Raw genomic sequence first — 115343 nt, 5'->3', positions numbered from 1 at the left:
TATCTCGGCATCACCGAACGCGGGCGCCTTGTACCCGGCGCCTGGGCCGACTGCGTGCGGCTGGATCGCTCACTCACACTGACCGCCGTCATGGTCGAAGGAGAAGACATTGACTTCAAAAATGCTTGAAGAGGCGCTGTCCTCGTTCGAGGCCGTGCAAGCCCAACTGCAGCAACTCGACCCGCAACTGATCGAGATCGCCGGGCGTCTGCGCCGTCAGCCGCCACAAGTGGCAATGACCATCGCGCGCGGCAGCTCCGACCACGCGGCGAGCTACTTCGCCTACCTGACCATGCAGCAACTGGGCGTGCCCGTGGCGTCGATTCCGATGTCGGTGGTGACCATGCAGCAGGCCCCGCTGAAGGTCAGCGGTCAGGTGGCGTTTGCCTTTTCGCAATCGGGCCAAAGCCCGGATCTGGTCAACAGCCTGCGTTTGTTGCGCAAGCGTGGCGCGCTGAGCGTGTCGATGGTCAACGCCGCCGATTCGCCACTGGAAGCCGCGTGTGAATTCAGCGTGCCGCTGCTCGCTGGCATCGAAAGCAGCGTCGCCGCGACCAAGAGCTTTATCGCCACCCTCAGCGCCAGCGCCCGTTTGATCGCGCACTGGAAAGAAGACAGCGAACTGCTTGAGGCGCACAACGCCCTGCCCGAAGGCTTGCGTGCAGCAGCCCAGCAGGACTGGAGCGTGGCCATCGACGCCCTGCGCGATTGCGAACGCCTGATGGTCATCGGCCGTGGCGCCGGTTTTGCCATTGCCCAGGAAGCGGCATTGAAGTTCAAGGAAACCTCGGCGATCCAGGCCGAAGCGTTCAGCAGCGCCGAAGTGCGTCACGGCCCGATGGCGCTGATTGACGAGCACTACCCACTGTTGGTGTTCGCCCCACGCGGTGCCGAACAGGCTGGTCTGTTAAGCCTTGCGGCAGAAATGCGTCAACGCGGCGCCCGGGTATTGCTGGCCGCGCCAGATGATGTGAGCGAACGCGACCTGACCCTGACCCGCGCCGAACACCCGGCCCTTGATCCGATTCTGGCCATCCAGAGTTTCTACGTGATGGCCGCAGGTTTGGCCGTGGCCCGAGGCATGGACCCGGATCAACCGCGCCACCTGAGCAAAGTGACCCGCACGCATTAACCACTGATGAGCTCCTACAGGGTTCAGCGAAACCGTGAGATCGCGATGCAGGCATTCAGCAACACCGTGGAATCGCGACATTCCGAACTACTGATGAGACCGAGCCATGCAAAACAACAACAATAAAGAGCTGACCCTCAGCGCCCCGCTCAGCGGCCCGGTGCTCACGCTCGCCAAAGTCCCGGACGCGGTGTTCGCCAGCGGTGCGATGGGTGATGGCATTGCCATCGATCCACTCAACGACACCCTGTATTCGCCATGCGCCGGGGTGATCATTCACGTCGCCCGCACCGGCCACGCCCTCACCGTGCGCGCCGACAATGGCGCGGAAATCCTTCTGCACCTGGGCCTCGACACCGTTGAGCTGAACGGCGAAGGCTTTTCGATGCTGGTCAAGGAAGGCGTGCGAGTGAGCAACGGACAGCCGCTGTTGCGATACGACCTGGACAAAGTCGGCCAGCAATGCAAAAGCCTGGTCAGCCTGTTGATCCTGACCAACAGCCAGGATTTTCAGGTGCGACCGATCACCCTGAAACCGGTGAAAGTCGGCGAGCCGTTGTTGCACATCGTGGCGCGCAACGCTTCGGCGGCGAATGCAGAAGAACTCGGCGGGCCTGAGGTTAACGGTCATGTGCGGGTCGCGCATCGAGGCGGTCTGCATGCGCGCCCCGCTGCGCTGATTCGTCAGACTGCGCAAGGTTACAAAAGCCAGTCGCAGCTGTATTTCGCCGGCAAATCGGCGCCATGCAACAGCCTGATCGGGTTGATGGCGCTGGCAATCGGCGAGCAGGATGAAGTGCAAGTCAGCTGTCAGGGACCGGACGCCGAAGCCGCGCTGCAAGCGTTGCTCAGCGCATTGGCCACCGCACTGCCGGATGATCATCACGCCGCCGCACCTGTGCGCGGTGCATCCCCCAAGCGTCCGGCCGAGGCTGGCGTGTTGCAGGGTGTTTGCGCCGCACCGGGATTAGTCGGCGGGCCGTTATTTCGTTTGAACACCATCAACTTGCCAGTGGATGCCGGCAATCATGATCTGCTGGAACAGCAGCAGAAACTTGAGACTGCGCTGACTCAGGTACGCAACGAAATCAACGGCACCCTAGCCCAGGCGAAAAAACAACGTAACGCCGACGAAGAAGCCATCTTCGCCGCGCATTTGGCATTGCTGGAAGACCCGGCCCTGCTCGACGCTGCACAGCAATCCATCGACCAAGGCAGTGCAGCAACTCACGCCTGGAGCCAGTCGATTGATGTCCAGTGCGAAGTCCTGCAACACACCGGCAGCGCGCTGCTGGCCGAGCGCGCCAACGATCTGCGCGACCTCAAGCAACGCGTGTTGCGCGCCCTGCTCGGCGAGGCCTGGCACTACGACGTCCCGGCCGGCGCCATCGTCGCTGCCCATGAACTGACGCCGTCGGATCTGCTGCAACTCAGCGTGCAAGGTGTCGCCGGTTTGTGCATGGCCGAGGGCGGCGCGACTTCCCACGTGGCGATTCTCGCGCGCGGTAAAGGTCTGCCCTGCATGGTTGCACTAGGTTCAGCACTGCTCGATCAACCGCAAGGCCAAGCGGTGGTGCTTGATGCCGATGGCGGTCGCCTCGAACTGACGCCAAGCGCTGAGCGACTGGCCGAAGTCCAACAAATGCAAATCGACCGCCAGCAACGCCGCGATGCGCAGCAAGCCAAAGCGCATCTGCCGGCCGAAACCCGCAACGGTGTGACCATCGAAGTCGTCGCCAATGTCGCCTCCAGCGCTGAAGCAGCAGACGCCTTCGCCAACGGCGCCGATGGCGTCGGCCTGCTGCGTACCGAATTCCTTTTCGTTGATCGCCAGACCGCACCGGATGTCGAAGAACAACGCTGTGCCTATCAAGCGGTCATCGATGCGATGGGCGACAAGTCGGTGATCATCCGCACCATCGACGTCGGTGGCGACAAGCAGCTCGACTATCTGCCGCTGCCCGCCGAAGCCAACCCGGTGCTCGGCTTGCGCGGTATTCGTCTGGCTCAGGCGCGGCCAGAAATCCTCGATCAGCAACTGCGTGCGCTGCTGCAAGTCAGCCCGTTGCAGCGTTGCCGAATCCTGTTGCCGATGGTCACTGAAGTCGATGAGCTGCTGCACATCCGTGAGCGTGTCGACGCGTTGTGCCTTGAGCTGAACATCACTCAGCGCCCGGAAATCGGCGTGATGATCGAAGTCCCGGCCGCCGCATTGCAAGCCGAGCAACTGGCCGAACACGCCGACTTCCTGTCCATCGGCACCAACGATCTTTCCCAATACACCCTGGCCATGGACCGCGACCACGCCGGCCTCGCCGCACGTGTCGATGCCTTGCACCCCGCGCTATTGCGCCTGATCGCCATGACCTGCGAAGGCGCGGCGGTGCACAAGCGCTGGGTCGGTGTCTGCGGCGCCCTTGCCTCTGACCCGCTGGCGACGCCGGTGTTGATCGGCCTCGGCGTCACTGAATTGTCGGTGAGCCCAGTACAGATCGGTGAAATCAAGGATCGCGTACGTCAGTTGCACGAAGCCGAATGCCAACGCCTCGCCCGCGACCTGCTCAAGCTGAGCAGCGCCGCCGCGGTACGTCACGCCTGCCACCAACACTGGCCTCTGCGCTAATAACAACAAGAAGGAGAACCGCCATGTATCAACTCTTCATCGAAGGTCTGCAACGCCTCGGGCGTGCACTGATGCTGCCGATCGCGATCCTGCCCATCGCCGGCCTGCTGCTGCGTCTGGGTGACACCGACCTGCTGAACATCGCGATCATTCACGACGCCGGCCAGGTGATCTTCGCCAACCTGGCGATGATCTTCGCCATCGGCATCGCCGTCGGTTTCGCCAAGGACAATAACGGCACCGCGGGCCTGGCCGGGGTGATCGGTTATCTGGTGATGATCTCCACCCTTAAAGTGCTCGATGCGAGCATCAACATGGGCATGCTCGCCGGGATCGTCAGCGGCCTGATGGCCGGCGCACTGTACAACCGCTTCAAGGACATCAAGCTGCCGGAGTATTTGGCGTTCTTCGGTGGCCGACGATTCGTGCCGATTGTCACCGGATTCGCGGCCGTCGGCCTGGGCGTGGTGTTCGGCTACATCTGGCCGCCGATCCAGCACGGCATCAACGCTTTCGGCGCCCTGATGATGGAAAGCGGCAGCATCGGCGCGTTTGTCTTCGGCGTGTTCAATCGCCTGCTGATCGTCACCGGCCTGCACCACATCCTCAACAACATGGCGTGGTTCGTCTTCGGCAACTTCACCGACCCGACCACTGGCGCACTAGTGACCGGCGACCTGTCGCGCTATTTCGCCGGCGATCCGAAGGGCGGCCAGTTCATGACCGGCATGTTCCCGATGATGATCTTCGGCCTGCCCGCCGCGTGCCTGGCGATGTATCGCAATGCTTTGCCGGAACGCCGCAAAGTCATGGGCGGGATCTTCCTGTCGATGGCGCTGACTTCATTCCTGACCGGGGTGACCGAGCCAATCGAATTCGCCTTCATGTTTTTGGCGCCGCTGCTGTTTCTGCTGCACGCGCTGCTGACCGGGCTGGCGATGGCGATCACCAATGCGCTGAATATTCATTTGGGCTTTACGTTCTCTGGCGGCTTTATTGACATGGTGCTGGGCTGGGGCAAGTCCACCAATGGTTGGCTGGTGGTTCCGGTCGGGCTGGCTTATGCAGTTGTGTATTACGCCGTGTTTGATTTCTGTATTCGTCGATTCAACCTGAAGACGCCGGGCCGAGAAGATGTCGCTGTCAGTGAGAAAGCCGTACTGACTGAAAACGAGCGCGCCAGTGCCTACATCAAAGCATTGGGCGGCGCTGAAAACCTGCTGACTGTTGGCGCTTGCACCACGCGATTGCGGCTGGAGATGGTGGATCGCAACAAGGCCTCGGATGCCGATCTGAAAGCACTGGGTGCAATGGCGGTTGTGCGTCCGGGTAAAGGTGGGAGTTTGCAGGTAGTGGTCGGGCCGCTGGCCGACAGCATTGCCGATGAAATTCGCCTGGCGATGCCGGCGTTGGGGCGTGCTGTTATTGCCGAATCTGTTGCCGTTGTCGAAGAGCCGAAAGCGCTGATGGTCGCGGGCGCCGAGGCACAGAAATGGCTGAATGCACTGGGTGGCGGCGGCAATGTGCTGCAACTGGATTGCATCGCCATGAGCCGGATTCGGCTGTTGCTGGCGGATGGCAAGGCGTTGTCCGAGGCTCAGTTGAAGGAATTGGGCTGCCAAGGTGTCAGCCAGTTGGAAGGTGGGGTCTGGCATTTGCTGGTGGGGGATAAGGCGGCGAGTTTGAGTGGGGCGATTGAGGCTTTGGTCGATCGTAGCGAGGTCGGCGCCAAGGTCTGACCTACCATTTCACCCATGTAGAAGCTGCCGCAGGCTGCGATCTTTTGACTTTGTTTTTTGACAGTCAAAGGCAAGATCAAAAGATCGCAGCCTTCGGCAGCTCCTACAAGGGATGCTCTCAACCCCTAGAGTCAAGTCGTTTGGCAAGCCGCCATCGCTGGCAAGCCAGGCTCCCACAGGTTGTGCAGTGTTCTCAAGATCGTGCACGCCCCGGTGGAGCCAGCCTGCTGGCGATGAACGGTGACACGGTAGTCAGTTTTGCGGGTCGACCCGATCCAGCGCCCTATTCACTGCCAGTTCGGCGAGCATGACGATTTGCTGGATGCCTAATGCCGTGCTGCGCTGCAGACCGCTTAGCTCATTGGCGAAGTTGCTGGCGGCGGCGCTTGCGCTGGCCAACGATTCGACCGCGTGAGCGAGCAGGCTTTCGGTGTCGGCCTGGGGGCAGACCATAAACATGGTGCTCGGTCGGCGGGGTTTTGCGGGTTCGGGGCACAGGTAGAAGTCGAGGGCGCGCTTGATGGCTTCGCGGTTTCGGGCCTGCTCCTCGGCGCGGAGGGCTTCTTCGAGTGGGGTTTTGGTTTCGGGTGGGTCGGGGACGATTTTAGTCATGGATCGGTCCTTGCTGGTTGGAGCCATCCAAATACCGTTTCTCACGCGGCGAATTGGGTGGCAGCTATGTGCGGGGTGAGAAACCGGGCAAAGACCAGCAAACCTCCGGCCGGACCGAAGTCCGCCCGCACATAGCCACCATAAAAATGCAGCAGCGAATGAGCTGGCGGCAATTATGGGACTACTGGCGCTGGAATGACACTTACCCGGGTTCTCACGCCCGATCACCGCATTGGCAGTGACAACTCAAGCCTAGAGACCGCACGTCCGACGGACAACCTGAAAACCTTGTGGGAATCCTCTGTCTGTTCCACACACAACTAAACATACCGAATTGAAATACACCCCGTGTAGGAGCTGCCGAAGGCTGCGATCTTTTGACTTTGACGTTTCAACATCAAAATCAAAATCAAAATCAAAATCAAAATCAAAAGATCGCAGCCTTCGGCAGCTCCTACAGGGGATAGCTACACCCTCAGAGACTGGTCGGCTGTCAGGCCGCCATCGCTGGCAAGCCAGCTCCCACAGAAAAGCAAAGCAGCGCCACCTACTCGCTCCTGCTCCTCACCAACCAACAGGATGAGCGTTAGCTCGGCTGCAGCTCTTGATCTTGATCCACCCGCCCCGTCGGCAGGCTGAGCGGAGGGATTCATCCGGGGGTGGGAGCGCAGCGACCGTTTGGCGAAGCCAAACACATCGAGAGGAGGTGCAGCGAAGCAAACCGGAGACGATGCGCCCGGATGGATACCGGAGCGAAGGAACCCCGAGCTTTAGCGAGCGGGCCGAACGTTGGGGCAAGCGTTTTTTGCTTACTTTTTTAGGCGCTTGTAAAAAAGTGAGTCGCCGTAAGGGCGAAACCGCCAGCCGCAGCACTCGAAGAAATGGATATTCTCTCAATCAGACAGAGCATGGTCGCCTGTCAGGGCGCCATCGCGAGCAGGCTCACTCCTACAGAAAAGCAGATCGCAGGCAACAAAAAACCCGCAGACAATCACTGATCTGCGGGTTTCCTGTTTCAGCAGCAAGGAAGATTAGAAATCTTCCAGCCGCCACACCTCATAAGCCGGCGTCTCGTACGGATGACTAAGCTTCAAAGCCGCCACAACAGCAACAATCAACTCATCCGCAACAACAAGCTCAACCTTCCATTCCTCAACCCGCTCAACCTGCCCCGCCTCACCAATGAACGGCTGACTCCCGTCCAAAGGTCGAAACTGGCCCAAACCAAGCACCTGCCACGCACAGTGGTCATAGTCACCGATCCGCCCACCACCGGCAGCGAACACAGCCCCTTTGACCACCTCGACATGACTGTCAGGAACAAAAAACGCGAGCTTGTACACAGGTCTTAGTTCACCCGCTTTTAGTTTACCCAGACCCGAGCATTACGGAACATACGCATCCAAGGTGCGTCTTCGTTCCAGTCTTCCGAACGCCACGAGTTCTGCACGGCGCGGAACACACGCTCCGGGTGCGGCATCATGATCGTCACACGGCCATCACGGCTGGTGAGACCGGTGATCCCGCGCGGCGAACCGTTCGGGTTGGCCGGATACGACTCAGTGACCTTGCCATGGTTGTCGACAAAGCGCATCGCCACGCAACCCGACAGATCCGCTTCCAGCAGTGCTTCTTCGCTGGAGAACTCGGCATGACCTTCACCATGAGCGATGGCGATCGGCATACGCGAACCGGCCATGCCCTGCAGGAAGATCGAGTTCGATTCCTGAACCTGAACCATTGCCACACGCGCTTCGAACTGCTCGGAACGATTGCGCACGAAGTGCGGCCAGAATTCGCTGCCCGGGATCAGCTCGTGGAGGTTGGACATCATCTGGCAACCGTTGCACACGCCGAGGGTGAAGCTGTCGTTACGCTCGAAGAAACCCTGGAACGCGTCGCGGGCGCGGCTGTTGAACAGTGCCGACTTGGCCCAGCCCTCACCGGCGCCGAGTACGTCGCCGTAGGAGAAACCACCGCACGCCACCAGACCTTTGAACTCGTTCAGGTCGACACGGCCGGCCAGAATGTCGCTCATGTGCACGTCGATCGCGTTGAAACCGGCGCGGTCGAACGCGGCGGCCATTTCTACCTGACCGTTGACGCCCTGCTCACGCAGCACGGCAACCTGTGGGCGGATGCCTTTCTTGATGTACGGCGCGGCGATGTCCTGGTTGACGTCGTAGCTCAGCTTGACGCTCAGGCCCGGGTTGTCTTCTTCCAGCAGCACGTCGAACTCTTGTTCGGCGCAGTCGGCGTTGTCGCGCAGACGCTGGATCTGGTAGCTGGTCTCAGCCCAGGTACGCTGCAGCAAACGACGCTGGCCTTCGAACACGGTGTCACCGTTGAAGGTGATGTTGATCTGGCCGTTGTTGATTGGCTGACCGATCACCGACACGCAATCGCCCAGACCGGCAGCGCTGAACTGCGCGAGGATGTCTGGCGTGGCGTCCTGACGAACCTGGATCACGGCGCCCAGTTCTTCGTTGAACAGGATCGCGGCGATGTCGGCTGCCGTTTCAGCCAGACCGTCGAGGTTCAGGCTCAGACCGCAATGACCGGCGAAGGCCATTTCCACGACGCTGGTCAGCAGACCACCGTCGGAGCGGTCGTGGTAAGCCAGCAGGTGACCGTCGGCGTTGAGGCCCTGGATCACGGCAAAGAAGGCTTTGAGATCTTCAGCATCATCGACGTCCGGCGCTTGCGAACCGAGCTTGCCGTGAACCTGAGCAAGGATCGAAGCACCCATGCGGTTCTGACCGCGACCGAGGTCGATCAGGATCAGGTCGGTGGTGCCCTTGTCCATGCGCAGTTCCGGAGTCAGGGTCTGACGGATGTCAGCCACTGGCGCGAAACCGGTCACGATCAACGACATCGGCGAGGTCACGGTTTTTTCTTCACCGTTGTCATTCCAGCGCGTGGCCATGGACATCGAGTCCTTGCCCACCGGAATGGTGATGCCCAGCTCAGGGCACAGTTCCATACCGACCGCTTTCACGGTGTCGTACAGACGCGCGTCTTCGCCCGGGTGGCCGGCGGCGGACATCCAGTTCGCCGACAGTTTGATGTCGGAAATCTTGTTGATGCGCGAAGCGGCAATGTTGGTCAGGGTTTCGCCGATGGCCATGCGGCCCGACGCCGGAGCGTCCAGCAGAGCCAGCGGAGTACGCTCGCCCATCGCCATCGCTTCACCGGTGTAAACGTCGAAACTGGTGGCGGTAACGGCAACGTCGGCCACCGGAACCTGCCATGGGCCGACCATTTGGTCACGGGCGACGAGGCCGGTGATGGTGCGGTCGCCGATGGTGATCAGGAAGCTCTTGCTCGCCACGGCCGGGTGATGCAGAACGCGTTCGATGCTTTCGCTGATGTCGAGATTCGACGGATCGAAGTCATCGCCCAGCTCGGCTTCACGAACAACCGAACGGTGCATGCGCGGCGCCTTGCCCAGCAACACTTCCAGTGGCATGTCCACCGGGTTGTTGCCGAAGTGGCTATCGGTCACGGTCAGTTGCGGCTCGGCGGTGGCTTCACCAACGACGGCAAACGGGCAACGCTCGCGTTCACAAATGGCCTGGAAGCGCGCGAAGTCTTCAGGGCCAACGGCCAGCACGTAACGTTCCTGGGATTCGTTACTCCAGATTTCGTGCGGGGCCATGCCCGGCTCGTCGTTTGGAATGTTGCGCAGTTCGAAACGACCACCGCGCTCGCCGTCGTTGACCAGTTCCGGGAAGGCGTTGGACAGACCGCCCGCGCCGACGTCGTGGATGAAGCTGATCGGGTTCTTGTCACCCAGTTGCCAGCAACGGTCGATGACTTCCTGGCAGCGACGTTCCATTTCAGGGTTTTCACGCTGAACCGAAGCGAAGTCCAGATCCGCCGAGCTGGTGCCGGTGGCCATGGAGGAAGCCGCGCCGCCGCCCAGACCGATCAACATCGCCGGGCCGCCAAGCACGATCAGCTTGGAGCCAACGACGATTTCGCCTTTCTTGACGTGTTCTTCGCGAATGTTACCCATACCACCGGCCAGCATGATCGGCTTGTGGTAACCGCGAACTTCGTCACCGTGCGGGGTGGTGATCGATTGTTCGAAGGTACGGAAGTAGCCGGTCAGGGCCGGACGACCGAATTCGTTGTTGAACGCGGCGCCGCCGAGCGGGCCTTCGATCATGATGTCCAGCGCCGTAACGATGCGCTCAGGCTTGCCGTACGGCACTTCCCACGGCTGTTCGAAGCCCGGGATCTGCAGGTTGGATACGGTGAAACCGGTCAGGCCAGCCTTTGGCTTGGCGCCACGACCGGTTGCGCCTTCGTCACGGATCTCGCCACCGGAACCGGTGGATGCGCCCGGGAACGGGGCAATCGCGGTCGGGTGGTTGTGGGTTTCAACCTTCATCAGGATGTGCACCGGCTCCTGCACCGCGCCGTACTGGCGGGTTTCAGGATTCGGGAAGAAACGGCCGGCAACGTTGCCGACGATCACTGAAGCGTTGTCCTTATAAGCCGACAGAACGCCTTCGCTGTGCATCACGTAGGTGTTCTTGATCATGCCGAACAGGCTTTTTTCCTGGTTCTCACCATCAATATCCCAACTGGCGTTGAAGATCTTGTGACGGCAGTGCTCGGAGTTGGCTTGGGCGAACATCATCAGTTCGATGTCGTGCGGGTTGCGCTTGAGACCGTTGAAGGCGTCGACCAGGTAGTCGATCTCGTCTTCGGCCAAGGCCAGACCCAGCTCGGTGTTGGCTTTTTCCAGCGCGGCGCGACCGCCGCCGAGGATGTCGATCGCCGTCAGCGGCTTCGGCTCGGCGTGACTGAACAGACCGGCGGCCTGCTCAAGGTTGCCGAGGACGATTTGCGTCATGCGGTCATGCAATACATCAGCAATCTGCTGCGCTTGGGCGTCGCTGAACTGACCGGCCACGTAGAACGCGATGCCGCGCTCCAGACGCTGGATCTTGCTCAGGCCGCAATTGCGGGCAATGTCGCTGGCCTTGCTCGACCATGGCGAGATGGTGCCAAAACGCGGCAACACCAGGAACAGACGGCCGGTCGGCTCTTGAACCGGAACACTTGGACCGTACTTCAGAAGGCGCGCAAGCACCTGCTGTTCATCGCCGGTCAGGACGCCGGTAACTTCGGCGAAGTGAGCGAATTCAGCATACAAGCCACTGACAGCCGGAACCTTCTGGCTCAGTTGCTCAAGGAGTTTGCTGTGGCGAAAGGCAGAAAGGGCAGGAGCGCCGCGCAGGATCAACATCTTCGGGACAGCCTCGGGAAGGGGTGTGCTTTGAGGCCGTGCATTCTAGCCTAAACCGCCCTCAACATCACCCGAAACGCTACGCACGGTTGCACTCGGGTGTCGATCTGTGTTTCTGCCTCGAGAGTCAAATTTACGGGACAAGTGAACAACGTTAATTTTTACTGTAACAAAATGCCCTTCAGGCCCGTTTCTGCGGGGTTTCGGCTGGTTTTGTGATCTCTAGCAGAGTCGCCCTGCACTGTCGAGATATGGCGCCCGCAGTCCTTTGCGTATACTGCGCAAATGTTTTTCCCAACGGCTTTGCGTCCGCGGTACGCCAAATGGCTGATCGCAACCGGACTCTTCCTGATGCTCGGTGGCTGTGTTGATAAACCCAACACACTCGAGCGCGTAAAGGAGGATGGCGTGCTGCGGGTGATTACCCGAAACAGCCCCGCCACCTACTTCCAGGATCGCAGTGGTGAAACCGGCTTCGAATACGAGCTGGTGAAGCGCTTTGCCGACGATTTGGGTGTCGAACTGAAAATCGAGACCGCCGACAATCTCGACGACCTTTTCAACCAGATCGGCAAGCCCAACGGGCCGGTACTGGCGGCTGCCGGTCTGGTCAGCAGCGACCAGCGCAAACAGCAGGTGCGGTTCTCCCACTCCTACCTCGAAGTCACGCCGCAGATCATCTATCGCAACGGCCAGTCGCGGCCGACCGACGCCGGTGATCTGGTCGGCAAGAAGATCATGGTGCTCAAGGGCAGTACCCACGCCGAGCAACTGGCCGAGCTGAAAAAGAAATTCCCCGGCATCGAATACGAAGAGTCCGACGCTGTTGAAGTGGTCGACCTGTTGCGCATGGTCGATGAAGGCCAGATCGACCTGACCCTGGTCGACTCCAACGAAGTGGCAATGAATCAGGTTTACTTCACCAACATCCGCGTGGCCTTCGACCTCGGCGATGCGCGCAGCCAGAGCTGGGCGGTAGGCCCGGGCGAAGACAACAGCCTGCTCAACGAAATCAACGCTTATCTGGACAAGGTGCAAAAGAACGGCACCTTGCAACGTTTGAAAGACCGCTACTACGGCCACGTCGACGTCCTTGGCTACATGGGCGCCACCACGTTTGCCCAGCACTTGCAGCAGCGCCTGCCGAAATACGAACAACACTTCAAGAACTACGCGAAGAAAGAGAAAGTAGACTGGCGCCTGCTCGCCGCCATCGGTTATCAGGAATCGCTGTGGCAACCGACGGTCACCTCGAAAACCGGCGTGCGCGGCTTGATGATGCTGACTCAGAACACCGCTCAGGCGATGGGCGTGTCCAACCGCCTCGATCCGAAGCAAAGCATCATGGGCGGCGCCAAGTACATCGCTTATATGAAGGATCAGCTTGATGATTCGATCAAGGAGCCGGATCGCACCTGGTTTGCACTGGCGGCGTACAACGTCGGCATCGGTCATCTGGATGACGCGCGCAAACTGACGGCCAAGGAAGGGCTGAATCCGGACAAGTGGCTGGACGTGAAGAAAATCCTGCCGCGTCTGTCGCAGAAGCAGTGGTACAGCAAAACCCGCTACGGCTACGCCCGAGGCGGCGAGCCCGTGCATTTCGTGGCGAACATCCGTCGTTACTACGACATTCTTACCTGGGTGACCCAACCGCAGCTTGAGGGTGATCAAGTGGCCGAGGGCAACCTGCATGTGCCGGCGATCGACAAGTCCAAGCCGACCCAAGAGCCTGCTCCGCTTTAAAAGCAAAAGATCGCAGCCTTCGGCAGCTCCTACAGGGGATCACATGCGCCGCAAAATTGCGGGGTCAGCATGATCCCCCTGTAGGAGCTGCCGCAGGCTGCGATCTTTTGATCTTCAGCCCTTCAAGGCAGCCGCCAGAATCAGCGCCTTCATCTCAGACACCGCAGACTTGAAACCCACGAACAACGCATGCGCCACCAGCGCATGGCCGATGTTCAATTCGTTGATGCCCTTGATCGCCGCGACCGCCTCAACGTTGTGGTAATGCAGGCCATGACCGGCATTGACGATCAGCCCCTGCGCCAGACCAAACGCCACACCGTCCGCCACACGCTTCAACTCTTCGGCGACTTCAGCCGGGGTTTCGGCATCGGCATAACGCCCAGTGTGCAGCTCAATCGCCGGTGCGCCCACACGTTTGGACGCAGCAATCTGGCGCTCGTCGGCGTCGATGAACAGCGACACTTCACTGCCGATTTTCGACAGACGCTCAACCGCTGCCTTGATCCGCGCTTCCTGCCCCGCCACGTCCAGACCGCCCTCGGTGGTCAGTTCCTGACGGGTTTCCGGTACCAGGCAAATGTGCGCCGGGCGGATAAGTTCGGCGAACACCATCATTTCTTCGGTGACGCCCATTTCGAAGTTCATGCGGGTTTGCAGCACATCCTTGAGCAGCAGCACATCGCGCTCTTGAATGTGGCGGCGGTCTTCACGCAGGTGCACGGTGATACCGTCAGCGCCCGCCTCTTCCGCGTCCAGCGCAGCCTTGACCGGATCCGGATAGCGCGTGCCACGGGCCTGACGCAGGGTGGCGACGTGGTCGATGTTCACGCCAAGAAGAATGCGATTGCTGGTGGTCACGGATGCGCGCTCCTGAAGGAAAAGATTCGGCGCACAGCATACGTGAGATCAGGGCTTGCGAAACAGCTCGCGACTGACGAGAGGACGACCGCCCAAGTGAACGGCCAATGCCTGACGCATCAACCGCTTGGCAGCGGACAATGCACCAGGCGCCGACCAATCGGCTTCGGCCATGGCCAGCAATTCGGTGCCGTTGAACAGCCCCGGTTGCAGCAGATACACACGCTCAAGCCCTGCATCCACTTGCAGGCGATAGAGACCGTCCGGCGCGACAGGTTCGCCGTGAACATCAGTGTTCATGGAAAAGCCGTAGCCAAGATCATCCAACAATCGCCATTCGAAGGAGCGCAGCAAGGGTTCCAGCGGTCGGCCTTCAGCCAGGGCCGACAAAGTCGCGGCGTAGTGATCGAACACCGCCGGATGCGGATCTTCCGAAGGCAGCAAGCGGATCAACAGCTCGTTTAGATAGAGGCCGCTGAACAGTGCCTCGCCAACCATCCAGGTCGCGGTTCCGGCACTCTCCATGCGCCCGACGTTCTTCAGTTCACCCTTGCCACGAAACTCCACTTCCAGCGGCACAAATGGCCGCGCCAGTGTCCCGGCCTTGCCCCGCGCACTGCGCAACACCGCCCGCAGCCGACCTTGCGGCGTGAGGAAATCCACCAAAGCGCTGTTTTCGCGGTAAGCGCGTGAGTGGAGGACGTAGGCGGGTTGGGCGGGAGGCGGGTTTTGCGACATGAGGGCTGTTTCCCGGTCGGAGATTGCAAAAAAGATCGCAGCCTTCGGCAGCTCCTACAGGTATACACAAAACTCTGTAGGAGCTGCCGAAGGCTGCGATCTTTTGATCTTGGTACCGCTTACAGGTCGCCGTAACCCAGCGAGCGCAATGCACGCTCGTCGTCGGACCAGCCGCCCTTCACCTTGACCCACAGGTTGAGCATGATCTTGGAGTCGAACAGCAGCTCCATGTCCTTGCGCGCTTCGGTGCCGATGCGTTTGATGCGCTCGCCCTTGTCGCCGATGATGATCTTCTTCTGGCCATCACGCTCGACGAGGATCAAGGCGTGAATGTGCAGGGTCTTGCCCTGCTGCTTGAATTCTTCGATCTCGACGGTGATCTGGTACGGCAGCTCGGCGCCCATCTGGCGCATGATTTTCTCGCGCACCAGTTCGGCGGCAAGGAAACGGCTGCTGCGGTCGGTGATCTGGTCTTCCGGGAAGAAGTGATCATTTTCCGGCAAGTGGTTGGCAATCACCTTTTCCAGCGCTTCAAGGTTGTGCCCGTGCTGCGCCGAAATCGGGATGATCTGCGCGTTCGGCAGCTGCTCCTGCAACCACGACAAGTGCGGCATCAGCTCGGCCTTGTCTTCGATGCGATCGGTCTTGTTCAGTGCGACGATCAGCGGGCCGGTCACGTACTGCACGCGCTCCAGAACCATCTGGTCTTCGTCGGTCCACTTGGTGCGATCAACCACAAAGATCACCACGTCGACGTCTTTCAACGCCGCCGAAGCGGTCTTGTTCATGTAGCGGTTCAGCGCCTTTTCGCCACCCTTGTGCATGCCCGGGGTGTCGACGTAGATCGCTTGCACGTCACCCTCGGTCTTGATCCCGAGCATGTTGTGGCGAGTGGTCTGCGGCTTGCGCGAGGTGATCGCGAGCTTCTGGCCCAGGATGTGGTTCAGCAGCGTGGACTTGCCCACGTTGGGACGGCCGACGATGGCAACATAGCCACAGCGAGTTGCGTTTGTATCAGTCATTGCCATTCTCCACGCCCAGGGCAATCAGTGCTGCGGCGGCCGCTACCTGTTCGGCAATACGACGGCTCACACCCTGACCTCGGCTTTTTTCATTCAGTAAGACAACTTCGCATTCGACGAAGAAGGTTCGGCAGTGCGGCTCACCCTGGATATCCACCACTTCGTAACGTGGCAGGTCGCAACCGCGCGATTGCAGATGTTCCTGCAGGCGGGTCTTGGGATCCTTGTTGGTGTCGACCAGCGTCAGGCCTTCGAACTCGCCGGCCAGCCAGGCCAGTACGCGTTCGCGGGCGACGTCCATGCCGGCGTCGAGGTAGATCGCACCGATCAGTGCTTCAAGGGCATCGGCCAGAATCGATTCGCGACGAAAACCGCCGCTTTTCAGTTCACCGGAACCCAGACGCAAATAATCGCCGAGGTCGAAACCGCGAGCCAGTACGGCCAGCGTCTCACCTTTCACCAAACGTGCGCGCAAACGCGACAACTGGCCTTCGCGGGCCAGCGGGAAGCGATCAAACAGTGCTTCGCCGGCGACGAAATTGAGGATGGCGTCACCGAGGAATTCCAGGCGTTCGTTGTTGCGCCCGGCAAAACTGCGGTGCGTAAGGGCCAGGAGCATCAGCTCCTGATCCTTGAAGGTGTAACCGAGCTGACGCTCGAGACGGCTTAATGAGGCGCTCACGGTTTACCCACGCTGTGTTCAAAGCTGGATTCCACCGCCATCGCCGGGGTACGGCGCAGGCCTGGGACAATTAACGCTGTGTTCAAAAATTAAATCCTGGCGATAGCGAAGCCGATTGTGTCGACTCCAGAAATGCATTCGGCGCTGTGGTCAACAGCGCCGTGTGTGATTACTTGATCAGGCCAACCCGCGAGAAATTCGGCAGGTGGCTGAGTTTCGGTTCCGGCCAGCTCATCCAGACCGCGAAGGCCTTGCCGACGATATTCTGGTCGGGAACCATGCCCAGCAGATCCTTGGGAATGTTCGGATCATCCCAGTAGCGACTGTCGTTCGAGTTGTCGCGGTTGTCGCCCATCATGAAGTAGTGCCCGGCCGGCACTGTCCACGTACGATCCGGCGGGGTGCGGTAGCGGCCCATTTCCTTGCGGATAAGGTGCTCGGCAGCGCCAAGTTTTTCCTTGTAGAGCTCTGCACTGCCCAGCGTGCCCGGCTCGGAGCCGACCAGTTGCTCGGCAATCGACTCGCCATTGACGAACAGACGCTTGTCAGCGGTGTATCGCACGGTATCGCCCGGCAAGCCGACTACACGCTTGATGTAGTTGACGGCAGGGTCGCTCGGGTAGCGGAACACCATCACATCGCCACGCTGTGGATCACCGACTTCGATGATTTTCTTGTCGATCACCGGCAGGCGGATCCCGTAAGAAAACTTGTTCACCAGAATGAAGTCGCCGACGTCCAGGGTCGGCTTCATCGAGCCGGATGGAATCTGGAACGGTTCCACCAGGAACGAACGCAGCACCAGCACGATGAACAACACCGGGAAGAACGACTTGCCGTATTCAACCAGCAGCGGCTCTTTGTTCAGTTTCTCGACCACTACCCCGTCAGGCTGGCTGACGCTGCCCTGATAGGAGGCAATGGCAGCACGCCGACGCGGCGCGAGGATCAACAGATCAAGCAACGCCAACAGGCCGCAGACGAACACGGCGATGACCAGCAACAGCGGGAAATTTAGTGACATAGGACCTAACTATCCAACCTGAGCACTGCGAGGAAGGCTTCTTGTGGAATTTCCACGTTGCCGACCTGCTTCATGCGTTTCTTACCGGCCTTTTGCTTCTCCAGCAGTTTCTTCTTACGGCTGACGTCACCACCGTAGCATTTGGCCAATACGTTCTTTCTGAGTGCCTTGACGGTTGTCCGGGCAACGATCTGACCACCGATGGCGGCCTGGATCGCGACGTCGAACATCTGACGCGGAATCAGTTCTTTCATCTTCTCGGTCAACTGGCGACCTTTGTAGTGCGAGTTGTCACGGTGCACGATCAACGCCAGGGCATCGACCTTGTCGCCGTTGATCAGCACATCCAGTTTCACCAGATTAGCCGATTGGTAACGATCGAAATGGTAGTCCAGCGAAGCATAGCCGCGGCTGGTGGATTTGAGACGGTCGAAGAAGTCCAGGACCACTTCGTTCATCGGCAGGTCGTAGGTGACCTGCACCTGATTGCCGAGGAACAGCATGTCGACTTGAACGCCACGCTTCTCGATGCACAGGGTGATGACGTTGCCCAAGTGTTCCTGCGGCACCAGAATGTTGGCCCGCACGATCGGCTCGCGCATGTCTTCGATCGACGACACATCCGGAAGCTTGGATGGGTTGTCGACGTAAATCGTTTCACCGGTTTTCAGCACCAGCTCGAAGATTACCGTCGGCGCCGTGGTGATCAGGTCCAGGTCGTACTCGCGCTCGAGACGTTCCTGGATGATTTCCATGTGCAGCATGCCGAGGAAACCGCAACGGAAGCCGAAGCCCAGTGCATCGGAGCTTTCCGGGGTGTATTGCAGCGACGAGTCGTTGAGGGTCAGCTTCTGCAGCGCTTCGCGGAAATCTTCGAAGTCGTCGGAGCTGACCGGGAACAGACCGGCGTAAACCTGTGGCTGGATGCGCTTGAAGCCTGGCAGCACTTCAACGTCCGGCGTCGAGCTCAGCGTCAGGGTGTCACCCACCGGAGCACCGTGAATGTCCTTGATGCTGGCGATGATGAAGCCCACTTCGCCGGCCTTCAGATCAGCCGTGGCGGTGTGTTTCGGGTTGAACACGCCAACGCTGTCGACCAGATGGATCTTGCCGGTGGACTTGACGAGGATCTTGTCGCCCTTCTTCACGCGGCCGTGACGGACACGTACCAGGGAAACAACGCCCAGGTAGTTGTCGAACCAGGAATCGATGATCAACGCTTGCAGCGGATCTTCGATATTGCCGGTTGGCGCAGGAATGGTGTGTACCAGACGCTCGAGCACCTCATCGACACCCAGGCCGGTTTTAGCACTGCAGGTGACGGCGTCGGTGGCGTCGATGCCGATGATCTTCTCGATCTCGTCCTTGACGCGATCGGGGTCGGCCTGTGGCAGGTCGATCTTGTTCAGTACCGGCATGACCTCAAGGCCCTGCTCGATAGCGGTGTAGCAGTTGGCCACGGACTGGGCTTCAACACCCTGACCCGCGTCGACTACCAGCAATGCACCTTCGCACGCAGCCAGGGAACGGCTGACTTCGTAGGTGAAGTCGACGTGGCCCGGGGTGTCAATGAAGTTCAGCTGATATTTGATGCCGTCTTTGGCGGTGTAATAAAGGGTGACGCTGTGGGCCTTGATGGTGATCCCGCGTTCACGCTCCAGGTCCATGGAATCCAGTACCTGGGCTTCCATTTCACGCTCGGCCAGGCCGCCGCACATCTGGATGAAGCGATCGGCCAGCGTCGACTTGCCATGGTCAATGTGGGCGATGATGGAGAAATTGCGGATATGACTCAAATCACTCACGGATCAACACTCAAAAAGGCTGCAGGCATAGCCCGCCGAAAAATAGCCGGGAATTGTACCTGATACACGGCGCAAGCGTCACGTTCACCTGTCACCCGGATTGCATGCAAAAACGCCCCGATCTGTCGACCGAGGCGTTTTCAAGGTTAAACGGCGGATGAAAGCTTGTTCATCAACCGGCTCGTCTAAGCAGCCAGACACCCGCCAGCGCACAGACCCCAGCCGGTACAAGCACCGCAAACAAAGGCGAGAAACCGAACACCAGGCTCGATGGGCCGAGCAAATCCTGGACGATGCGGAAGGTGAAACCCACCAGCACACCCGTGAACACACGCTGACCCAATGTCACCGAACGCAACGGGCCGAAGATAAAGGAGATTGCCATCAGTACCAGTGCAGCGGTCACCAGCGGCTGCAACACCTTGACCCAAAATGCCAGCCAGTAACGACCGTTGCTCAGGCCCTGCTCGGCCAGATAGTGGATGTAACCCCACAAACCGCTGATCGACAGCGATTCCGGCGCCATGACCACGGTGCTGAGCAATTGCGGGCTCAGTGCGACATCCCAACGCTCGGTTGGCATGTTCACGACTTCAGTGCTGCGCTCATTGAACCTGGTGGTCGACACGTCGCTGAGCTGCCAGTGATCGCCGTCGAACTCGGCCTTCTTGGCAAAGCTCGAACTCAGCAGGTGGCGCTCCTTGTCGAAGTGGTAGCGGGTCACGCCATACAACAGGCCGTTGGGTTGCACGGCATTGATGTGGATGAACTCTTCACCCTGACGGTGCCACATGCCGTGCTTGGCGCTTTGCGCGTCGCCACTGCCCTGAGCCAGCGAGCGGTTGGCCTGGGCCATGCTTTCGGTGGCTGGCGCGACGTATTCGCCGATCAGCACGCCGGCCAGCATCAGCACCAGCATTGGCTTCATCACCGCCCAGACGATACGGCCGATGGATACGCCCGCGGCGCGCATCACGGTCAGCTCGCTGCTGCTGGCCAGACTGCCGAGGCCAATCAGACAGCCGATCAACGCCGCCATCGGCAGCATTTCGTAAAGACGACGCGGTGCGGTCAGCAGCACGAAGCTCAGCACGTCAACCAAGGTGTAGGTTTCGCTGACGTCTCCCATTTCATCGATGAAGGCAAACAGTGTCGCCAGGCCGAGAATGATCGCCAACACAGCGATGATCGCCATGAACACGCTGCTGCCGATGTAGCGGTCGAGTTTAACCACGAGCCACCTCCAGCGCAGCGGCGCGACGGCTGGCCATCTTCAGGCGCAGCGGCTCCCAATAGAGCAGGCCGAGGCCGATGAACAGGAAGATCGCATGCACCCACCACAAGCCGAGCGTCGGGTGGATCTTGCCTTTTTCAAGGGCGCCGCGCGCGGCAATCAGGATGGTCAGGTAAGCCATATAAAGAAGAATCGCCGGCAGAAGCTTGAGGAAGCGCCCTTGACGCGGATTGACTCGCGATAGCGGCACCGCCATCAGGGTCACGATAAACACCAGCAACGGCAGAGACAGGCGCCATTGCAGTTCGGTCTTGGAGCGGATGTCGTCGCTGCCCAGCAAAGACGAAGTCGGCATGGCGTCACGGTCGGTGACTTCTTCACTGACGTCCGGCTTGGGCAGCAGCACGCCATAGTTCTCGTAATGAATGGCGCGGTAATCAGCCTGGCCCGGGCTGCCGTCGTAGCGATAGCCGTTATCGAGGATCAGGTAGCGATTGCCGTCGGGGCGGATTTCCTGACGACCCGATTCGGCTACCAGTACGGAAATCCCGCGGTCCTTCTGATCGGCGCCGAGGTTCTTCTGCGAAATGAACACGCCGCCCAGATTGACGCGATCATCGCTCAGGGTTTCGGTGTAAGTCACCCGACTGCCGTCGCGCAGGGCCTGAAAGCGACCAGGCTCCAGGGTGTCGAATTCGGTCAGCGCGTCCTGCTTGTTCAGCAGCAACTGGAACTGGTTGGCACCTTGCGGTGCCAGACCCAGGCTCAGCCAGGCCACGACCAGCGCAACCAGCGTCGCCGGAAACAGGGTCATGCGCAGCAGCTTCTGCTGACTCATGCCGGTGGCCGAGAGCACGGTCATTTCGCTTTCCAGGTACAGGCGACCGTAGGCCAGCAGGATCCCGAGAAACAGGCCCAGCGGCAGAATCAACTGCAGGAAGCCCGGCAGGCGAAAGCCCATGATCAGGAACAGCGAGCCCGGATCGAGCTGGCCGGCAGCGGCCTGAGCGAGGTATTTGATGAAGCGACCGCTCATGATAATGACCAGCAGCACCGCACTCACGGCGCTGAGGGTCAACAGAACTTCGCGGGACAGATAACGGAAGACGATCAAACCAGACACTCCAGGGTTGTCAGGCTAAGGCGGCCAAACAAGCAAACACATCGACCGGCCCGCTACGCAGAGCCGTCGGAAAAAGATGCGGCATTATCCTGTGATTGAGGGCGCCTGTCACTGCGCACACTCATCCACGCACGCAATACGTTGAAGATCGTCCAGCCCAGGGGGCGTTCTCAATTGGTTTTCACACCGCGCCGGGTCTGCTGTTGTGCAGGGCAAGGCGCGAGAAGCGCGGTTTGGTCATTCCAAATAAGCTTCGAGCAACGCAGCCCTGCACAACAGCAGGCCCGGCCCTTCGGGTTGTGCTTTAAAGCCGGCCAGGCTGCGTTGCAGGCCTTGGAAAGGGAACAACCATTCCCAGCGGCCTGCGCCTTGCATGGCCGGCTTTAAAGCGACAACGCGGTGTGAAAACTAATTGAGAACGCCCCCTAGGGTTGTCAGGCGCGGGGAGCGAGGTTCAAACTGCGGCCCTTGTCGCAGGCTTTGGCCTGCGCCTCTTCTATTTATAAGCAGGCGACTGCGGACACCGTCGAACGCCTGTGTGTTGACCATTCATTCAGGGATCCGGACATGGAACTGGTTGTAAAAAGCGTTAGCCCAGAAACGTTGAAAACCGCCACCCTGGTGGTTGCCGTCGGCGAAGGCCGCAAACTCGGCGCTGCTGCCAAACAGGTCGACGAACTGAGCGGCGGCGCCATCAGCGCCGTACTCAAGCGTGGCGATCTGGCCGGCAAGGTCGGTCAGAGCCTGATGCTGCACAGTCTGCCGAACCTCAAAGCCGAGCGCGTTTTGCTGGTCGGCGTCGGTAAAGATGAAGAACTGGGCGATCGCCCGTTCCGCAAAATCGTGGCCGGCATCCTCACCACTCTCAAAGGCCTGAATGGCAGCGATGCCGTGCTGGCGCTGGACGAAGTCATCGTCAAGGGCCGCGACAGCTACGGTAAAACCCGTCTGCTGGCCGAAACCCTGGTCGACGGCGAATACTGCTTCGATCAGTTCAAGAGCGTAAAAGCCGAACCACGCGCACTGAAAAAAATCACTCTGTTGACCATCAAGGCTGCACAAGCCGAAGTGCAACGCGCCGTGACCCACGCCACCGCGATTGCCAACGGCATGGCCTTCACCCGAGACCTGGGCAACCTGCCACCGAACATCTGCCACCCGACGTTCCTTGGCGAGCAAGCCAAGAATCTGGGCAAAGAGTTCAAGGATCTGAAAGTCGAAGTCCTCGACGAGAAAAAGATCAAATCCCTGGGCATGGGCTCGTTCTACGCCGTCGGCCAAGGCAGCGAACAGCCGCCGCGCCTGATCGTCATGCAATACAACGGCGGCAAGAAATCCGAGAAGCCGTACGCCCTGGTCGGTAAAGGCATCACCTTCGACACCGGCGGCATCAGCCTGAAACCGGGCGCCGGCATGGACGAAATGAAGTACGACATGGGCGGCGCCGCCAGCGTGTTCGGCACCCTGCGTGCCGTGCTTGAGCTGAAACTGCCGATCAACCTGGTGTGCATCCTCGCCTGCGCCGAAAACATGCCAAGCGGCAATGCGACCCGTCCGGGCGACATCGTCACCACCATGAGCGGCCAGACCGTGGAAATCCTCAACACCGACGCCGAAGGCCGTCTGGTGCTGTGCGATGCCCTGACCTACTCCGAGCGCTTCAAGCCGCAAGCGGTGATCGACATCGCCACCCTGACCGGCGCCTGCGTAGTTGCTCTGGGCGCTCATACTTCGGGCCTGCTGGGCAACAACGACGAACTGATCAGCCAACTGCTCAGCGCCGGCCAGACTGCCGACGATCGCGCCTGGCAGCTGCCGCTGCTCGACGAGTATCAGGAGCAACTGGACAGCCCGTTCGCCGACATCGCCAATATCGGCGGGCCGAAGGCCGGCACCATCACCGCCGCATGCTTCCTGTCGCGTTTCACCAAGAACCTCAACTGGGCGCACCTGGACATCGCGGGCACCGCGTGGACCAGCGGCGGCAAGGACAAGGGCGCCACTGGCCGTCCAGTCCCTCTGTTGACCCAGTACCTGCTGGACCGCGCCAAAGCCTGAAACCGCTGATGAGCGGCGTCACTTTCGGGTGACGCCGTTTGCCGCTCTGGAACCGCAATGACCAAAGTCGACTTCTATATCCTGCCCAGCGCCGATCCTTCCGCGCGCCTGGACTTTGCCTGCAAGCTCACCGAGAAAGCCTGGCGCATGGGTCACCGCATCTATCTGCATTGCAGCGATGCCGCTCAGCGTGATGATCTCGATGCGCGCCTGTGGGCATTCAAGGGCGAAAGCTTCGTGCCTCACGGCCCGACTGACAGCGAACCGGACGGTTTGATTGTCCTGGGGCTGGGCGATGACTGCGGTCAGCATCAGGATTTACTGGTCAATCTGGACCTGAAAGTCCCGGCCTTCGCCAACAAATTCGCCCGAGTGGCGGAAGTGGTGGTAGAAGATCCGACGATTCGAGCTGCCGCGCGGGAGAGTTTTCGCTTCTACCGCGAACAAGGCTATCCTCTGCAAGACCACCGATTACAGCGACTCTGAGCATTCCAATGGACACTCCGAAACCGCAGCAAAAGTCCGCGCACCTGCTGGATGATCTCGAATCAATCCGCCAGTTGCTCGGCGATGACAACCTGCAACCGCCACTGCTGACCGATACGGTCGATGACGGTGAGCAGGAACAGATTCCGATGTTGTTCGACTCGGTCGGCAACGTCCCCCCAGCCGCTGAATCGCCACCGGCACCCGCTGCGCAACCTGCAGCAACCGTCGATAAAGGCCCGGATGCCCTGCTACACCTGGACAGCGAACTGCGCGCCGCCGCGCAATTGATCATGCAAGACGTGATCGACGACTTCGCGCCGCACATCGAAACCGAAATCAAACGCCGCCTCGATGCGCGCATGGAACGGCTACTCAGCCAGTACGAATAACCCCCGATCCCTGTAGGAGCTGCCGCAGGCTGCGATCTTTTGACTTTGGTTCTAAAAAACAGGATCAAAAGATCGCAGCCTGCGGCAGCTCCTGCGTGGAAATCGTCGAACCATAAGACTGGTCGACGCATTGTCCTGCCCCGCTCGCCCTCGGCCCCATGGCTCGCTATACTTCCCGGCTTTTCCTGAATAAATGCCAATAGGGTCCCGCCGCGCATGGATAAGACCTACCAGCCGCACGCCATTGAAACTTCCTGGTACAACACCTGGGAGTCCGAGAACTACTTCGCCCCGCAAGGCGCGGGCGATTCCTACACCATCATGATCCCGCCGCCGAACGTCACCGGCAGCCTGCACATGGGTCACGGTTTCAACAACGCGATCATGGATGCCCTGATCCGTTTCCGCCGCATGCAGGGTCGTAACACCCTGTGGCAGCCGGGCACCGACCACGCCGGTATCGCCACGCAGATGCTGGTGGAACGTCAACTCGAAGCCAAGGGCCAGAGCCGTCACGACCTCGGCCGCGAGAAATTCCTCGAGAAAATCTGGGAATGGAAAGATGAGTCCGGTGGCAACATCAGCCGTCAGATCCGTCGCCTCGGCTCGTCCGTTGACTGGAGCCGCGAGCGCTTCACCATGGACGACGGTCTGTCCGAAGCGGTTAAAGAAGCGTTCGTGCGCCTGCACGAAGACGGTCTGATCTATCGCGGCAAGCGTCTGGTCAACTGGGACACCAAGCTGCACACGGCGATTTCCGACCTCGAAGTGGAAAACCACGACGAGAAAGGTTTCCTGTGGAACCTGAAATACCCGCTGGCTGACGGCGCGAAAACCGCTGAAGGCAACGATTTCCTGATCGTCGCGACCACCCGTCCGGAAACCATGCTCGGCGACTCCGCCGTCGCGGTGAACCCGAACGACGAGCGCTACAAAGCCCTGATCGGCAAGTTTGTCGAACTGCCACTGGTTGGCCGTCGCATCCCGATCATCGCCGACGATTACTGCGATCCAGAATTCGGCACCGGCTGCGTGAAAATCACCCCGGCCCACGATTTCAACGACTACGAAGTCGGCAAGCGCCACAACCTGCCGCTGCTGAACATCTTCGACAAAAATGCCCACGTACTGCCGGCCTGTCAGGTGTTCAACCTCGACGGCACGCTGAACGAGAGCATCGACGGCAAGATCCCGGCTGAATACGCCGGCCTCGATCGTTTCGAAGCGCGCAAGCAGATCGTTGCCGCGTTCGACGCTGCCGGCCTGCTGGTCAGCGTTGACGACCACGGCCTGAAAGTGCCGAAAGGCGACCGCTCCGGCACCATCATCGAGCCGTGGCTGACCGACCAGTGGTACGTGTCGACCAAGCCTTTGGCCGAGCCTGCGATTGCTGCTGTCGAAGACGGCCGCATCCAGTTCGTGCCGAAACAATACGAAAACATGTACTTCTCGTGGATGCGCGACATTCAGGATTGGTGCATCAGCCGTCAGTTGTGGTGGGGCCACCGGATTCCGGCCTGGTACGACGAGTCGGGCAAGGTCTACGTCGGTCGCGACGAAGCCGAAGTGCGTGCCAAGAACAACCTTGGCCCGGACGTTGCGCTGCAACAGGACAACGACGTTCTCGACACCTGGTTCAGTTCGGGCCTGTGGACGTTCTCCACCCTCGGCTGGCCGGAAAAAACCGAGTTCCTGAAGAAATTCCACTCCACCGACGTGCTGGTCACCGGTTTCGACATCATTTTCTTCTGGGTCGCCCGGATGATCATGATGACCATGCACCTGGTGAAGAACGAAGACGGCACGCCGCAAGTGCCGTTCAAGACCGTTTACGTGCATGGTCTGGTGCGTGACGGCCAAGGCCAGAAGATGTCCAAGTCCAAGGGCAACGTCCTTGACCCGCTGGACATCATCGACGGCATCGACCTGGAAACGCTGGTGCAGAAACGCACCTCGGGCCTGATGCAGCCGAAACTGGCGAAGAAGATCGAGAAGCAGACTCGCGACGAGTTCGCTGACGGCATCGCCAGCTACGGCACCGACGCCCTGCGCTTCACCTTCTGCTCGCTGGCGTCCACCGGTCGCGACATCAAGTTCGACATGGGCCGCGTTGAAGGCTATCGCAACTTCTGCAACAAGATCTGGAACGCCGCACGTTATGTTCTGGACAAGGGCGAAGACTGCGGCCAGAACGGCGAAGCCTACGAACTGTCGCTGGCGGATCGCTGGATCATCTCGCAGCTGCAACGCACCGAAGCCGAAGTGACCCGTCAACTGGATCAGTTCCGTTTCGACCTCGCGGCGCAAGCGCTGTACGAGTTCATCTGGAACCAGTACTGCGACTGGTATCTGGAATTGTCCAAGCCTGTGCTGTGGGACGAAAACGCCCCGGTCGAGCGCCAGCGCGGCACCCGTCGCACGCTGGTTCGCGTACTGGAAGTGGCGCTGCGTCTGGCGCACCCGTTCATGCCGTTCATCACTGAAGAAATCTGGCAGCGCATTGCGCCGCTGGCCGGTATCCAGGGCAAGACGATCATGCTGCAACCTTGGCCGGTGGCCAACGAAGAGCGCATCGATCCGGCTGCCGAAAGCGACATCGAGTGGCTCAAGGAACTGATGCTCGGCACGCGTAACATCCGTGGCGAGATGAACATCGGCCCGGGCAAACCACTGCCGATCTACCTGAAGAACGTCAGCGCCGAAGACCAGCGCCGTTTGACCGAGAACGAAGCGCTGCTGAAGAAGCTGGCGCGTCTGGAATCGATCACCGTTCTGGCCGCTGGCGAAGAAGCACCGCTGTCCGCCACCGCACTGGTCGGCGAGATGGAAGTGCTGGTGCCTATGGCCGGCCTGATCGACAAGGCTGCGGAACTGGCGCGTCTGGACAAGGAAATCCTGCGTCTGCAGGGCGAAGTCCAGCGTGTTGGCGGCAAGCTGTCCAACGCCGGTTTCGTCGACAAGGCCCCGGCCGAAGTCATCGAGAAGGAACGCGCCAAACTGGCCGAGGCTGAACAAGCCCTGGGCAAACTGGCCGAGCAGCACGCGCGGATTGCCAGCCTGTAACGGCAAATCGCAATGAAAAAGGGAGGCCCGCAATGGCCTCCCTTTTTTTGTACCCACCACAAACCTCGTGTAGGAGCTGCCGAAGGCTGCGATCTTTTGATCTTGTCTTTTAAAATCAACATCAAAAGATCGTCCGATCGCGGCCCAAGCCTTCGGCAGCTCCTACATGGGTTCGGCGTAGACTTCATCAATGTGGGACAATACCCGCCACTTTCAGCCATACCCGAATCGACCACGCCCATGAACGCCCCCCGCACACCTCGCCCGCCGCGCAAAAAGCCTGATTCCGCCACCCCGGCCAAAGCCGTGGAACCGCGTGAAAAGGCCAGCCTGCACCCGCGCAACCGCCATCAGGGTCGTTACGACTTCCCGGCGCTGATCAAAACCACGCCGGAACTGGCGAAGTTCGTGATCATCAACCCGTACGGCAAGGAAAGCATCGACTTCGCCAGTCCAGACGCGGTGCGCGTGTTCAACCGGGCGCTGCTCAAGTCGTTCTATGGCATCCAGCATTGGGATATCCCGGCTGATTACCTTTGCCCACCGGTCCCGGGCCGTGCCGATTACGTGCACTTCCTGGCAGATCTGTTGGCCAGCATGAACGACGGCAAGGTCCCGCGCGGGGCGATCATCAACGTGCTGGACATCGGCATGGGCGCCAACTGTGTGTATCCGCTGATCGGTAACAGCGAATATCGCTGGCACTTCCTCGGCTCGGAGGTTGACCCGACGGCCGTGGCCGCAGCCAAGGCTATCGTCCAGTCCAACGACCTGAACAAGGTCATCCAGCTGCGCCTGCAGGAGAACCGCAAGCACATCCTGATCGGCCTGCTGGAGCCGGGCGAGCGTTTCGACTTGACCATGTGCAACCCGCCGTTCCACGCCTCGATGGACGAAGCGACCAAGGGCAGCGAGCGCAAATGGCGCGCACTGGGCCGCGCCGATCCAACACGCAAACTGCCGGTGCTGAACTTCGGCGGTCAATCGGCCGAGTTGTGGTGCGAGGGTGGTGAAGCACGTTTCGTGACGCAATTGATCGCCGAGAGCGCCAACTTCCAGCACAAAGTGCTGTGGTTCAGCACTCTGGTCTCGAAAGCCTCGAACCTGCCAGCCATTGAAACCGCCCTGAAAAAGGCCGGCGTACTGGAAAGTCAGGTGGTGGAGATGTCTCAGGGGCAGAAACAGAGCCGCTTCGTCGCCTGGACCTTCCAGACCAAGTCCGAACAGCAGATCTGGCGCCGCGAGCGCTGGACGCGCTAAGACTGAGTCACTGCATGATGTTCGTGTAGGAGTTGCGGCACGCTGCGATCTTTTGATCTTGTTTTTTCACAAGCCAGATCAAAAGATCGTCCGATCGCGGCCCGAGCCAGGGACCCAGTGAAGATTCACCAAATCGCAGACACAAAAAAACCGTGCCCGGATCACTCCGGTGCACGGTTTTTTCTTGCTGCGTCTTACTTGTTCACAGCGTCGGTCAGGCCTTTGGCCACAACCAGCTTGATCACTTTCTTCGCAGGGATTTCGATGGCAGCGCCAGTCGAAGGGTTACGGCCAGTGCGGGCAGGACGCTCGGTCACTTTCAGCTTGCCGATACCTGGCAGAGTGATTTCGCCGCCGTTTTCCAGCTGATCGGCAACGATTTGGCCCAGTTGGTCCAGAGCGCTACGCGCGGTGGTTTTCGGCGCGTCGATAGCTTCAGCGATGTCGGCGATCAGTTGGTCTTTAGTAAGAGCCATGTAGTGTTCCTTCCCTATCAAATTCATATGGATTGCAGAGTGCAGTGTCAGCCATCGAGCCCGATCTTCTGGATCTGGCACCCTCGGCGATAACCACGACGAGTCGGGTTATAGATACCGAAATCAGGGTTTGGTTCGACCTGACAAATGCTGATTGCACGCTTAACGCAGTGACTTCGCGTAAGACCGGGCAAAACTAGCACAGAGACAAGGAAATATCCGCCTCTAGCTACCCATTTGGTCAGCTTTATTACGCTAAACCGGTAAAAAACTGCATAAGCGCCGCACAGCGCCCAGGTTTTGCCCCTCACCCGGCGCCAAAACCAGTGATTGCGGTACACTGGGCGCTTTTTCGGGGGAGCCTGCCCTCCTCCCATCCAACAGCCGAGAAGCCCATGCCGATCCGTCATTGCATCGTCCACCTGATCGACAAAAAACCCGACGGCACGCCCGCAGTTCTGCACGCCCGTGATTCTGAACTGGCAGAGTCGGCGGCCATCGAGAACATGCTCGCCGACCTCAACGAGAGCTACAACGCCAAACAGGGCAAAGCCTGGGGGTTGTTCCATCCGGAATCCGGCGCGTTCCCGTTCAGCGGATGGCTGAAGGAATACATGGAAGGTGGCAGGGACTTCACCGCGTTCAGCAAAGTGGCGGTCGAGCATCTGCAGAAGCTTATGGAAGAGTCGAACCTGTCAGTCGGCGGCCACGTGCTGTTCGCCCACTACCAGCAAGGCATGACCGACTACCTGGCCATCGCGCTGCTGCACCACAGCGAAGGAGTGGCCGTCACCGACTCGCTGGACGTGACCCCGTCGCGCCACCTCGACCTCGGCCAGTTGCATCTGGCAGCTCGGATCAACGTCTCCGAGTGGCAGAACAACAAGCAGTCCAAGCAGTACATCTCGTTCATCAAAGGCAAAAACGGCAAAAAGGTTTCGGAATACTTCCGCGACTTCATCGGCTGCCAGGAAGGCGTCGACGGCCCGGGCGAGACCCGCACCCTGCTCAAGGCTTTCAGTGACTTCGTCGAGAGCGAAGACCTGCCGGAAGAGTCCGCCCGCGAGAAAACCAAGACCCTGGTCGATTACGCCAGCAGCCAGGCCAAACTCGGCGAGCCGATGGGCCTGGAAGAGCTCTCGGAGTTGATCGACGAAGAACGCCCGAAAGCCTTCTACGATCACATCCGCAACAAGGATTACGGCCTGTCGCCAGAGATTCCGGCGGACAAACGTACCTTGAACCAATTCCGCCGCTTCACCGGCCGCGCAGAGGGCCTGTCGATCAGCTTTGAGGCGCACCTGCTGGGCTCGAAGATCGAGTACGACGAAGAGAACGGCACCCTGATGATTAAGGGTCTGCCAACCTCTCTGACCGATCAGCTGAAGCGCCGCAACTGATGCTCGGCAATGTGCTGAAGAAGGTCGCGCTGGTTCTGCTGGTGGTCGTGATCTATCAGAACTGGGGCAAGATCGAGCGGGTGTTCAACCCCTCGCAGATGGTTGCCGAGCAGACGCGGGCGCAGGCTAATGTCGTGCTGTATGCCACAGACTGGTGCGGCTACTGCAAGCAGACCAAGCGCTTTCTCGACAGCAAGGGGATTCCCTTCAAGGAATTCGACATCGAGAAGGATGGCGAGGCGCGCAAGGCGTACGAGGCACTGGGTGGGCGCGGGATTCCGCTGATCGATGTGAATGGCACGTTGATTCGCGGGTTTGATCCGGACGAGATCCTCGCCGCATTGAAATAACAGCAAGATCAAAAGATCGCAGCCTGCGGCAGCTCCTACAGTCGGATTGATGTTATCCGTGTAGGAGCTGCCGAAGGCTGCGATCTTTTGCTTTTAGCGTGCTTCGATACGGAAACCGAACCGCGGGAAGTGCACATGCACCACGCCGGCACGCTCGTCTTCGCGCCGCACGATCAACTGCTCACGACCGGCAAACAGCAACTCACCTACCACCGGATCAACCCCGTAATCCGTTGCGGCAATTGCCACCTGCTGCCCGGCCTTGAACCCGTTCGGGTCAACAAACTGTTCATCCGGCAATGCCGCTGGCGTCGCATTGCGTGCAACCTCCAGCGCCTCGTCGGACGTCATTTCGCTCGCAGCGCCATGCCCGAAGCCCAACACACGTCCCAGCCACGCGACGACGGCTGGATACTCATCCACCAGAGGCGCTGTCACATGGGTCGCCTTGAGAAACCACATCGGGGGCGCCAAAGCAAAGTCGGCAATCGATGGATCGCCGAACAGGAAATCACCTTGCTCGCGCTGCAACTGCTGCTCCAGACGCGCCATGATCGTCGGCCATTGATGCTTGGCTTGCTCGGTAGACAAACGCGTGGCGCTGCCGCCACTGAACAGGCCGGCACGGTCGGCCATAAACGCCTTGATCGCTTCCGGCGGTAATTTGCCGAAACGCACGGCAACCGATTCCGGCTGGAACACCAGGCTGACGGCATGCTGGAACACCACCGAGTCCGCCCACGTCGCGAAGCTGGCGGTGGTCATCTCCTGACCTTCGGGGAAAAACGACGGCTGTGCCTTCTCTTGCTCAAGTCGGCGGGCGATCAACGAAGTGTCGCAATAGATGTCAGCGCCGATCTGCAGCACAGGGGTTTTGCGATAACCACCGGTCAGGGCGGTCAGATCCGGTTTCGGCATTACCGGCGAGATGTTCACCGAGCGCCAGGACAGACCTTTGAAACCCAGCAGCAGACGGGCCTTCTCGGCAAATGGAGAGGTCGGGTAATGATGCAGAATCAACTCGGACATGCTCGGCTCCGCCGCTCAGAAAGTGAGTCGGCAGCTTAGCGCGCATTTACTTAGCAGCCTACAGATCTGGCTGATGGGAACTGATCAGTCAGATTGATAAGACGCGACCAGACACTCCTTCGCACTCTTGCGCAGTTTTTTGATCAACCTTTCCTGCCGCAAGGCGTCGCTCTTGTCGCGACAAAGCTCGGTGTAAACCAGCGCCATCGCCGGGCTGGACAGGAAGAAGCGCGCGCCTTTACCGCTCTGATGCTTGGCAAAACGGCGGACAGGATCATCGCTGATCCCGCAATACAACGAACCGTTGGCCGCGCGCACGAGATAGACGAACCAGGATTTGCTCACTGGCTCGACAACATCGACAGATTTTTCGCTAAGGCTGGTCACTTCGGGATCAAGACGCGTAGGAAACAGGCCGCGATCTTATCAGCGACCGGCCTGAAATGCCTTCAGTCCCTTCAGCGCCTGGGCACGCACTGCGTTACGCACCAGAGGCGTCCAACCGAGCAGCAGACCTTTGAAACCGAGGGCCTGACGCGACCAGCGCCACAGATCGAAATGATCATGGTGCTCGCAGATCTTGCCGTCACGGAACACGAAGCGTGCCTGGATATCGTTGACCACCACATTGCCGGTCTGGCTGAACACGTAAGTCGCGACCCAATGCGCGCCGCCGCTGCGCTCGTCGGCGCGAACGTTGTCGAAAGTCAGCGAAAAGTCTTTGGCGCGAGTGGTGAGCATCCGCCACATGTCGCCAGCATCACGCCCGCGCAGCTCACCAAAGGCCGGATCGCTGAACACTACATCGTCGGTGTAACACGCAGCCATCGCCTCGGCGTCGAGACGCTGGAAGGCCTGATAGAAGCGGGTGATCAACGCAGCGTGGGCGTCACTCATGGGCAAACTCCAAGGAATGGACAGATTGCCAGCACGATAATCTGCAAAGCGCGGAAACACTATCGGCATTCGTGCACCGAATATCAGCAGCGTCTTCGTTCAGCACAAACCCTGTAGGAGCATTCGAGTGCAACGAGGCTGCGATCTTTTGATCCTGGTCTTTAAAATCACCATCAAAAGATCGCAGCGTGCCGCAGCGCCTACATGAATCAGATTTTTTCGCTTGTGACCTGCACATACAGCGTCCGCCCGGCGCCAAGGCCGGCGATGATCGCCCCCGTGCCAATGATGCCGAAGATCCAGCCCACCGCATTCCAGCCGCCTGTCCAGTCATGCACAACGCCGACTGCAAACGGCCCCATCGACGCCAGCGTGTAGCCGAAGCCTTGGGCCATGCTCGACAGGTTGGCTGCGACATGGGAGTCACGCGAACGCAGTACGATCAACGTCAGCGCCAGACTGAATGCACCACCCTGCCCCAGACCTAGCAGAATCGCCCAGCCCCACAGGCCTTCGATCGGCGCATAAAGGCAACCGAACAGACCGCCGAGGGTCAGCGCCATCACCACCACAATCGCCAGACGCTGATCCTTGCCACGAGTCGCCAGCCACGGCGCCGCGAGTGAACTGGCGAGCTGAACGATCACCGAACCGGACAGTACCAGGCCGGCCTGAGTCGGCGTCAGACCGCGCCCAATCAGGATCGACGGCAACCAGCCGAACACGATGTAAGCCAGCGACGATTGCAGGCCCATGTACAAGGTCACCTGCCACGCCAGCGGATCACGCAACAGCCCGCGCACGCGATAAGCAACATTGTGCGCACCGTGTTTCTGGCCGACTTGTGGTAGCCAGAACACCGCAGCGACCAGCGCCGGAATCACCCAGAAACCCAGTCCCACCGCCCAGCTGCTGCCGAAGTGTTCACTTAACGGCACGCTCGATCCCGCCGCCATCGCGGCACCGAGACACAGCGCCATGGTGTAAACGCCCGTCATGGTGCCGGCGTGTTTGGCGAAGTCGCGCTTGACGATGCCCGGCAGCAAGACGCCAATGATGCCGATACTGGCGCCGCCCAATACGCTGCCGGCAAACAGACCGATCTCACCGAAATTGCTGCGCAAAATAATCCCGCCTGCGAGGGTCAGGAGAATCCCCAACACCACTCGCTCGGCACCAAAACGCCGCGCCAGAATCGGCGCCAGCGGTGCAAACAGGCCGAGGCACAGCACCGGCAGCGTGGTCAGCAGACCCGCCTGAGCGGCAGACAGCCCGAGGCTTTTCGAAACATCGCTGAGCAGCGGTGCCAGGCTCGACAGCGCCGGACGCAGGTTCAGCGCCACCAGAATCAAGCCCAGCAGCAACAGCCACGGCCGACGCACCAGCGGATGGCTTTGCTGTACTTGCTCGTCATCAGCCTCGGCATCGATCAGCAGCTCTTCAAGCTCTGCCGTGCGTTTCGGGGCTGTGGATATCTCGTTGCGGGGCATGGATTTCTCTGTTTCAAGGTTCATTGATCAACTGCCTCGATAAGGCTTTGGCCCGTTCCGGGTCGCGTTGTTCGACGGCATCGAGCAACTCGATGTGCAAGTCGAACACTTCCTGACGGCGCGGAACGATGTTCAGCGTCTGGCGCAATTGCGCGCCGACGATGCTGGAGAAATAGCGATACAGCTCGCTGAGCGTCGGGTTGTGCGCGGCGTCGACCAAGCGGCGGTGGAACACCAGATCGCAGGCGATGTAGGTATCGAGATCGCCGTGGTAATGACTGCCGCTGGTGCCGAGCGCTTCACGCAAGGCGACCAGGTCTTCATCGGTGCGGCGCAACGCCGCGAGGCCAATGGCCTCGACCTCAAGGATGTGCCGGGTTTCCCGCGCTTGCTCTAGCGAACAACGCGAGAGCGCCTTGAGGGTGTCCAGCGGATCAATCAGCGCACGCAGATAACTACCGTCGCCCTGGCGAATTTCAATCAACCCGGAAAACGCCAACACGCGCATGGCTTCACGCACGGTGTTGCGGCTGATGCCCAGCTCGGCGCACAGCTCGGGCTCGGTCGGCAATCGCTCGCCGACCTGCCAGGTGCCGCTGTTGATGCGCTGACGCAATTGATCCAAGGCCTGATCGACCAAGGACCGCTTAACAAGTGGAGAAATGTCTGACATAGGATTCGCCCTTTCATCCAATCATAGGATGAATTTTCCGACATGGTAGTCAGACCCGTGTAGGACGGCAACCACCTAGGGTGAATGGGAAGGAAATGGAGCGGAATTTTCGATTAGTCAAAATTACCCTTTAAGGGTAATTTCAGGGACAGGGTTTTGGTTTCTTATTGAGAAGAACACGCCCCATTACGACTTGGCGGTGATCAAGGCTGAGGTCCGGCGGCTTGGAAAAAAAGCCTTCACAAAGACCTCGGCAGATTCAGGCGAGTATCTCGGCTTTAGCATCAGCGAGATGCAAGAGATCGTTTTCGAATTCCAGAACAGGATGTTGTACAAATCGATGACCAGCTACGACGATCATCGGGTCTGGCAAGACGTGTATCACACCCATTCACAAGATCTGGAGATTTACATCAAGGTGACCTACCGCCCCGGTGGCGGCCCACCGGTAATCTCCTTCAAGGAGAAAAACCCATGAAAACCCAGCAATGTGTCAGCTGCGGTGCACGTGAGGGAATGAGACATTTTGCAGGGCGCGGCGAAACCCTGAGTGTCAAAGGCATGGAGCGCCGTGTAGATGATCTTTCTGGTTGGGAATGCCAGCAGTGCGGAGAGGTTGAGTGGGATCACGATACCGATAGCGCAGAACGTTATTGTGATGCAGGGGATGAGTTGGTTTTCGCTGCCAGGCAAATGATCGGCGCCGAGATGAAGCGTATTCGGCGCAAATTGCACCTCACGCAAAAAGAGACGGTGCAACTGCTGTCCGGTGGAGGGCATAACGCGTTCTCTCGCTACGAACGCGGCGAAATACTACCGCCCAAGGCGTTGATGCTGCTGATGCGACTATTGGATCGTTACCCGTACTTGCTGACCGATGCGAAAATTCTCGGTGAAGGTGCAGACTTGAGAGGCTTCAAGCACACCATCCACAAAGAACACGAAACCCTCACCGTATCCTGACCCCAAAAAAACAAACCCGGCACTTGGCCGGGTTCGTTTTACACATCAGCCATCAATGCAGAATCTGGCTCAGGAACAGCTTCGTCCGCTCATTCTGCGGATTATCGAAGAAGTCGTTCGGTGCCGCCTGCTCAACAATCTCGCCCTTGTCCATGAAGATCACGCGATTGGCCACGGTACGGGCGAAGCCCATTTCGTGGGTTACGCAGAGCATGGTCATGCCGTCTTCGGCCAGACCGATCATGGTGTCGAGCACCTCTTTGACCATTTCCGGATCGAGGGCCGACGTCGGTTCGTCGAACAGCATGATTTTCGGTTTCATGCACAGCGCGCGGGCGATCGCCACACGCTGTTGCTGACCGCCGGACAGTTGCCCCGGAAACTTGTGCGCCTGCTCCGGAATGCGTACGCGTTCCAGATAATGCATGGCGATTTCCTCGGCCTTGCGCTTGGGCATCTTACGCACCCACATCGGCGCCAGGGTGCAGTTCTGCAAAATGGTCAGGTGCGGGAACAGGTTGAAATGCTGGAACACCATGCCGACTTCACGGCGGATCGCTTCGATCTGCTTGAGGTCGTTGGTCAGTTCCACGCCATCGACAACGATGCGGCCCTGCTGGTGTTCTTCCAGTCGATTGAGGCAACGAATGGTGGTCGACTTGCCGGAACCCGACGGGCCGCACAGGACGATACGTTCGCCCTGTTTGACGTTGAGGTTGATGTCTTTGAGCACGTGGAACTGGCCGTACCACTTGTTGACGCCCTGCATCTGAATAATGCCTTCAGGGCTCACAGGCTTTTTGATTGCTTCACTCATTACAGAACTCCTAACGCTTGTGGCCAGTGTCGAGCTTGCGTTCCAGATGCATGGAATAGCGCGACATACCAAAACAGAAAATCCAGAACACCAGGGCGGCAAACACGTAGCCTTCGGTGGCCATGCCCAGCCATTTCGGATCGGCAGCGGCTTGCTTGACGCTGTTGAGCAGGTCAAAGAGGCCGATGATGATCACCAGACTGGTGTCCTTGAACAGCGCGATGAAGGTGTTGACGATGCCGGGGATCACCATTTTCAGGGCTTGCGGCAGAATCACCAGGCCCATCGAACGCCAGTAGCCCAGGCCCATCGCAGCGGCCGCTTCGTACTGACCCTTGGGGATCGCTTGCAGACCGCCGCGCACCACTTCAGCCACGTAGGCCGACTGGAACAGGATCACGCCGATCAGCGCCCGCAGCAACTTGTCGAAGTTCATGCCTTCGGGCAGGAACAGCGGCAGCATTACCGAAGACATGAACAGCACCGTGATCAACGGCACGCCGCGCCAGAACTCGATGAAGGTCACGCAGACCACTCGAATCGCCGGCATGTTCGAACGTCGACCCAGCGCCAGCACAATCCCCAGCGGCAAGGCTCCAGCGATACCGACCGTGGCGATTACCAGAGTCAGCATCAAACCGCCCCATTGGCTGGTCGCGACGGTTTGCAGGCCGAATACGCCGCCGTGCAGCAGGCACCAGGCGGCAATCGGATAGATCACCAGAAAACTCAGCCCGTATACCGCTTTACGCGGGAAGCGCGAGATGAACAGTGGCGCCACGCCGATCACTGCCAGCCACACGGTCAGGTCCACGCGCCAGCGCAAGCCGGTCGGGTAGTAGCCATACATGAACTGACCGAAGCGTTGCTGGATGAACACCCAGCAGGCGCCCTCCTTGGTGCAATCGGCCTGGGTGGTGCCGATCCAGTTGGCGTCGATGATCGCCCACCCCAGAATCGGCGGAACGATCAGGTAGATCAGGTAGAACGCGAACAGCGTCAGCAAGGTGTTGAGCCAGCTGGAGAACATGTTCGCGCGCATCCATGCCACTACGCCGATGCTACTGCTCGGAGGGGGCATGTCGGGTTTGAAAGTATGAGTACTCATGCGCTTTTCCTTACCGCTCGATCAGCGCAATGCGCTTGTTGTACCAGTTCATCAGCAGGGAAATGCTGATACTGATCGCCAGGTACACGCTCATGGTGATCGCAATCACTTCGATCGCCTGACCGGTCTGGTTCAGCACGGTGCCGGCGAACAGCGAAACCATTTCCGGATAACCGATACCGGCGGCCAGCGAGGAGTTCTTCGCCAGGTTCAGGTATTGGCTGGTCAGCGGCGGGATGATCACCCGCAGTGCCTGGGGAATGATCACCTTGCGCAGGGTCGGGCCTTCACGCAAACCGAGCGAACGGGCCGCTTCGGTCTGGCCGTGGCTGACCGACTTGATCCCCGAACGCACGATCTCGGCGATAAACGCCGCGGTGTAAACGGTCAAGGCCAGGGTCAAGGCCAGCAGTTCCGGGATAAGCACCCAGCCGCCAACGAAGTTGAAGCCCTTGAGCTCAGGCATTTCCCAGTGCAGCGGAGCACCGAAGATCAGCGCGCACAAACTCGGGATCACCAGCAGCATCGCCAGACCCACCCAGAACTTGTGGAACGGCTCACCGGTCGCTTCAAAGCGTTTGTTGGCCCAGCGGCACATCAGCACGATGCCGACGATGGCCACCACGACACTGATCACGAACGCCCAGAAACCATCAGCTGCCAGCGCGGCCGGCATGTTCAGGCCACGGCTGCTGACAAAGAAAGTGTCGCCGAAGTTGTGGCTGTTGCGCGGTCCCGGCATGGTCAGGAACACCGCGAAGTACCAGAACAGGATTTGCAGCAGGGGCGGAATATTGCGGAAGACTTCCACATACACGGTCGCCAGCTTGCTGATGATCCAGTTCGGCGAAAGACGCGCGACACCAATGATGAAGCCCAGCAGAGTCGCCAGGATCACGCCGATGATGGTCACCAGCAATGTATTGAGCAGACCGATCACAAACACGCGGGCATAGCTGTCCGCTTCGGTGTAGTCGATCAGGGTTTGAGCGATGCCGAACCCGGCACTGCGCTCCAGAAAGCTGAAGCCGGAGGTGATGCCCCGGTGTTCAAGGTTGGTTTGTGTGTTATCGAACAGGAACCAGCCCAGGGATACGACTGCCACGATAGTGACGATCTGAAATACCCAGGCGCGCACTCGTGGATCGCTGAGGCTAAACCTCTGCTTTGGTGCGCCGATTGAATTTTGCATGAAGTGCCCCGGAAAAAATGGAACAAGAACATCACCCGGCGGTTGGCCCGCCGGGCGATAGAACCATTAGCGCACTGGTGGTGCGTACTGAATGCCGCCGTTGTTCCACAGGGCGTTCAGGCCACGGTCGATTTCCAGCGGAGTGTTCTTGCCGAGGTTTTTCTCGAACACTTCACCGTAGTTGCCGACCTGCTTGACGATCTGCACGACCCAGTCCTTCGGCAGTTTCAGGTCTTTGCCGTATTCACCGTCAGCACCGAGCATACGAGCGACGTCCGGATTCTTGGTGGACTTGGCTTCAGCTTCGACATTCTTCGAAGTGATGCCGGCCTCTTCAGCGTTGAGCATGGCGTAGCCAGTCCAGCGCACTACAGCCAGCCACTCGTCGTCGCCGTTACGCACGACCGGACCCAGTGGTTCCTTGGAAATGGTTTCCGGCAGAACCACGTAGTCTTTCGGCGAAGCCAGTTTGCTGCGCTGGGCGAACAGCTGGGATTTGTCGGAAGTCAGCACGTCGCAACGACCGGATTCCAGCGACTTGGCGCTTTCATCGGAGGTGTCGAAGGTGATTGGGGTGTATTTCAGACCGTTGCCGCGGAAGTAGTCGGAAACGTTGAGCTCGGTGGTAGTACCGGCCTGGATGCAGATGGTTGCGCCGTCCAGCTCTTTGGCACTCTTCACGCCCAGCTTGTTGTTTACCAGGAAGCCGATGCCGTCGTAGTAGGTAATGAAGCCCGGGAATTTCAGGCCCATGCCCGCATCACGGGAGCTGGTCATGGTGGTGTTGCGCGACAGGATGTCGATCTCGCCGGACTGCAGCGCGGTGAAGCGCTCCTTGGCGTTCAACTGACTGAATTTGACCTTGGTTGCGTCGCCGAATACGGCAGCGGCTACTGCGCGGCAGAAGTCAGCGTCGATGCCGAGGATCTTGCCGGTAGCGTCCGGAACCGAGAAGCCCGGCAGACCGTCGCTCACGCCACATTGCACGAAACCTTTCTTCTGCACGGCATCCAGGGTTGCACCCGCCTGAGCGAACCCGCTGACGCCGAGTACTGCTGCTGCAGTCACGATCGCCAGAGTGGATTTCAACATCTTCATTCAAACCTCCAGTTTTGCTCTTGTTGTGTCGGAGCTTGAGTCCAGTCGCACCCTTTTGAGGCGGTGTTGACCCTAGTTGGCTTTTTATTGGGTCAACCGACGTAAAGACCTTCGCTATGAGTGTTTCAGGAGAAAATCCACATCATGGACAACTCACTTCTCACCAATTGGCCGAACGGGCTGTAGCCCTTTCATATTCGCTAAGCCCATGGCGGCCATTGGCGAACATCCATTACCGGATTCTTTGCATCCCATCGCCAGGCGTTCACTGATAGTGTTACCGCCAGACGCGAGATCGGTTGCACGCTTCAAGCCATAGCAAAGCCCGTACCACACCGGCCGCTGAAGCACATAAGCGACAGGTCAATAGCAAAACTTGTACCCTTGCGACATCTTCTTAACGGATCAACCGGGCGCGCACTTCAATCACGCACTCAATGAGAGCGCCCGCACATATTTGGAGCAGACATGACCGAGCCCTTGATTCTTCAGCCTGTTAAGCCCGCAGACGCCTGCGTGATCTGGCTGCACGGCCTCGGCGCCGACCGCTATGACTTCCTGCCGGTCGCCGAGGCATTGCAGGAAAGCCTGCTGAGCACACGCTTCGTGCTGCCTCAGGCGCCGACACGCCCTGTGACAATTAACGGCGGATACGCCATGCCGAGCTGGTACGACATTAAAGCCATGAGCCCGGCGCGGGCGATCGATCGCGATGAGCTGGAAGCATCGGCCGATCACGTCATTGAATTGATCGAAAACGAGCGAGCCAGCGGAATAGACGCCTCGCGGATTTTTCTCGCGGGTTTCTCCCAGGGTGGCGCCGTGGTCTATCACACCGCTTTTCTGAAATGGCAGGGGCCGTTGGGGGGCGTGATGGCGTTGTCGACGTATGCGCCGACGTTCAGTGAAGAACTGCAGTTATCGGCCAGCCAGCAACGAATTCCGGTGCTTTCGTTGCACGGTCAGTTCGACAACGTTGTGCAAAACTCCATGGGCCGCACTGCTTATGAGTATCTGAAGGCCCATGGTGTCACCGTGACATGGCAGGAATACCCAATGGAGCACGAAGTGTTACCCGAGGAAATTCGTGATATCGGTAGCTGGCTGAGCGAGCGCCTGCGCTGATTATCCGCACAACGTCCGCCCTTTGATCATCACACTACGCCGCGCCCGTTTCTTGCATTACACTGGCCGGCGTACATTCCTTAACCAATTGATGAGATGACCGTGCTCGAAGCACTCAAGAAAATGTTCGGTAAAAGCGAGGCTGAGCAGCTCGCGCCAGTTACCCGTGCGCCGTCGCACGCCGCCGGTCATCGCAACGATGCCCCGCAGGCCGACCGCCCCGCTCCCGCAGCGGCACCGAAGCAACAACCGCAACCTGCACCGGCCGCGCCAATCGCCGCCGAGCCTGCCCGCAGCGAAGCGCCAAAACCGCTCAAGCCGCGTCGCGAACCCAAGCCCAAGGCACCGGTCATCCCGTGGAAACTCGAAGACTTCGTCGTCGAACCTCAGGAAGGCAAAACCCGTTTTCACGATTTCAAGCTTTCTCCAGAGCTGATGCACGCCATTCAGGATCTGGGCTTTCCTTATTGCACGCCGATCCAGGCGCAGGTGCTGGGCTTCACCCTCGCCGGCAAAGACGCCATCGGCCGCGCCCAGACCGGTACCGGTAAAACCGCCGCGTTCCTGATCTCGATCATCACTCAGTTGTTGCAGACCCCGCCGCCGAAAGAACGCTACATGGGCGAACCCCGTGCGCTGATCATCGCGCCGACCCGTGAGCTGGTGGTGCAGATTGCAAAAGACGCCGCTGACCTGACCAAGTACACCGGCCTCAACGTGATGACGTTTGTCGGCGGCATGGATTTCGACAAGCAGCTCAAGCACCTTGAAGCGCGCCACTGCGACATCCTCGTCGCGACCCCAGGCCGTCTGCTCGACTTCAACCAGCGCGGCGACGTGCATCTGGACATGGTCGAAGTCATGGTGCTGGACGAAGCCGACCGCATGCTCGACATGGGTTTCATCCCGCAGGTTCGGCAGATCATTCGCCAGACCCCGCCGAAAAGCGAACGTCAGACGCTGCTGTTCTCCGCGACGTTCACCGAAGACGTGATGAACCTCGCCAAGCAGTGGACCACCGACCCGTCGATCGTCGAGATCGAATCGCAGAACGTGGCCAACGAAAACGTCGAGCAGCACATCTTTGCCGTGGCCGCTGCCGACAAATACAAACTGCTCTTCAACCTGGTCAACGATAACGGCTGGGAGCGGGTGATCGTGTTTGCCAACCGCAAAGACGAAGTACGCCGAATCGAAGAACGCCTGGTGCGCGATGGCATCAACGCCGCGCAACTGTCTGGCGACGTGCCGCAGCACAAGCGCATCAAGACCCTGGAAGGCTTCCGCGAAGGCAAGATTCGCGTATTGGTCGCCACCGATGTTGCCGGTCGCGGCATCCACATCGACGGCATCAGCCACGTCATCAACTTCACCCTGCCGGAAGTCCCGGACGATTACGTGCACCGCATCGGCCGTACCGGTCGTGCCGGCGCCGATGGCGTGTCGATCAGCTTTGCCGGTGAAGACGACTCCTACCAGTTGCCGTCCATCGAAGAGAAGCTCGGCCGCAAGATCAGCTGTGAAACACCTCCAACGCATCTATTGCGTGCAGTCGAGCGCAAGCGTCCAGAGTAAGCGACACGATAAAAGAGAAGCGCAGCCGGCAACGGACTGCGCTTTTTTTGTGCCTGCCTTTTTTCCCGGAGGATCTTGCCCGATAAAACTAAAAGTCCATAATAGACAAATAAGTTTAGATTTCGCTTCCGGAGCCTGACATGTCCAGTACGCCCTACGTGATCGACCAAACCCAGGCCCGTGAGTTGCTGGCCCGCATTGATGTGCCGCAGACATTGCGCAAACTGTTCCGTGATCTCGCTGCCGGTAACGCGGTACAACCGGCGCAGCAACTGGTGGAATTCCCACAGGGCGCTGGCGACTTCATCAACTATCTGGGAGTGCTGGCCGAAGACGGTGTGTACGGCGTAAAGACCTCGCCGTACATCGTCCGCGAGCAAGGACCGTTGGTGACCGCGTGGACCTTGTTGATGTCGATGCAGACCGGCCAGCCCTTGCTGCTGTGCGATGCCGGCGAACTGACCACTGCGCGTACGGCTGCGACCACCGCAGTGGCCGTCGATGCCCTCGCCCCACTGGACGCGCGGCGACTGGCGATCATCGGCAGCGGCAAAGTTGCACAGGCGCATCTGCATTACGTGAAGTCTTTGCGCGACTGGCAAAGCATCAGTGTGTATTCGCCGAGCCTGAATGAGGATCCTGAAACCCAGGCGCAGCTCAAAGCCATTGCTCCCCTGCTGACGGTTGCCAAGAGCCGTGAAACTGCCCTCGCCGATGCCGATGTGATCATGCTCTGCACTTCGTCAGCGGGGCCGGTGATCGACCCGGCAGCACTGAGCAAACCCGCGTTGATCACCTCGATCAGCACCAACGCCCCCCGCGCCCACGAAGTGCCACCGCAAAGCCTCAACGACATGCAGGTGTTCTGCGACTACCGTCTGACCACGCCAGGCTCGGCGGGCGAGATGCTGATTGCTGTTGAGCAACATGGCTGGAGCAGGGATTCGATCATGGGTGACCTCGCCGATCTGCTCAGTGAAAAAGTGCAACGCCCGGATTACCACCGTCACGTGTTTTTCCGCTCGATCGGGCTGGGCCTGGAAGACATTGCCCTGGCGAATGCGGTTTATCGCCTGAAGCACTGACACCTCGATCCCCTGTAGGAGCTGCCGCAGGCTGCGATCTTTTGATCTTGCCTTCAGAAAATCAAAATCAAAAGATCGCAGCCTGCGGCAGCTCCTACAGAAAGCACATTCCAGAGTGGATGTCGCCGAAGGCAGATCCACAGAAAACGCATTCCAAAGTGGGTGTCGCCGAAGGCAGATCCACAGAAAACGCATTCCAGAGTGGGTGTCGCCAAAAGGCAGATCCACAGAAAACGCATTCCAGAGTGGGTGTCGCCGAAGGCAGATCCACAGAAAACGCATTCCAGAGTGGGTGTCGCCAAAAGGCAGATCCCACAGAGAACCTCGATACCTTTGGAGATGTTCATGAGCCAGGCAGATTTCATCATCATCGGCGGCGGGATTGCCGGCGCTTCCACCGGTTTCTGGCTGTCGCCCCACGCCAAAGTGATTGTGCTGGAGCGTGAATCTCACCCGGCCTATCACTCCACCGGGCGGTCCGCCGCCCTGTTCACCGCTGCTTATGGCACACCGCAGGTACGCGCGCTGACTCAGGCCAGCCGTGAGTTTTTCGACCAGCCGCCGGCCGGATTCTGCGAGCACCCGCTGCTGACCCCACGCGGCGAAATGACCGTGGATTTCACCGGTGACGCCGCCGAACTCAACAACCAGTACCTGAGCGCCAAAGCCACGGTGCCGCAAATGCAACTGCTCAGCGCTGATGAAGCCTGCGCGCGCCTGCCGATCCTGCGCCGGGAAAAAGTCCACGGGGCGATTTACGACCCGACAGCCTGTGACATCGATACCGACGCCCTGCATCAAGGCTACCTGCGCGGTATCCGCCGCAACCACGGAGAGGTGCACACCGACTGCCAGGTGCTGAGCCTTGAGCGCGATGCCAATAATCTCTGGCAGGTGCAGACCAACGGCCAGACCTTTAGCGCGCCAGTGATCATCAACGCGGCCGGCGCCTGGGCCGACAAGATCGGCGCAATGGCCGGAGCACAATCGCTGGGCCTGCAACCGAAACGCCGCGCCGCGTTCATCTTCGCCGGGCCCGAAGGCGTCGACATTCATCACTGGCCAATGCTGGTCAGCCTCGACGAATCGTTCTACATGAAACCCGACGCTGGCATGTTCCTCGGCTCGCCAGCCAATGCTGACCCGGTCGAACCTCACGACGTGCAGCCTGAAGAACTGGACATCGCCATGGGCATCTATCAGATCGAAGAAGCCACAACACTGACCATTCGCCGCCCGACCCGCACGTGGGCCGGTTTGCGCAGTTTCGTCGCCGACGGTGATTTGCTCAGCGGGTTCGATGCACAGGTGCCGGGCTTGTTCTGGGTCGCAGCCCAGGGCGGGTACGGCATCCAGACGTCACCGGCAATGGGCCAGGCCAGCGCGGCCCTGGTACGCGGTCTGCCGTTACCCGAGCAACTGCGTCAGTTCGGTCTGAGCAGCAACATGCTCTCCCCTGCCCGGCTCGGTTAATCCGCGCTGCGGATGACGCGCCCAACCGATTGCGGCAAACTCGCAGCGCCCCTGTTCATGGGGGCGCTGACGCTGCCTGGAGCTCCACTGTCATGACCGCCCCCGAACTCGACCCGGCACTGGATAACTTCCGGGCCATCGCCGACGCCATCGCCACGCTGTTTTTTCCCCACGCCGAAGTGGTGCTGCACGATTTGCGCACGCAAAAAGTCGACTACATCGCCAATAACCTGTCCAAACGCGAGATCGGTGACGAGTCGTCACTCGAAGACATGCTCAGCGAAGACGTCAGCGAGCGGAACATCGGCCCGTACGAAAAGTTGAATTGGGATGGTCAGAAGATCCGCAGCCTCAGCAGCGTGCTGCGTGACAGCGAAGGCCTGCCGCTGGCGGTGCTGTGCATCAATCTGAATATTTCGCTGTTCGAGAATGCCAAGGCGGCGCTGGATCTGTTCCTGTCGCCAAGCAAACTGATCCCGCAACCCGACTCACTGTTTCGCGATGACTGGCAGGAGCGCATCAACACGTTCCTGCACGCCTGGCTGCGCGAGCGGCAATTGAGCCTGAATCTGCTGACCCGCGATCACAAACGTGAACTGGTGCTGGCGCTGCACGCCGAAGGCGCGTTCAAGGGCAAGAGCGCCTCGAACTATGTGGCCAATGTGCTGAACATGGGGCGGGCGACGGTGTACAAGCATTTGAAAGAGCTGAAGGGCTAGAGATTTGCGGTGACTGATCTGACCCCATCGCGAGCAGGCTCACTCCTACATTTGAAATGCGTTCCCCTGTAGGAGTGAGCCTGCTCGCGATAGCGGATTATCAGTCACCGTAGATATCGGACTTGAAATACTTCTCGGAAATCTTCTGATATTCGCCGCTCGCGCGAATCCCGTCGATTGCGGTATTCAGCTCGCTGACCAGCTCACTATTACCCTTGCGCACCGCAATCCCCGCACCTTCGCCCACATACTTCGGATCCTTCAGCTCCGGGCCGACAAACGCATAGCCCTTGCCGCGTGGCATCGACAGAAAGTCATTCAGCGGAATGGTGTCGGCAAAAATCGCATCAAGGCGACCGGCTGCCAGGTCCATGTAAATCTCTTCGTTGTTGCTGTAGCGCTTGACGTTGACGCCCTTGGGTTCAAACACCTCGGTGGCATAACGGTCGGTGGTGGTTGCGCGCTGCACACCGACGTTCTTGCCTTTGAGGCTGGCGTATTGATCATCGACCGTGGCGCCTTCCTTCATCACCAAACGCGACGAAGTGAAGTAATACTTGTGTGTGAAATCCACCGACTTCTTGCGGTCTTCGTTGATGGTCATGGACGACAGCGCCATGTCGATTTTCTTCACTTTCAACGAAGGAATCAGGCCATCAAACTCTCCTTCGACCCACACGCACTTGGCCTTCATCTGCGCGCACAGAGCATTGCCGATGTCGTAGTCGAAGCCGACGATTTCGCCTTTGTCGGTTTTCGAGGCGAATGGCGGATAAGCAGCTTCGATACCGATGCGCAGGGTTTTCTCGGCGGCAAAGACGCTGGAGCACGCCAACAGACTGAGGGCCAGACCGGTGATGAGGGGGAGTTTCTTCATGTTCATTCTCTCGCGGGTTGTTGTTGGTTTGGCAAGATGAAGAAGAGCAGCTGGGAGCGGGGAGCTACGAGCGGCAAGACTGAAGCTTTTTTTGTACTTGGAAATCCATATTGGACTTATAGGTACAGATCGTCAATCGGACAGATAAGCAAGATTTCGGTGATGCCGATGACGCCATCGCGAGCAGGCTCACTCCTACAGGGGATCGGTGGCGAACACAAAATCTGTGTCCATGAAGATCCACTGTAGGAGTGAGCCTGCTCGCGATGGCTGACTTGGGGACACTGAAGAACTTACTGTTTCCAGCGATCCGCCGCCGCATGATCACTGTCCCGCCCCTCAACCCAGCGCGGCCCATCACTGGTGTTTTCCTTCTTCCAGAACGGTGCACGGGTTTTCAGGTAATCCATGACGAAAGCGCAGGCGTCGAACGCAGCCTGGCGATGGGCGCTGGCAGCGCCGACAAAGACGATGGGCTCGCCCGGTTCCAGCGCGCCGATGCGGTGCAGCACTTCCAGTTTCAGCAACGGCCAGCGCTGCTCGGCCTCGACGGCGATCTTGCCGAGGGCTTTTTCAGTCATGCCCGGATAGTGTTCGAGAAACATCCCCGCCACATCCAGCCCGTCGTTGAAGTCGCGCACGTAGCCGACAAAACTCACCACCGCGCCGACGCCGACATTGGCCGCGTGCATCGCGTTGATTTCAGCACCCGGATCGAACGGCGCGGCCTGCACACGAATCGCCATGGCTCAGCCTCCGGTCACTGTGGGGAAAAACGCCACTTCGTCGCCATCGACCACTGGTTCGTCGAGCTGGCACAAGTCTTCGTTGCGCGCGCACATCAGGTTCTGCTCGCTCAGTACCTCGGCGCCGTCACGCTGCGCCAACAGCGCGCGCACGTCATCGACGGTGGCGAAATCGCCGTCGACCGTTACCGAGTCAACGCCCAGCGCTTCACGGTAACGGGCAAAAAACTTAACCGTCAGCTTCATGCTTGATCCGCCTGAAAGTGCCCGCTCTTGCCGCCGACCTTTTCCAGCAGACGCACGCTTTCGATGGTCATGCCGCGATCCACCGCTTTGCACATGTCATAGATAGTCAGCGCGGCGACGCTGGCAGCGGTCAGCGCTTCCATCTCGACGCCGGTCTGCCCGGACAATTTGCAACGCGCGACGATGCGCACGGCGTCTTCGCCTTCAGCGCTGAGCTCGACTTTGACGCCAGTGAGCATCAGCGGATGGCACAGGGGAATCAGATCACTGGTTTTCTTTGCAGCCTGAATACCGGCAATGCGCGCCACGGCGAACACGTCACCCTTGGGATGGCCGCCGCTGACGATCATCTGCAACGTTTCGGGGAGCATGCGCACCAGCGCTTGAGCCGTCGCTTCACGAAACGTCACGGCTTTTTCAGTGACGTCGACCATGTTGGCGCGACCTTGGGAATCGAGATGAGTCAGCACGGGATTACTCCTGATCAGGAGCGGGGATTGTAAACCTGCGAGTCAAATTTCCGCACGCATGAATATGGCGTTCTTCGTGTAGGAGCTGCCGAAGGCTCGGGCCGCGGTCGGACGATCTTTTGACTTTGATCTTTAAAAACAAGATCAAAAGATCGCAGCCTTCGGCAGCTCCTACATTTGATCGGCATTTATCCATAAAAAAACCGGGCAGCTTTTTCGGCCGCCCGGTTTGTTTCGAAGGGTTACAAATGCGTTTCGGCGTATTCGGCCAGGATCGAGCGAGGCACCCCTTGCAGGGTGATGTGCACACCGTTAGGGAAATCCTTGAAACGTTCGGTCAGGTAGGTCAGCCCGGAGCTGGTCGCGGACAGGTATGGGGTGTCGATCTGTGCGAGGTTACCCAGGCACACCACTTTGGAACCCGCGCCGGCACGGGTGATGATGGTTTTCATCTGGTGCGGCGTGAGGTTCTGGCATTCGTCGATCAGGATCAGGCTCTGCTGGAAGCTGCGACCGCGAATGTAGTTGAGCGATTTGAACTGCAACGGCACTTTGCTGAGGATGTAATCGACGCTGCCATGGGTGTTTTCGTCATCCATGTGCAAGGCTTCGAGGTTGTCGGTGATGGCGCCCAGCCAAGGCTCCATTTTTTCCGCTTCGGTGCCAGGCAGGAAACCGATTTCCTGGTCCAGGCCTTGCACGCTGCGGGTGGCGATGATGCGCCGATAACGCTTGCTGACCATGGTCTGCTCGATCGCAGCGGCCAACGCCAGAATGGTTTTACCGGAACCGGCCGCACCCGACAGGTTGACCAGATGGATGTCCGGATCGAGCAGCGCATACAGCGCCAGGCTCTGGTAGATGTCACGCGGTTTCAGGCCCCAGGCTTCCTGGTGCAACAGGGGTTCCTGATGCAGATCGAGAATCAGCAGGCGGTCTTCGTCAATCTCCTTGATCCAGCCAACGAAGCCCTGTTCATCGATGATGAACTCGTTGATATGCACTGCTGGCAGGTTATCGATCAGCTTCACTTCGTGCCAGGTGCGGCCGTGGTCCTGACGGGTTTCAACCTTGCTCACCAGGTCCCAGAAAGAGCCGGTCATGTTGTGATAACCGTTGGGCAGCAGCGACACGTCGTCAACCAGTTGGTCGGTGCTGTAGTCCTCGGCCGCGATCCCGCAGGCGCGCGCCTTGAGGCGCATGTTGATGTCTTTGGTCACCAGAACCACAGGTTTCTGTGGGTCACGGGTGTGCATATCGATGAGTTGGTTGATGATTTTGTTGTCGTTCAGATGCTCGGGCAGAATCAGATTCGACTCGGCCTGCTTGCTCATCAGAATTGACAGCAAGCCCTTCGGACCGCCCTTGCCGCGCTGAATCGGCACGCCCAGTTCGACGTCCTCGGGGGAGGCATCGCCCAGGGTCTTGTCGATCAGCCGGATGGCCTGACGGCATTCGGCGGCAACGCTGTGATGCCCGCTCTTGAGCTTGTCCAGCTCTTCCAGCACGGTCATCGGGATCGCGACGTGGTGTTCTTCGAAATTAAGCAGGGCGTTTGGATCGTGAATCAGTACGTTGGTATCGAGTACATAAAGGATTGGCTGGTTGGAAGGGCTACGTCCGTGATCATCCATACTCGGTCACCTTTGTCAGAGCCATTCGACGCAATACCTCTACAGTGCTGCGCCTCGAAGTGACTGCCGATTCATCTGCCGGGCTTTTATTGAAAGAGGCAGGTGACTTGCACACAAAGTGGGTCTTGGAAGACGCCACCTGTGTTGCAGGTTTCGGCGGTCTGTCTTCGTAATACTCCAAAACCCATGACAGGAAAAAGCACTTTGACGGTTTTTTGAAGTTTATTTTGCAGAGTGACGAAAAGCCCTTGGCGGACCGTTCAGACCCCGCTAAAGTCGGAAGTCCGCCTGCATCGAATCCTGTAAAAAAATCGCCCCAAGCCCAATGTTTACGGGCTTTCTTCGTTTCTCAGCGAAACCCGTCCAGACAGTCTTCCCAACCGATGCCGCTTTGCGAAGTTTGCGTGATCAGCCAAGGCATGGCGGTCTTCACGGCATCCTGTTTCATGTTGAAATTGATCACTCCGTGACGCCACAACAGCATCAGGGTCAGCACTCGCTGTGCACTCTGCGGGCCTTTGAGTTTGCCTGCGCCGTCCGCGGCATCGATGTCCCAAAGCGCCACTTGCAGGCCCTGCGTGTTAAAGAAGCCTTTTGCATCGCTGCGCCGCTGGCCATCTGGCGGACGAAACAGCGGTACATAGTTTTCCGGCAGTTTGTTCTTCACCAGATCGGCACTGCGGCGCACCGAGTCCTGCCAGTCCTGCCAATGGCTGTGGGAACGGAACTCCCAACCCTGCACGCCGACGCATTGCTGCGAGAACGCCGCTTGCAGGCCGCTCACGGAACGGTCACCCAGTCGCGCCTGAATATCCTTGCCCAACATGAAGAACGTGCCGCTCATGTTGGCCTTGCGCAGGTACTCGGTGAGCCAGTCGGTGTTGTCCGGTTGCGCGTTGGCGGCGCTGTCGAAGGTCAGCAGAAACAGTCGGTCATGCATCTCGTCGCCGTTGCGCTCATAGTCGCCGAAACGATCGATTTCGCTGCTGGTCTGCGGGAACAGCGCAGCCTTGCGCAGCAGTTCGTCCAGATACTGCAAATGGAAGATCCGACTCGGCTCGGCCCACTTGGTGTAATAGCTGTCATCGCTGACGACGAATTTGGCGGCTTGCTCACGCAGCGTCGGCAAGTCTTCGACGAGGAAGCAGAACGAGGCGTCCTGATCGCAACTCTGCTGGGCGAAGTTGTAGTTGGCAAGCAAGCGCTGCCACAGGCGCTCGCGCAGGCTGTTGACTGAATCCAGATTGACCGTGCGCAGGCCCAGGCGCTGAGCCAGCGCGGCCTCCGTCATCGATTCGGTGCCGAGCAAGCCGCGGGCAAACATGAGGATTTCCGCCCGTGAAGCGACGTCGAACAGCGTCGGGCTGCTCAGTTGCTCAGGCCAGGTGCCGCGATCCAGCGTCGCCACATCGCCCGGCGCCGCGACGGCTCCGAAGCTCAACAGCCACGCGGTGAATAAAAGAACAATGCGCAATGGGGTGTCTCCGTCACAAAACCCGGGAGGCACTATATCGCGGGTGGATCAAAAGAAAGATCAAAAGATCGCAGCCTGCGGCAGCTCCTACAGGTTCACGCCACAGACTCGAGGCCACTTCATGTCAGGCGCGAACTGTAGGAGCTCTCGAGCCCCAGCGAGGCAGCGATCTTGTTCCATGACACCACCGATCACCTATTACGCTCATAGCTGGAGTCAACACCGACAACCCCCTAGAATCGCCCCCACGATTAAAGGAGACGACTTCATGCTGATGGTGATTTCCCCCGCCAAGACCCTCGATTACGAAACGCCGCCGGCGACCCAGCGCTTCACCCAGCCGCAATATCTCGACCACTCCCAGGAACTGATCCAGCAGTTGCGCGAGCTATCGCCGGCGCAGATCAGCGAGCTGATGCACGTCTCCGACAAGATCGGCGGGCTCAACGCCGCGCGTTTCGGCAGCTGGACGCCAGCGTTCACTCCGGAAAACGCCAAGCAGGCACTGCTCGCGTTCAAGGGTGACGTCTACACCGGTCTCGATGCGCAGTCCTTCAGCGAAGCGAATTTCGATTACGCGCAAAAACACCTGCGCATGCTTTCCGGCCTCTATGGTCTGCTGCGCCCGCTGGACCTGATGCAACCGTATCGTCTGGAAATGGGCACCAAACTGGCCAACGCGCGTGGCAAGGATTTGTACGCGTTCTGGGGCACGCGCATCAGTGAATGGCTGAATGAAGCATTGGCCGAGCAAGGCGATGACCTGCTGCTCAACCTGGCGTCCAACGAGTACTTTTCGGCGGTCAAACGCACCGCGTTGAATGCGCGAATCATCAATGCCGATTTCAAGGATCTGAAAAACGGTCAGTACAAGATCATCAGCTTCTACGCAAAAAAGGCCCGTGGCCTGATGAGCCGTTTCGTGATCCAAGAAGGCATCAACGATCCAGCCCACCTCAAGCAGTTCGATGTTCAGGGTTATCGCTACAGTGCTGAACAATCCAAACCAGACAATCTGGTGTTTTTGCGCGATCACGCCCCCGAATAAAGCATGCCTATTGCACGACTCTTTCTATCGAGAGTCGTGCAGCTCGCACGATGTCAAAAATCCCTCGCTACATATCGCCATTTTTATGGCGCCATAAAATCAACAGCCTCTTTTCTAATATTAGTTTCACTCGACACTGATCATTTTTTTCAGTAGTGGCACCTAATTTTTTTCACTGTAGTGGCACAAAACTATCTAACGTGATTATTCGCCTGTTAATAAAGGTCGGAAACGAAGGTGCCATCAAATTGAGACTAGTGCCATCTTCGACAATATTTCAAGAAATTTCAGATTTCGCGATGAGCGGACAGGAACTTCGTCCAAATGCATAGCTCATACCACCGGTAACGATTCTCGCCGAGTTTGTACGAGATAACTTACGCTAGACAGATAGTCATGTAACCAAGTTGTCACAGCAACTTGCCTAGATGACTAACTAGTCTGAAAGCAAACTGAAGGTCAGGAGATACGCACCATTAATATCCCCTGCAAGGCCATGGCCACGCCCCTATAAACGTGCTCGCCTGAGCACCCAACCGCTTGATCTACAAGGCTTCCACCTGACATCAAGCGCGTAAAAACGATTGCACCAAGGTCTTCACCAATGAAGATCGGCTGCATAACAGGGCATGCCATAACAACAAGGCCTGGTTGCGCACATCTTGAGTGCACTTATTTAGACACTCGAAACTTAGTATGCCTGCACACGGCATTGTTGCGCCTGTGCGTCGCACTTTCGAGTGCACTAACGAACGCTGAACACCATTAACTCCGGCCCTCTAGTGGCCTGATATATACAGAGGTAATTGCGATGCGCATCAGCATATTTGGTTTGGGTTACGTTGGCGCAGTGTGTGCCGGTTGCCTGTCTGCACGGGGCCATGACGTGGTTGGCGTCGATGTAGCCAAAGACAAGATCGACATGATCAACGCTGGCAAATCTCCCATTGTTGAGCCGGGTCTGGGCGAACTGTTGCAGCAAGGTATTCAGAACGGACGTCTGCGCGGTACGACCAACTTCGCCGAAGCGATTCGCGATACCGACCTGTCGATGATTTGCGTCGGCACGCCGAGCAAAAAGAATGGCGACCTGGAACTGAACTACATCGAGGCCGTGTGCCGCGAGATCGGTTTTGTTCTGCGTGACAAGACCACCCGCCACACCATCGTGGTGCGCAGCACCGTACTGCCGGGCACTGTCGCAAACGTTGTCATCCCGATCCTCGAAGACTGCTCCGGGAAAAAGGCTGGCGTCGATTTCGGCGTTGCGGTCAACCCTGAGTTCCTGCGTGAATCCACCGCGATCGCCGACTACGACCTGCCACCGATGACCGTTATCGGCGAGTTCGACAAGGCCTCGGGCGACGTTCTGCAATCGCTGTACGAAGAACTCGACGCACCGATCATCCGCAAGGACATCGCCGTTGCCGAAATGATCAAGTACACCTGCAACGTCTGGCACGCCACCAAAGTGACCTTCGCCAACGAGATCGGCAACATCGCCAAAGCGGTCGGCGTCGATGGCCGTGAAGTGATGGACGTCGTTTGCCAAGACAAGACCCTCAACCTGTCCCAGTACTACATGCGTCCAGGCTTCGCTTTCGGCGGTTCGTGCCTGCCGAAAGACGTCCGCGCCCTGACCTACCGCGCAGGTTCGCTGGACGTCGAAGCGCCACTGCTCAACTCGCTGATGCGCAGCAACGAATCGCAAGTGCAGAACGCCTTCGACATCGTTGAAAGCCACGACAAACGCAAAGTCGCCCTGCTCGGCTTGAGCTTCAAGGCCGGCACCGACGACCTGCGCGAAAGCCCGCTGGTGGAACTGGCTGAAATGCTGATCGGCAAGGGTTACGACCTGAGCATCTACGACAGCAACGTCGAGTACGCCCGTGTTCACGGCGCGAACAAGGACTACATCGAGTCGAAAATCCCGCACGTGTCGTCCCTGCTCAATTCGGACTTCGACTCGGTGATCGACAACTCCGACGTGATCATCCTCGGCAACCGCGACGAGAAGTTCCGTGCGCTGGCTCAGCAAGCACCGGACGGCAAACAGGTCATCGACCTGGTCGGCTTCATGGCCAAAGCCACCGACGCTGGCACCCGTACCGAAGGTATCTGCTGGTAAAGCAGCCCTAAGCGACAAGCCTCGAGCTGCAAGCCAAAGCGTTTTGCTTGCAGCTCGCAGCTTGCGGCTTGAAGCCTTCTCACCTTCGGATGACGGTCATGTCGAACAAGCTCAAACATTTTTTTCTGCAATCCGCCGGCTGGCTTTTTTATCTCAGTCTGCTGATGGGCCTGGCCTTGATGCTGCCCACGTCCACATTCGACTCCGAGTCGAAGGACTTCATTTTCCTGATTGGCGCCGTGGGTATCTGGCGCTACTCGATGGGTGCAACGCACTTTGTGCGCGGCATGATTTTTCTCTACATCGTCTACCCGCACCTGCGCCGTAAAGTGCGCAAGCTGGGCAAGGCGGCAGATCCGTCGCACGTGTACCTGATGGTCACCAGTTTTCGTATCGACGCGCTGACCACAGCGCAGGTCTACAGCTCGGTGATCCGCGAAGCGATCGACTGCGGACTGCCGACCACCATGGTCTGCTCCATCGTCGAAATGTCCGATGAGTTGCTGGTCAAAGCGCTGTGGGCGCGAATGAATCCGCCGGATCGAGTGAAACTCGACTTCGTGCGCATTCCCGGCACCGGCAAACGCGATGGCCTGGCCTACGGTTTCCGCGCCATCTCCCGTCACTTGCCGGACGACCGCGCCGTCGTCGCCGTGATCGATGGCGACACCGTGCTCGCCGAAGGCGTAGTGCGCAAAACCGTGCCGTGGTTCCAGCTGTTCGGCAACGTCGGCGGCCTGACCACCAACGAGTTCTGCGAAGTGCGCGGCGGCTACATCATGAGCGAATGGCACAAGCTGCGTTTCGCCCAGCGCCACATCAACATGTGCTCGATGGCCCTGTCCAAACGCGTCCTGACCATGACCGGCCGGATGTCGGTATTCCGCGCCTCCGTGGTGACCAATCCAGACTTCATCGCCGATGTGGAAAGCGACTCGCTGCAACACTGGCGCCTGGGCCGCTTCAAGTTTCTGACCGGCGACGACAAGTCCAGCTGGTTCAGCCTGATGCGTCTTGGCTACGACACGTTCTATGTGCCGGACGCGGCGATCCACACCGTGGAACACCCGCCGGAAAAGAGCTTCATCAAGGCCAGCCGCAAACTGATGTTCCGCTGGTACGGCAACAACCTGCGCCAGAACTCGCGTGCGCTGGGCCTGGGTGTGAAACGCCTCGGCGCCTTCACCTCGGTGGTGCTGTTCGACCAGCGCGTGTCGATGTGGACGTCGCTGCTCGGCCTGACCGTGGCAATCATCGCCAGCTTCAAGTACGGCACCGCGTTCATCCTGGTGTACCTGCTGTGGATCGGCATCACCCGCCTGATTCTGACGCTGCTGTTGTCCTGCTCCGGTCACCGGATCGGCCCGGCTTACCCGGCGATTCTTTATTACAACCAGATCGTCGGTGCGTTGGTGAAGATCTACGTGTTCTTCCGCCTCGACCAACAATCCTGGACTCGCCAGCCCACTTCCCTGACCCGTGATCTCGCCAGCTTTCAACGTTGGTTCAACACTTGGTCGTCTCGGACCATGACCTTCTCCGCCGGCAGCATTTTCGTCGCCGTGCTGCTGATGATGGTCTGACCCGCCCCTATTGAATTAACAAGGAAATCGCCCCTATGAATACCGCCGTCAACGCCAACGTAGTGCATGAATCCGAAGCCCAGCGCCAGCACGCCCGAGTGAAAATCCCGGCCAAACTGCGTTTCTTCGGCCCCGACCGGACGCCGATGGAGGCGCGGGTCCTCGACCTGTCCGCCGGTGGCCTGGCGTTCAACGCCGGCCAACTGCCGCTGACTATCGGCGAGGTGTACAAGGCGCGTCTGCAATTCGTCATCGACAACCTTGGCCTGGCCATGGACGTCGAATTGCAAGTGCGTTCCTTTGACCGCCAGACCGGCCGCGCGGGTTGCCAGTTTCAGAACCTTGAGCCGCAGGATATTTCCACCCTGCGCCACCTGATCACTTCGCACCTGGCTGGCGACATCGTCAGCATGGGTGAAGTACTGGCGACCCTGCAGCGCGACAACTTCACCAAGGCGCGCAAGGTCAAGGACGGCGGCCACGGCATGACCCCGTTCGGGCGTCTGAAAGCCGTGACGTTCAGCGCCGGGATCTTCGCGGTCGGTCTGATCGCGGCGGGTTTCATTGCCAAATCGGTGTACGGCATGTACTTCGTCAGCCATGCACAGGCCGGTCTGGTCAGCGTGCCGGGCATGAACATCACCATGCCGCGTGACGGCACCGTGCAGAGCCTGATCAAGTCCGACGGCGTTGCGGCCAAAGGCGCGCCACTGGCGACCTTCAGCACCAGCATGCTCGACGTGCTCAAGGGCCACATGCAGGAAGATCAACTGTCGCCCGCCAAGGTTGAAGAACTGTTCGGCAAGCAAATGACCGGCACCCTCACCTCGCCATGCGATTGCACCGTGGCCCAGCAACTGGTGGCTGACGGTCAATACGCGAGCAAGGGCGATGTGATCTTCCAACTGGTGCCGCGCAACACCGAGGCCAATGTGGAAGCACGCTTCTCCTATCGCCAGTTCGGCGACGTGCGTCCGGGCACCCCGGTGAGCTTCCAGATCGCCGGCGAAGACAAGATCCGCACCGGCAAGATCGTCAGCAGCACCAGCCTGAAAAGCGCCGACCTGTCCTCCGACATCCGCGTGCAGATCAAGCCTGACGAGTCGCTCGACAGCAGCCTCGCCGGCCGCCCGGTGGAAGTGAACAGCGACCGTGGCCCGAACCTGAACTGGCTGATCGACAAAGCCATGGCTGCCGGTCTTTAAGTCGAGGACATGCCTGTGACTATCACCAGTCTTTTCAGAACGCCACGATCCCTGTGGGAGCTGGCTTGCCAGCGATCGGATCAATGTGGTCCAGCTGAAACACCGAGTCGCCTGAATCGCTGGCAAGCCAGCTCCCACAAAGGATCAGTGTGTGCCTTGGCATTGGCAGTCAGTCTGGCCGGTTGCGCCGGCCTGCCCGATCAGCGCCTGGCCAACGAAGCGCTCAAGCGTGGCGATACCGCCACCGCTGCGCAGAATTATCAGCAACTGGCCGATCTGGGCTACAGCGAAGCGCAAGTGGGCCTCGCTGATATCCAGGTCGACAGCCGCGACCCAGCGCAAATGAAACAGGCCGAAGCGACCTATCGCGCAGCGGCCAGTGTTTCGCCGCGTGCTCAGGCACGTCTGGGTCGCTTGCTGGTGGCCAAGCCCGGTTCGACCGAAGCCGAGCACCACGAAGCCGAAACCCTGCTGAAAAAAGCCGCCGCCAATGGCGAAGGCAACACGTTGATCCCGCTGGCGATGCTCTACCTGCAATACCCGCACAGCTTCCCGAACATCAACGCTCAGCAGCAGATCGATCAGTGGCGCAAATCCGGCTACCCGGAAGCAGGTCTGGCGCAGGTGCTGCTGTATCGCACCCAGGGCACTTACGACCAGCATCTGGATGACGTGGAAACAATCTGCAAAGCCGCGCTCAACACCACCGACATCTGCTACGTCGAACTGGCCACGGTCTATCAGAAACGTGCCCAGCCAGAACAACAGGCCGAGCTGATCAAGCAAATGCAGGCCGCTTACAGCCGTGGCACCGTCACTGCGCAGCGCGTCGATTCGGTTGCCCGTGTGCTGGCCGATGCGACCTTGGGCAAGACTGACGAAAAAACCGCGCAGTCGCTGCTTGAGCCAATCGCTCCGGGCTACCCGGCGTCGTGGGTCACCCTCGCGCAATTGCTTTACGACTTCCCCGAACTGGGCGATGTCGACCAAATGATGAAGTACCTGGACAACGGCCGCGCCGCCGACCAGCCACGCGCCGAACTGTTGCTGGGCAAGCTCTACTACGAAGGCAAAGTGGTTCCGGCCGATGCGAAAGTCGCCGAAGAACATTTCCAGAAAGCCGTCGGCCGTGAAGTCGCCGCCGACTATTACCTCGGCCAGATCTATCGCCGTGGTTACCTGGGCAAGGTTTACCCGCAGAAGGCTCTCGACCATCTGCTGACCGCTGCACGCAACGGCCAGAACAGCGCCGACTTCGCCATCGCCCAACTGTTCTCCCAAGGCAAAGGCACCAAGCCCGACCCGCTCAACGCGTATGTCTTCAGCCAACTGGCCAAGGCACAAAACACGCCGCAAGCCGATGAACTGGCGACCACCATCGCTGCCCAATTGCCGCCCGAGCGTCTGGCCGAAGCCCAGCGCCTGCTGCAACAGGAACAGGCCAGCCGTGGCGCCCTGAACCCGAACACGCTGCAACTGCACGCCCTGCAAGAAGAAGACGGCGAGGAAAAACTATGAAGCTCAATCCATTCGTGAAGGCCGGCATTGGCCTCACATTCGCGCTGATCTGGTCTTGCCCGACACTGGCCGCGATGACTGAAAGCAAAAACTTCGGCCTGGAAGTGAAAATCACCGGCCAGTCCGAAGACGACCGTGACCTCGGTACCGCCAGCGGCGGCGACGTCAACGGCGTCGGCCTCGACCTGCGTCCTTGGGTCTACGGCGAGAGCGGCGCGTGGAGCGCCTACGCCATGGGCCAAGCGGTGACCTCGACCGACATCATCGAGACCGACACCCTGCAGCAGTCCGACAGCGACGGCACCCAGACCACCGACAACGGTGATCGCAAGACCAAGAAAAACTACCTGGCGATGCGCGAATTCTGGGTCGGCTACAGCGGCCTCACGCCTTACCCGGGCGAGATGCTCAAGCTCGGTCGCCAGCGCCTGCGCAATGACGACGGCCAATGGCGCGACACCAACATCGAAGCGCTGAACTGGACCTTCGACACCACCCTGTTGCGTGCCAACGCCGGTGTTGCCGAACGCTTCAGCGAGTACCGCACTGACCTCAAAGAGCTGGCGCCGAAAGACAAGGATCGCCTGCACGCCTACGCCGATGCTGCCTATCAGTGGACACCGGGCAACTGGGTCGGGATTCGCGGTCACCATACTCACGATGACGGCAAACTCGACTATCCAGAACCCGGCGTTGCCGGCGATTCGCTGGACAAGAAAGAGAATGGCGACATCAGCTGGATTGGCCTGACTGCCGACAGCGATGCCTACAACTGGCGCAACACCAACACCGTCAACTACTGGGGCAGCATCACCGGTATGAGCGGCGACCGCGACACGGTCAACGCGCTGAACGCCGATGGCAGCCGCCCGACGCAAGCCAAACGCAGCGATGACGTCAACGGCTGGGCCACTGACATCGGTGTGCGTCTGCGCCTCGATCCGCAATGGCAAGTCGGTGCCGCGTATGCCCGCGCCAGCGCCGATTACGAACAGACCGGTCTGGAAAGCAACCGCTCGAACTACACCGGTACACGTTCACGCGTTCACCGTTTCGGCGAAGCGTTCCGTGGCGAAATGAACAACATGCAGACCGCTACGTTGTTCGGCTCGTGGATGCTCAACGACGAGTACGACGCCAGCCTGATCTACCACAAATTCTGGCGCGTCGACGGCAACAAGCCAGTCGGCAGCAACGGTATCAACGCCGTCGAGAACAACACCGACGACGTCACCGGCGCAATCTTGTCCAGCACCTCGTTGCCGCTTGAAGACGGCAACAAGGACATGGGTCAGGAGATGGATCTGGTCGTCACCAAGTACTTCAAGCAAGGCCTGTTGCCGGCCGCATTGAGCCAGTCGATCGATGAGCCTTCGGCCCTGGTGCGTTTCCGTGGCGGCGTGTTCAAGCCGGGCGATGCCTACGGCAAGCAGGTTGATTCGTACATGCACCGCGCGTTCATCGACGTGATCTGGCGCTTCTGATGCCAACCGCCAAGGGAGTGCCCGACATGAACAGTGCCCGCAAAGGCTCACTCAGCCTGCTGGCCGGCGCGATGCTGCTGGCCTCGGCAGGCGCCTTCGCCAGCGTGGAGCCGGCGAAGCCAGCGACCACGGCGAAAGAGCTGCAACAAGCCAAGACCTACACCGTCAGCAGCGCACCGACCGAGGCGCTGAACCTGGCCGCGCCGACACTGCCGGACATCTCCGGCTACACCGCCGAAGCCGCCGCCGCGAAGATCGTTCGCAGCAAGGCGGGCAAGGTCAGTGTGCGCCGGATGATGCAGGAAGACGCTCTGAAGGACTTCATCGGCGGCGACAACAAGATGGCCGAGTGGGTGGTGCGTCAGCACGGTATTCCGCAGGCGATCTTCGTCGACGACGGCTACATGAACCTCAAGGATCTGGCGAAGAAACTGCCCAAACAGTACTTCAGCGAAACATCGCCGGGCGTGTACCTGGCGAAGTTGCCGATCGTGGTTGGCCGCAAGGGCATCCTCGAAATCGACGGCCAGACTCAGGAATTGCGCCTGTCCCAAGAGGCCGGTTCGTTCCTGGTCAACGACGGTCAGCTGTTCGTGCGTGATACCAAAATCACTGGCTGGCGCGAGAAGGAAAACGGCCCGGCAACCTTCCGTTCGCCGAAAGAATTCCGCCCGTTCCTGCTCGCCTGGGGTGGCACCGAGACTTACATCGTCAACAGCAAGATGGCCAGCTTCGGCTACGCCAACAGTAAGTCGTACGGCGTGAGTATTTCCCAGTACACACCCAACATGGCCAAGGTCCTCAAGCGCGCCGAGCCGACTGGCTGGATCGTCGGTTCCGAGTTCTCGGACATGTGGTACGGCTTCTACTGCTACGAGACCCGCGACTTCGTGGTCAAGGGCAACACCTACAAAGACAACATCGTCTACGGCATCGACCCACACGACCGTTCGCACGGCCTGATCATTGCCGAGAACACCGTTTACGGTACGAAGAAGAAGCACGGGATCATCATTTCCCGTGAAGTGAACGACAGCTTCATCTTCAACAACAAAAGCTACGACAACAAACTCTCGGGCCTGGTGATCGACCGGAACAGCGTCAACAACATCATCGCCTACAACGAGATTTACAAGAACCACACCGACGGCATCACCCTCTACGAGTCTGCCGACAATCTGCTGTGGGGCAACAAGGTCATCAGCAACAAGCGCCACGGCATCCGCATTCGTAACAGCGTGAACATCCGCCTCTACGAAAACATCGCCATGGCCAACGGTCTGACCGGCGTCTACGGCCACATCAAAGACCTGACCGACACCGACCGCGACATCAAGCTCGATCCGTTCGATGCGCAGGTATCGCTGATCGTGGTCGGCGGTGAACTGGCGGCCAATGGCAGCGGTCCGTTGTCGATCGACTCGCCCTTGAGTGTTGAGCTGTATCGCGTATCGATGCTGGCGCCGACCAAATCCAGCGGCATCAGCTTCAACGGCATCCTCGGCGAGCGCCAGGATGAAATTCTTGACCTGCTGGTGCGCCAGCAGAAAGCCGTGCTGATCGACCCTGTCGAACGCCAGACCGAAATGCAGGACTGAGGATAATTTTATGCACCCACACTTGATCAAATTACTCAGCCTGTCGGCCCTGACCATGGGCATTCTGGCGGCCAGCAATGGCGCCCGCGCAGATGAAGCCAGCGCCGTCACACCGCCCAAGTTCACAGCTGATCCGTGCTGCAACCTGTGCCCGGAAGCGCATGACGCGAAGAACTACACCACGCGCTATCAGCAGAACTTCACCACGCTGGTACAGGCGCAAGGCGACTGGTTGTTCCGTACGCAAGAAGACCTGCGCACCGAGTTCAACACCACCCCGGCCGGCTACAAACGCATGCAGCAACTGCACGACGCGTTCAAGAGCAAAGGCGTCGAGCTGGTGATCGTTTATCAGCCGACCCGTGGCCTGGTGAACCGCAACAAACTCAACCCGCAGGAAAAAGCCGCGTTCGATTACGAAAAAGCGTTGGGCAACTACAAGACCATGCTCGGCCGTTTCGCCAAGATGGGTTACGTGGTGCCGGACTTGTCGCCGCTGACCAACGAATCGCTGCCGGACACCCTGCCCGCCCACGATTTCTACTTCCGTGGCGACCAGCACTGGACGCCATACGGCGCGCAGCGCACGGCGAAAATCGTCGCCGAGAAGGTCAAGCAGATCCCGGCCTTCGCCGACATTCCCAAGCGTGAGTTCGAGACCAAGAAATCCGGGCGCATGGGCAAGACCGGCACCCTGCACAACATGGCCGGGCAACTGTGCGGCACCAGTTACGCGATCCAGTACATGGACCAGTTCACCACCGAGCCGAAAGGCGAAGCGGGCGACGGCGACCTGTTCGGTGATTCCGGCAACCCGCAAATCACCCTGGTCGGCACCTCGCACAGCGGCAAGAACTACAACTTCGCCGGTTTCCTCGAAGAGTCGATTGGCGCCGACATCCTCAACGTCGCGTTCCCGGGCGGTGGTCTGGAAGGCTCGATGTTGCAGTACCTGGGCAGCGACGAGTTCCAGAAAACCCCGCCGAAAATTCTCATCTGGGAATTCTCGCCGCTGTATCGCCTCGACCAGGAAACCATCTACCGCCAGATGATGGCACTGCTCGACAACGGCTGCGAAGGCAAAGATGCACAGATGACCGGCAGCGCCACACTGAAGCCGGGCAGCAAGCAAGAACTAATGGTCAACAGCAAGAACCTGAACCTGCAGAACAGCAGCCATCAGGTCGATATTCGCTTCGCCGACACCTCGGTGAAAACCCTGCAAGCCACCCTCTGGTACATGAACGGTCGCCACGAGGACATCAAGATCGAGAAGCCGGAAACCTCCGACACCGACGGTCGTTTCGCCTTTGAGTTGCGCACGGACGAAGACTGGGCCTCGCAAAACCTGCTGGCAGTCGAAGTCCAGGGCCCGGAAGCGGGCGCCGCGCCACAGAAAGTCGAAGCGAAAATCTGCAAACGCAACGTATTCCCGGGCGCTGGGCAACAAACCGCTCAGGCCGGGCAATGAGGTCTGCTATGCGAAATCCGAAATTGAAAACTCTTTTAGCGCCGACGCTGCTCGGGCTGGCGATCTTCGCCGGCACCGCGCAGGCCGCCGCGCCGCTGCGTCCACCTCAGGGCTATTTCGCCCCTGTGGATAAATTCAAGACTGGCGACAAAAGCGAAGGCTGCGATGCAATGCCGACGCCGTACACCGGCGCGCTGCAATTTCGCAGCAAATACGAAGGCTCGGACAAGGCCCGTTCGACCCTGAACGTGCAGTCGGAAAAAGCCTTCCGCGACACTACCAAAGACATCACCACGCTGGAACGCGGCACCGCTAAACGCGTGATGCAATTCATGCGCGACGGTCGCCCGGAGCAGCTCGAATGCACGCTCAACTGGCTGACCGCTTGGGCCAAGGCTGACGCCTTGATGTCGAAAGACTTCAACCACACCGGCAAGTCGATGCGCAAATGGGCGCTGGGCAGCATGGCCTCTTCGTACATTCGCCTGAAATTCTCCGACTCGCATCCGCTGGCGCAGCATCAGCAGCAAGCGCAGTTGATCGAGGCGTGGTTCAGCAAAATGGCCGACCAGGTCGTCAGCGATTGGGACAACCTGCCGCTGGAAAAAACCAACAACCATTCGTACTGGGCGGCATGGTCGGTAATGGCGACGTCCATCGCCACCAACCGTCGCGACCTGTTTGACTGGGCGGTGAAGGAATACAAGGTCGGCGTGAATCAGGTTGATGCCGACGGTTTCCTGCCCAACGAACTCAAGCGCCAGCAACGCGCCCTCGCCTACCACAACTACGCCCTGCCGCCGCTGGCGATGATCGCCAGTTTTGCGCAGGTCAACGGTGTCGATCTGCGTCAGGAAAACAACGGTGCGCTGAAACGTCTGGGTGATCGGGTGCTGTCGGGTGTGAAAGACCCGGATGAATTCGAGAAGAAGAACGGCAAAGAGCAAGACATGGACGACCTCAAAGTCGACTCCAAATTCGCCTGGCTCGAACCGTTCTGCACCCTCTACACCTGCCCGGCCGATGTGATCGAGAAGAAGCACGGCATGCAACCGTTCAAGACCTTCCGCCTTGGCGGGGATCTGACCAAGGTCTACGACCCGTCCCACGAAAAGGGCGACAAGGGCTCCTAGGCCAAACACAAAACCCTGTAGGAGCTGCCGAAGGCTGCGATCTTTTGATCCTGTTTTTTAAAGATCCAGATCAAAAGATCGCAGCCTCCGGCAGCTCCTACAGGGGTAGGTATCAGGTTTGAGATTTGAGTTGGCCCTCCGGTTTTTCGGTGGGGGGTTTGGGGGGGCTTTGGCCCTTGACTGTTGGTTAAAACTGGAGAGATCGGGATGGTATTTTCATCCAACGTATTCCTGTTTCTGTTCTTGCCGATCTTTCTCGGCATGTACTACCTGAGCGGGATTCGTTATCGCAATCTGCTGCTGCTACTCGCCAGCTACGTGTTCTATGCGTGGTGGCGAGTGGACTTCCTGGCGCTGTTCGCTGCCGTCACGTTGTGGAACTACTGGATCGGCCTGAAAGTCGGTGCTGCCGGCGTGCGGACCAAACCGGCGCAACGCTGGCTGTTGCTCGGCGTGGCAGTGGATCTGTGCATCCTCGGCTACTTCAAGTACGCCAACTTCGGCGTCGACAGCATCAACGCGATGATGACCTCGGTCGGTCTGTCGCCGTTCATCCTGACCCACGTGCTATTGCCGATCGGTATCTCGTTCTACATTTTCGAGTCGATCAGCTACATCATCGACGTGTATCGCGGTGACACCCCAGCGACGCGCAACCTGATCGACTTCGCGGCATTCGTGGCGATCTTCCCGCACCTGATTGCCGGCCCGGTTCTGCGTTTCCGTGACCTCGCCGATCAGTTCAACAACCGTACGCACACCCTCGACAAGTTCTCCGAGGGCTGCACGCGGTTCATGCAGGGTTTCATCAAGAAGGTCTTCATCGCCGACACCCTGGCGGTAGTTGCCGACCACTGCTTCGCCCTGCAAAACCCGACCACGGGCGATGCCTGGCTGGGTGCGCTGGCGTACACCGCGCAACTGTATTTCGACTTCTCCGGTTACAGCGACATGGCGATTGGTCTGGGTCTGATGATGGGTTTTCGCTTCATGGAAAACTTCAAGCAGCCGTACATCAGTCAGTCGATCACCGAGTTCTGGCGTCGCTGGCACATCAGCCTGTCCACCTGGCTGCGTGACTACCTGTACATCACCCTCGGCGGTAACCGTAAAGGTACGTTGATGACCTATCGCAACCTGTTCCTGACCATGCTTCTGGGTGGTCTGTGGCACGGCGCGAACATCACCTACATCGTCTGGGGCGCCTGGCACGGCATGTGGCTGGCCATCGAGAAAGCGCTGGGCCTGAACACCTCGCCACGCAGTCTCAACCCGATCCGCTGGGCACTGACTTTCCTGCTGGTGGTGATGGGCTGGGTGATCTTCCGCGCAGAGAACCTGCACGTTGCCGGTCGCATGTACGGCGCGATGTTCAGCTTCGGCGAATGGTCGTTGTCGGAACTCAATCAGGCCAGCCTCACCGGTCTGCAAGTGGCAACTCTGGTGGTGGCGTACGTGACGCTGGCGTTCTTCGGCCTGCGTGATCTGTACACCAATCAGCCACCGGTCAAGGCCAAACCTGAAGTCAACGTCGAGGCCGACGGCCCTGCCACTGCTACTCCAGGAATGATCAAAGCGGTGCCCGGCGATAACCCGGCAAGCATCCACGAGCCTGGCTACACCGTCGGCGTCGAAGCCCAGGTGCAACCGGCCTACTGGACCGCTGACTGGTCGCGCTACGCAATGCGCGCCGTGATTCTGCTGCTGTTCATTGCCTCGATTCTCAAACTCTCGGCGCAAAGCTTCTCGCCGTTCCTTTACTTCCAGTTCTGAGGGATCTGACATGACCCGCTCATTACGCATCTTCTACATCGCCCTGTTCCTGGTGACCTTGCTGGTGCTCGGTCTGTGGTCGGTTCGCAGCTTCTTCGGCTTCAGCACCAACGCCGACGCGACGGTGCTCAACGGCCGCTGGACCAAGGCTGTGGAAACCCATTACGACGAAGAGTTTCCGATCAAGCGTCTGGGCACCAACCTCTGGGCCGCGCTGGATTTCAAACTGTTCAACGAAGGTCGTCCGGGCGTCGTGCTCGGTCGCGATCAGTGGTTGTACAGCGATGAGGAATTCAACCCGATCGTCAACGAAGAGCTGAACCTGCAAGGCAACTACGCGCTGGTTGAAGGCGTGCGCCAGACCCTGAAAGACAAAGGCGTGAAACTGGTGATGGCGATCGTGCCGGCCAAGGTTCGTCTGTACCCGGAGCACCTGGGTGAAGTGAAACCGGCGAGCATTCACGCCAACCTTTACGAGGACTTCCACGCACGGGTTGCGGCGGACAAGATCCTTGCGCCCGATCTGCTCAAGCCATTGCAACAAGCCAAGCAGAACGGTCAGCAAGTGTTCCTGCGCACCGACACACACTGGACGCCAGAGGGTGCCGAAGTTGCCGCCAACACCCTGGCCAAGACCATCGCCGACAAGTTCCCGCTCAGCGGCGAGCCGCAGCGTTTCGTCACCACGCCAGCGGAAAAGGTCACGCACAAGGGCGATCTGCGTCTGTTCCTGCCGCTTGATCCGCTGTTCGAAAACCTGATGCCGGCGCAAGAGCCGCTGCAAAAGCGCAACACCGTAGCCGCTGGCGAGCAACCTGGCGGTGACGACGCACTGTTCGCCAACAGCGAAGTGCCGGTCGCGCTGATCGGTACCAGCTACAGCGCCAACCCGAACTGGAACTTCGTCGGTGCGCTGAAACAAGCGCTGCACAGCGACGTCGTGAGCTACGCCGAAGACGGCCACGGCCCGATCCTGCCGATGCTCAGCTACCTCAAAAGCGATGACTTCAAGAACAGCCCGCCACAGGTGCTGATCTGGGAGTTTCCTGAACGTTATCTGCCTGTGAACAACGAAATCGGTGACGCCGACCCGCAGTGGGTCGCAGAGCTTAAACAAGCCGGCGCACGCCAACAAAACGTAGCTGCAAACACTAAATCCGAGACGCCCGACCGGGCGCAAAACTGAAAGAGAGGTACACCATGACTTTCACTACTACTCCTCGCCGTCTCGCTAAAAGCTTCGCTCTGGTTGCTGGCCTCAGCGTGCTTTCCGTACCCGCCTTCGCTGGTGGCGATGCTGCCCTTTACGGCCCTACGGCGCCAAAAGGTTCGAGCTTCGTGCGCATCTATAACGCCAGCAACGCTGAAGTCAGCGCCACCGTTGGCAGCACCAACCTGAGCGATGTTGCGCCACTGGCCAGCAGCGACTTCAGCTTCATGCCGGGCGGCGACTACAGCGCCAAGGTCGGCAGCCAGACCCTGCCGGTAAAACTCGCCGGTGATCACTACTACACACTGGTCAACAACGCTTCCGGCGCGCCGCAACTGATCGAAGAGCCGCCGTTCAAGAACAAGCAGAAATCCCTGGTACGCGTGCAGAACCTCAGCGACAAGCCGCTGACCCTGAAGACTGCCGACGGCAAGACTGAAGTGGTCAAAACTGTGGCTGCCAAGGGCCGTGGCGAACGTGAAATCAACCCGGTGAAAGTCAGCCTGGCGCTGTACGAAGGCGACAAGAAAGTCGGCGACGTGAAGCCGGTTGCCCTGGAACGCGGTGAAGCAGCGGTGCTGTACGTCACCGGTTCCGGCAGCAGCCTGTCGCCAGTCTGGGTGAAACGCCCGGTGTCGACGCGCTAATCAATTTCCCACAGAGACGCTGACCTCTGTAGGAGCTGCCGCAGGCTGCGATCTTTTGACTTTGCTTTTGCAGATCAAGATCAACAGATCGCAGCCTTCGGCAGCTCCTACAGGGAATGGCGGCGGTCTCTGGGTACGAAACAAAAACAAGAGTGAAACGACACAGCGTTCGTGGCTCTAACCCAATCGATTTTATGGAGTAAACAATATGATTCCGGTGATCTTGTCAGGTGGTAGCGGCTCACGTCTTTGGCCGCTTTCGCGTAAGCAGTTCCCTAAGCAATTCCTCGCCCTGACCGGCGAACACACCTTGTTCCAGCAAACCCTGGAACGCCTGGTGTTCGAAGGCATGGACACCCCGATCGTGGTCTGCAACAAAGATCACCGCTTCATCGTCAACGAGCAGTTGGCCAACCGCAAACTGGAATGCCAGCGCATCCTGATGGAACCGTTTGGCCGCAACACCGCGCCAGCCGTGGCGCTGACCGCGATGATGCTGGTCAATGAAGGCCGTGACGAACTGATGCTGGTGCTGCCCGCCGACCACGTACTGGAAGACCAGAAAGCCCTGCAACGTGCATTGGCCCTGGCCACCGTCGCTGCCGAAAACGGCGAAATGGTGCTGTTCGGCGTACCGGCGACCAAACCGGAAACCGGCTACGGCTATATCAAGTCCACCGCTGATTCGCTGCTGCCCGAAGGCGTCAGCCGCGTCTCGCACTTCGTCGAAAAACCAGACGTCAAACGCGCTACCGAATACGTGCAATCCGGCGGTTACTTCTGGAACAGCGGCATGTTCCTGTTCCGCGCCAGCCGCTTCCTCGAAGAGCTGAAAAAGCACGACCCGGACATCTACGACACCTGCCTGCTGACCCTTGAGCGCAGCGAGCATGACGCCGACACCGTCACGCTGGACGAAGCGACTTTCGCCTGCTGCCCGGACAACTCCATCGACTACTCAGTGATGGAAAAAACCCAGCGTGCCTGCGTAGTGCCACTGAGCGCGGGCTGGAGCGATGTCGGCTGCTGGTCGTCGCTGTGGGAGGTCAACGAGAAAGACGCCAATGGCAACGTCACCAAAGGTGATGTGGTGATTCAGGACAGCAAGAACTGCATGATCCACGGCAACGGCAAACTGGTGTCGGTGATCGGCCTGGAAAACATCGTCGTGGTCGAAACCAAGGACGCGATGATGATTGCCCACAAGGACAAGGTCCAGGGCGTCAAGCAGATGGTCAACACCCTCAACGAACAGGGCCGCAGCGAAACCCAGAACCACTGCGAAGTCTATCGTCCGTGGGGTTCCTACGACTCGGTGGACATGGGCGGGCGTTTCCAGGTCAAGCACATCTCGGTCAAACCGGGCGCGTGCCTGTCGCTGCAAATGCACCACCACCGCGCCGAACACTGGATCGTGGTCAGCGGCACCGCCGAAGTGACCTGCGATGACAACGTGTTCCTGCTGTGCGAGAACCAGTCGACCTACATCCCGATCGCGTCGGTGCATCGCCTGCGCAACCCGGGCAAGATCCCGCTGGAAATCATCGAAGTGCAATCGGGTTCGTACCTGGGCGAAGACGATATCGAGCGCTTTGAAGATATCTACGGTCGTTCCACTCCGATCGAGCGCGGCGTGTCGGTGAAAACCATCGCGCAGTAACGCTCAGTAAGACAAGAAGCCCTCGCCCAGCCCGTTGCGTTCCCTATCCGCAGCGGGTTGGGTGGGGGTTTTTATTGGCTCAGTGGAATGGTTTCCAAGAACCCGTTCCTCCTTCGCTATAGCTCACAATAAATGCACTCGGAATCGGGTTGATGAAAGTCATTTCGGATGTAGTACCCGGAATCATTGCCACAAAATCGGATTCTTCCACCGTTGTCGCACTCATCAAGAGCCGAGTATCCATACGTCTATTCGGGTTAAACGACATGGGTGCCGCAAGTCCCAAGGTTGAATCGTTGATCGCTCGCTCTTCCAGTCCAGGTATTTCCATCCGGTAGAGGTAGCGGCGCTGACCAGCGTAGCCACCGGATTGGTCATCTATGCCTGTCGAGACATAACGTGGGTTACTAAACCCGACATGTGTGCGGGCATGTCCATTCCATCCCTGCTTAGTGACGTCATTGCGAAAAATTTGCTTGTAGTCTTTTCTAGGCTCCTTCGGGAAAAAACCGCCCGCGCTTCGGATATCGTCGGGAGAACGATTATCCGACCTCATGACTATCACCGCGCCTGTCGAACTAATCATCAATTCATGGTGGCCAATCGTCCTTCTGCTGCTCGCGTAGGATGGCAGTGGGCCTGACGTTTGCGTGCTTCTACCCACATCAACCTGCGGATTGGGTGGACGAGGTGTCACGTTTTCCTTTTCGGCAGACATATTTTTAATCGGTGGAATGGGCATAGCTGAACGGATCGGAGTCGGGAATGCAGTCGGCCGTGGTGGCACTTGGGGACGGCCAGGAGTCGGGAATGCATTGGGCCTTGGGGGGATCGGAGGACGCGCGGACGAAGGACCATTGGCCCGGCTTGAACCAACTCCCGTTAAATTGCTCGTAGCAACAAGTCCATTTTCGTCGATCAGCGATACTGGATTGTTGACCACCATCTGGAAAAGATTGAGACCATCTATAGCCTCTGCCGGATCGGGATTCAGCCACCGCTGCAACCACGGCATGTAATAGCGACAACCGTAATAGTAAAGTCCGGTGGCATCGCGCTCCTTACCCGAATAACGGATGGTTTTGTAACTGACTTCGCTGTCCTTGCTCCATGCCGTCTCGCCAAAAGGGTAAAAGCTTTCCTGACTGATAATCCGGGCATCCTCGCCCAGCTCCAGACTGGTTGATCCCAAATGATCGGTGATGGTGTACCGGTAGTGGTCGTTGGAACCGGTCGGCGGCGCACTGTCCCAATGCAAAACCCGCACGCTGTTGAGGCCGCCTCCGGCAATGATTACGTGCAGCTGTCTGCCAGTTGCCGTGTCGTCGCGCAATTCCAACCCGGGTAGATAGCGCACCTCGTCAACAATGCCACGGGCGTTTGTCTGCGATGAGCGCGTCTTGCGTACACGCTGTTCGTCACCGTCATAAACATATTGCTCAAGGTCATTGAGTCCACTGGCCCGCTCGACCGGCGTGACTAATTGCAGCTGATTACGCAGATTCCACGTCAACGAACGCCCCGCCTCCAGCGCCCGCAGATTTCCACGGGGATCGAACGCCGCAGCGATCTCCTCTTCAGTGGGCGGTACGTCGTCGCGAAAAGGCAGGCAGCGATTGCTGAACCGCGCGGCTTTAAGCTTTCGTCCGCTGCGCGCGCCCACATGCGTCAGCTCCAGCAGATTGCCGGATTCATCGTAGCGATAGCTCTGTCGATAATTACTCAACGCCGCCGGATCATTGCGGTCCAGAGACTCTGGCCCCTGACTGGCAGCCCCCGCCTCCCATCCGGTTGCCTCGCTCAATTGGTAGAGGCTGTCGTAGGTAAACCGGCTGACCGGATCGATGCGCTGATTGGCAAAGTAGCGAATCGGCAGTGCCTTGTCCTCGATGCTCAGCACATTGCCCATCCGGTCGTATTCATAGCTCAGACGCTGTAAGTCCTCACCGCCATCCTTTTTCGCCCGACGTTCCTGCAGACGACCGTCCTCGGGGCGATAGGTTAATGTCGTCCGCACCCCGTTGCCTGCCAACTCCTGGGTGACTTGCCCGTCAGCGTTGTAGCGAATGTCACTGACCAGTACCTGCGCTTCGGACTGATGTTTCAGTTGCAGATGGCTGGCACGCAAGCGGCCATCAAGGGTGAAGTCGCTGCCCTGCCGATTGCCCCGCGCATCGACCTGTTCGATCACCTGCCCCTGTGGCCCGAAACGCCATTGGGTCGTTGCGCCCTCGCCGGGCTCCAGCAACCGCGCACGTTGATCAATCGGCTCGGGCCAATCCGGGGTGACGGAATCCAGGGTGAAATGCCGGGTGTTTTCGCTGCATTGGCCGCTGAACGCAAAGGTTTCAAACAACACACTGCCCGCCGGATCATCATGGCGAATCAACTGGCCGAGCTGGTTGCGGGTCGGATCAGCCGTATCGGGCTCGCCATACATGAAACGCTCGACGCATAGCCGAGGTTGCGATTCACCTTCTTCAAACACCGCCAACGGGCGCAGCAGCGGGTCGTGTTGTATTTCGCGACGAGCGCCACGACTGTCCCAATCGAACAGCACTTGCGCACCCACACCGTGCAAGGCGATCTGTATGCCGGCATCGACGCTGTCCGAGCGCAGCACCTGGCCGTTCAGCGAATAAACCGAGGTCAGATTGGCCGGAGTCTGCGGATCGCTGATTTGCAGCGCCCACAAACGTGGATCCCACTGGGCGACGGCGCGCCCGGCTACGTCATGCCGAGTGCGGTTGACGCGGGTTTGAACCGGTTCAACGACCTCGGTGCGCCAATAGTCGACGGTACGAACCGGCAATCCACGCGGGTCGTTTGCCGAAAGCGTCGGTGTTCTGCTGTGCACGCTCATCAGTTCTGCTTCGCACGGTAGCGACGTCCTTTTCGTCTGTCGGCATCAAAGCAGTCGGACGACACGAATGCCTACTGTCAGAAATTACAGTTCCGACCAACGGTGCATTCGCTTGCGCAACGAATGTCTATTGGGGCGTCCCTTCGGTAGGATGGTGCTCACGAGTTAAAGGAGCGTTCAAACATGTTCATCGGCGTCTTGCTGGTCATCACCTGGTTGATCCTGTTGCTGCGCTATCCGGCCAAGGCGTTACCGGTTTCGGTCGCAGCGGCCGTCGGCCTCGCACTGGTGGCGATGTGGGTGGTGTGGCTGGACAACCGCGAGGTCAAGCAACTGGCACGCCTGGAACTGCGCATCAGCTATGCGCCCGAACAATGCCCGGCAGATCGACCGCTGCAACTGAAGATGAACAACGGCAACGACGTGCCACTGACCGAACTGCGCTGGCGCATCGCGGCCTATGCACCGGGCGACACCGTCAATCTGGCCGACAACCAATACACTGCCCCGCGCTATCGCGGCCCCGGCGAATTGCAGGCTGGTGGCAGTTGGGAAGATTGCCTGCCGATGCCGCCGCTGCGGCCCGGTTATCGCCCACAAACCCTGGAGTTTCGCGCCGAGCGATTGCAGGGTAGTTTCTCCGACTGATCCCTCCCCCACCGTTTTTTTTGCACAAGGAATGCGCCATGCCCGTTGCGTTGATTACCGGTTGTTCGAGCGGCATCGGCCGCGCCCTGGCCGACGCTTTCAAGAACGCCGGTTTCGAAGTCTGGGCCACTGCGCGCAAGGCTGAAGATGTCGCCGCGCTGGCCTCAGCCGGGTTTATTACGGTACAGCTCGACGTCAATGACGGCGTGGCACTGGAGCAACTTGGCGTGCGAATCAATCGGCAACACGGCGGCCTCGATGTGCTGATCAACAACGCCGGTTATGGCGCCATGGGCCCGCTGCTCGACGGTGGCGTGCCCGCCATGCAGCGCCAGTTCGAAACCAACGTATTCTCGATTGTCGGCGTCACCCGTGCGCTGTTCCCTGTACTGCGTTTGGGCAAAGGGCTTGTCGTGAATATTGGCAGTGTGTCCGGTGTTCTGGTCACGCCATTCGCGGGCGCCTACTGTGCCTCGAAAGCCGCCGTACATGCCTTGAGCGACGCGTTGCGTATGGAGCTGGCACCGTTCGGCATCCGCGTGATGGAAGTCCAGCCCGGGGCGATTCAGTCGAGCTTTGCCAAGAACGCCGGGCACGAGGCCGAGCAGTTGATCAACGAGCAATCGCCATGGTTTCCCTTGCGTGAAGGCATTCGGGCGCGGGCCAAGGCGTCGCAGGACAAGCCGACGCCGGCCCGAGACTTTGCTGCTGAACTGCTTAAAGCCGTGCAGCAGAGCAAACCGCCGCGGCTGATCCGCATCGGCAATGGCAGCCGGGCGTTGCCGTTGTTGGCAGCACTGTTGCCCAAAGGGTTGCTGGAATCGACGTTGATGAAGCGGTTCGGCTTGCGTGGGCAACTCTGAGACCGGGTTGACCTCATCGTGGGCAAGCCCGCTCCCACAGGTTTTTCGGTGTACTCGAAAACCCAAAACGCTACATAACCTGTGGGAGCGAGCTTGCTCGCGATTGGGCAGGAGCAATCACCGCAAAATCTCAGCCCCAGCCTTTCATGAAATCAATGAACGCCCGCACCTTCAGCGGCAAATGCCGGGTGTCCGGGTACAGTGCGTACACGCCTTGCTGGGCAAAACAGTAGTCCGCCAACAAGCGCTGTAACCGTCCGGCGTCGAGATCTTCCTGGATCAGCCACTGCGGCAGAATGGCCACGCCCTGCCCGGTCAATGCAAATGCCCGCAGCGTTGCCGAGTTGTCCGCGACGATCGCGGTCGTCCCCGGTTTTGGCTGATAGAAATGCTCGCTGCCGGCCGGGTCGGTGACCGTCATTTCCGGTACGCGTCCATGCCCCAGTGTCGGCATCGACTCCAGCACCGCCAGGGTGCTGACGGGTGCAAAACGTTCGACCAACTCCGGCGCCGCCACTGCAAACACCTCGAACGTCGACAACTGCACCGCGCGCAGATTGGAGTCGTGCATGCGTCCGAGGCGAATCGCCAGATCAAAACGTTCAGAGATCAGATCGGCGTGGGTCGAGGAAGTGGACAGGTGAATATTCAGTTGCGGCTGCTGCTGACGAAACACTTCCAGCGCCGGCACCACCTGCGCCAGAGCAAATTCCACGGTGGTGGTGATGCGCAACGTGCCCTTTAGCTGTGAGTGCTCGGAACGAGCCTCCTCGATGGCCAGTCGCGCTTCATCCAGCGTGCGCAAACAGCGCCGATAGAAGCGCTCGCCGGCATCGGTCAGCGCCAATTGCCGCGTATTACGGGTGAGCAACGTGACGCCCAGCTCCTCTTCCAGCCGCTTGAGATTGAAGCTCACCACCGCTCGCGTCTGCCCAAGCGTATCGGCGGCTGCGGTCAACGACCCGGCCTCGACCACGGCTTTAAAGGTGTCAAAACGGTCCAGGCTGACCATGTTCACGGCGCTCCTTGTCAAAATTATTTTGACAAACTAGCAGCCAAACCAGCGTTTTCCTATCGTCAGAAGCACCCTACCCTGCACGCCTCATCACAGGGAAGTTGCCATGGCCTATCGCTCAAAAGTCGCGCTGGTGTATTTGCTGGGTTTCGCCCTCGACCTGCTCAACATGTTCGCCGCCAGCATTGCCTACCCGGACATCGCCCGGCAGTTGCACGCCTCGGTGACGCAACTGGCGTGGATCACCAACGCCTACATGCTCGGGCTGACGCTGATCATTCCGATGAGCGTGTGGCTGGCGGCACGGGTGGGCGAGCGCCGGCTGATTCTCGGCTCGTTACTGTTGTTCGCCATCGCGTCCGGACTGGTGGCCCAGGCCGGGTCGATTGAAAGCCTGATCGGCTGGCGATTGCTGCAAGGGCTGGGTGGCGGGTTACTGCTGCCGGTCGGTCAGGCCCTGGCCTACCGAGAGTTTCCTGCGACGCAGCGCGCGCACTTCACCGGTGTGGTGCTGCTGGTGGCGCTGATGGTGCCGGCCCTGTCGCCCGCGGCCGGTGGACTGATTGTTCAGGCGTTGTCGTGGCGCTGGATTTTCTACCTGAACATGCCGATGGCACTGTTGGCTTTCGGGCTCGGCCTGCTCTGGTTGAAGCCCGACCAACCCACCCGCGTACGACCGACACTGGACGCACGCGGCCTGCTGTTGGCCGTGTCGGCTCTGAGCCTGTTGTTGATTGCCGTGAGCCTGGCAAGCGCAACCGCAACCCGCCACCTGGCTGGCGCCGTGCTGCTGCTCAGCGCCTTAACCTTGTGCGTGTACTTGCGCGATGGCTGGCACAAACCTGGTGCGGTGCTTGACCTGCAACTGATCAAGAACCCGTCATTGCGTCTGGCAATGCTGATCTACCTGTTTGTGCCGGGCGTCTTTACCGGTACCAACATGCTTGCCGTGTTGTACCTGCACGACCTCGGTTTCGGCGCAGCGCAAACCGGTGCACTGATGCTGTCCTGGGCGGCGGCTTCGGGACTGGCGATCATGCTTGGCAAACGCAGTTTCAACCGAGTCGGTCCCAAGCCGTTGCTGATCGCGGGCATGCTTTTGCAAAGCCTGGGCATTGTCATGCTGATGCAGATCGAACAACCCGCAGCCGGCCCTCTGATAATCGCCTATGCGCTGATGGGCCTGGGCGGCAGCCTGTGCAGCGTCACCGCGCAGACCTTGGCGTTTGTCGGCATGAGCGCGGAAAAAATGGGTCACTCCAGCGCCCTCTGGAACATCAATCGCCAGCTCGGTTTCTGCCTCGGCGCGGCGCTGCTCAGTTCATTGCTGGGCGCACTCGGCGCCAACGGTTTCAAATATTGTTTTCTCGCCGCCGCGCTGCTCACGCTCTTGCCGATGGCCGCCGTGCTGCGTTTCGATGCGAGCAAAGTGCTCGCGCTGCTGAACTCACCTGCCCTTCAGGAAAAATCCACATGACTGACTACACCGACTACTTTGCCGAAGTGATCGAGGCGCACGAGGCCATCGAGCGATGGTTTGCCGTGGCAGAGGACGAGACCGCTCTGGAGCGATTACTGACGCGCTTTTCACCTCGGTTTTCGATGATTTCGCCGCTGGGTCGCGTGCTTGATTTCGAAGCCTTGCGGGGGCTGTTCCAAATGGCTGGAGGCAAGAAGAACGGATTCAGGATTGAGCTCAGCCAACTGCACGGGATTGCGTTGCATGAACGTGGCGCGACGCTGAGTTATCGAGAGCAGCAGTCGGATGCGAGTGGGTTGCACACTGATCGCCAATCGACTGTGGTGTTTGAAAAACTCGAATCCGGGCGCGTGGTCTGGCTGCATTTGCACGAGACGTTTTGCAGTGAGTGAATGCTCGATCGCTGTCTGAATCTGTCTGAAACACCGAGTCGCTCTCATCGCGAGCAGGCTCACTCCTACAGGAGATCTCTAGCGCAGCGCAGATCCAGTGTAGGAGTGAGCCTGCTCGCGATGGCAACGACGCGGTCGGTCAGTTATCCACAACGTCCTGTTTCACCACGACCGTGCAAGTAATCCCCGCCGCTAACAGCACACCCTCTGGCACTTCATCGATGTGAATGCGCACCGGCACCCGCTGCGCCAGGCGCACCCAGTTGAACGTCGGGTTAACGTCGGCAATCAGCTCGCGGCTTTCAGGGTTGTCGCGGTCGTAGATGCCGCGGGAGATACTTTCCACATGGCCTTTCAAAACTTCGCCGCTCATCAGTTGCATGTCGGCCTTATCACCGACGCGCACGTGCGGCAGTTTGGTTTCTTCGAAGAAGCCGTAGACCCAGAACGAATTCATGTCGACCACGGCCATTTTTGCCTCGCCGATGCGCGCGTAGTCGCCGCGATGCACGTTGAGGTTGGTCACGTAGCCATCCACCGCCGCGCGCACTTCGGTGCGTTTGAGGTTGAGTTCGGCGGCTTCCAGTTGCGCCTGCGCGTGTTGGTAATCGGCCAGTGCGGCGTCTGCGATGTTGCTGGCGTCGTCGCGGTTTTCCCTGGAGATCACCAACGCGTCCATATCGGCGCGGCGATGGGCGTTGACCTTGCGCATCTCCCACGTCGACTTGCGTGAAGCGACCAGCGACTGCGCCTGTTTCACCGCGATGCGGTAGTGCTCAGGGTCGATCTGCATGAGCAAATCGCCCTTCTTCACCAGTTGGTTGTCGCGCACCGGCACGTTGACCACTTCACCGGTGACGTCGGCGGCGACGTTGATGATGTCCGCACGCACCCGGCCGTCGCGGGTCCACGGCGTGTCCATGTAATGCACCCACAAGGTCCGGCCGATCCACAGCGCAAGGGCCAGCACCAGCAGGGTCGCGAGCAGGCTGAAAAACTTTTTCATCAGATCGTTCTCAACGGTAGACAGTCAGCGCCATCGCGCCGAACAGACAGGTAAACAGACTCAGGCGCAGCAGCGCCGGGTGCCAGAAAAAGCGGTACAGATCGAACCCCGACAAGAACCGGTCCACCGCCCAGGCCAGCGCCGCAGCGATGAAAAACATCAAAGTCATGGTCGGCATGTACACGCCGTGGAAGGCGATTTCACGAGGCATGGGCAAGTCCTTCGGGCTTGGCGGGCGCGAACGCGGCAAGCGGTGATTGCGGGTCGAGCAAGGACGTGCGGATAAAGTGCAGATAGCTCTTCACCCGACGCAACGCCGAGGTATCGAAGTGCGGCGCGAACGGTTCATCGGTGGCCGCAACACGACTGATCGCATGATCGACCGCGACCAGTGCGCGCTCCAGATTGCTGGCGTTGGGGTGCAGAAACAGCCGCACCAGCGAGCGCCCCATCACCCGGATCGCCTGACGCCACGGCTGCGATTCGGCGTACGCCGGATGCACCGGCAAAATCGCCTGCTCCTTGCGCAACTCGATGATCGCGTGGCCGACTTCAAGCACCACGAACATCCAGCGCAGCAAGTTCTTCTGGACCTTCGGCTCACCGGCCGCCAGACCGTAGGCCTGATGCAGCAGGTCGCGGGTGCGGCTCTCGAAACTCGACGCCAGGCCTTTGAGTTTGCCGCTGATCGCATAGACCACTTGCTCACGCAGATCCTGCTCCAGCCGTTGCCACAACCAGCGGCTGTTCGGCGGCAGAATAATCGCCCCGGCAGCTGCGCAGACCAGCATGCCGATGACCATGGCGATGTAGTCATTGATGAAGGTGTACGGGTTGTAGACCGTCAGGTTGTCCGGCACGGAACCTGTACTGAAGAAGATCAGCAACCCGAGACCGACACCGGCGTATTGCGGCCGCGATGTAAGGAACGAGCCGAGCACGATCACTGGCGCGAGCATCACGCACAGCAATGGAAAACCATCGATCCACGGGAAGATGAAAAACATCTCGAAGAAGCCGATCAGCGCGCCGAGGAATGTGCCGCACGCCATCTGGAACGCCATGCGTTTCGGGTTCGGCGTGGCGGCAGACAGGCCCACCGTGGCGGCGGCAATCAGGGTCATGGTCGCGCCGCTCGGCCACGCGGTGGCCACCCAATAACTGCCCAGCACGATCAGGATGAACGAGGCGCGAATCCCCGACGCCGCCGCTGCCCACCAGTTGGTTTGCGGGGTGAACGGCTCATCCCAACGCTCGCGTTCGTGACGGTGATCGGCCAAGGACGCGTGGGTCTGTGCATAACTGTGCAGGTCATCGACGAAGCGATAGAGCAACTCGTAAGCGGTGTGGAAATCCAGTTGCTCGGCGTCGCTCGGCTCACTCTCCTGAAACGTCGCGCGCAGGCTACGCACTCGCGCTGGCAGGCCTTCTTTATAGGTCGCAAGCGCCGTCGCCAGGCGTGCGGCATCGGGACTGGTCAGGGCACGACCGCTGAAGCTGTCGAGCACTTCGGCGAGGTCCTGCAGACCCGGCCTGATTGCCGCCACGACGTGTTCCTCGCCATTGCCGCGCAGGCGTTCAAGCAACTGGTGCAGGGCGTTGAAGCGCGTGGTGATGCCCATGAACTCGCTGTTCAAACGGCTGAGGCGACCATTGCGCCGGCGCATGTGCGGGTCTTCGAACACGGTCACGCTGCGCAGCCCTTCCAGACCCACCGCTTCGGCAATGAAGCGTACGTTGGTCGCCTCAAAGGATTCGGTTTTGCTACGCCCGCGCAAGCCATCGGTAACGAACAGCGCGAACACGCCGAAACGCTGATACAGCGCGTTGCGCATCGCCGCGCTGGCGGTTTGCGGCAGGATCGCGGCGCTGATCACGGTGGCGCAGAGAATCCCCAGCGATATTTCCAGCACCCGCCAAACCGCCGCCATAAACGCGCCGTCCGGGTGGGCCAGCGCCGGCAACCCGACCATTGCGGCGGTGTAACCCGCCAGCACGAATCCATAGGCGCGGAAGTTACGGCAACGCGCGGCACCCGCCGAGCAGATGCCGACCCAGATCACCAGCGAGCCGAGGAACAGCTCGGTGTTCTGCGCAAACAACGCGATCAGCGTGACCATCATCGCCGAGCCGGCCAGCGTGCCCAGAAAGCGATAGAAACTCTTGGCGAACACCTGCCCGCTTTGCGGCTGCATGACGATGAACACGGTGATCATCGCCGTGCGCGGTTGCGGCAATTCCAGACGCATGGCCAGCCACAGGGTGAGGAACGCGGCGAGCAACACCTTGAAGATGTAGACCCAGGTCACGCCATCGCTGCGCGCCCAGTCAAAAAAACCCCGGCGCCATTCCAGGGAGTAGAGCCAGCGCAGGGGGGCGGGCAAGGGAGTCATTTAAACTTGCTCATGGTTGTCGGCAGGAAGTTTTACTTAGGTACATGGAAAACCCTGTGGCGAGGGGATTTATCCCCGATGGGCTGCGAAGCGGCCCCAAAACCAGCGAGCGCGGTGTGTCTGTGAAAACTCGATTGCAGTGTTTGGGGGCCGCTGCGCAGCCCATCGGGGATAAATCCCCTCGCCACAGAAATCCCCTCGCCACAGGGTTGGTGTGCAGTAAGTTGGGTGTTCAACGCAGGAGCATCGGAGTTTTCGGGGCTTGGGTTTTCTCGTCACTCGGCACGTCATTACCCGCACCCAGCCCACCACCCAGCGCCGTCACCAATTCCGCATGCGCACTCAACCGCGCCGCCTGCACCTGCTGTTGCACTTGCTGCTGTTTGAACAGCAGTGTTTGCGCGTTGAGCACGTTGAGGTAATCGGTGAGGCCGCGCTGATAAGCGATCATCGCGATGTCGTAAGTCTTCTGCGCGGTGGCCACCGATTCGGCGGCGAACTCTTGCTGCTTGTCCATCGACTCACGGCGGATCAATTGGTCAGAAATATTCTTCAGCGCATTGACCAGCGTCTGGTTGTAATGCGCCACGGCGATGTCATAACCGGCCGACGCTTCGCCCAGTTCGGCACGCAGTCGCCCGCCATCGAAAATCGGCAACGAGATGGCCGGGCCCACGTTGTAATTGAGTTTCTTGCCGCTCAAAAACTCCAGCGCACCACCGCCGGTGGCCATGTAACCGAGGCTGCCGACCAGATCGACGTTGGGATAAAAACCGGCGTGCGCCACATCAATGCCACGCGCCTGCGCCGCCACTTGCCAGCGACTGGCGACCACATCCGGACGCTGGCCGAGCAGTTCGGCGGGCAGTGCCGACGGCAGTTTCAGTGCGGCACCAAGGGCCAGCGTCGGGCGCTGCAACTGCGCGCCCGCCCCCGGCCCTTTGCCGGCCAGTGCGGCGAGTTGATTGCGGCTGAGGGCGATCTCTTCGTCCAGCGCATCGAGTTGCCGATGGGTTTCCGGCAACGGCGTTTGCGCCTGGCTGACTTCAAAGTGCGTGCCGATCCCGCCGTCCAGACGCTTTTGCGCCAGATCGAGAATCTGCTGTTGCTGCTTTAGTGTCGCGGCGACGATGTCGCGCTGGGCGTAGTGCAGCGACAGTTCGATGTAGGCGCGCACGATGTTGTTCTGCAACTCCAACTGCGCCAATCGCGCCTCGGCAGCGCTCATGTGCGCCAGATCCACCGCGCGTTCGCTGGCATTGCTTTCGCGTCCCCAGAGGTCGAGGGCGTAACTGAAACCCAGCGCGGCGTTGTTGTCCCAGGTGGTGGTGTTGGCCAGCTCGCCCGGACCGTAGAACTGATCGGTCGGCCAGTTGTGGCGCTTGAGCGTCGACTCAGCATTGATCTGCAACGACTCGGCCGCTTCAGCGACACCGGCCATGGCCTTGGCCTGACGCACCCGCGCGGCGGCCATGGCCATGCTCGGGCTGCCTTGTACGGCGAGGTCGATCCAGCGGTTCAATTGCGGGTCGCCGTAGGCTTGCCACCATTGTGCGGTGGGCCAATTGGCGTCACGGGCGGCGTGGGCGATGGCGTCGTCGGTGGCCAGTGCATTGGCTTGCAGTGCCTTGCCCTGCGGGGCAATACCTTCGGTTGAAATGCAGCCGCCGAGACTTAGGGCGAAAGCCAGAACACTGAGCGGCAAAAGCGCTCTGTTGATGCGACGCGGCACAGCTGCGAATTCCTGAGAAGGGGATATGGCGGGGCTTACTCACTCTGTAGGAGCTGCCGAAGGCTGCGATCTTTTGATCTTGATCCCTTAAAACAAAATCAAAAGATCGCAGCCTTCGGCAGCTCCTACAGGGAACGGCGCAATTCTAGGGGGCGGCCTGAGCGGCGATAAGCTGGGAATCTTGTGAATCTTTGTTACCGTTAACGAGATAATCCCTTGGTCGGGGGTTTCGACCCCGAAACTTCGTGTCACAATTTGCCATCTGCCTTGAGAGCACCCCATGGACACTTTGCAAAACATGCGCGCCTTCAGTTGCGTGGCCGAAGCCGGCAGCTTCACCGCCGCCGCCGTGCAACTCGACACCACCACCGCCAACGTTTCGCGCGCGGTCTCCAACCTGGAAGCCCACCTGCAAACCCGACTGCTCAACCGCACAACCCGGCGCATCGCCCTGACCGAGGCCGGCAAGCGTTATCTGCTGCGTTGCGAACAGATCCTCGCTTACGTCGAAGAAGCGGAGGCAGAAGCCAGCCAGGCCCACGCCCGCCCGGCCGGACAGTTGAAAGTGCACACCATGACCGGCATCGGCCAGCACTTCGTCATCGACGCCATCGCCCGCTATCGCAAGACACACCCCGACGTGACCTTCGACCTGACCATGGCCAACCGCGTGCCGGACCTGCTCGATGAAGGCTACGACGTCTCCATCGTGCTGGCTCGCGAACTGCCAGACTCGGGCTTCGTCTCGCAGCGCCTGGGCATCACCTACAGCATCGTCTGTGCCTCACCGGCCTACGTGAAAGCCAACGGCTGCGCACAAAAGCCCAGCGACCTGCTCAACCACGCCTGTCTGCGCCTTGTAAGCCCGGTGATCCCGCTGGAGAAATGGGCATTCGACGGCCCGGAAGGTCAGGAGATGGTCACCATCAATAGCTCACCGTTTCTGGTGAACTCTGCCGACGCGATGAAAACCGCAATCATCAGCGGCATGGGCGTCGGCGTCCTGCCCGTGTACGCCGCCATCGAAGGTTTGCGCAACGGCACGCTGGTGCGGGTCATGCCGAACTACCGCTCGCAGGAACTGAACCTGTACGCGATCTACCCGTCGCGCCAATACCTGGATGCGAAGATCAAGACCTGGGTCGAGTACCTGCGCGGCTCCCTGCCGGAAATTCTCGCAGCGCATCAGGCGGAACTGGCCGCCTACGAACTCAGCGGCAGCCTCGCCGGAGCCCGAGTCGCCAACTGATTTTCAACACACCGTGAAACCTGTAGGAGCTGCCGCAGGCTGCGATCTTTTGACCTTGATGTTTAAAAATCAAAAGATCGCAGCCTACGGCAGCTCCTACATTTCTGGGTTTTCGCGGAAGTTTCCGACAGGTTTTGAAGGTTGTCCGTCGGAAGTGCGGTGGATAGGCTTTGGGTGTCGCTGACGAATCAGCGACCGGACTTGGTCGTCCGGGTTTAGAATGGCGCACTTTTCAAGCTTGCTTAATGGCGAGCTGTGCGTGGGAGGGCCTCGGCCCTGCCGGGTCTCCATTCCCTGGTCGACCAACCCGCGTACGGTTCGCCACCCTTCTGTTTGGTCGCAGCGTCTGGCGAACTCCACATCCCGAATGGAGTTTCACCATGAAAAAGCCAACACCCAATCCGCCCGAAGCGGATAACACCACGCCCTACGAAGCCGCCGGTTCGAAGAAATTCCACGAAGCCGCCGAGCGCGCCCTAGACCACTATCTCAAACCCAACGCCCTGACCCTGCGCTTCCACAAACCCAGCACCATGTTCCAGGTCGCGCCGGACCAAGACAACGAAAGCCTCCTCGTCCACGCCTGCGAATCACTGGCGCAAGCCAGCCTCATGAGCAGTGACATTGCTGCGTACGTCGACCTTCCGCAGCGCCGGACGATTCTGGCGATTCAGCAGATCATCATGCTGGCGGAACTGGCGGTGAATCGGGTGCTGGATAACGTCGACATCCCCCAACCCGCGCCACACAGCTGACCCCTTGCAGGAGTGAGCCTGCTCGCGATTGCAGGCTCACATTCAACATCGTTGGTGCCTGACACACCGTCATCGCGAGCAGGCTCACTCCTACAATTTGAATCGCATACAACCTGCTAAAAATCGATCGGCTGTCAGGCCGCCATCGCTGGCAAGCCAGCTCCCACATTTGAAAGGAGTACATCCGCCAAAGACCGGTCGGCTGTCAGGCCGCCATCGCTGGCAAGCCAGCTCCCACAGTTGAAATGAGTACACCCGCCAAAGACCGGTCGGCTGTCAGGCCGCCATCGCTGGCAGGCCAGCTCCCACATTTGAAAGGAGTGCACCCGCCAAAGACCGGTCGGCTGTCAGGCCGCCATCAGCAAGATCAAAAGATCGCAGCCATCGGCAGCTCCTACACGGGAGATGAGTACAACCCGCACGCGGCGAATGCCGCCCCACTCAACAATGAGCGTTAGCTCGAGTAAAGCTCTTGATCTTGATCCACGGGCGACGTCGGAAGGCTGAGCGCAGGGATTGATCCGGGCGTGGGAGCGCAGCGACCGTTTGGCGAAGCCAAACACAGCGAAAGGAGGTGCAGCGAAGCAAACCGTAGACGCTGCGCCCGGATCGATCCCGGAGCGAAGGAACCCCGAGCCCCAGCGAGCGGGCCGCACGTAGGAGCAAGCCTTTTTGGTTACTTTTTCGGCGTCTGGAAAAAGTGACCCGCCGTAAGGGCGGAACCCTGATCAGCAACACCCCAAGCAACGGATATACACCCAACCCCCCCAAGAACATGGTCGGCCCAAAGGCCGCCAAGACACCCCAAAACAAAAATGTTAGCTTGCTTGGCATCAAGCCCGAACAAGAGCCAAAAACGATGAAAAAGACTGTCCTGGCCTTCAGCCGCATCACCCCCCCAATGATCGAACGCCTGCAACAAGAGTTCGACGTCATCGTCCCCAACCCAAAAGCCGGCGACATCAACGCCCAGTTCAACGAAGCCCTGCCCCACGCCCACGGCCTCATCGGCGTCGGCCGCAAACTCGGCAAGGCCCAACTCGAAACCGCCGCCAAACTCGAAGTGGTCTCCAGCGTGTCGGTCGGCTACGACAACTACGACCTCGACTACTTCAACGAACGCGGGATCATGCTCACCAACACCCCGGACGTGCTCACCGAAAGCACCGCCGACCTCGCCTTCACGCTGATCATGAGCAGCGCCCGCCGCGTCGCCGAACTCGACGCCTGGACCAAGGCAGGCCAATGGCAAGCCAGCGTCGGCGCCCCGCTGTTCGGCTCTGACGTACACGGCAAAACCCTCGGCATCGTCGGCATGGGCAACATCGGCGCCGCCGTCGCCCGCCGGGGTCGGTTCGGTTTCAACATGCCGATCATCTACAGCGGCAACAGCCGCAAGACCGAACATGAGCAAGAACTCGGCGCACAATTTCGCAGCCTCGACCAACTGCTGGCCGAAGCCGACTTTGTCTGCCTGGTGGTGCCACTCAGTGACAAGACCAGACACCTGATCAGCCATCGTGAACTGGCCCTGATGAAGCCGAGCGCGATTCTGGTCAACATCTCCCGCGGCCCGGTGGTCGATGAACCGGCACTGATCGAGGCGCTGCAAAACAACCGCATCCGCGGTGCCGGCCTCGACGTCTACGAAAAAGAACCGCTGGCCGAGTCGCCGCTGTTCCAGCTGAAAAACGCCGTGACCTTGCCGCACATCGGCTCGGCCACCCACGAAACCCGCGAAGCCATGGCCAATCGCGCCCTCGCCAACCTGCGCAGCGCGCTGCTCGGCGAACGTCCGCAGGATCTGGTCAACCCGCAGGTCTGGCGAGGATAAAAAACAGGGCAAGTGCTCTGCAGCACTTGCCCGTTCATTCTCCCGAAACACATAACTTGCAACTTTACTGAACAACGAAATAAACACTGCCGCTATAAACTCGCCAGACAAAAACCTCTCTGGAGAGTATAAAACTTGAGAAACCTCAGCACCGACCAACTTGTCCGCTACAGCAAAATAATGCTGATGACCTACATCAGCTTCTTTGGCATTCTGGTGATATACAGCAATTTCACTGACTACCCGTCAAACTATGAATATGTCGGGCACATTCTCAGTATGGACACCACTAAAACCAACGAAAACATTCGTTATAGAGCAATCACATCGCCCATGCTGCACCACCGCATTTACTGGCTCATCATAACCCTGGAAGTGATTTACACCGTGTGCTGCCTGCTGGGCACTTATCACCTTTATCAAAAGCTGGACGAATCAGCAGAAGCCTTCCACGACGCCAAGAAACTCTCGATTATCGGTTTGATGATCGCCATATTCATATATTACGTGGGCCTGCAAACCATCGGCGTTGAATGGTTCGACATGGACACCTCACAATCATGGAATGCCAAGGACTGGGCCCGACACATTATCGACTTTATACTTCCGGTATTGATTTACATGGTTATGAAAGTTGAGCGCTGAACGCGCAACGCTCAAAAATTTCAGGCCAGTTTGCCCTGACTCGGCAATACGGACATACGTGGTTTGCGAAACACCAGCACATTGCCCAGCATCACCAGTACCAAGCCCGCCAGCGCCGGCGCTGTCCATTGATAGCCTTCGGCAAATGCCGAAACGTTCAACGCCACCACCGGAAACAGCACTGTGCAATACGCTGCACGTTCGGGCCCCATTCGCCCAACCAACGTCAGGTAGGCGGTGAAGCCGATCACTGAGCCGGGAATCACCAGGTACAACAACGCGCCGACATAACGCGGGCTCCAGTCCATTTCGAACGGGATGCCTTTGACCAGACACCACACCGACAGCATCGCGGCACCGTAAGCCATGCCCCAGGCATTGGTGGTCAGGGGTTTGAGCCCGGCCTTCTGTTGCAGGCTCGAGAGCATATTGCCCGCCGAGAAACACAACGTACCGCACAGTGCCAGGCCAAGACCGAGCAAGGTTTGCGGCGTAGCCTGATGGCCGGCCAGTTCCGGCCAGAACAACAGGCCCAGGCCGAACAACCCCAGGCCCCCACCCATCAGCACATTGCGGGCAATGCGCTGGCCGAAGAATACCCGCGCATTGAGCGCGTTCCACAAGGTTGCGGTGGAAAAAACAACCGCCACCAGACCGCTGGGAATCCACTGGCTGGCGGTCAGAAAGCACATGAAGTTGACGCAGAACAGACACACGCCCTGCGCCACGCAGATCAGGTGCCCACGCCGGTTCATCGGTTGCAACCGCCGGCTGAGCAGCAACAGCGCAAACAGCACCAGCGCAGCGAGACCGAAGCGGTAGACGATCGACACCGGAATCTCCACCACGCCCAATTGCCATTTCAAGGCAATCCAGGTGGTGCCCCAGATCAGCACGGTCAGCAGATACAACGACAGGTTCATGGCAGACGCTCCTCAATTGGATTTCAGTGTCCGTCGCGACATGGAAATCCCGCTTGCATAAACTTGCGCTTTTGTCGGCCGACTGGCTGGCAGCGCGAATGCGACGGAGTAGGATGCAAGTCGTTGAAGAGAACCGATCATGGCCACCATCGAAAACCTGCAAGTCTTCCAGGCGCTTAACCGCTCGCAGAACGCATGCCTTGTGCACAGCGCCGAGCTCGGCGACGGCTTGTCTGCGGCTTTGTGGACCAATCACCACGACGCCCAGGAATACGAAGCGCCGAGCCATCACACCCTCTCGTGCTATATCGCCGGTGGCACTGGTACGTTTCGTCGTGGTCAGCCGGGCCACAAGGGCGGGCCGGACAAGCTGTGCATCCTGCCGGCGGATCACGAGTCAGGCTGGGTGATCAATGGCGATATCCGTCTGGCGCACCTGTATTTCAGTGCTGAGCAATTTGCCCTCGGTTGTGTGACGTTGCTCGATCGCGAGCCGCGTGAGATGCAACTGCGCGAGCAGACCTTCCTCGAAGACCCGCAGCAAGCGCAGCGCTTTCGGCAACTGCTGAACCTGAACTGGGACGAGCCGGCCGAACGTTTGCTGACCAGCAGCATTGCCCATGAATTGATCAGCCATACCTTGCTCAGCCAGGTCGGTGCGCGTCAGGGTTTGCGCCTCAAGGGCGGGCTGGCACCGCACCAGCGTCGGCAACTGGTGGACTTCATCGACAGTCAGTTGGCCGAGCCGATCAGCCTCGGGCAATTGGCCGGTTTGTGCGCGCTGTCGGAATATCACTTTGCGCGAATGTTTCGCGTGAGCTTCGGGCTACCGCCGCATCAATACGTGCTGGCGCGGCGCTTGAGCCGGGCGCGAGAGTTGTTGCGGGGGACGGCGTTGCCATTGGGGGAGATTGCATTGGCTTGCGGGTTTGCCAGTGCCAGCCATTTCACCAATCGGTTCAGGCAGGTGTTGGGTGGCACGCCGGGGGAGTATCGGCAGGCGTTTTTGCGTTAGAGCAAGATCAAAAGATCGCAGCCTTCGGCAGCTCCTACATTTGGAATGCATTCCCCTGTAGGAGCTGCCGAAGGCTGCGATCTTTTGCAGCCACCTCAAAATTCTAATGTGCTGGACAACGAAACCTGCCGCGAATCCCCCATCGACACAAAGAACCGGCTCGCCGACGACGTGTAGTAAGTGCGGTCGAACAGGTTCTTCACATTGAGCTGAAACTTGACCTTCTGCCCTTCGATTTTGGTGTCGTAAGTGGCGAAGGCATCGGCCACGGTGTAGCTCGGCAGATCGAAATCATTCACCGCGTTACCCGCCCGCTCGCCGACGTAGCGTGCGCCGGCACCAACGCGCAACTGATCGCCGCCGATCACGCTGCCAAAGTCATACACCGCCGACAATGAGCCGCTGTTCTTTGCCACGTTTTGCAAACGCTTACCCTTGTATTCCGGGTCTTCGGTGACTTCGGCATCGGTGTAGGCGTAGCTGCCGATCATGCTCCAGCGGTCGCTCAACTGACCGGTCAGGTCCACTTCCAGACCGCGGGAGCGCACTTCACCCGCCGCGCTGTAAATCGTCGTCGGGCCTTCGGAATTGGCCACCAGCACGTTGCGTTTCTTGATGTCGAACAGCGCGATATTGCCGGTGATGCGCCCCGGCATATCCAGTCGCGCACCCAGCTCCCACGACTTCGCTTCTTCCGGCGCGATGCTGCCGTCGAGCACGGTGCTGCTGCCGCTCAGCGGAGCGATGGTCGAGTTGGGTTTGAACGATTCGGTATAGCTGCCGTAGAACGACAACTCGTCGGTAAAGCGATACACCAGACCGGCGCGCGGCACCCACTTTTGCCCGTTGCTGTCAGTGTTGGCCTTGAACGGCACGCCTTTGCCGGCGTACTGGTCGTACTCCTGAAAACGTCCGCCGGCGACCAGAATCCACTGGTCGTTGAGGTGGATGGAGTCTTGCAGAAAGACCGAGTCGCTGCGCAGTTCATCGGTCTGTGCGCTGTCGGCGGCGCTGACCGTGGAGCCCTCGACTTCACGGCCGTACACCGGATTGGTGTAGCTGAAGGTGCTCAGGCTTTTCTGGCGGATCAGGTCGGCGCGGTAGATCTTGCGGTACTCGTCATCGACGCCGAACACCAGGTCATGCTGCATGCCCAGCACGTTGACTTTGCCTTCAAGGCTGGCGGTGGTGAAACGGTCGGTGCTGATCGCGCCGTGGGTGCCGTCCATGCTGCGGGTCAGCGTGCCTTTGTTGGTGTCGATAGCGGTTACGCGGACCTGGCTGGCGTCGTAGGTTTCGCGGTTCCAGCTGTAGCCGAAGTGGGCTTTCCAGTCGTCGTTGAGTTCGTGATCGGCTTCGAAGTGATACAGGTCCGAACGCCCTTCCATGTCGTTGAACGGCTCGTCGAGACGTTGCTTGCGCGAGATGTCCAACGGGTGATTGGTGCGCGGATCGATCAGCGTGCCGCGGTCGAACGGGGTGAGGAATTCGCGATGTTCGTAGGCGAATAACAGTTGGGTGCGTTCGCCGTACCAGGCCAGCGAAGGCGCGATCAACGTTTCCCGATGCGTGCCAAAATTGCGCCAGTAATCTTCGTCGACGTGATCCACCACCATGCGATAGGCCAGCCCGGAATCACCCAGTGCGCCCGTGCTGTCGAAGGTACCGCCGCTGCCGTTCTTGCCATCGCCGTAGGTCGAGCCGGTATAGGTCAAGGCGTTGTATTGCGTCAGTTCAGGTTTCTTGCTGACCAGATTGACCACGCCGCCCGGGTCCTGAATACCGTACAGCAAGGAGGCCGGGCCTTTGAGCACTTCGACGCGATCGACCGTGGCGTTCATGCCACGGCCCTGCACGATCGGCATGCCGTCGCGCATGATCGAGCCGTTGCGGTTGTCACCGAAGCCGCGGGTCATCACCGAATCCTGGGTGCTGCCCAGCGTGTTGCCCTGCGTGATACCGCTGACGTTGGCCAGCGCATCGTCGAGATTGCGTGGCGCCTGATCACGAATGACCTGCGCGGGGATGACGTTGACGGTCTGCGGGATTTCCTGAAGCGAGGCCGAGGAACGCATCACCGAACTGGTTGGCGGCGGCTGGTAACTCGTCGACTCATCACGCATCGAGGTGATGGTAGTAGCGCCCAGATTCAGCGCGCCTTCGGTGGGCTGCGGCTCAAGTGCCAGGGTGTGACTGTCGGTGCGGCGGAAGCTCAGGCCGGAACCGGCAAGCAGGCGTTGCAGCGCTTGTTCTGCATTCATCTGTCCATTGACGGCTGGCGCGGTGAGGCCGTACGGCGCTTCATCGGTGTAGACCACGCTTTGCCCGGTGACGCGGCTGAAGTCGCTCAGGGCTTGCGGCAACGGTTTGGCGGCCAATGCGAAATTGAATTGCTTTTGCGCCTGGCTGCTGACGGTTTCAGCGGCGAGCGCGACGCTCATCGGCAACAGTGCCAATGCCGAAAAACTTAATGCCGAAACGCCCAACCATTGTTTGACCGAACCCGATTTTGCCCTGGACTTCATTGCTCAATGACCTGTGTAGAACCGCAACGGATGCGAATGACTCGCAGTTTCAGTCACTACACGGATGGGGCTCGGGTTTACCTCACTACAATTTTGAAATTATTTTCAAGATCAAGAGATCGCAGCCTTCGGCAGCTCCTACAGTAGATGTGCGTACACCCTGTAGGAGCTGCCGAAGGCTGCGATCTTTTGACTTTGTTGTCAGCGCAAAATAATCAACTGCCCCAAAACCCGATGCTGCTCAAACCCCAATACCCCCTGCAAGGAATTAAGAACTGCCTGCGGATCCTTGCTCGGAAAACTGCCACTGACCTTGCGCGCCGCCAGTTCATCGTTGAGCAAAACAATTCGCCCCGGGTAATAACGGCGAAGATCCTGCACCACATCCGCCAGCGTCGATTTGTAGTAAGTCAGCCAGCCTTGGCGCCAGGCCAGTTGCGCCTCGCTGTCTACGGCATGGAGTTTTTCCGCCGTCCCATCACCGTAAGCCACTTGCTGGCCGGCGGTGAGAATCTGCTGCTCGCCCCCTTGATCGGCCGTCACGCCGACGCGCCCGGATAACACCGTCACCTGCGCCCCATGCGGTTGCAGACGCACTTCGAATTGCGTCCCGAGCACCCGTGCCTGGCCCTTCTCAGCCTCGACCACAAACGGATCGCCCGTGTGCGTGACGCTGAAAAAACCGGCGCCGCGACGCAACTGCACATGGCGCTCGCCATGGCTGAAATCCACGGCGATGGCACTGTCCGCATCAAGCGTCACTTGTGATTGATCGGCGAGGGTTACGGTGCGGACTTCGCCGGGCGCAGAAACGTAATCGGCGCCGAGATCATCTAGCCAACGCTGCGGTTGCCAGCCCGTTCCGAGGCTGATCATCAGCAACAGACACGCGGCCATCGCCAACCCGCCGGACCAGCGCAAGAGCGGCTGGCGACGCGGGCGATCCATAGCGTTGAGATAGCCTTGCAGCGCGAAAGCCTCTTCATCGGCCAAAGTTTTCGCCGGGCCTTCACTCAATTCCCAGACCACTTGCGCCTGGGCGTAGGCCTCGGCATGGGCGGGATCGGCGCGCAGCCATTGGCTGAACGTGAGTTGATCCCCTGCGCTGGGCCGATCATGCAACAGGCTCAGCCAGGCAAAAGCAGCCTGTTCCTGGGAGGGCGTCGGCGTGACGCGGTCGGTGTGTTTCACGGTGCTTTCCCTGGCGTGCGTGGCGCGGGTTCGCGCAGGCTGGCCTTGCAGGCCTCGAGGGCGCGCATCATATGTTTTTCCACGGCGCTTTGGGACAGGCCCATGGCTTTGGCGATGTCCGCGTACTTGCGGCCGTGTATGCGATTGAGCAAAAAGATCTGCCGGGTGCGTTCGGGCAAGGCGCGCAACGCCGCTTCGACATGGCGCAGATCATTGCCGGCTTCGAGCGCCGCTTGTGGTTCGCTGCCATGGCTGTCCGGCTCGTCGGGTTGCCAGCCTTCGTTGACGCGCACCCGCGTGCCTTCGCTGCGCAGATGATCGATAGCGATGTTGCCGGCGCAGCGCAACAGGTAGGTGCTGAGTTCTTCGACCTGCACCAGCGGCCGGCGCCAGAAACGCAGAAATAGATCCTGCACCAGATCCGCCGCCGTCGCCCGGCAGCCAACGCGGCGGTTCACCAACGCTTCCATCTGCGAACGCTGGGACAGGAACACCTGAAGGAAATGCGCACGCGCGCCACGCGGCTCGTCGTCGCGCGATTCCGGGAGATGACCGATCAGCACGTCAGCACTGCGCCCAGGCTGCGACCGGACTGGCCAACAGACTTAACCCGGCCAGCGCCAACGCCAGACGCGGGCGATACGGCAGCAACAGCACCAACGCCAGGGCGCTGAGCATCAGCACCGCGAACCAGTCGACCAGCCCCAAACTCCAGCCGTTGCCTGTGACCGCCGCCCAAAGTGACAAACCCAGCAGCAACCACCCCGCCAGCTTCAGACCCCTACCCCGTCGCGTCGACGGTTTATGCCCGAGCAATTCATCGTGGTGCCGAGGCATCGACAGACACAATGCCGTGAACCCGGCGTAGCACAGCAATAGCGCCAGCAGCATCAGTTTGTCCCTTGCTCAAGCGTGACGGGCCGAGGCATTTCGCGGCGAGTTTTTTTCACGCTGACGGTGCTGCCGGCGCGCTGCATTTTCCACGCGGCCCACGCTAGAAACACACCTGTCCCGAGACAGGTCAGGTCAAAACCGGCGAGCACCCAATCGCCCTGCGCCAGCGTTACGCCAAGGTTCCACGGCGTGGTCAGCGCATTGATCAAAGGCACCGCGATAAACAGCAAAGCGCCCAACGCTAATTGTTCAATCCAGGCTTTGCGTCCCAGGCGCAACAGCGCATGCACCACGCTCAAACCCCAGGCGATAAAGAATGCATTCACTTCCCAATCGGCACGCCCGGCCAGACTCACCGGCAACAGCCGATTGGCCAGGAAGAACACCGCCACTGCCGTCACCAACCCGGCCATGCTGGCAATGTTCAGCACTTCCACCAGGCGCAATTCGAACGGCATGACGCCGCTCTTGGCATGTTTGAGCTGACGCTTGCCGAGCCAGATCACCAGCCCGGTGCCGATCATCGCCGTGCCGGCCAGACCGCAGATGAAATACAACCAGCGCAGCACCGGCCCGGCGAAATGGCCCATGTGCAAACCGTAGAACGCGCCACCGACTGCCATCGCCACAGGTTGCTCCGGCGTGCTGTCGAGCATCTGCCCGGTGACGCCGTTAAAGGTCACCGCGCGACCGAAATCGTGGACCACTCGGTCGCCCGCGCGGGACAACACCACCGTGGCATTTGCATCGCCCGGATTGCTCACGGACAGTCGTGCGGTAGAGCCACCCGACCATTGCTCAGTGGCCTTGACCAGCAGCGGCGCCATCGGTGCCAGTGCCGCAGGAATGTTGGCCCGCTCCGGGGTTTTCGACGCAGGAAAAACCTCATCGTAGAACTTGCGAACGTCGCTGCCATAAGACGCCACGATGCTCGCCGGCATGACCATCGACATGAAAATCACCAGACTGCTGTAGGTGATCATCAAGTGAAACGGCAGCACCAGAACGCCCACGGCGTTATGCCCATCGAGCCAGGAACGCTGGCCTTTGCGCGGGCGGAACGTGAAGAAGTCCTTGAAGATTTTTTTGTGGGTGATGATCCCGGTGATCAGCGCGACGAACATCACCATGGCGGCAATCGTCGCCAGCCAGCGGCCCCATGGATAAGGCATCTGCAGCTGGAAATGGAAGCGGTAGAAGAACTCGCCGCCCATGCTTTCGCGCCCCTGCACCTGGGCACCGGTTTGCGCGTCGAGGGTTTTCGATTCGAAGCGGCCGCGCTCGCCGGGTTTGGCTGGCGCCTGTTGCCAACGCACGGTCAGGCCGGGATCGCGGGCGTCAGGCAAGTCGATCAGCCAGCGTGAGGCACCGCCAGCATGTTGCTGTAGATAATCCTGGGCGAGCGTCAGGCTCGCTTCGGCATTGATTGGTCTTGCAGGGATTTCCGGCTGCATCCAGTGAGTGGTTTCGTCATTGAAGTACGCCAGCGTTCCGGTGAGGAAAATCGCAAACAGCAACCAGCCGAACACCAGCCCGGTCCAGGTGTGCAGCCATGCCATGGCCTGGCGGAAACCCTCTTTCATGCGAAACCCAACCCGCGCGCCGCGCCGGAAATGGTCGCCAGAATCACACTCGGCACCAGCAAACCGACCCATGCCGACCACGCCGTGCGGCAGGCAAAACACCAGAGCACCGCAACCAGATAGACCAGAAAAGAAACGGTCATGCCCGTCACTACCGCTTCGGCGCGGCTCAATGGCAGCCACATCGTCAGGGTGACACTGGCCAGTGCAGCCACCAGATAGCCGCCAAACACCGCCGCCAGCACCCGCGAGGTAACGGCCAGACGATAGGACATCGGGAGTGTGGCGAGTTTGGCTTTCATGTTTCGACCCTGAAACGAAAAACGTCCGGCCGACAAGCCGAACCAACAGGCGATCGAGTTTAATGATAAATATTCTCATATGCAAAAGCATCTGATTGCCGGGCAGCCATCTCCGACCCTACAATGCGAACCGTTCTTGTTCTCTAACGCATGCTTTCTGCCGCATAACGAAAGCGCCCGGAGCACTACCGTTGCCATCCGCCCATCCCGTCGAATCGCTTTATCAGGCTCACCACAGCTGGCTTACCGGCTGGCTGCGGCGCAAGCTCGGCTGCCCGGACAGCGCGGCGGATCTGGCGCAGGACACCTTTATCAAAGTGCTCACCGCGCGCGAGCCACCGGTGATCATCGAACCACGCGCCTTCCTCACCACCCTCGCCAAACGGGTTTTGTTCAATCACTACCGCCGTCAGGATCTGGAGCGCGCCTACCTGGAAACATTGGCGCAGATGCCGGACATCGTGGCGCCGTCGGAAGAAGACAAAGCAATCATCCTGCAAACCCTGATCGAGCTGGACCAGTTGCTCGATGGTTTGCCACGTCAGGTCAAACGCGCTTTTCTATTGGCGCAGGTCGATGGCCTGACCTACCCGCAAATCGCCGCCGAGCTGGGTATTTCCGTGGCCACGGTCAAACGTCATCTGAACAAAGCGGCGCTGCGCTGCTATTTCGCCCTATGAATCAAGCGGCGGATTTTTCCTCGCAAGTGGCTGAACAAGCGGTGCACTGGCTGATGGAAGTGCAGCAAGGTGCGCTCAACGCGCGCCAGCAACTGGCGTTGCAGCAGTGGCTGGATGCCCACAGTGAGCACCGCCGCGCGTGGGAACACATTCAACGGGTCAACCAGCGTTTGCGCGGTGTTTCTTCACCGCTGGCGCATGCGGCATTGAACAGGCCGAAGTCCGGTAGCCGACGTCAGGCACTGAAACTGCTGCTGATTCTCGGCGCCGGTTCTGCCGCCACCTGGGGCCTGCGCGAGCACAATCCGCTACCTTCGCTGCTTGCCGATTACCGCAGCCCGATTGGCCAGCGTCGCAAGATCGGGCTGGGGGCGGACGATCAGTTGCAACTGAACACGGCCAGTGCGGCAGACGTGCGCGTCGATCAACGTTTGATCCGCTTGCTCGAAGGCGAAATCCTCCTGACGGCCGCGCAATCGTTCGAAATACACACCGCGCAGGGCATTCTGAAAACCCGGGGCGCACGGCTAAATGTGCGGCAATTTGCCGATCGCACACAGTTGGCGCTGTTTGCAGGTCGCGTCGAACTGACTGCCAACGGACGCGCGGCGATGCTGCTGCCCGTCGCTCGGCAATTGAGTTTCACCGCGACTGCCGCCAGCGACGCCAAACCACTGGACGCCAACAGCGGCGCTTGGGCGGACGGCATGTTGGTGGCCGCGCATATGCGCCTCGGCGACTTCCTCGAAGAACTTGGCCGCTATCGGCGCGGGCAGCTCAATTGCGACAAAAAGGTCGCCGACTTGCTGATCTCCGGGACGTATCCACTGGACGACAGTGAGCGGATTCTGGATCTGCTGGAAATCAGCTTGCCGGTGAAGGTGAAGCGCTTTACCCGGTATTGGGTCAGCGTCGAGGCGCGGGTGTAACCGCAAGGTCAAAAGATCGCAGCCTGCGGCAGCTCCTACATGGGATTTGTGTTCACCCTCTAGGAGCTGCCGCAGGCTGCGATCTTTTGATCTTCAAAAATAAATGAGCCGTTTTTCAGATCTGGCGTGACAGAGAAGGAAAGCCACCTTGATTCAACCTTCTCAGGATCATCCACCATGCCCCTCACCCGCCTCACGCCACTGGCCCGCTGCCTGCGCAATCTCATCCTCGGCGCCAGCCTGAGCTTCAGCGCCCTGCCCGCTGCAATGGCCAGCGATGCCAAGGCGTATCACATCGCACCGTCGTCGCTGGAAAACGCTCTCAATCAGTTCGGCCGTGAAGCCGGGGTGCTGATTTCTTTCGGTTCGCAAGTCACCAGCGGCGTGCAAAGCCGTGGTCTGGAAGGCAATTACACGACCGAGCAAGGTCTGGATGTGTTGCTCGAAGGCACCGGTTTGCAAGCCCGCGCCGAGGGCAACAACGCGTTCAGCCTGCAACCGGTCAGTGATGCAGCGCTGGAGCTGGACACCTCGAAAGTCGTCGGCGACTGGCTCGGCGACGCGGCGCAGATCAATGTGTTCGAACATCCCGGCGCCCGCGACGTGATCCGCCGCGAAGAGTTCGAACGCCAGGGCGCGACTCAGGCGCGCGATGTGCTCAACCGCATTCCCGGCGTCAACGCGCCGGAAAACAACGGCACTGGCAGCCACGACATGGCGTTGAATTTCGGCATCCGTGGTTTGAACCCGCGCCTGGCTGCACGCTCGACCGTGTTGATGGACGGCATCCCGGTGCCGTTCGCGCCTTACGGTCAGCCGCAGTTATCGTTCGCACCGATCAGCATGGGCAACATGGACGCGGTGGACGTGGTGCGCGGCGGCGGTGCAGTACGTTACGGCCCGCAGAACGTCGGCGGCGTCGTCAACTTCGTCACCCGGGCGATTCCTGACGAACCGACGGTCAAGGGAGGCTTTCAGACCGAGACCAGCCCTTCGTCGAGCCACGACGGCTTCAAGACCAGCGCCAATCTGCTGGCCGGCGGCACCAACGCCAACGGTCTGGGCGGCGCCCTTCTGTACTCAGGTACCCGCGGTGGCGACTGGCGCGAACACAGCGACACCGAAATCGACGACCTGATCCTCAAGGGCAAATATCAGCTCGACGATGCCAACAGCTTCAACGCCATGGCCCAGTATTACGAAGGTAAAGCCGACATGCCCGGCGGTTTGAACGTCGCTGATTACGATGCCGATCCGTACCAATCGACGCGCCCCAAAGACCAGTTCTGGGGCCGTCGCACGATGTTCAACTTCGGTTATCGCTATCAGGAAGATCGCCGCGAATTCACCGCTAACACGTTCTTCACCAAAACCCTGCGCAGCGGTTATCTGGATCAGGGCACCTTCCTGTCGCTGTCGCCCCGCGAGTATTGGGTGCGCGGTTTCGAAACCCGTTTCGCCCAAGGCTTCGACCTCGGCTCGACCAGCCATGAAGTCGGCGTCGGTTACCGCTACATCAACGAGGCCGGCCACGAATTGCGCTATCGCACGCCGATCGCCAGCAACGAATACCCGACCACCAACAGCCGTAACGACCGCGACACTCGGGGCGGCACCGAGGCCAATGCGTTCTTCGTCGACGACCGCATCGACATCGGCAAATGGACGATCACCCCGGGCGTGCGCTACGAGATGATCGAATCCCAGCAGACCAACAACCTGACCAACGTCAAATACAAGGGCGACTACAACACCGCACTGCCGGCGCTGAACGTGCTCTATCACCTGACGGATAGCTGGAATCTGTACGCCAACACCGAAGGCTCGTTCGGCAGCGTGCAGTACAGCCAGATGCCCAACCGGGTGACCAGTGGTGAAGTAAAACCGGAGAAAGCCCGCACCTGGGAACTCGGCACTCGCTATGACAACGGCGCATTGCGCGCGGAAATCGGTGCGTTCCTGATCAACTTCGACAACCAGTACGAAAGTAACCAGACCAACGATTCGGTGATCGCCCGTGGCGAAACTCGCCATCAAGGCATCGAGACCAGCATCAATTACGCGCTCGATGACTTGAGCCCGGCACTGTCAGGCTTCGATGTGTATGCCTCCTACGCCTATGTTGACGCGACCATCCGCGAAGATGGACCGAACAAGGGTAATCGCGTGCCGTTCTCTTCGAAACACAAAGGCACGGTTGGCGTCGGTTACACCGAAGGCCCGTGGAAGTTGAATCTGGACAGCAGCTTCCAGAGCGACCAGTTCGCTGACAACGCCAACACCTCAAAAGAAAGCGCCGACGGCAGCACCGGCAAGATCCCGGGCTACATGCTGTTCAGCAGCCGCGCGGGCTACGATTTCGGACCGCAATTGTCGGATTTGAATGTGGCGGTGGGCGTGAAGAACATCTTCAACACGCAGTACTTCACGCGGTCGTTTGATGACAACAACAAGGGGAAATATGTGGGTGAGCCGCGCACGGTTTATGTGCAAACTTCTGTGGCGTTCTGATTGTTGACGCGTGACCTAAATCATACCCAATAAGCGAGATAAACCCGACCCATACCGGGCTACCCTGGCACAAACTGGGAGACCATCTGCAACACCCTTGCACCCAGTGCAACGAAAATCGCCCCGTCAGTCCTCAACCGACGGGGCGAACATATCCGCCTGGCGGCGCGCCACCTCATCCTTCCTCACCGCCTTCACAATCTTATAAATCCACTGCAGCGAAACCGAATACTTCCGCGCCAGATCACTATGATTCGTCCCATTGAACTCCTCAAAAATCTGCCGATCCCGCCGACTCAACTTACCCGCCAGCCCCATCGGAAAATAGACATTCTGCCCACCCCAATGAGCCGCCATCCGATCGGCCACCTCCTGAGCCACATGCCGAGCAGCCTCAGCCTCCATCGACACCAACTCCACCAACGAGGCAGCCACATGCTCAGTCAGATCAACCAACAACTCAGGCCCCTTACTACGGAAGTCACTCATACCCGCACCGCCGCACCAACGAGGCCACCCGTCATTGCTCCTGCCCCCTCACCAACGTCAGCCAGACCACATCAACCCCACGAACGGTGACCGAATTACAAGTGAACCGTCCCGCGGATGAAAAACGCACACCCCGCAGACAACCCCCGAATTGCTCTAAAAACAGATCCGCACTGGCTGCATCAATAAATACCTTATTGTCCGGCAGCACCTGCTGCTTAATCTCCACACCGACCCCGCGCATCTCCCGAACCAACCCATTAAAAGCCGAAAGCATCACCGGAAACTCCTCAGCCAGAATACTCAACGGCTCCTGCCTCAAATCACTGCTCAGATTAAGAGAATCCAAATCACACCCCCTTAACCACATCAGCAGTCACCTTGGGCACGCCCAACTGAACCGCCAAATTCATCGCCGCGATCACCAGATTCCCGATCGCCAACGGATACAACAGCGAAACACTCGAATCCCGACCACCCTGACGACTAGGCTGAGACAACCGCGCCGCAATCGCCTCAATAGCCCCCTGATCGACCACATCCCCCAGCGCCTTACCGACCCGATCAAACCGAAACGTCAAAAACTCCCCCAGCCGCGAACCATCCACCGGCCCCAACGTCACCCGATCACAGCGCTGCACCACCTCACGCACATCCGCATTACGCTCACTCAACTTAACCCCCAGCTCTGGCTGGCCGATCATGATGATGCTCACCAACTTCGTGAACCCCACCTCAAGCTCCAAAATCCGCTTCAAATGCTTAAGCGTCGGCACCGGCAAACTATGAGCCTCCTCAATCACCAGACAATGGCGATACCCGGCCGCATGCGACTCCTTCAACGCCCGATGCAACTGAGCAAACCGCGCCTCAGGACTGCTCTTAGGTTTCGCCAACGGCGCCACAGCCGCCATCATCGACTCCGCGATATGCGTACTCTTCAGCGACTTACCCTTCGAATCGTTATCCTCCGACGCCAACACATACGGCTCAATAATCAGCACCGGATCATTATTCTCAGCAAGACGATTCACCAGATCGCGGCGAAGCGTACTTTTACCGGCTCCCGATTCCCCCTCAACCGCCAGAAACCCACCGTGCCGCGCCGTCTGATACATCGCCTCACGAACATAACGAATATCCGGGCTCACCCACATATCCTGCGCACACTGCAACTCATCGAACGGATCACGAAACAGCCCAAAGGCCTTACGCGTAGCGGCTTGCAGCGTCTGCTTAGGCAACAACATCAAATCGTCCTCCTTGGACACAACCTTCTCCACAGCCGGAACATCGGCCCTCAAACACGGCACAACCACCTCATCAAAAGCCCCCGCAATCGCGGCCTCACTAGCACCACAAACCGACAAAAAGCCCCTGATACGACCCCGCAAAACCTGACCCTCCAGCCGACGAGGCCAAAGATCGTGATTCACCAACTGCGCAACCGCGGCACTGCTCAAACCCAGCGACTGCGCCAACGCCGCTTGTGGCCGGCCCACATCCTGCAAAATCCCTTTCAGCCTCAACATCACACACCCCCAACCGAAACGACCGACCTGCGCCCGACCTCAACAGGCCGTTTCAACTCAGCCTCAATCGCCTCTAACTGCTCCTGGGGAACACCATCGGGAAAACGCTCCATCAACCAGCCGTATGTCTTAGGCGACCACAAATGCCCCAGCCGCGGGCGCAGCAACTTCGCCGCCTCAACCAGACTTAGCGGGGCCAACTCAACACTCGGGGCATTAACCAACAGATTCGAACCACGACGCGGCAGATAAGCCGGCAGCACCGTGTCATTAACATACTTATGCGGATCAATCCGCCCACCAAACGGCACAGCCTTCGCCTTGCGCGCGGCCAGCGCATCCGCCTCACAACTCGTCTCCGTCGCCAACTGCTCCAACACCTTGCGCGACACCTGGGCCGGCGTATCGGCATGACGCGCATACCGCTCACCAATCATCGCCGCCGTCTCAGCGAACCCGAACGCATCCACCCCGATACGCTCAATCACGTGATACTGCTCACGCCCGTCATCGCCCACCAAAACCGCCAGCGCCGTGTCCTTATCCCGCCAACAGTTACGCGTAATCAGCAACTTCTCACCCACCATCACCGACGGCACCGAACTCACATCAAACGAATCGCCGCGAAACGACACCCGCAACAAATTACTCACCTTGCGAAACTCCGGCGTACTCACCGCCAACTCACGGCACACCTCAACACTCGGCGCCAAACGCAACTGCTCAGGCTTAATCAACTGCCAGACGGCATACCTCGTACGCCGCGTGCGGGTATGAACAGCCGTCCCATTAAAAAACCGCATCCAACGGCCGGCCCACGCATTAATCTGCTCCAGCGTCTCAGCCGACTGAAACCTCAACGCACTCTCAAACTCACGCTCAACCAAATTGTGCGCCTGCTCAACCTGACCCTTCGCCCGCGCATTACCGACCCGATTAATCACCAACTCAATCGACAACGCCCGGCAAAGATTGCGGAAAATGCCACTCGTCATCGCAGCCCCAGGATCCGTCATCAACATCAACGGCACCCCATGAAAAGGATCCGACTCGCCGCGCTTCTGCATCGCATTAATCAACACACCGCACAAATTCTCGGCCGACTCCGCGCCCAACACATACTCCACATACAGCGTCCCGCTCGTATGATCCGTCACCACATAACGCCACAACCGCTGGCGCTCAATCCGTTTCAAATTCGCCGGCTTACCGTCATAAAACTCCGCCTTACCCATCACCCGCGCGCCGTCATCGGCCAAATAAAACTGCGTCGAAATCGACGCATCCACCTGCCACACATGATTAGGATGCTGACTCGCCAACGACACCGCCGGCGCGTCCTGCAACAACTGCGAGGGATGCAACTTATAAGCGACCAACGCCCGGCAAATCGCACTGCGGCTCAAAGGTCGAAACACACCCGTCGCCTCATCCACACGACCCGCCGTAATCAAATGATTACTGCGCAAACGCTCAACTGCCCGGTCAATCGTCGACAACTGCTTATCATTGGCCCGAATCGACTCCAGCAACATCGCCGAAATCAACCGAGCCTCCTCAATCGGCAACGCACTGCTGCCCGCATCACTGCGACGCTTACGCGGCTTCGCCACACACACCAACTTCAACTGGCGCTGCAACGTAGAAAGCGACACCCCCATCGCCAACGCACCCGCCTCATAAATAGCCGCACGCTCACCATGCACAGCCGCATCAAGACGCCGAGCAATCTCAATCAACTGCTGAACTTGAACAGGATTCATCACTCAAGCCTCCGCAGCCGACAGCCAAACCGCAGCGCCAGTGGCTCGATCCAGCAAATTAAACTCACTGCGAACCGCCCCCAGCGTCACCTCCAACTGCCCAATCAAACCGGCCTTAAAAGCCCGATGCTCCTCACCATCCGTGGCCAACGCACCCAACTTCGCAAACCCCTCACGCAGCGGCCCTAACACACAGGACTCCGCCTCAAAAGCAATCGCCGCCACCTCCGCGCGCAACGCCTTCGCCACCTCATCGGCCGGCATCGCCTGAACCTGCTGACGCGAACGCTCCAGCGCCTGGCGAGCGCCATCCAGCTCGCCGGACCGCTTCGCCATCAACTCGCCCTGCGCCGAGTAGTCGGCACTCACAGCTGCAAGCCGGCGCACCAACGCATCCTTTTCTCTGGCGTGCTTAGCAATAAACTCCTCGGCCAACTCAACAAACGCCTCCTTATCACCGGCCTTAGCCATCTCAACCAACGCTGCCTGCTGGTCCTGCGGCAACTGGCGAAACTGGCGCAACTCGCGGTAACCGATCCCCATCCGCGACATCGAATCCAGCGCCTCCTCACCAAAGGCCCGCACATTCGCAATATCCCGATCCACCTGATCAACCGAACGCCCCAACAACCCGCAAAACTCCGCCCACGTACCGCTCAACACCTGCGCACCGTGCGGACTTTTGCCACCCCCAAGCGCCCGATACAGCTTCTTCTCCTTAACCAACGCCAACTTCGCAATCCGCACCGTGCGGGAAAACGCCTCCAGCGCACCCGCCATCTGCGCGTGTCCCAACAACTGATTCACCACATCGCGCTCATCACCCTGCAAGACCTGCAACGAAGCCATCGTATTCTGATCAGCCGTCAACACGGCCCCATCCAACGCCGGCAAGACCGTCGCCTCTGCGCAAACACCTTTGCTCCGAGCCATACATCACTCCCTTTAAACCTGCGAACCCGCCGCAATAAGCTGATTAATCTCCTGCATACGCCCCGTCACACGCGCCATATGCTCTGCATGCGCCTGCGCGATCTGCAACACACCCACCGAGTGGGCAAAACGGCCGTTATCCAACTTCAGCGCCAAACCTTCCTCAATCAACGCCTGCATCGCCCGCGTCACATTGCTAGGGCTGTCCTGCGTCAACAAAGCCAACTCCGCATTACTCAACCCCGTCACCGTGTGCCCCTTCAACGCCTTCAGCACACGCAACACCCGAGCCGACGCCGACACAGACCGCCTCATGACAGGCCCCCCAACGCAACACCGCTCAAACCCGACACAGCTCGCACAACAAAAACAGGTAAATTGGCACCCTCAACGCCAACGGTGGGCGCCAGCCATCCATTAAGACGCCCACAGGCAAACCCCAAAAAAGTGGCAATTGGTGTGTTTTTTGTAGGAAAGTTCTTTTTTTGTATCGCGCACCGTCTCGGCGAGCGCTTAAAAGCGGTAGATTCCAAATAACCGAAATGCTTTTTCATACACAGCCTCACGCCACAAAACGCGAAGGCTCAAGGGCCGCCGCCGGATCAACGCAAATTTCCCCGGCCTTAAGCCCCAACTTAATCGCAATCTCATGCGTCTGACCGCGCACACATTTCTTACGTCCACCCAACACCTCAAACACCAGGTTGGGCGAAAAACGATTAGCAATCGCCCACTGAGTAATCGAAATACCCTTAGCCTTAAGCGCAGCTCTGGCCTCATCCGCAGTACGTAGCGTCATCAAATCCCTCCGGGGTACAGCACCAGCCTTGGTGCCGATAAAGTTGCCGTTCGTGGTCGGACGGTGTGAACCAATGATGGAACCGAACGGTTTCTATGTAAAAGGATTTAGGCAACCGAATGGTTTCCTTTTGTGAGCGGCTACGCGCCGAGCGAACACGACTAGGCCTCAACCAAACCGACTTCGCGGCACTGGCCAACGTCACCAAAAAAACCCAAATGCTCTACGAGGCAGGCGAACGCGTCCCCGATGCCGACTACATGGCCGCCATCACCAAAGCCGGCGCCGACATGTACTACATCATCACCGGCCAAAAAATCATCGTCCCGACACAAGCCCCCGCATGGGCCCCCATCGACTGCGAAAAACTTGGGCGAATCATCGAAATGCTCGAAGCCGCCGCCAAACAGGCTGGCCGGCGCTGGCCATCAAAAAAACTGGCCGAAGTCGCCGCAGAAATCTACAACGCGCTCGGGCACGAACAAGCGTTCGACGAAGCGCGCGTTGAGCGAATATTGAAATTGGTCATAAACCGCTGAGACAGCAAAAGGAAATCTATGCCAAGCGAGGACGGAGACCTGGTCAGCAAACTAACAGCCAGGATTTCAGAGGAAATACAAAACCTCCCCAAGGATGGAAAAGAACATCAACTCACCATCAAAATCAAAGGCAACCGCGGCCACATCAACCTAGGCACCCAGACCTTCGACATCAACACCACCACCAAACACCCACCACCTCACAACAGCGACCGATCTCGCCAATGCCCCCAATGCGACCGTGACACCTGGCGCTACACCCAACTGTGCATGCACTGCGACTACAACCTGCAAACCCACGACCACATTGCCACCCAAAAGACAGCCCACGCCCGTCAGCAGCGCAACAACCGAATCATCCTGAAAATCTGTGTGGCCTGCATCGGCCTCGCCGCCATAAGCTACTCAATCAAAGACCACCTGCCTGAAGCACTCAAAGCCTACGCCCTCATCACAACAGGCGCGTTCGGATGCCTGGCCTTCATGCTCGTAGCAGCAAACTAAGCAACTCCCAAGGACGAAACACCCACAAGGAGCTTCAAATGACCCAGAACACCACCACAAAACCGCAGAAAACCACCGCCCAAAAAATCGCACCACTGCTGACCTGGGCAATCCTCGTCGCCATAGGCTGGTATTGGCTCACCCCAAACAAACCCACCCCCGTAGAATCCGTTGCCGCCCAAACCAGCGAAGCGTCGCCGCCAGCAACCGTCTACACCAGCGCCAGCCCCCAAGCCCTGGCCAGCGCCACCCAATACCTCGCAGACCTCGACACCGCCATGACCCAAGGCCTGCAAATTCTCAAAGCCAACAACCTCAAAGACCTGTCGACGCACAGCCAAAACTTCAAAGCCCTGCGTGAAACAGGGCAGGCCCAGTTCGGCCGCTCGGTCTTTGAACCCTTGGGGCACTGCGCGTCAGCCGGGATCTTCGCCAATAGTTGGTGGCAGGCCGAAGTCAGTACCGTGCGTCAGGGAGGTAAAGAAGCCGTTCCCGGTGCCATCCGAAACCTTCTGGATGAGTTCCGATCCAGGCAAACCGAATGCCTAAGTTCCGCAGATCCTTCAACCGTCGTCACCGAAAACAAATAATCCCAAAAGACACAAAATTAATATTAAATTGCCACTTTGGAAAAAGCCGTTAGGCGGAAACATTAGCTGCGCCACCACAACAGCAAGGGATTACGAAATGCGAAGGGATAGAGATGACCATAGCCGGGACCGAAGCAGAGAGGGCAACGGCGAACTTCATAACAACAATGATCAAGGGCCTCGCCGCCGTCCCAGCTTGGAAGATCACAAAGAAAAGGGGTTTCCAGAAGTGGTAGACACTCTTCCACCACCACGACCAAGACCTGGTAGAGGAAGTCAGCATGGAAGCGACGACACCTGATCTCCCCACACGCTGGCACAATGCGTTGTTCAGCGTGCGACGCTCTATTCGATATCACCAACGTCGTCGAAGCTTCTACGACAGGCTGGATAAAACGTCCAACATGCTGTCGTTGATATTTGGCTCGGCTGCGATCTACGGGGTCCTTCAGAAAGAATACCAAGTAGTCGCACTGGTGGCTTCTGCTGTGGTGACGATCGCTGCGTCGATTAACTTGGTCGTGGGCAGTGCACAGCGCGGGCGTGATCACACTGATTTTATGCGCAAGTATGTAGAACTTGAAAAAAGCATGCTTGCCGATGAAACAGAAGAGCTCTTGCTTCAGGTCCAAGAGGCACGGCTGAACATCGAAGCAGAAGAGCCGCCAGTGATGCATGTCTTGAATGCCATTTGTCATAATGAGCTGATGCGGGCGATGGGGTACCCGAAAAAAGAATTACCAAAGATCGGATTCTTCCAATCGTGGGTAGCCCAAGTTTTCGACTTTTGCGAAAGCAGCATCCAAGCGCCAAAAACCAAACGTAAATGCGACTGTAAAACCGCTGAATCTCCCTAAACCCATTTAAAAGCCCTCCATCCCCACGCCGCCCACCATAGCGGCGTGTGTATTTCTGGCACCCGCAAAACCGGGAGCCCTGACCGGAGGCAACCCCATGCGACCCCCAAACCCCCGCAACACCCCCGTCAAAACCCGGGGCACCCCATGAACCTCCAAGACCTCAACACCATCCTCCAAATCGTCCAATGGCTAATCCTCACCGTCCTCAGCCTCTACACCTGGATCGCCAAACGCCAAGCCGCCAGCGTCCAACAACTGATCGAACTCAACACCCGCATCGTCGCCCTCGAAGAACACGTCCGCCACCTGCCAGACCAAAGCGCCATCGCCGACCTACTCGGCGACATGAAAGCCATCCGCGCCGAACTCACCGGCGTCAAAGACGCCCTCAGCCCACTGGCCCGTGCGCTTGAACGCATCAACGACTACCTCCTGCGAGAAAAACCATGACCCAATACAGCGACTACCTGCGCCACGACATACGCCTAGTCCTCCTGCGCCTGCTCGCCGACATGCCCGGCTACCGCGCCAACAGCTCCGTCCTCAACACTGCTCTGGACCACTACGGCCACAGCGCCAGCCGCGACCAAACCAAAACCGAACTGCACTGGCTCGCCGAACAACACGCCATCACCCTCACAGACATCGGGCCCATCCTCGTCGCCACCCTCACCGAACGCGGCCAAGACATCGCCGCCGGCCGCGCCCGCGTCCCCGGCATCCAACGGCCGGGCGCCTGACCATGGCCGGCAAATCCACCATCAACCGCCTGCCGGCCGACGTCAAAGCCTACCTGCACAAACTCCTGCGCGAAGACCGTCACACCCTCGACGCCATGCTCGCTGACCTCCAAGCGCGCTTCCCCAACGAAACGCCCCCCAGCCGCAGCGCCTTGGGCCGCTTCAAAGTCGGCTTCGACCAACTCACCGACAAAGTCCGCCAACAACGTGAAATGGCCGAAGCCTTCGTTGGTGCCTTCGGTGAAGACGCCTCCGACAAAACCGGCGTACTCCTCGTCGAAGCCATCTCAACCCTGACCTACCAAGCCGCCTTGGGCGCCCACGAGAAAGACGACATCACCATCGCCGAAATCTCCGCCTTGGCCCGCGCCGCCAAAGCCACCATGGAAGCCCGAACCCTCAGCGTCAAAGAACGCCAAACCATCGAAACAGCCACCCGCGAACGCCTCCTGCAAGAACAAGCCGCCCAACTCGACAATGCCGTCAAAACCCAAGGCATGACCGAAGACCAAGCCCAGTACTGGCGCCAAACCTTCCTCGGCGTCAAACCATGAAACCCTCCGCCAGCACACTGCGCGTCATCGAATGGGACGAACTGCCGCCCAGCGTTCGCCAAATCCCCGAAGGCTACAACCCGCAAACCGAAGGCCTACTCATGGCCCACCAAGCCCAATGGCTCGCCATCGACGCGCAAATCAAACTCTGTGAAAAAGGCCGGCGCACCGGCATCACCTTCGCCGAAGCCCTCGACAGCGTCATCACCGCCGCCTCGCAAAAAAGCGCCAGCGGCATGGACTGCTTCTACATCGGCGACACCAAAGAAAAGGGTCTCGAATTCATCGGCTACTGCGCCAAATTCAGCCGCGTCATCGCCCAGGCCCAAGCCTCCGGCGTCAGCCAAATCGAAGAGTTTTTATTCCTTGATCAAGACGAGGCAGGCAACACCCGGCAGATAAACGCCTACCGCATCCGCTACGCCTCAGGCTTCAAAATCGTCGCACTCTCCAGCAACCCCGCCAGCGTTCGCGGCCTGCAAGGCAAAGTCATCATCGACGAAGCCGCCTTCCACCGAAACGTCTGCGCGGTACTCGACGCCGCCACCGCGCTACTCATCTGGGGCGGCCGCATCGTCATCATCAGCACCCACAACGGCAAGGCCAACGCCTTCAACCAAATGGTCAGCGACATCCGCGACAAACGCTACGGCGACAGCGCCCAGGTCTACCGCGCCACCTTCGACGACGCCGTCGCCAACGGCCTGTACGAACGCGTGTGCTACATGGCTGGGCAGATCCCGACAGCGGAGGGCAAAGAAGCCTGGTACAAAAAAATCCGCAACGCCTACGGGCCGCGCAAAGCGCAAATGCGCGAAGAACTCGACGCCATCCCGCGCGACGGCAACGGCGTCTGCATCCCCGGCGTATGGATCGACGAAGCCATGCGCCCGGGCCGCAGCGTCCTGCGTCTGGCCCTCGACGACGCCTTCACCCAACAACCCATCCATCGCCGCGAAGCCTACATAACCGACTGGATCGAACGCTACCTGACCCCCGTCATGCAACAAGACTTGACGCCCGACGTGCGCCACTTCCTGGGCATGGACTACGCCCGACACCGGGACTTCTCCATCATCTGCCCCATGTCCGTCGACCAAGCGCGGCACCGCGACGTACCCTTCGTCGTCGAACTGCACAAAGTGCCCACCCGGCAACAAAAACAAATCCTCTTCTACATCCTGCAAGGACTGCCGCGCTTCATCGGTGCCGCCCTCGACGCCACCGGCAACGGCGAAACCCTCGCCGAAGAAACCGCCGACCAGTTCGGCCACAGCCGCATCCACCAAGTCAAAATCAGCCGCGCCTGGTACGGCGCCTGGATGCCCAAATTCGTCCAACTCTTCGAAGACGCCAACCTCACACTGCCCCTCGACGACTCCCTGCACCAAGACATCCGCGCCATCGAAACCATCGACGGCATCCCCATGATCGCCAAAACCCGCCAACAAGACCTCAAAGACCCCGACCTCTACCGCCACGGCGACTTCGCCGGGGCCGGCGCGCTCGCGCACTTCGCCACACTCGAAGTCACCGCAGGCCCCGTCACCGTCAAATCACGTCGCCCACGTCAGGGCCAACGCATCACCCAAGGGTACGCATGAACAACCAAGGCCTATGGATCAGCCCCACACAATTCGTCAGCTTTGCTGAAGCCAAACGCAACCCCACACTCAAGCGCCACATCGCCACCCGCAGCCGCATCGAGGCCGGCGGTTTCGGCACCCACCTGCCAAACCCTGACCCCATCCTCAAAGCTCAAGGCAAAGACATCAAGGTCTACCGCGACCTGCGCAGCAGCGCCCTGGTCGGCGGCAACATCCGCCGTCGCAAAGCCGCCGTCCTCTCCTTGGAACGAGGTCTGAAACGCGGCGAAGCCTCACCCAAAATCGAGCGCTTCATCAACGACTGGCTCGCCGACCTCGACCTCGATCGCATCCTGCGCGAACTGCTCGACGCGCCGCTGTTCGGCTACCAACCCGTCGAACTGCTATGGCAGCCCCTCGGCAAACACTGGGTGCCGCAAGACCTGCTCGGCAAACCGGCCGAATGGTTCTTCTACGACCAACACAACACACTGCGCTTTCGCGCCAAAGACGCCGGCCCCGACGGCGAGCCCTGCGACCCGCAACGCTTCATCGTCGCCCGCCAAGACGCCACCTACGCCAACCCCTACGGCTTCCCGGACCTAAGCATGTGCTTCTGGCCCGCCACCTTCATGAAAGGCGGGCTCAAATACTGGGTCCAATTCACAGAGAAATACGGCAGCCCCTGGGTCATCGGCAAACACCCGCGCGGCGCCACTGACGACGAAACCAACCTGCTACTCGACAGCCTCGAAGCCATGGTCCAAGACGCCGTCGCCGCCATCCCCGACGACGCCAGCGTCCAAATCATCGAAGCCGCTGGCAAAGCCGGCAGCGCCGACGTCTACCGCCAGCTACTCGAGTACTGCCGCAGCGAAATCAACGTCGCCATGCTCGGCCAAAACCAGACCACCGAAAAAGACAGCAACCGCGCCAGCGCCACCGCAGGCGCCGAAGTCACCCAAGACATCCGCGACGGCGACGCCAGCATCGTCGCCACCGCACTCAATGCCTGCATCCGCCACATCGTCGACCTCAACTTCGGCACACACGTCGCCGCCCCGGTCTATCAACTGTGGCAACAAGAAGAAATCGACAAAAGCCTCGCCCAGCGAGACAAAGCCCTCACCGAATCCGGCGTCAGATTCAGCAACACCTACTGGCAACGCACCTACAACCTGCAAGACGGCGACCTGCAAAAAGCCTCAGCCACCGCCGCCACACCAGCCTTCGCCGAGCCAAGCGCTATCCCCGGACTCGACCAAATCGCCCTCGACCAAGCCATCCAAAGCCTGCCGCCTGCAACACTGCAACAACACAGCCAACGCGCCATCGCCCCCTTGATCGAGGCCATACAGCAAAGCCAGACCGACACAGACGCCCTCGGCCTACTGGCGGAAGCCAACCCGCACATGGACACCCAAGCCCTAGAACAACAACTCGCCCACCTCATCTTCATCGCCAACACCTGGGGCCGCCTCAGCGCCACCGCCGACAAAGAAGACTGACATGGCCACCCACACCAAACGCCTCAACCCCCTCGAGCTCAAAGCCATCTTCGGCCTCGATCCCACCCACGCCATCGCCTACCTAAAGGCCAAAGGCTACGCCATCACCTGGCACTGGCAAGACCAACTCGACCAAGCCCACCACCAAGCCTTCACCGTCGCCAAAGCCATGCGCCTGGACCTGCTCACAGACATCCGCGCCGCCCTCGAAACAGCCCTGCAACAAGGCCAAACCCTCAAACAATTCACCGCCAACCTGCAACCAACCCTGCAAGCCCAAGGCTGGTGGGGCAAACAAATCATCATCGACACAGACGGCAACGCCGAGCCCGCGCAACTCGGCAGCCCACGACGCCTAAAAACCATCTACCAAACCAACCTGCAAAGCGCCTACATGGCCGGTCGAAAAGCCAGCATGGAACACACCACCGACACCCACCCATACTGGATGCTCGTCGCCATCCTCGACGGCAAAACCCGCCCCAGCCACCGCGCACTCCACGGCCAGGTCTTCCGCCACGACGACCCCATCTGGCAAACCATCTACCCACCCAACGGCTTCAACTGTCGTTGTCGCGTCGTGGCCCTCACCGAAGCCGCCGTCAAACGCCGAGGCCTCACCGTCCAAACCAGCCAAGGCCGCACCTTCACCGAAACCGTAGAAACCGGCCTCAACAAACACACCGGCGAAATCCGAACCGCCACCGTCACCGGCCTACGCCTCACCAACGCCCAAGGCCACAACATCACCTTCCGCACCGACCCCGGCTTCAACCACGCACCCGGCACAGCCCTAAAACAAACCACCCCCGACCACCCACCCAACTGACACACCGCATCCCTTTGTAGGAGTGAGCCTGCTCGCGATAGCGCACAACCAGCCACCGCAACACCAAAGCCGAACACTCACCCCTGTAGGAGCTGGCGAAGCCTGCGATCTTTTAATCCTGACTAACCAACCCCACCCACAAACCCATTACCCAAAACAAAGCCCCCCATGCTCACCATCGAACTAAAAAACCAACACCTACAACAAACCCTCAACCAAATCGAAGACGCCATCGGCGACCTCAAACCCCTGATGCAATCCATCGCAGCAGAACTCGCCAGCCAAACCGAAGAAAACTTCGAACACGAAGGCCGCCCCGAGTGGCCCGAGCTCTCCGATGTCACCACTGAAAAGCGCGCAAAGCACGGCCACTGGCCGGGGCAGATGCTGCAGGTCAGTGCTGCTGGTTTGGCGGCTTCGATAACCACGCACGCAACCGACAGCTCGGCCATGGTTGGCAGCAACAAACCGTATGCGGCGATGATGCAATTCGGCGGGGAACGGCTAGATTTCCCGCAGCTATGGGGGGACATACCAGCGAGACCATACTTGCCAGTAAGCAACGCTGGGGATCTGCAAGCGGAGGCAGAAGAGGCTGTTTTGATTGTGTGTCTTGATCACTTGAGACAGGCGGGGGACTCATAGCCGATAGAAAGCGTGGCGTAGAGTGATTGTCGTGGCGATGCTGTGTAGACCACTGGTCGGCGCGGATGATGATGCGCATTGTATTGCGCGTGATCATGCGCAATACTTTGCGGGTATCGACGCTCTGCGCTTCCTGATCTTACGACGACTAACTACGAACCTACGAACCTACGAACCTACGAACCTACGAATCTACGAACCTACGAACGACTACTGAGTTGATGATTGAAGGAACAACAGCATGAGTGCACTCCTAAACCGAGCTGAGCAGGCAGTGTCCGCCACTGCTATGGCACGCAGTTTTGGAGCGCGATTGAAAGATGTCGCCAGTGGGGAAGTGACCCATTTGGTGATATTCAAGGACAACGAACCAGCAGCCGTTCTGGTAGGGGTCGACGCCTACCAGGCACTGCAGGACGAACTTGAAGATCTGCGCTCGGAACTACTGGCCATCGAACGCCTGCCCAGCCTCGACAACACTGTCACAGTGAGCCTTGAAGACATGGAGGCTCGCTTTAGTTAGGCAACCGCAGATGAACTGGAATGTTCGGTTTCACCCAGCTGTAGAAAATGATCTCAAACAGCTCGGAAGCGCCGAAGCGAAACGTGTCCTGAAGGTCGTTCGGGAGCGCATCGCCACAGGAGAGCCCGACAAGATCGGCAAACCCCTTCGGGGGGCCTTGGCCGGATACCGCCGGATAAGGACAGGAGATGTACGAATCGTTTACCGCGTAAACGGTACTGAAATCATTTTGGTGTTGTGCGTTGGTGCTCGCCGAGATGAAGAGGTATACGACTCCGCGACAAAACGAGTCTAATCGAGGCCCCGCCTAAGCGGGGCTTTGATCTTTCAACAACAACCGAATTTCACGATCGCTAATTAGCAGCCACACCATCTATGTGCGCGCTTACTAATCTCGCGCGCCTTTACTAATAAACTCCTCACTAACACGGCGAACTCTGTTATTGTGAATCTTTACTAGTTCACCGATTTTTATCTTCTCAAGGCCTAAAAAAGCAAGCTTGTTAAAATGGCGACACATATTTTCAGAAATCGACCCAAAATATTCTTTACCTAAAGGCTTTAATAAAGAATACTTCTCAACATAATATTTTAGATCCGCGCCATACGACCCCAGGCAGTTTATTTGCAAGAGCGCCATCTCCGACTCACTAAGTTGAGCGCGCACGATGTTAGTGTAATTCCTCTTGCGAACATAATCAGCATAAAATTCTTTATTGTCTTTTACAATGCGGTCATGCATCGCGCTGCCAGTTAGAGCATTCTCACTACTATCGATCATCTTCATGATCCAATATAAATTCCTAAAGTAGTGCCCCACCGAACTTATTTTATCTTTGTAGAACTTCGACACGTCAACTTCTACATCGTTATATTTCATCATTTCCGAGTGAAGAGCGGCCTCCTTATAAAAATCAGACTCTTTAAAATTACGAACAATCACATCGACCGCATCGCGTCCTTCACGATGATAGCTTGAATCACTCGACTTTATATCTCCAAGAATTTTAGCGTGCACATCTAACATGCCAAATAAAGTTGATTCAAACATTTGACGCGAATATACAGCAGTTTGCTGTCGCTGCTCTTCCGTTGCTATTTTAGCTTCTTGCTGAGTAGCCTTCATTTCGGCACGTTGCAAAGCCATAGTTTTCAAAACAGCCATCAAAGCTAGGAAGCTTAATAACGGATTCAAGAAGCCGCCGGCAAAATCACCAAGCTGCCCCCAGTAACTTGCAGTCTCGTGATTCTCGATTGCAAGATTCGGGATATCTACGTCTAGAAAA

General features: G+C 59.2%; 105 protein-coding genes (2 of these 105 only partly in view). 57 read left to right on the top strand and 48 right to left on the bottom strand.

Annotated features, from left to right (window positions below):
• From nagA to nagE, 4 genes are all read left to right on the top strand, one after another.
• A protein-coding gene (gene nagA, locus ICA16_RS21505) for an N-acetylglucosamine-6-phosphate deacetylase (protein ID WP_210554579.1) crosses the window boundary here: on the top strand, positions 1-129 show its final stretch. It extends 978 nt beyond the left edge of the window; the window shows 129 of its 1107 coding nt (coding positions 979-1107); the start codon falls outside the window, past its left edge; it ends in the stop codon at positions 127-129.
• Positions 110-1132: an SIS domain-containing protein gene (locus ICA16_RS21500; protein WP_210701488.1), complete on the top strand. Its 1023-nt coding sequence runs from the start codon at positions 110-112 to the stop codon at positions 1130-1132. The genes nagA and ICA16_RS21500 overlap by 20 nt, the downstream gene beginning before the upstream one ends.
• Before the next feature lie 106 nt (positions 1133-1238).
• The gene (gene ptsP, locus ICA16_RS21495; protein ID WP_210701487.1) at positions 1239-3755 is read left to right on the top strand and encodes a phosphoenolpyruvate--protein phosphotransferase; all 2517 of its coding nucleotides are present in this window, start codon (positions 1239-1241) and stop codon (positions 3753-3755) included.
• 23 nt (positions 3756-3778) lie between these two features.
• Positions 3779-5494, top strand: coding sequence for an N-acetylglucosamine-specific PTS transporter subunit IIBC (nagE, locus tag ICA16_RS21490; RefSeq protein ID WP_210701486.1), 1716 nt, complete (start codon positions 3779-3781; stop codon positions 5492-5494).
• A gap of 252 nt (positions 5495-5746) precedes the next feature.
• On the opposite strand, the gene ICA16_RS21485 is transcribed toward nagE, so the two are convergent.
• From ICA16_RS21485 to purL, 3 genes are all read right to left on the bottom strand, one after another.
• A complete protein-coding gene (locus tag ICA16_RS21485) occupies positions 5747-6106 on the bottom strand; it encodes a DUF6124 family protein (RefSeq protein ID WP_210554575.1) in 360 nt (119 codons plus the stop codon).
• A gap of 1031 nt (positions 6107-7137) precedes the next feature.
• Entirely contained in the window at positions 7138-7449 is a 312-nt protein-coding gene (locus tag ICA16_RS21480) for a YqfO family protein (RefSeq protein ID WP_042607740.1), read from the bottom strand.
• Between the two features lie 20 nt (positions 7450-7469).
• Entirely contained in the window at positions 7470-11366 is a 3897-nt protein-coding gene (purL, locus tag ICA16_RS21475; RefSeq protein WP_210701485.1) for a phosphoribosylformylglycinamidine synthase, read from the bottom strand.
• A 285-nt stretch (positions 11367-11651) separates the two neighbouring features.
• Here purL and mltF point away from each other — a divergent pair, with 285 nt between their 5' ends.
• Positions 11652-13112, top strand: a complete 1461-nt coding sequence (mltF, locus tag ICA16_RS21470; RefSeq protein WP_150617219.1) for a membrane-bound lytic murein transglycosylase MltF — start codon at positions 11652-11654, stop codon at positions 13110-13112.
• A gap of 114 nt (positions 13113-13226) precedes the next feature.
• On the opposite strand, the gene pdxJ is transcribed toward mltF, so the two are convergent.
• The 8 genes from pdxJ to lptF form a co-directional block, all read right to left on the bottom strand.
• Complete coding sequence (pdxJ, locus tag ICA16_RS21465; RefSeq protein WP_150603750.1) at positions 13227-13973, bottom strand: pyridoxine 5'-phosphate synthase; 747 nt, start codon at positions 13971-13973, stop codon at positions 13227-13229.
• 48 nt (positions 13974-14021) lie between these two features.
• Positions 14022-14711 (bottom strand): DNA repair protein RecO, encoded by a 690-nt coding sequence (gene recO, locus ICA16_RS21460; protein ID WP_150603749.1) that lies wholly within the window; start codon positions 14709-14711, stop codon positions 14022-14024.
• A gap of 119 nt (positions 14712-14830) precedes the next feature.
• The gene (gene era / locus ICA16_RS21455; RefSeq protein ID WP_042557789.1) at positions 14831-15733 is read right to left on the bottom strand and encodes a GTPase Era; all 903 of its coding nucleotides are present in this window, start codon (positions 15731-15733) and stop codon (positions 14831-14833) included.
• Complete coding sequence (gene rnc, locus ICA16_RS21450; RefSeq protein WP_042557788.1) at positions 15726-16415, bottom strand: ribonuclease III; 690 nt, start codon at positions 16413-16415, stop codon at positions 15726-15728. The genes era and rnc overlap by 8 nt, the downstream gene beginning before the upstream one ends.
• 169 nt (positions 16416-16584) lie before the next feature.
• Positions 16585-17439 (bottom strand): signal peptidase I, encoded by an 855-nt coding sequence (lepB, locus tag ICA16_RS21445; protein WP_150617216.1) that lies wholly within the window; start codon positions 17437-17439, stop codon positions 16585-16587.
• Positions 17440-17444: 5 nt separating this feature from the next.
• Positions 17445-19244, bottom strand: a complete 1800-nt coding sequence (gene lepA / locus ICA16_RS21440) for a translation elongation factor 4 (RefSeq protein ID WP_016986097.1) — start codon at positions 19242-19244, stop codon at positions 17445-17447.
• Positions 19245-19416: 172 nt separating this feature from the next.
• Complete coding sequence (lptG, locus tag ICA16_RS21435; protein ID WP_150594934.1) at positions 19417-20478, bottom strand: LPS export ABC transporter permease LptG; 1062 nt, start codon at positions 20476-20478, stop codon at positions 19417-19419.
• Positions 20471-21592: an LPS export ABC transporter permease LptF gene (lptF, locus tag ICA16_RS21430; protein WP_150617215.1), complete on the bottom strand. Its 1122-nt coding sequence runs from the start codon at positions 21590-21592 to the stop codon at positions 20471-20473. The genes lptG and lptF overlap by 8 nt, the downstream gene beginning before the upstream one ends.
• A gap of 576 nt (positions 21593-22168) precedes the next feature.
• Between lptF and ICA16_RS21425 the strand changes: the two genes are divergently transcribed.
• The 5 genes from ICA16_RS21425 (at position 22169) to rlmF (ending at position 28860) form a co-directional block, all read left to right on the top strand.
• On the top strand, positions 22169-23659 hold the full coding sequence (locus ICA16_RS21425) for a leucyl aminopeptidase (protein ID WP_210701484.1): 1491 nt from the start codon (positions 22169-22171) through the stop codon (positions 23657-23659).
• A 57-nt stretch (positions 23660-23716) separates the two neighbouring features.
• Complete coding sequence (locus ICA16_RS21420) at positions 23717-24145, top strand: DNA polymerase III subunit chi (protein ID WP_210554571.1); 429 nt, start codon at positions 23717-23719, stop codon at positions 24143-24145.
• A gap of 8 nt (positions 24146-24153) precedes the next feature.
• The gene (locus tag ICA16_RS21415) at positions 24154-24537 is read left to right on the top strand and encodes a DNA polymerase III subunit chi (protein ID WP_150617212.1); all 384 of its coding nucleotides are present in this window, start codon (positions 24154-24156) and stop codon (positions 24535-24537) included.
• A 216-nt stretch (positions 24538-24753) separates the two neighbouring features.
• Positions 24754-27600, top strand: coding sequence for a valine--tRNA ligase (locus ICA16_RS21410; protein WP_042557780.1), 2847 nt, complete (start codon positions 24754-24756; stop codon positions 27598-27600).
• 240 nt (positions 27601-27840) lie between these two features.
• Positions 27841-28860, top strand: coding sequence for a 23S rRNA (adenine(1618)-N(6))-methyltransferase RlmF (rlmF, locus tag ICA16_RS21405; protein ID WP_150603743.1), 1020 nt, complete (start codon positions 27841-27843; stop codon positions 28858-28860).
• A 194-nt stretch (positions 28861-29054) separates the two neighbouring features.
• On the opposite strand, the gene ICA16_RS21400 is transcribed toward rlmF, so the two are convergent.
• Positions 29055-29336 carry an HU family DNA-binding protein gene (locus ICA16_RS21400; RefSeq protein ID WP_150603742.1) on the bottom strand — a complete coding sequence of 94 codons (282 nt, stop codon included), beginning with the start codon at positions 29334-29336 and terminating at the stop codon, positions 29055-29057.
• A 395-nt stretch (positions 29337-29731) separates the two neighbouring features.
• On the opposite strand from ICA16_RS21400, the gene yejK reads away from it, so the two are divergent.
• The gene (yejK, locus tag ICA16_RS21395; RefSeq protein ID WP_042557778.1) at positions 29732-30736 is read left to right on the top strand and encodes a nucleoid-associated protein YejK; all 1005 of its coding nucleotides are present in this window, start codon (positions 29732-29734) and stop codon (positions 30734-30736) included.
• The gene (locus tag ICA16_RS21390; RefSeq protein WP_210701483.1) at positions 30736-31086 is read left to right on the top strand and encodes a glutaredoxin family protein; all 351 of its coding nucleotides are present in this window, start codon (positions 30736-30738) and stop codon (positions 31084-31086) included. The genes yejK and ICA16_RS21390 overlap by 1 nt, the downstream gene beginning before the upstream one ends.
• A 93-nt stretch (positions 31087-31179) precedes the next feature.
• Here ICA16_RS21390 and ICA16_RS21385 read toward each other — a convergent pair whose 3' ends face one another.
• The 5 genes from ICA16_RS21385 to ICA16_RS21365 all read right to left on the bottom strand — a co-directional run bounded on the left by ICA16_RS21385 (position 31180) and on the right by ICA16_RS21365 (position 35175).
• Positions 31180-32115 (bottom strand): glutathione S-transferase family protein, encoded by a 936-nt coding sequence (locus tag ICA16_RS21385; protein ID WP_210701482.1) that lies wholly within the window; start codon positions 32113-32115, stop codon positions 31180-31182.
• A gap of 84 nt (positions 32116-32199) precedes the next feature.
• On the bottom strand, positions 32200-32502 hold the full coding sequence (locus ICA16_RS21380; protein WP_150617209.1) for a GIY-YIG nuclease family protein: 303 nt from the start codon (positions 32500-32502) through the stop codon (positions 32200-32202).
• Between the two features lie 39 nt (positions 32503-32541).
• Positions 32542-33012: a nuclear transport factor 2 family protein gene (locus ICA16_RS21375; protein WP_210701481.1), complete on the bottom strand. Its 471-nt coding sequence runs from the start codon at positions 33010-33012 to the stop codon at positions 32542-32544.
• Positions 33013-33221: 209 nt separating this feature from the next.
• Entirely contained in the window at positions 33222-34526 is a 1305-nt protein-coding gene (locus ICA16_RS21370) for a CynX/NimT family MFS transporter (RefSeq protein ID WP_150617208.1), read from the bottom strand.
• On the bottom strand, positions 34516-35175 hold the full coding sequence (locus ICA16_RS21365; RefSeq protein WP_150594946.1) for a FadR/GntR family transcriptional regulator: 660 nt from the start codon (positions 35173-35175) through the stop codon (positions 34516-34518). The genes ICA16_RS21370 and ICA16_RS21365 overlap by 11 nt, the downstream gene beginning before the upstream one ends.
• A gap of 166 nt (positions 35176-35341) precedes the next feature.
• On the opposite strand from ICA16_RS21365, the gene ICA16_RS21360 reads away from it, so the two are divergent.
• The gene (locus ICA16_RS21360; protein ID WP_210701517.1) at positions 35342-35653 is read left to right on the top strand and encodes a type II toxin-antitoxin system MqsR family toxin; all 312 of its coding nucleotides are present in this window, start codon (positions 35342-35344) and stop codon (positions 35651-35653) included.
• Positions 35650-36138 (top strand): type II TA system antitoxin MqsA family protein, encoded by a 489-nt coding sequence (locus tag ICA16_RS21355; RefSeq protein WP_095188818.1) that lies wholly within the window; start codon positions 35650-35652, stop codon positions 36136-36138. The genes ICA16_RS21360 and ICA16_RS21355 overlap by 4 nt, the downstream gene beginning before the upstream one ends.
• Before the next feature lie 52 nt (positions 36139-36190).
• Here the strand turns inward: ICA16_RS21355 and ICA16_RS21350 are convergent, their stop codons facing one another.
• The 4 genes from ICA16_RS21350 to ICA16_RS21335 form a co-directional block, all read right to left on the bottom strand.
• On the bottom strand, positions 36191-36955 hold the full coding sequence (locus ICA16_RS21350) for an amino acid ABC transporter ATP-binding protein (RefSeq protein ID WP_150603734.1): 765 nt from the start codon (positions 36953-36955) through the stop codon (positions 36191-36193).
• Between the two features lie 10 nt (positions 36956-36965).
• Positions 36966-38063 (bottom strand): amino acid ABC transporter permease, encoded by a 1098-nt coding sequence (locus ICA16_RS21345; protein ID WP_210554567.1) that lies wholly within the window; start codon positions 38061-38063, stop codon positions 36966-36968.
• Positions 38064-38073: 10 nt separating this feature from the next.
• Positions 38074-39255, bottom strand: a complete 1182-nt coding sequence (locus tag ICA16_RS21340; protein WP_210701480.1) for an amino acid ABC transporter permease — start codon at positions 39253-39255, stop codon at positions 38074-38076.
• Between the two features lie 66 nt (positions 39256-39321).
• Positions 39322-40353 (bottom strand): amino acid ABC transporter substrate-binding protein, encoded by a 1032-nt coding sequence (locus ICA16_RS21335; RefSeq protein ID WP_042557768.1) that lies wholly within the window; start codon positions 40351-40353, stop codon positions 39322-39324.
• 468 nt (positions 40354-40821) lie between these two features.
• On the opposite strand from ICA16_RS21335, the gene ICA16_RS21330 reads away from it, so the two are divergent.
• The 5 genes from ICA16_RS21330 to ICA16_RS21310 all read left to right on the top strand — a co-directional run bounded on the left by ICA16_RS21330 (position 40822) and on the right by ICA16_RS21310 (position 46330).
• On the top strand, positions 40822-41478 hold the full coding sequence (locus ICA16_RS21330) for an alpha/beta hydrolase (protein WP_210701479.1): 657 nt from the start codon (positions 40822-40824) through the stop codon (positions 41476-41478).
• Between the two features lie 96 nt (positions 41479-41574).
• A complete protein-coding gene (gene rhlB, locus ICA16_RS21325; RefSeq protein WP_150603730.1) occupies positions 41575-43053 on the top strand; it encodes an ATP-dependent RNA helicase RhlB in 1479 nt (492 codons plus the stop codon).
• Between the two features lie 140 nt (positions 43054-43193).
• Positions 43194-44138, top strand: a complete 945-nt coding sequence (locus tag ICA16_RS21320; RefSeq protein ID WP_210701478.1) for an ornithine cyclodeaminase family protein — start codon at positions 43194-43196, stop codon at positions 44136-44138.
• Between the two features lie 345 nt (positions 44139-44483).
• Complete coding sequence (locus ICA16_RS21315; protein WP_210701477.1) at positions 44484-45611, top strand: NAD(P)/FAD-dependent oxidoreductase; 1128 nt, start codon at positions 44484-44486, stop codon at positions 45609-45611.
• 92 nt (positions 45612-45703) lie between these two features.
• Positions 45704-46330: a helix-turn-helix transcriptional regulator gene (locus tag ICA16_RS21310; RefSeq protein ID WP_150597492.1), complete on the top strand. Its 627-nt coding sequence runs from the start codon at positions 45704-45706 to the stop codon at positions 46328-46330.
• Between the two features lie 100 nt (positions 46331-46430).
• Here the strand turns inward: ICA16_RS21310 and ICA16_RS21305 are convergent, their stop codons facing one another.
• The 6 genes from ICA16_RS21305 to ICA16_RS21280 all read right to left on the bottom strand — a co-directional run bounded on the left by ICA16_RS21305 (position 46431) and on the right by ICA16_RS21280 (position 51777).
• Positions 46431-47207: an ABC transporter substrate-binding protein gene (locus tag ICA16_RS21305; RefSeq protein WP_150617203.1), complete on the bottom strand. Its 777-nt coding sequence runs from the start codon at positions 47205-47207 to the stop codon at positions 46431-46433.
• A gap of 293 nt (positions 47208-47500) precedes the next feature.
• A complete protein-coding gene (gene moaE, locus ICA16_RS21300; RefSeq protein WP_210701476.1) occupies positions 47501-47953 on the bottom strand; it encodes a molybdopterin synthase catalytic subunit MoaE in 453 nt (150 codons plus the stop codon).
• A 3-nt stretch (positions 47954-47956) separates the two neighbouring features.
• The gene (locus ICA16_RS21295; protein WP_210701474.1) at positions 47957-48199 is read right to left on the bottom strand and encodes a MoaD/ThiS family protein; all 243 of its coding nucleotides are present in this window, start codon (positions 48197-48199) and stop codon (positions 47957-47959) included.
• Positions 48196-48669 carry a cyclic pyranopterin monophosphate synthase MoaC gene (moaC, locus tag ICA16_RS21290; protein WP_210701472.1) on the bottom strand — a complete coding sequence of 158 codons (474 nt, stop codon included), beginning with the start codon at positions 48667-48669 and terminating at the stop codon, positions 48196-48198. Before moaC ends, ICA16_RS21295 begins: the two co-directional genes overlap by 4 nt.
• 242 nt (positions 48670-48911) lie before the next feature.
• Entirely contained in the window at positions 48912-50303 is a 1392-nt protein-coding gene (locus tag ICA16_RS21285) for a PhoH family protein (RefSeq protein ID WP_150617200.1), read from the bottom strand.
• Positions 50304-50652: 349 nt separating this feature from the next.
• The gene (locus ICA16_RS21280) at positions 50653-51777 is read right to left on the bottom strand and encodes a polysaccharide deacetylase family protein (RefSeq protein WP_210701471.1); all 1125 of its coding nucleotides are present in this window, start codon (positions 51775-51777) and stop codon (positions 50653-50655) included.
• A gap of 268 nt (positions 51778-52045) precedes the next feature.
• On the opposite strand from ICA16_RS21280, the gene yaaA reads away from it, so the two are divergent.
• The 13 genes from yaaA (at position 52046) to ICA16_RS21215 (ending at position 70235) form a co-directional block, all read left to right on the top strand.
• A complete protein-coding gene (gene yaaA / locus ICA16_RS21275; RefSeq protein ID WP_150617198.1) occupies positions 52046-52825 on the top strand; it encodes a peroxide stress protein YaaA in 780 nt (259 codons plus the stop codon).
• Positions 52826-53636: 811 nt separating this feature from the next.
• Positions 53637-54953, top strand: coding sequence for a nucleotide sugar dehydrogenase (locus ICA16_RS21270; protein WP_150603721.1), 1317 nt, complete (start codon positions 53637-53639; stop codon positions 54951-54953).
• Between the two features lie 98 nt (positions 54954-55051).
• Positions 55052-56536 carry a mannuronan synthase gene (gene alg8 / locus ICA16_RS21265; protein ID WP_412071142.1) on the top strand — a complete coding sequence of 495 codons (1485 nt, stop codon included), beginning with the start codon at positions 55052-55054 and terminating at the stop codon, positions 56534-56536.
• A 35-nt stretch (positions 56537-56571) separates the two neighbouring features.
• Complete coding sequence (locus ICA16_RS21260) at positions 56572-57741, top strand: alginate biosynthesis protein Alg44 (RefSeq protein WP_150603720.1); 1170 nt, start codon at positions 56572-56574, stop codon at positions 57739-57741.
• 9 nt (positions 57742-57750) lie between these two features.
• Positions 57751-59259, top strand: coding sequence for an alginate biosynthesis TPR repeat lipoprotein AlgK (gene algK / locus ICA16_RS21255; protein ID WP_210701469.1), 1509 nt, complete (start codon positions 57751-57753; stop codon positions 59257-59259).
• Complete coding sequence (locus tag ICA16_RS21250; RefSeq protein WP_150603718.1) at positions 59256-60743, top strand: alginate export family protein; 1488 nt, start codon at positions 59256-59258, stop codon at positions 60741-60743. Before algK ends, ICA16_RS21250 begins: the two co-directional genes overlap by 4 nt.
• Before the next feature lie 26 nt (positions 60744-60769).
• Positions 60770-62341 carry a mannuronan 5-epimerase AlgG gene (gene algG / locus ICA16_RS21245; RefSeq protein ID WP_150617196.1) on the top strand — a complete coding sequence of 524 codons (1572 nt, stop codon included), beginning with the start codon at positions 60770-60772 and terminating at the stop codon, positions 62339-62341.
• Between the two features lie 10 nt (positions 62342-62351).
• A complete protein-coding gene (locus tag ICA16_RS21240) occupies positions 62352-63812 on the top strand; it encodes an alginate O-acetyltransferase (protein WP_210701468.1) in 1461 nt (486 codons plus the stop codon).
• An 8-nt stretch (positions 63813-63820) separates the two neighbouring features.
• The gene (locus ICA16_RS21235) at positions 63821-64945 is read left to right on the top strand and encodes a mannuronate-specific alginate lyase (protein WP_210701466.1); all 1125 of its coding nucleotides are present in this window, start codon (positions 63821-63823) and stop codon (positions 64943-64945) included.
• Positions 64946-65152: 207 nt separating this feature from the next.
• Entirely contained in the window at positions 65153-66718 is a 1566-nt protein-coding gene (locus tag ICA16_RS21230; protein WP_150594969.1) for an MBOAT family O-acyltransferase, read from the top strand.
• A 10-nt stretch (positions 66719-66728) separates the two neighbouring features.
• The gene (locus tag ICA16_RS21225) at positions 66729-67904 is read left to right on the top strand and encodes an alginate O-acetyltransferase (RefSeq protein WP_150603714.1); all 1176 of its coding nucleotides are present in this window, start codon (positions 66729-66731) and stop codon (positions 67902-67904) included.
• 14 nt (positions 67905-67918) lie between these two features.
• Complete coding sequence (locus ICA16_RS21220) at positions 67919-68575, top strand: alginate O-acetyltransferase AlgF (RefSeq protein ID WP_042557747.1); 657 nt, start codon at positions 67919-67921, stop codon at positions 68573-68575.
• 208 nt (positions 68576-68783) lie between these two features.
• Entirely contained in the window at positions 68784-70235 is a 1452-nt protein-coding gene (locus tag ICA16_RS21215; protein WP_150603712.1) for a mannose-1-phosphate guanylyltransferase/mannose-6-phosphate isomerase, read from the top strand.
• Between the two features lie 79 nt (positions 70236-70314).
• On the opposite strand, the gene ICA16_RS21210 is transcribed toward ICA16_RS21215, so the two are convergent.
• On the bottom strand, positions 70315-73098 hold the full coding sequence (locus ICA16_RS21210; RefSeq protein ID WP_210701464.1) for an RHS repeat domain-containing protein: 2784 nt from the start codon (positions 73096-73098) through the stop codon (positions 70315-70317).
• Between the two features lie 183 nt (positions 73099-73281).
• On the opposite strand from ICA16_RS21210, the gene ICA16_RS21205 reads away from it, so the two are divergent.
• Together ICA16_RS21205 and ICA16_RS21200 are read left to right on the top strand one after the other, a co-directional pair.
• On the top strand, positions 73282-73746 hold the full coding sequence (locus ICA16_RS21205; RefSeq protein WP_042557745.1) for a hypothetical protein: 465 nt from the start codon (positions 73282-73284) through the stop codon (positions 73744-73746).
• A 38-nt stretch (positions 73747-73784) separates the two neighbouring features.
• The gene (locus ICA16_RS21200; protein WP_210701463.1) at positions 73785-74609 is read left to right on the top strand and encodes an SDR family oxidoreductase; all 825 of its coding nucleotides are present in this window, start codon (positions 73785-73787) and stop codon (positions 74607-74609) included.
• Between the two features lie 130 nt (positions 74610-74739).
• Here ICA16_RS21200 and ICA16_RS21195 read toward each other — a convergent pair whose 3' ends face one another.
• Positions 74740-75621, bottom strand: a complete 882-nt coding sequence (locus ICA16_RS21195; RefSeq protein ID WP_210701462.1) for a LysR family transcriptional regulator — start codon at positions 75619-75621, stop codon at positions 74740-74742.
• 109 nt (positions 75622-75730) lie between these two features.
• On the opposite strand from ICA16_RS21195, the gene ICA16_RS21190 reads away from it, so the two are divergent.
• Positions 75731-77101: an MFS transporter gene (locus tag ICA16_RS21190; protein ID WP_210701460.1), complete on the top strand. Its 1371-nt coding sequence runs from the start codon at positions 75731-75733 to the stop codon at positions 77099-77101.
• Positions 77098-77496 carry a DUF4440 domain-containing protein gene (locus ICA16_RS21185; RefSeq protein ID WP_210701459.1) on the top strand — a complete coding sequence of 133 codons (399 nt, stop codon included), beginning with the start codon at positions 77098-77100 and terminating at the stop codon, positions 77494-77496. Before ICA16_RS21190 ends, ICA16_RS21185 begins: the two co-directional genes overlap by 4 nt.
• Before the next feature lie 139 nt (positions 77497-77635).
• Here the strand turns inward: ICA16_RS21185 and ICA16_RS21180 are convergent, their stop codons facing one another.
• The 4 genes from ICA16_RS21180 to ICA16_RS21165 all read right to left on the bottom strand — a co-directional run bounded on the left by ICA16_RS21180 (position 77636) and on the right by ICA16_RS21165 (position 82627).
• The gene (locus ICA16_RS21180; protein ID WP_150617188.1) at positions 77636-78502 is read right to left on the bottom strand and encodes an efflux RND transporter periplasmic adaptor subunit; all 867 of its coding nucleotides are present in this window, start codon (positions 78500-78502) and stop codon (positions 77636-77638) included.
• A 10-nt stretch (positions 78503-78512) separates the two neighbouring features.
• On the bottom strand, positions 78513-78713 hold the full coding sequence (locus ICA16_RS21175; RefSeq protein WP_007914106.1) for a DUF1656 domain-containing protein: 201 nt from the start codon (positions 78711-78713) through the stop codon (positions 78513-78515).
• Entirely contained in the window at positions 78703-80895 is a 2193-nt protein-coding gene (locus ICA16_RS21170; protein WP_210701458.1) for an FUSC family protein, read from the bottom strand. The genes ICA16_RS21175 and ICA16_RS21170 overlap by 11 nt, the downstream gene beginning before the upstream one ends.
• A gap of 232 nt (positions 80896-81127) precedes the next feature.
• On the bottom strand, positions 81128-82627 hold the full coding sequence (locus tag ICA16_RS21165; protein WP_210701456.1) for an efflux transporter outer membrane subunit: 1500 nt from the start codon (positions 82625-82627) through the stop codon (positions 81128-81130).
• Between the two features lie 280 nt (positions 82628-82907).
• On the opposite strand from ICA16_RS21165, the gene ICA16_RS21160 reads away from it, so the two are divergent.
• The 4 genes from ICA16_RS21160 to ICA16_RS21145 all read left to right on the top strand — a co-directional run bounded on the left by ICA16_RS21160 (position 82908) and on the right by ICA16_RS21145 (position 87110).
• A complete protein-coding gene (locus ICA16_RS21160; RefSeq protein ID WP_150594981.1) occupies positions 82908-83876 on the top strand; it encodes a LysR family transcriptional regulator in 969 nt (322 codons plus the stop codon).
• A 380-nt stretch (positions 83877-84256) separates the two neighbouring features.
• The gene (locus ICA16_RS21155) at positions 84257-84631 is read left to right on the top strand and encodes a DUF6124 family protein (RefSeq protein WP_150617185.1); all 375 of its coding nucleotides are present in this window, start codon (positions 84257-84259) and stop codon (positions 84629-84631) included.
• A gap of 859 nt (positions 84632-85490) precedes the next feature.
• Positions 85491-86465, top strand: coding sequence for a 2-hydroxyacid dehydrogenase (locus tag ICA16_RS21150; RefSeq protein WP_210701455.1), 975 nt, complete (start codon positions 85491-85493; stop codon positions 86463-86465).
• Positions 86466-86600: 135 nt separating this feature from the next.
• The gene (locus tag ICA16_RS21145; RefSeq protein WP_210701453.1) at positions 86601-87110 is read left to right on the top strand and encodes a DUF2165 family protein; all 510 of its coding nucleotides are present in this window, start codon (positions 86601-86603) and stop codon (positions 87108-87110) included.
• A gap of 20 nt (positions 87111-87130) precedes the next feature.
• On the opposite strand, the gene ICA16_RS21140 is transcribed toward ICA16_RS21145, so the two are convergent.
• Positions 87131-88033 (bottom strand): DMT family transporter, encoded by a 903-nt coding sequence (locus ICA16_RS21140; RefSeq protein ID WP_150617182.1) that lies wholly within the window; start codon positions 88031-88033, stop codon positions 87131-87133.
• A gap of 139 nt (positions 88034-88172) precedes the next feature.
• On the opposite strand from ICA16_RS21140, the gene ICA16_RS21135 reads away from it, so the two are divergent.
• Positions 88173-89048, top strand: coding sequence for an AraC family transcriptional regulator (locus ICA16_RS21135; RefSeq protein ID WP_210701452.1), 876 nt, complete (start codon positions 88173-88175; stop codon positions 89046-89048).
• 95 nt (positions 89049-89143) lie between these two features.
• Here ICA16_RS21135 and ICA16_RS21130 read toward each other — a convergent pair whose 3' ends face one another.
• From ICA16_RS21130 to ICA16_RS21105, 6 genes are all read right to left on the bottom strand, one after another.
• A complete protein-coding gene (locus ICA16_RS21130; RefSeq protein ID WP_210701450.1) occupies positions 89144-91573 on the bottom strand; it encodes a TonB-dependent siderophore receptor in 2430 nt (809 codons plus the stop codon).
• A 201-nt stretch (positions 91574-91774) separates the two neighbouring features.
• Positions 91775-92764 (bottom strand): FecR family protein, encoded by a 990-nt coding sequence (locus ICA16_RS21125; RefSeq protein WP_210701449.1) that lies wholly within the window; start codon positions 92762-92764, stop codon positions 91775-91777.
• Entirely contained in the window at positions 92761-93327 is a 567-nt protein-coding gene (locus tag ICA16_RS21120; RefSeq protein ID WP_210701448.1) for an RNA polymerase sigma factor, read from the bottom strand. The genes ICA16_RS21125 and ICA16_RS21120 overlap by 4 nt, the downstream gene beginning before the upstream one ends.
• 1 nt (position 93328) lies before the next feature.
• Positions 93329-93655: a DUF3325 domain-containing protein gene (locus tag ICA16_RS21115; RefSeq protein WP_150603693.1), complete on the bottom strand. Its 327-nt coding sequence runs from the start codon at positions 93653-93655 to the stop codon at positions 93329-93331.
• Positions 93655-95241 carry a PepSY-associated TM helix domain-containing protein gene (locus tag ICA16_RS21110; RefSeq protein WP_210701447.1) on the bottom strand — a complete coding sequence of 529 codons (1587 nt, stop codon included), beginning with the start codon at positions 95239-95241 and terminating at the stop codon, positions 93655-93657. The genes ICA16_RS21115 and ICA16_RS21110 overlap by 1 nt, the downstream gene beginning before the upstream one ends.
• Complete coding sequence (locus ICA16_RS21105; protein WP_150603691.1) at positions 95238-95543, bottom strand: DUF3649 domain-containing protein; 306 nt, start codon at positions 95541-95543, stop codon at positions 95238-95240. Before ICA16_RS21105 ends, ICA16_RS21110 begins: the two co-directional genes overlap by 4 nt.
• Before the next feature lie 191 nt (positions 95544-95734).
• Between ICA16_RS21105 and ICA16_RS21100 the strand changes: the two genes are divergently transcribed.
• The 3 genes from ICA16_RS21100 to fecA all read left to right on the top strand — a co-directional run bounded on the left by ICA16_RS21100 (position 95735) and on the right by fecA (position 99663).
• The gene (locus tag ICA16_RS21100; RefSeq protein WP_210701445.1) at positions 95735-96223 is read left to right on the top strand and encodes a sigma-70 family RNA polymerase sigma factor; all 489 of its coding nucleotides are present in this window, start codon (positions 95735-95737) and stop codon (positions 96221-96223) included.
• On the top strand, positions 96220-97152 hold the full coding sequence (locus ICA16_RS21095) for a DUF4880 domain-containing protein (protein ID WP_210701444.1): 933 nt from the start codon (positions 96220-96222) through the stop codon (positions 97150-97152). The genes ICA16_RS21100 and ICA16_RS21095 overlap by 4 nt, the downstream gene beginning before the upstream one ends.
• Before the next feature lie 177 nt (positions 97153-97329).
• On the top strand, positions 97330-99663 hold the full coding sequence (fecA, locus tag ICA16_RS21090; protein ID WP_210701443.1) for a TonB-dependent Fe(3+) dicitrate receptor FecA: 2334 nt from the start codon (positions 97330-97332) through the stop codon (positions 99661-99663).
• 126 nt (positions 99664-99789) lie between these two features.
• On the opposite strand, the gene ICA16_RS21085 is transcribed toward fecA, so the two are convergent.
• From ICA16_RS21085 to ICA16_RS21055, 7 genes are all read right to left on the bottom strand, one after another.
• Complete coding sequence (locus ICA16_RS21085; protein WP_210701442.1) at positions 99790-100152, bottom strand: Mor transcription activator family protein; 363 nt, start codon at positions 100150-100152, stop codon at positions 99790-99792.
• A gap of 31 nt (positions 100153-100183) precedes the next feature.
• Positions 100184-100501: a hypothetical protein gene (locus tag ICA16_RS21080; RefSeq protein WP_228734207.1), complete on the bottom strand. Its 318-nt coding sequence runs from the start codon at positions 100499-100501 to the stop codon at positions 100184-100186.
• A gap of 1 nt (position 100502) precedes the next feature.
• Positions 100503-101684 carry an ExeA family protein gene (locus ICA16_RS21075; protein ID WP_210701440.1) on the bottom strand — a complete coding sequence of 394 codons (1182 nt, stop codon included), beginning with the start codon at positions 101682-101684 and terminating at the stop codon, positions 100503-100505.
• The gene (locus ICA16_RS21070; RefSeq protein ID WP_210701439.1) at positions 101684-103447 is read right to left on the bottom strand and encodes a DDE-type integrase/transposase/recombinase; all 1764 of its coding nucleotides are present in this window, start codon (positions 103445-103447) and stop codon (positions 101684-101686) included. Before ICA16_RS21070 ends, ICA16_RS21075 begins: the two co-directional genes overlap by 1 nt.
• Before the next feature lie 3 nt (positions 103448-103450).
• Positions 103451-104380 carry a hypothetical protein gene (locus ICA16_RS21065; RefSeq protein ID WP_210701438.1) on the bottom strand — a complete coding sequence of 310 codons (930 nt, stop codon included), beginning with the start codon at positions 104378-104380 and terminating at the stop codon, positions 103451-103453.
• Positions 104381-104392: 12 nt separating this feature from the next.
• Positions 104393-104695 carry a helix-turn-helix domain-containing protein gene (locus tag ICA16_RS21060; protein ID WP_210701437.1) on the bottom strand — a complete coding sequence of 101 codons (303 nt, stop codon included), beginning with the start codon at positions 104693-104695 and terminating at the stop codon, positions 104393-104395.
• A 247-nt stretch (positions 104696-104942) separates the two neighbouring features.
• Complete coding sequence (locus tag ICA16_RS21055) at positions 104943-105179, bottom strand: DNA-binding protein (RefSeq protein ID WP_210701436.1); 237 nt, start codon at positions 105177-105179, stop codon at positions 104943-104945.
• 119 nt (positions 105180-105298) lie between these two features.
• On the opposite strand from ICA16_RS21055, the gene ICA16_RS21050 reads away from it, so the two are divergent.
• The 13 genes from ICA16_RS21050 to ICA16_RS20990 all read left to right on the top strand — a co-directional run bounded on the left by ICA16_RS21050 (position 105299) and on the right by ICA16_RS20990 (position 114352).
• Positions 105299-105718 (top strand): helix-turn-helix domain-containing protein, encoded by a 420-nt coding sequence (locus ICA16_RS21050; RefSeq protein ID WP_210701435.1) that lies wholly within the window; start codon positions 105299-105301, stop codon positions 105716-105718.
• Positions 105719-105736: 18 nt separating this feature from the next.
• Complete coding sequence (locus ICA16_RS21045) at positions 105737-106222, top strand: hypothetical protein (protein WP_210701434.1); 486 nt, start codon at positions 105737-105739, stop codon at positions 106220-106222.
• A gap of 38 nt (positions 106223-106260) precedes the next feature.
• The gene (locus tag ICA16_RS21040; RefSeq protein ID WP_210701433.1) at positions 106261-106812 is read left to right on the top strand and encodes a hypothetical protein; all 552 of its coding nucleotides are present in this window, start codon (positions 106261-106263) and stop codon (positions 106810-106812) included.
• A gap of 281 nt (positions 106813-107093) precedes the next feature.
• On the top strand, positions 107094-107669 hold the full coding sequence (locus ICA16_RS21035) for a hypothetical protein (protein WP_210701432.1): 576 nt from the start codon (positions 107094-107096) through the stop codon (positions 107667-107669).
• 147 nt (positions 107670-107816) lie between these two features.
• Positions 107817-108122, top strand: a complete 306-nt coding sequence (locus tag ICA16_RS21030; RefSeq protein WP_210701431.1) for a DUF2730 family protein — start codon at positions 107817-107819, stop codon at positions 108120-108122.
• Positions 108119-108412 (top strand): VpaChn25_0724 family phage protein, encoded by a 294-nt coding sequence (locus tag ICA16_RS21025; RefSeq protein ID WP_210701430.1) that lies wholly within the window; start codon positions 108119-108121, stop codon positions 108410-108412. The genes ICA16_RS21030 and ICA16_RS21025 overlap by 4 nt, the downstream gene beginning before the upstream one ends.
• Before the next feature lie 2 nt (positions 108413-108414).
• Positions 108415-108966: a phage protein Gp27 family protein gene (locus ICA16_RS21020; RefSeq protein WP_210701429.1), complete on the top strand. Its 552-nt coding sequence runs from the start codon at positions 108415-108417 to the stop codon at positions 108964-108966.
• On the top strand, positions 108963-110570 hold the full coding sequence (locus tag ICA16_RS21015; RefSeq protein WP_210701428.1) for a hypothetical protein: 1608 nt from the start codon (positions 108963-108965) through the stop codon (positions 110568-110570). Before ICA16_RS21020 ends, ICA16_RS21015 begins: the two co-directional genes overlap by 4 nt.
• On the top strand, positions 110567-112060 hold the full coding sequence (locus ICA16_RS21010) for a DUF935 domain-containing protein (protein WP_210701427.1): 1494 nt from the start codon (positions 110567-110569) through the stop codon (positions 112058-112060). Before ICA16_RS21015 ends, ICA16_RS21010 begins: the two co-directional genes overlap by 4 nt.
• A gap of 1 nt (position 112061) precedes the next feature.
• Positions 112062-112889 carry a phage head morphogenesis protein gene (locus tag ICA16_RS21005; RefSeq protein ID WP_210701426.1) on the top strand — a complete coding sequence of 276 codons (828 nt, stop codon included), beginning with the start codon at positions 112062-112064 and terminating at the stop codon, positions 112887-112889.
• A 168-nt stretch (positions 112890-113057) separates the two neighbouring features.
• The gene (locus ICA16_RS21000; protein WP_210701425.1) at positions 113058-113534 is read left to right on the top strand and encodes a phage virion morphogenesis protein; all 477 of its coding nucleotides are present in this window, start codon (positions 113058-113060) and stop codon (positions 113532-113534) included.
• 289 nt (positions 113535-113823) lie between these two features.
• The gene (locus ICA16_RS20995; protein ID WP_338049953.1) at positions 113824-114057 is read left to right on the top strand and encodes a type II toxin-antitoxin system Phd/YefM family antitoxin; all 234 of its coding nucleotides are present in this window, start codon (positions 113824-113826) and stop codon (positions 114055-114057) included.
• 10 nt (positions 114058-114067) lie between these two features.
• Positions 114068-114352 carry a type II toxin-antitoxin system RelE family toxin gene (locus ICA16_RS20990; protein WP_210701423.1) on the top strand — a complete coding sequence of 95 codons (285 nt, stop codon included), beginning with the start codon at positions 114068-114070 and terminating at the stop codon, positions 114350-114352.
• Between the two features lie 93 nt (positions 114353-114445).
• Here ICA16_RS20990 and ICA16_RS20985 read toward each other — a convergent pair whose 3' ends face one another.
• Positions 114446-115343, bottom strand: the 3' portion of a protein-coding gene (locus ICA16_RS20985; RefSeq protein WP_210701422.1) for a putative phage abortive infection protein. The gene runs 233 nt beyond the window's last position; 898 of the gene's 1131 nt are visible here — the last part of the coding sequence; the start codon falls outside the window, past its right edge; its stop codon occupies positions 114446-114448.

Source organism: Pseudomonas anatoliensis (genome assembly GCF_017976235.1).
GTDB lineage: Bacteria > Pseudomonadota > Gammaproteobacteria > Pseudomonadales > Pseudomonadaceae > Aquipseudomonas > Aquipseudomonas anatoliensis.
This window is presented reverse-complemented; position numbering and strand designations above follow the sequence as displayed.

Coding starts and splice junctions, on each gene's coding strand:
- moaE (WP_210701476.1), bottom strand. CDS start 47,953: ATGGCGATTCGTGTGCAGGCCGCGCCGTTCGATCCGGGTGCTGAAATC.
- ICA16_RS21190 (WP_210701460.1), top strand. CDS start 75,731: ATGGCCTATCGCTCAAAAGTCGCGCTGGTGTATTTGCTGGGTTTCGCC.
- ICA16_RS21365 (WP_150594946.1), bottom strand. CDS start 35,175: ATGTCAGACATTTCTCCACTTGTTAAGCGGTCCTTGGTCGATCAGGCC.
- ICA16_RS21050 (WP_210701435.1), top strand. CDS start 105,299: ATGGTTTCCTTTTGTGAGCGGCTACGCGCCGAGCGAACACGACTAGGC.
- ICA16_RS21020 (WP_210701429.1), top strand. CDS start 108,415: ATGGCCGGCAAATCCACCATCAACCGCCTGCCGGCCGACGTCAAAGCC.
- ICA16_RS21335 (WP_042557768.1), bottom strand. CDS start 40,353: ATGAAGATGTTGAAATCCACTCTGGCGATCGTGACTGCAGCAGCAGTA.
- ptsP (WP_210701487.1), top strand. CDS start 1,239: ATGCAAAACAACAACAATAAAGAGCTGACCCTCAGCGCCCCGCTCAGC.
- ICA16_RS21005 (WP_210701426.1), top strand. CDS start 112,062: ATGGCCACCCACACCAAACGCCTCAACCCCCTCGAGCTCAAAGCCATC.
- purL (WP_210701485.1), bottom strand. CDS start 11,366: ATGTTGATCCTGCGCGGCGCTCCTGCCCTTTCTGCCTTTCGCCACAGC.
- ICA16_RS21330 (WP_210701479.1), top strand. CDS start 40,822: ATGACCGAGCCCTTGATTCTTCAGCCTGTTAAGCCCGCAGACGCCTGC.
- ICA16_RS21000 (WP_210701425.1), top strand. CDS start 113,058: ATGCTCACCATCGAACTAAAAAACCAACACCTACAACAAACCCTCAAC.
- ICA16_RS21195 (WP_210701462.1), bottom strand. CDS start 75,621: ATGGTCAGCCTGGACCGTTTTGACACCTTTAAAGCCGTGGTCGAGGCC.
- ICA16_RS21075 (WP_210701440.1), bottom strand. CDS start 101,684: ATGTTGAGGCTGAAAGGGATTTTGCAGGATGTGGGCCGGCCACAAGCG.
- ICA16_RS21240 (WP_210701468.1), top strand. CDS start 62,352: ATGCACCCACACTTGATCAAATTACTCAGCCTGTCGGCCCTGACCATG.
- ICA16_RS21175 (WP_007914106.1), bottom strand. CDS start 78,713: ATGCCTCGTGAAATCGCCTTCCACGGCGTGTACATGCCGACCATGACT.
- yejK (WP_042557778.1), top strand. CDS start 29,732: ATGCCGATCCGTCATTGCATCGTCCACCTGATCGACAAAAAACCCGAC.
- ICA16_RS21140 (WP_150617182.1), bottom strand. CDS start 88,033: ATGAACCTGTCGTTGTATCTGCTGACCGTGCTGATCTGGGGCACCACC.
- ICA16_RS21295 (WP_210701474.1), bottom strand. CDS start 48,199: ATGAAGCTGACGGTTAAGTTTTTTGCCCGTTACCGTGAAGCGCTGGGC.
- ICA16_RS20990 (WP_210701423.1), top strand. CDS start 114,068: ATGAACTGGAATGTTCGGTTTCACCCAGCTGTAGAAAATGATCTCAAA.
- recO (WP_150603749.1), bottom strand. CDS start 14,711: ATGTCGCAAAACCCGCCTCCCGCCCAACCCGCCTACGTCCTCCACTCA.
- ICA16_RS21035 (WP_210701432.1), top strand. CDS start 107,094: ATGGAAGCGACGACACCTGATCTCCCCACACGCTGGCACAATGCGTTG.
- ICA16_RS21115 (WP_150603693.1), bottom strand. CDS start 93,655: ATGCTGCTGGCGCTATTGCTGTGCTACGCCGGGTTCACGGCATTGTGT.
- ICA16_RS21485 (WP_210554575.1), bottom strand. CDS start 6,106: ATGACTAAAATCGTCCCCGACCCACCCGAAACCAAAACCCCACTCGAA.
- era (WP_042557789.1), bottom strand. CDS start 15,733: ATGACTGATACAAACGCAACTCGCTGTGGCTATGTTGCCATCGTCGGC.
- ICA16_RS21010 (WP_210701427.1), top strand. CDS start 110,567: ATGAACAACCAAGGCCTATGGATCAGCCCCACACAATTCGTCAGCTTT.
- ICA16_RS21390 (WP_210701483.1), top strand. CDS start 30,736: ATGCTCGGCAATGTGCTGAAGAAGGTCGCGCTGGTTCTGCTGGTGGTC.
- ICA16_RS21185 (WP_210701459.1), top strand. CDS start 77,098: ATGACTGACTACACCGACTACTTTGCCGAAGTGATCGAGGCGCACGAG.
- ICA16_RS21170 (WP_210701458.1), bottom strand. CDS start 80,895: ATGACTCCCTTGCCCGCCCCCCTGCGCTGGCTCTACTCCCTGGAATGG.
- rlmF (WP_150603743.1), top strand. CDS start 27,841: ATGAACGCCCCCCGCACACCTCGCCCGCCGCGCAAAAAGCCTGATTCC.
- ICA16_RS21180 (WP_150617188.1), bottom strand. CDS start 78,502: ATGAAAAAGTTTTTCAGCCTGCTCGCGACCCTGCTGGTGCTGGCCCTT.
- ICA16_RS21385 (WP_210701482.1), bottom strand. CDS start 32,115: ATGTCCGAGTTGATTCTGCATCATTACCCGACCTCTCCATTTGCCGAG.
- ICA16_RS20995 (WP_338049953.1), top strand. CDS start 113,824: ATGGCACGCAGTTTTGGAGCGCGATTGAAAGATGTCGCCAGTGGGGAA.
- yaaA (WP_150617198.1), top strand. CDS start 52,046: ATGCTGATGGTGATTTCCCCCGCCAAGACCCTCGATTACGAAACGCCG.
- ICA16_RS21340 (WP_210701480.1), bottom strand. CDS start 39,255: ATGCAAAATTCAATCGGCGCACCAAAGCAGAGGTTTAGCCTCAGCGAT.
- ICA16_RS21370 (WP_150617208.1), bottom strand. CDS start 34,526: ATGAACCTTGAAACAGAGAAATCCATGCCCCGCAACGAGATATCCACA.
- ICA16_RS21260 (WP_150603720.1), top strand. CDS start 56,572: ATGAATACCGCCGTCAACGCCAACGTAGTGCATGAATCCGAAGCCCAG.
- ICA16_RS21400 (WP_150603742.1), bottom strand. CDS start 29,336: ATGGCTCTTACTAAAGACCAACTGATCGCCGACATCGCTGAAGCTATC.
- ICA16_RS21350 (WP_150603734.1), bottom strand. CDS start 36,955: ATGAGTGAAGCAATCAAAAAGCCTGTGAGCCCTGAAGGCATTATTCAG.
- ICA16_RS21025 (WP_210701430.1), top strand. CDS start 108,119: ATGACCCAATACAGCGACTACCTGCGCCACGACATACGCCTAGTCCTC.
- ICA16_RS21150 (WP_210701455.1), top strand. CDS start 85,491: ATGAAAAAGACTGTCCTGGCCTTCAGCCGCATCACCCCCCCAATGATC.
- ICA16_RS21250 (WP_150603718.1), top strand. CDS start 59,256: ATGAAGCTCAATCCATTCGTGAAGGCCGGCATTGGCCTCACATTCGCG.
- ICA16_RS21070 (WP_210701439.1), bottom strand. CDS start 103,447: ATGAATCCTGTTCAAGTTCAGCAGTTGATTGAGATTGCTCGGCGTCTT.
- ICA16_RS21415 (WP_150617212.1), top strand. CDS start 24,154: ATGGACACTCCGAAACCGCAGCAAAAGTCCGCGCACCTGCTGGATGAT.
- ICA16_RS21110 (WP_210701447.1), bottom strand. CDS start 95,241: ATGAAAGAGGGTTTCCGCCAGGCCATGGCATGGCTGCACACCTGGACC.
- ICA16_RS21220 (WP_042557747.1), top strand. CDS start 67,919: ATGACTTTCACTACTACTCCTCGCCGTCTCGCTAAAAGCTTCGCTCTG.
- ICA16_RS21215 (WP_150603712.1), top strand. CDS start 68,784: ATGATTCCGGTGATCTTGTCAGGTGGTAGCGGCTCACGTCTTTGGCCG.
- ICA16_RS21410 (WP_042557780.1), top strand. CDS start 24,754: ATGGATAAGACCTACCAGCCGCACGCCATTGAAACTTCCTGGTACAAC.
- ICA16_RS21030 (WP_210701431.1), top strand. CDS start 107,817: ATGAACCTCCAAGACCTCAACACCATCCTCCAAATCGTCCAATGGCTA.
- ICA16_RS21270 (WP_150603721.1), top strand. CDS start 53,637: ATGCGCATCAGCATATTTGGTTTGGGTTACGTTGGCGCAGTGTGTGCC.
- ICA16_RS21065 (WP_210701438.1), bottom strand. CDS start 104,380: ATGGCTCGGAGCAAAGGTGTTTGCGCAGAGGCGACGGTCTTGCCGGCG.
- ICA16_RS21105 (WP_150603691.1), bottom strand. CDS start 95,543: ATGAAAGCCAAACTCGCCACACTCCCGATGTCCTATCGTCTGGCCGTT.
- ICA16_RS21095 (WP_210701444.1), top strand. CDS start 96,220: ATGAATCAAGCGGCGGATTTTTCCTCGCAAGTGGCTGAACAAGCGGTG.
- ICA16_RS21045 (WP_210701434.1), top strand. CDS start 105,737: ATGCCAAGCGAGGACGGAGACCTGGTCAGCAAACTAACAGCCAGGATT.
- ICA16_RS21425 (WP_210701484.1), top strand. CDS start 22,169: ATGGAACTGGTTGTAAAAAGCGTTAGCCCAGAAACGTTGAAAACCGCC.
- ICA16_RS21375 (WP_210701481.1), bottom strand. CDS start 33,012: ATGAGTGACGCCCACGCTGCGTTGATCACCCGCTTCTATCAGGCCTTC.
- ICA16_RS21210 (WP_210701464.1), bottom strand. CDS start 73,098: ATGAGCGTGCACAGCAGAACACCGACGCTTTCGGCAAACGACCCGCGT.
- ICA16_RS21040 (WP_210701433.1), top strand. CDS start 106,261: ATGACCCAGAACACCACCACAAAACCGCAGAAAACCACCGCCCAAAAA.
- ICA16_RS21355 (WP_095188818.1), top strand. CDS start 35,650: ATGAAAACCCAGCAATGTGTCAGCTGCGGTGCACGTGAGGGAATGAGA.
- ICA16_RS21285 (WP_150617200.1), bottom strand. CDS start 50,303: ATGGATGATCACGGACGTAGCCCTTCCAACCAGCCAATCCTTTATGTA.
- ICA16_RS21345 (WP_210554567.1), bottom strand. CDS start 38,063: ATGAGTACTCATACTTTCAAACCCGACATGCCCCCTCCGAGCAGTAGC.
- ICA16_RS21155 (WP_150617185.1), top strand. CDS start 84,257: ATGAAAAAGCCAACACCCAATCCGCCCGAAGCGGATAACACCACGCCC.
- ICA16_RS21230 (WP_150594969.1), top strand. CDS start 65,153: ATGGTATTTTCATCCAACGTATTCCTGTTTCTGTTCTTGCCGATCTTT.
- alg8 (WP_412071142.1), top strand. CDS start 55,052: ATGTCGAACAAGCTCAAACATTTTTTTCTGCAATCCGCCGGCTGGCTT.
- algK (WP_210701469.1), top strand. CDS start 57,751: ATGCCTGTGACTATCACCAGTCTTTTCAGAACGCCACGATCCCTGTGG.
- ICA16_RS21235 (WP_210701466.1), top strand. CDS start 63,821: ATGCGAAATCCGAAATTGAAAACTCTTTTAGCGCCGACGCTGCTCGGG.
- lepB (WP_150617216.1), bottom strand. CDS start 17,439: ATGTCACTAAATTTCCCGCTGTTGCTGGTCATCGCCGTGTTCGTCTGC.
- ICA16_RS21015 (WP_210701428.1), top strand. CDS start 108,963: ATGAAACCCTCCGCCAGCACACTGCGCGTCATCGAATGGGACGAACTG.
- ICA16_RS21060 (WP_210701437.1), bottom strand. CDS start 104,695: ATGAGGCGGTCTGTGTCGGCGTCGGCTCGGGTGTTGCGTGTGCTGAAG.
- nagE (WP_210701486.1), top strand. CDS start 3,779: ATGTATCAACTCTTCATCGAAGGTCTGCAACGCCTCGGGCGTGCACTG.
- ICA16_RS21315 (WP_210701477.1), top strand. CDS start 44,484: ATGAGCCAGGCAGATTTCATCATCATCGGCGGCGGGATTGCCGGCGCT.
- ICA16_RS21205 (WP_042557745.1), top strand. CDS start 73,282: ATGTTCATCGGCGTCTTGCTGGTCATCACCTGGTTGATCCTGTTGCTG.
- ICA16_RS21305 (WP_150617203.1), bottom strand. CDS start 47,207: ATGAAGAAACTCCCCCTCATCACCGGTCTGGCCCTCAGTCTGTTGGCG.
- ICA16_RS21135 (WP_210701452.1), top strand. CDS start 88,173: ATGGCCACCATCGAAAACCTGCAAGTCTTCCAGGCGCTTAACCGCTCG.
- mltF (WP_150617219.1), top strand. CDS start 11,652: ATGTTTTTCCCAACGGCTTTGCGTCCGCGGTACGCCAAATGGCTGATC.
- ICA16_RS21225 (WP_150603714.1), top strand. CDS start 66,729: ATGACCCGCTCATTACGCATCTTCTACATCGCCCTGTTCCTGGTGACC.
- ICA16_RS21055 (WP_210701436.1), bottom strand. CDS start 105,179: ATGACGCTACGTACTGCGGATGAGGCCAGAGCTGCGCTTAAGGCTAAG.
- ICA16_RS21320 (WP_210701478.1), top strand. CDS start 43,194: ATGTCCAGTACGCCCTACGTGATCGACCAAACCCAGGCCCGTGAGTTG.
- ICA16_RS21310 (WP_150597492.1), top strand. CDS start 45,704: ATGACCGCCCCCGAACTCGACCCGGCACTGGATAACTTCCGGGCCATC.
- ICA16_RS21085 (WP_210701442.1), bottom strand. CDS start 100,152: ATGAGTGACTTCCGTAGTAAGGGGCCTGAGTTGTTGGTTGATCTGACT.
- rhlB (WP_150603730.1), top strand. CDS start 41,575: ATGACCGTGCTCGAAGCACTCAAGAAAATGTTCGGTAAAAGCGAGGCT.
- ICA16_RS21420 (WP_210554571.1), top strand. CDS start 23,717: ATGACCAAAGTCGACTTCTATATCCTGCCCAGCGCCGATCCTTCCGCG.
- ICA16_RS21160 (WP_150594981.1), top strand. CDS start 82,908: ATGGACACTTTGCAAAACATGCGCGCCTTCAGTTGCGTGGCCGAAGCC.
- ICA16_RS21130 (WP_210701450.1), bottom strand. CDS start 91,573: ATGAAGTCCAGGGCAAAATCGGGTTCGGTCAAACAATGGTTGGGCGTT.
- fecA (WP_210701443.1), top strand. CDS start 97,330: ATGCCCCTCACCCGCCTCACGCCACTGGCCCGCTGCCTGCGCAATCTC.
- algG (WP_150617196.1), top strand. CDS start 60,770: ATGAACAGTGCCCGCAAAGGCTCACTCAGCCTGCTGGCCGGCGCGATG.
- ICA16_RS21200 (WP_210701463.1), top strand. CDS start 73,785: ATGCCCGTTGCGTTGATTACCGGTTGTTCGAGCGGCATCGGCCGCGCC.